The sequence below is a fragment of the Streptomyces sp. NPDC005925 genome, assembly GCF_040638805.1.
GTDB lineage: Bacteria > Actinomycetota > Actinomycetes > Streptomycetales > Streptomycetaceae > Streptomyces.
On record NZ_JBEXVL010000001.1, the window covers coordinates 342655 to 457997 of the forward strand.

94 protein-coding genes and 3 pseudogenes (2 of these 97 only partly in view) are annotated in these 115343 nt (G+C 70.8%); 57 read left to right on the plus strand and 40 right to left on the minus strand.

The features are described 5' to 3' along the window. The 3 genes from cyc2 to ABZ354_RS01450 all read right to left on the minus strand — a co-directional run. Nucleotides 1–358: the 5' end (the start) of a germacradienol/geosmin synthase Cyc2 gene (gene cyc2 / locus ABZ354_RS01440; RefSeq protein ID WP_358651707.1), read on the minus strand. 1799 nt of this gene lie to the left of the window's left edge; the window shows 358 of its 2157 coding nt (coding positions 1–358); the start codon lies at nt 356–358; its stop codon lies off the left edge, out of view. A 122-nt stretch (nt 359–480) separates the two neighbouring features. Continuing rightward, nucleotides 481–1668, minus strand: a complete 1188-nt coding sequence (locus ABZ354_RS01445; protein WP_358651709.1) for a damage-control phosphatase ARMT1 family protein — start codon at nt 1666–1668, stop codon at nt 481–483. Between the two features lie 23 nt (nt 1669–1691). Further along, a complete protein-coding gene (locus ABZ354_RS01450) occupies nt 1692–2339 on the minus strand; it encodes a ScbR family autoregulator-binding transcription factor (protein ID WP_358651711.1) in 648 nt (215 codons plus the stop codon). 1202 nt (nt 2340–3541) lie between these two features. Here ABZ354_RS01450 and ABZ354_RS01455 point away from each other — a divergent pair. Genes ABZ354_RS01455 through ABZ354_RS01470 form a run of 4 tightly spaced genes read left to right on the plus strand, consistent with a single transcriptional unit; the run spans nt 3542 to nt 7747 of the window. Further along, nucleotides 3542–4555, plus strand: a complete 1014-nt coding sequence (locus tag ABZ354_RS01455; protein ID WP_358651713.1) for a substrate-binding domain-containing protein — start codon at nt 3542–3544, stop codon at nt 4553–4555. A 12-nt stretch (nt 4556–4567) separates the two neighbouring features. Then, the gene (locus ABZ354_RS01460; protein ID WP_358651715.1) at nt 4568–6940 is read left to right on the plus strand and encodes a nitrate- and nitrite sensing domain-containing protein; all 2373 of its coding nucleotides are present in this window, start codon (nt 4568–4570) and stop codon (nt 6938–6940) included. Between the two features lie 14 nt (nt 6941–6954). Beyond that, complete coding sequence (locus tag ABZ354_RS01465; RefSeq protein ID WP_358651717.1) at nt 6955–7386, plus strand: roadblock/LC7 domain-containing protein; 432 nt, start codon at nt 6955–6957, stop codon at nt 7384–7386. A 1-nt stretch (nt 7387) separates the two neighbouring features. Beyond that, nucleotides 7388–7747 (plus strand): DUF742 domain-containing protein, encoded by a 360-nt coding sequence (locus tag ABZ354_RS01470; protein ID WP_358651718.1) that lies wholly within the window; start codon nt 7388–7390, stop codon nt 7745–7747. Nucleotides 7748–7856: 109 nt separating this feature from the next. Here the strand turns inward: ABZ354_RS01470 and ABZ354_RS01475 are convergent, their stop codons facing one another. The 4 genes from ABZ354_RS01475 to ABZ354_RS01490 all read right to left on the minus strand — a co-directional run bounded on the left by ABZ354_RS01475 (nt 7857) and on the right by ABZ354_RS01490 (nt 11606). Further along, nucleotides 7857–8816, minus strand: a complete 960-nt coding sequence (locus ABZ354_RS01475; RefSeq protein WP_358651720.1) for an ABC transporter substrate-binding protein — start codon at nt 8814–8816, stop codon at nt 7857–7859. Nucleotides 8817–8920: 104 nt separating this feature from the next. Further along, nucleotides 8921–9586: an ABC transporter permease gene (locus tag ABZ354_RS01480; RefSeq protein ID WP_358651722.1), complete on the minus strand. Its 666-nt coding sequence runs from the start codon at nt 9584–9586 to the stop codon at nt 8921–8923. Beyond that, on the minus strand, nt 9583–10329 hold the full coding sequence (locus ABZ354_RS01485) for an ABC transporter permease subunit (protein WP_358651724.1): 747 nt from the start codon (nt 10327–10329) through the stop codon (nt 9583–9585). Before ABZ354_RS01485 ends, ABZ354_RS01480 begins: the two co-directional genes overlap by 4 nt. Further along, the gene (locus ABZ354_RS01490; RefSeq protein ID WP_358651726.1) at nt 10326–11606 is read right to left on the minus strand and encodes an ABC transporter ATP-binding protein; all 1281 of its coding nucleotides are present in this window, start codon (nt 11604–11606) and stop codon (nt 10326–10328) included. The genes ABZ354_RS01485 and ABZ354_RS01490 overlap by 4 nt, the downstream gene beginning before the upstream one ends. Before the next feature lie 733 nt (nt 11607–12339). On the opposite strand from ABZ354_RS01490, the gene ABZ354_RS01495 reads away from it, so the two are divergent. Together ABZ354_RS01495 and ABZ354_RS01500 are read left to right on the plus strand one after the other, a co-directional pair. Continuing rightward, nucleotides 12340–12819: a hypothetical protein gene (locus tag ABZ354_RS01495; protein ID WP_358651728.1), complete on the plus strand. Its 480-nt coding sequence runs from the start codon at nt 12340–12342 to the stop codon at nt 12817–12819. A gap of 49 nt (nt 12820–12868) precedes the next feature. After that, nucleotides 12869–13012: a hypothetical protein gene (locus tag ABZ354_RS01500; RefSeq protein ID WP_358651730.1), complete on the plus strand. Its 144-nt coding sequence runs from the start codon at nt 12869–12871 to the stop codon at nt 13010–13012. A 111-nt stretch (nt 13013–13123) separates the two neighbouring features. Here the strand turns inward: ABZ354_RS01500 and ABZ354_RS01505 are convergent, their stop codons facing one another. From ABZ354_RS01505 to mscL, 3 genes are all read right to left on the minus strand, one after another. After that, nucleotides 13124–13588 carry a CBS domain-containing protein gene (locus ABZ354_RS01505; RefSeq protein ID WP_358651732.1) on the minus strand — a complete coding sequence of 155 codons (465 nt, stop codon included), beginning with the start codon at nt 13586–13588 and terminating at the stop codon, nt 13124–13126. A 198-nt stretch (nt 13589–13786) separates the two neighbouring features. Further along, nucleotides 13787–14017: a hypothetical protein gene (locus ABZ354_RS01510; protein ID WP_358651734.1), complete on the minus strand. Its 231-nt coding sequence runs from the start codon at nt 14015–14017 to the stop codon at nt 13787–13789. Between the two features lie 257 nt (nt 14018–14274). Further along, nucleotides 14275–14763: a large conductance mechanosensitive channel protein MscL gene (gene mscL / locus ABZ354_RS01515; RefSeq protein ID WP_358651736.1), complete on the minus strand. Its 489-nt coding sequence runs from the start codon at nt 14761–14763 to the stop codon at nt 14275–14277. A 296-nt stretch (nt 14764–15059) separates the two neighbouring features. Here mscL and ABZ354_RS01520 point away from each other — a divergent pair, with 296 nt between their 5' ends. Continuing rightward, complete coding sequence (locus tag ABZ354_RS01520) at nt 15060–17021, plus strand: hypothetical protein (protein WP_358651738.1); 1962 nt, start codon at nt 15060–15062, stop codon at nt 17019–17021. Between the two features lie 200 nt (nt 17022–17221). Here the strand turns inward: ABZ354_RS01520 and ABZ354_RS01525 are convergent, their stop codons facing one another. From ABZ354_RS01525 to ABZ354_RS01550, 6 genes are all read right to left on the minus strand, one after another. Continuing rightward, nucleotides 17222–17554: a hypothetical protein gene (locus ABZ354_RS01525; protein ID WP_358651740.1), complete on the minus strand. Its 333-nt coding sequence runs from the start codon at nt 17552–17554 to the stop codon at nt 17222–17224. Beyond that, nucleotides 17551–18051: a DUF6232 family protein gene (locus tag ABZ354_RS01530; protein ID WP_358651742.1), complete on the minus strand. Its 501-nt coding sequence runs from the start codon at nt 18049–18051 to the stop codon at nt 17551–17553. Before ABZ354_RS01530 ends, ABZ354_RS01525 begins: the two co-directional genes overlap by 4 nt. A 291-nt stretch (nt 18052–18342) precedes the next feature. Continuing rightward, complete coding sequence (gene msrB / locus ABZ354_RS01535) at nt 18343–18750, minus strand: peptide-methionine (R)-S-oxide reductase MsrB (protein WP_358651744.1); 408 nt, start codon at nt 18748–18750, stop codon at nt 18343–18345. Between the two features lie 28 nt (nt 18751–18778). Then, nucleotides 18779–20167, minus strand: a complete 1389-nt coding sequence (gene murC, locus ABZ354_RS01540; protein WP_358651746.1) for a UDP-N-acetylmuramate--L-alanine ligase — start codon at nt 20165–20167, stop codon at nt 18779–18781. Between the two features lie 115 nt (nt 20168–20282). Next, nucleotides 20283–20738 carry an indole-3-glycerol phosphate synthase gene (locus ABZ354_RS01545; RefSeq protein WP_358651748.1) on the minus strand — a complete coding sequence of 152 codons (456 nt, stop codon included), beginning with the start codon at nt 20736–20738 and terminating at the stop codon, nt 20283–20285. A gap of 279 nt (nt 20739–21017) precedes the next feature. Then, a complete protein-coding gene (locus ABZ354_RS01550; RefSeq protein WP_358651750.1) occupies nt 21018–21914 on the minus strand; it encodes a pyrimidine reductase family protein in 897 nt (298 codons plus the stop codon). A 34-nt stretch (nt 21915–21948) separates the two neighbouring features. On the opposite strand from ABZ354_RS01550, the gene zapE reads away from it, so the two are divergent. From zapE to ABZ354_RS01590, 8 genes and pseudogenes are all read left to right on the plus strand, one after another. Beyond that, nucleotides 21949–23058, plus strand: a complete 1110-nt coding sequence (gene zapE, locus ABZ354_RS01555) for a cell division protein ZapE (RefSeq protein ID WP_358651752.1) — start codon at nt 21949–21951, stop codon at nt 23056–23058. A 315-nt stretch (nt 23059–23373) separates the two neighbouring features. After that, nucleotides 23374–24180 carry a slipin family protein gene (locus ABZ354_RS01560; RefSeq protein WP_358651754.1) on the plus strand — a complete coding sequence of 269 codons (807 nt, stop codon included), beginning with the start codon at nt 23374–23376 and terminating at the stop codon, nt 24178–24180. 83 nt (nt 24181–24263) lie between these two features. After that, a complete protein-coding gene (locus tag ABZ354_RS01565; protein WP_358651756.1) occupies nt 24264–25646 on the plus strand; it encodes a PhoX family protein in 1383 nt (460 codons plus the stop codon). Nucleotides 25647–25657: 11 nt separating this feature from the next. Continuing rightward, a pseudogene (locus tag ABZ354_RS01570) lies at nt 25658–26173 on the plus strand ((2Fe-2S)-binding protein); the annotation flags it as partial. 54 nt (nt 26174–26227) lie between these two features. Continuing rightward, nucleotides 26228–26410 carry a hypothetical protein gene (locus ABZ354_RS01575; protein ID WP_358651758.1) on the plus strand — a complete coding sequence of 61 codons (183 nt, stop codon included), beginning with the start codon at nt 26228–26230 and terminating at the stop codon, nt 26408–26410. 330 nt (nt 26411–26740) lie between these two features. Further along, a complete protein-coding gene (locus ABZ354_RS01580) occupies nt 26741–27436 on the plus strand; it encodes a peptidyl-tRNA hydrolase (RefSeq protein ID WP_358651760.1) in 696 nt (231 codons plus the stop codon). A gap of 240 nt (nt 27437–27676) precedes the next feature. Next, entirely contained in the window at nt 27677–29005 is a 1329-nt protein-coding gene (locus tag ABZ354_RS01585; RefSeq protein ID WP_358651762.1) for a DUF692 domain-containing protein, read from the plus strand. A gap of 157 nt (nt 29006–29162) precedes the next feature. Beyond that, nucleotides 29163–30869 carry an alpha/beta hydrolase gene (locus ABZ354_RS01590; RefSeq protein ID WP_358651763.1) on the plus strand — a complete coding sequence of 569 codons (1707 nt, stop codon included), beginning with the start codon at nt 29163–29165 and terminating at the stop codon, nt 30867–30869. A gap of 3 nt (nt 30870–30872) precedes the next feature. On the opposite strand, the gene hemQ is transcribed toward ABZ354_RS01590, so the two are convergent. Continuing rightward, nucleotides 30873–31604, minus strand: coding sequence for a hydrogen peroxide-dependent heme synthase (gene hemQ, locus ABZ354_RS01595; protein ID WP_358651765.1), 732 nt, complete (start codon nt 31602–31604; stop codon nt 30873–30875). Between the two features lie 5 nt (nt 31605–31609). Next, nucleotides 31610–33073 (minus strand): protoporphyrinogen oxidase, encoded by a 1464-nt coding sequence (gene hemG / locus ABZ354_RS01600; protein WP_358651767.1) that lies wholly within the window; start codon nt 33071–33073, stop codon nt 31610–31612. A 176-nt stretch (nt 33074–33249) separates the two neighbouring features. Here hemG and ABZ354_RS01605 point away from each other — a divergent pair, with 176 nt between their 5' ends. The 8 genes from ABZ354_RS01605 to ABZ354_RS01640 all read left to right on the plus strand — a co-directional run bounded on the left by ABZ354_RS01605 (nt 33250) and on the right by ABZ354_RS01640 (nt 44364). Beyond that, nucleotides 33250–34284, plus strand: coding sequence for a DUF4349 domain-containing protein (locus ABZ354_RS01605; RefSeq protein ID WP_358651769.1), 1035 nt, complete (start codon nt 33250–33252; stop codon nt 34282–34284). Nucleotides 34285–34332: 48 nt separating this feature from the next. After that, a complete protein-coding gene (locus ABZ354_RS01610; RefSeq protein ID WP_358651771.1) occupies nt 34333–35754 on the plus strand; it encodes an FAD-dependent oxidoreductase in 1422 nt (473 codons plus the stop codon). A gap of 694 nt (nt 35755–36448) precedes the next feature. After that, entirely contained in the window at nt 36449–38941 is a 2493-nt protein-coding gene (locus ABZ354_RS01615; protein WP_358651773.1) for a nitrate- and nitrite sensing domain-containing protein, read from the plus strand. After that, entirely contained in the window at nt 38920–39324 is a 405-nt protein-coding gene (locus ABZ354_RS01620) for a roadblock/LC7 domain-containing protein (protein WP_358651775.1), read from the plus strand. Before ABZ354_RS01615 ends, ABZ354_RS01620 begins: the two co-directional genes overlap by 22 nt. 155 nt (nt 39325–39479) lie before the next feature. Next, a complete protein-coding gene (locus ABZ354_RS01625; protein ID WP_358651776.1) occupies nt 39480–40682 on the plus strand; it encodes an ABC transporter substrate-binding protein in 1203 nt (400 codons plus the stop codon). Between the two features lie 41 nt (nt 40683–40723). Further along, nucleotides 40724–42823, plus strand: a complete 2100-nt coding sequence (locus ABZ354_RS01630; protein ID WP_358651778.1) for an ABC transporter permease — start codon at nt 40724–40726, stop codon at nt 42821–42823. After that, the gene (locus ABZ354_RS01635) at nt 42820–43626 is read left to right on the plus strand and encodes an ABC transporter ATP-binding protein (RefSeq protein ID WP_358651780.1); all 807 of its coding nucleotides are present in this window, start codon (nt 42820–42822) and stop codon (nt 43624–43626) included. Before ABZ354_RS01630 ends, ABZ354_RS01635 begins: the two co-directional genes overlap by 4 nt. A 9-nt stretch (nt 43627–43635) precedes the next feature. Continuing rightward, nucleotides 43636–44364, plus strand: a complete 729-nt coding sequence (locus ABZ354_RS01640) for an ABC transporter ATP-binding protein (RefSeq protein WP_358651782.1) — start codon at nt 43636–43638, stop codon at nt 44362–44364. 61 nt (nt 44365–44425) lie between these two features. Here ABZ354_RS01640 and ABZ354_RS01645 read toward each other — a convergent pair whose 3' ends face one another. Together ABZ354_RS01645 and hemE are read right to left on the minus strand one after the other, a co-directional pair. Beyond that, the gene (locus tag ABZ354_RS01645; protein ID WP_358651784.1) at nt 44426–45643 is read right to left on the minus strand and encodes an FAD-dependent monooxygenase; all 1218 of its coding nucleotides are present in this window, start codon (nt 45641–45643) and stop codon (nt 44426–44428) included. A gap of 641 nt (nt 45644–46284) precedes the next feature. Then, nucleotides 46285–47352 carry a uroporphyrinogen decarboxylase gene (gene hemE, locus ABZ354_RS01650; RefSeq protein ID WP_358651785.1) on the minus strand — a complete coding sequence of 356 codons (1068 nt, stop codon included), beginning with the start codon at nt 47350–47352 and terminating at the stop codon, nt 46285–46287. Nucleotides 47353–47493: 141 nt separating this feature from the next. On the opposite strand from hemE, the gene ABZ354_RS01655 reads away from it, so the two are divergent. From ABZ354_RS01655 to ABZ354_RS01680, 6 genes are all read left to right on the plus strand, one after another. Further along, nucleotides 47494–48240, plus strand: a complete 747-nt coding sequence (locus ABZ354_RS01655) for a DUF3000 domain-containing protein (RefSeq protein ID WP_358651787.1) — start codon at nt 47494–47496, stop codon at nt 48238–48240. A gap of 518 nt (nt 48241–48758) precedes the next feature. Then, on the plus strand, nt 48759–49421 hold the full coding sequence (locus ABZ354_RS01660) for a response regulator transcription factor (RefSeq protein WP_358651789.1): 663 nt from the start codon (nt 48759–48761) through the stop codon (nt 49419–49421). A gap of 167 nt (nt 49422–49588) precedes the next feature. Then, nucleotides 49589–50929 (plus strand): ribonuclease D, encoded by a 1341-nt coding sequence (locus ABZ354_RS01665; protein ID WP_358651790.1) that lies wholly within the window; start codon nt 49589–49591, stop codon nt 50927–50929. Between the two features lie 441 nt (nt 50930–51370). Beyond that, complete coding sequence (locus ABZ354_RS01670; protein ID WP_358651792.1) at nt 51371–52591, plus strand: acetyl-CoA C-acyltransferase; 1221 nt, start codon at nt 51371–51373, stop codon at nt 52589–52591. Then, nucleotides 52588–54717, plus strand: a complete 2130-nt coding sequence (locus ABZ354_RS01675) for a 3-hydroxyacyl-CoA dehydrogenase NAD-binding domain-containing protein (protein ID WP_358651794.1) — start codon at nt 52588–52590, stop codon at nt 54715–54717. The genes ABZ354_RS01670 and ABZ354_RS01675 overlap by 4 nt, the downstream gene beginning before the upstream one ends. A gap of 98 nt (nt 54718–54815) precedes the next feature. After that, nucleotides 54816–55217, plus strand: coding sequence for an NTP pyrophosphohydrolase (locus ABZ354_RS01680; RefSeq protein ID WP_358651796.1), 402 nt, complete (start codon nt 54816–54818; stop codon nt 55215–55217). A 12-nt stretch (nt 55218–55229) separates the two neighbouring features. Here ABZ354_RS01680 and ABZ354_RS01685 read toward each other — a convergent pair whose 3' ends face one another. The 9 genes from ABZ354_RS01685 to ngcE all read right to left on the minus strand — a co-directional run bounded on the left by ABZ354_RS01685 (nt 55230) and on the right by ngcE (nt 67411). Further along, nucleotides 55230–56747, minus strand: coding sequence for an amino acid permease (locus tag ABZ354_RS01685; RefSeq protein WP_358651798.1), 1518 nt, complete (start codon nt 56745–56747; stop codon nt 55230–55232). Between the two features lie 143 nt (nt 56748–56890). After that, on the minus strand, nt 56891–58810 hold the full coding sequence (gene dxs, locus ABZ354_RS01690; protein WP_358652225.1) for a 1-deoxy-D-xylulose-5-phosphate synthase: 1920 nt from the start codon (nt 58808–58810) through the stop codon (nt 56891–56893). A gap of 252 nt (nt 58811–59062) precedes the next feature. Further along, the gene (locus tag ABZ354_RS01695; RefSeq protein ID WP_358651800.1) at nt 59063–60358 is read right to left on the minus strand and encodes a sugar ABC transporter permease; all 1296 of its coding nucleotides are present in this window, start codon (nt 60356–60358) and stop codon (nt 59063–59065) included. Then, nucleotides 60355–61146, minus strand: coding sequence for an ATP-binding cassette domain-containing protein (locus ABZ354_RS01700; RefSeq protein WP_358651802.1), 792 nt, complete (start codon nt 61144–61146; stop codon nt 60355–60357). The genes ABZ354_RS01695 and ABZ354_RS01700 overlap by 4 nt, the downstream gene beginning before the upstream one ends. A 197-nt stretch (nt 61147–61343) precedes the next feature. Further along, a complete protein-coding gene (locus tag ABZ354_RS01705; protein ID WP_358652227.1) occupies nt 61344–62441 on the minus strand; it encodes a substrate-binding domain-containing protein in 1098 nt (365 codons plus the stop codon). 134 nt (nt 62442–62575) lie between these two features. Beyond that, nucleotides 62576–63775 carry an ROK family transcriptional regulator gene (locus ABZ354_RS01710; RefSeq protein ID WP_358651804.1) on the minus strand — a complete coding sequence of 400 codons (1200 nt, stop codon included), beginning with the start codon at nt 63773–63775 and terminating at the stop codon, nt 62576–62578. A gap of 222 nt (nt 63776–63997) precedes the next feature. Further along, nucleotides 63998–64921 (minus strand): carbohydrate ABC transporter permease, encoded by a 924-nt coding sequence (locus ABZ354_RS01715; protein WP_358651806.1) that lies wholly within the window; start codon nt 64919–64921, stop codon nt 63998–64000. Nucleotides 64922–64924: 3 nt separating this feature from the next. Beyond that, nucleotides 64925–65851, minus strand: a complete 927-nt coding sequence (locus ABZ354_RS01720) for a sugar ABC transporter permease (protein ID WP_358651808.1) — start codon at nt 65849–65851, stop codon at nt 64925–64927. Nucleotides 65852–65944: 93 nt separating this feature from the next. Beyond that, complete coding sequence (ngcE, locus tag ABZ354_RS01725; protein WP_358651810.1) at nt 65945–67411, minus strand: N-acetylglucosamine/diacetylchitobiose ABC transporter substrate-binding protein; 1467 nt, start codon at nt 67409–67411, stop codon at nt 65945–65947. 510 nt (nt 67412–67921) lie between these two features. On the opposite strand from ngcE, the gene ABZ354_RS01730 reads away from it, so the two are divergent. Further along, nucleotides 67922–71722 (plus strand): GH92 family glycosyl hydrolase, encoded by a 3801-nt coding sequence (locus ABZ354_RS01730; protein WP_358651812.1) that lies wholly within the window; start codon nt 67922–67924, stop codon nt 71720–71722. 307 nt (nt 71723–72029) lie between these two features. Here ABZ354_RS01730 and acnA read toward each other — a convergent pair whose 3' ends face one another. After that, nucleotides 72030–74744 carry an aconitate hydratase AcnA gene (gene acnA, locus ABZ354_RS01735; RefSeq protein WP_358651814.1) on the minus strand — a complete coding sequence of 905 codons (2715 nt, stop codon included), beginning with the start codon at nt 74742–74744 and terminating at the stop codon, nt 72030–72032. 335 nt (nt 74745–75079) lie between these two features. Between acnA and ABZ354_RS01740 the strand changes: the two genes are divergently transcribed. After that, nucleotides 75080–75280 (plus strand): DUF4236 domain-containing protein, encoded by a 201-nt coding sequence (locus ABZ354_RS01740; protein WP_358651816.1) that lies wholly within the window; start codon nt 75080–75082, stop codon nt 75278–75280. A gap of 64 nt (nt 75281–75344) precedes the next feature. Then, on the plus strand, nt 75345–76874 hold the full coding sequence (locus ABZ354_RS01745; protein ID WP_358651818.1) for a UDP-N-acetylglucosamine 1-carboxyvinyltransferase: 1530 nt from the start codon (nt 75345–75347) through the stop codon (nt 76872–76874). A gap of 143 nt (nt 76875–77017) precedes the next feature. Here the strand turns inward: ABZ354_RS01745 and ABZ354_RS01750 are convergent, their stop codons facing one another. Together ABZ354_RS01750 and ABZ354_RS01755 are read right to left on the minus strand one after the other, a co-directional pair. Beyond that, the gene (locus tag ABZ354_RS01750) at nt 77018–78238 is read right to left on the minus strand and encodes a tyrosine-type recombinase/integrase (protein ID WP_358651820.1); all 1221 of its coding nucleotides are present in this window, start codon (nt 78236–78238) and stop codon (nt 77018–77020) included. Between the two features lie 86 nt (nt 78239–78324). Further along, complete coding sequence (locus tag ABZ354_RS01755; protein WP_358652229.1) at nt 78325–78681, minus strand: helix-turn-helix domain-containing protein; 357 nt, start codon at nt 78679–78681, stop codon at nt 78325–78327. 1411 nt (nt 78682–80092) lie between these two features. Between ABZ354_RS01755 and ABZ354_RS01760 the strand changes: the two genes are divergently transcribed. The 3 genes from ABZ354_RS01760 to ABZ354_RS01770 all read left to right on the plus strand — a co-directional run bounded on the left by ABZ354_RS01760 (nt 80093) and on the right by ABZ354_RS01770 (nt 82448). Then, complete coding sequence (locus ABZ354_RS01760; protein WP_358651822.1) at nt 80093–80803, plus strand: hypothetical protein; 711 nt, start codon at nt 80093–80095, stop codon at nt 80801–80803. Between the two features lie 363 nt (nt 80804–81166). Further along, the gene (locus ABZ354_RS01765) at nt 81167–81634 is read left to right on the plus strand and encodes a hypothetical protein (RefSeq protein ID WP_358651824.1); all 468 of its coding nucleotides are present in this window, start codon (nt 81167–81169) and stop codon (nt 81632–81634) included. Nucleotides 81635–81929: 295 nt separating this feature from the next. Next, entirely contained in the window at nt 81930–82448 is a 519-nt protein-coding gene (locus ABZ354_RS01770) for a hypothetical protein (protein WP_358651826.1), read from the plus strand. 22 nt (nt 82449–82470) lie between these two features. Here ABZ354_RS01770 and ABZ354_RS01775 read toward each other — a convergent pair. The 3 genes and pseudogenes from ABZ354_RS01775 to ABZ354_RS01785 form a co-directional block, all read right to left on the minus strand. Continuing rightward, nucleotides 82471–82832: pseudogene (locus ABZ354_RS01775) on the minus strand (transposase); the annotation flags it as partial. A gap of 26 nt (nt 82833–82858) precedes the next feature. Then, entirely contained in the window at nt 82859–83740 is an 882-nt protein-coding gene (locus tag ABZ354_RS01780; RefSeq protein ID WP_358651828.1) for an aminoglycoside phosphotransferase family protein, read from the minus strand. Beyond that, complete coding sequence (locus ABZ354_RS01785; protein ID WP_358651830.1) at nt 83737–85158, minus strand: helix-turn-helix transcriptional regulator; 1422 nt, start codon at nt 85156–85158, stop codon at nt 83737–83739. The genes ABZ354_RS01780 and ABZ354_RS01785 overlap by 4 nt, the downstream gene beginning before the upstream one ends. A gap of 260 nt (nt 85159–85418) precedes the next feature. Between ABZ354_RS01785 and ABZ354_RS01790 the strand changes: the two genes are divergently transcribed. Beyond that, nucleotides 85419–85760 carry an ATP-binding protein gene (locus tag ABZ354_RS01790; protein ID WP_358651832.1) on the plus strand — a complete coding sequence of 114 codons (342 nt, stop codon included), beginning with the start codon at nt 85419–85421 and terminating at the stop codon, nt 85758–85760. Nucleotides 85761–86066: 306 nt separating this feature from the next. On the opposite strand, the gene ABZ354_RS01795 is transcribed toward ABZ354_RS01790, so the two are convergent. Continuing rightward, complete coding sequence (locus ABZ354_RS01795; protein WP_358651834.1) at nt 86067–86549, minus strand: SAM-dependent methyltransferase; 483 nt, start codon at nt 86547–86549, stop codon at nt 86067–86069. Nucleotides 86550–86621: 72 nt separating this feature from the next. Continuing rightward, complete coding sequence (locus ABZ354_RS01800; protein ID WP_358651836.1) at nt 86622–88010, minus strand: Tat pathway signal protein; 1389 nt, start codon at nt 88008–88010, stop codon at nt 86622–86624. Nucleotides 88011–88199: 189 nt separating this feature from the next. Here ABZ354_RS01800 and ABZ354_RS01805 point away from each other — a divergent pair, with 189 nt between their 5' ends. The 20 genes from ABZ354_RS01805 (at nt 88200) to ABZ354_RS01900 (ending at nt 108857) form a co-directional block, all read left to right on the plus strand. Further along, nucleotides 88200–88835: a DUF6415 family natural product biosynthesis protein gene (locus tag ABZ354_RS01805; RefSeq protein ID WP_358651838.1), complete on the plus strand. Its 636-nt coding sequence runs from the start codon at nt 88200–88202 to the stop codon at nt 88833–88835. Nucleotides 88836–88923: 88 nt separating this feature from the next. Then, on the plus strand, nt 88924–90822 hold the full coding sequence (locus ABZ354_RS01810) for a glycoside hydrolase family 15 protein (protein ID WP_358651840.1): 1899 nt from the start codon (nt 88924–88926) through the stop codon (nt 90820–90822). A gap of 28 nt (nt 90823–90850) precedes the next feature. Then, the gene (locus ABZ354_RS01815; protein WP_358651842.1) at nt 90851–92365 is read left to right on the plus strand and encodes an ATP-binding protein; all 1515 of its coding nucleotides are present in this window, start codon (nt 90851–90853) and stop codon (nt 92363–92365) included. Nucleotides 92366–92436: 71 nt separating this feature from the next. After that, on the plus strand, nt 92437–92952 hold the full coding sequence (locus ABZ354_RS01820; protein WP_358651844.1) for a roadblock/LC7 domain-containing protein: 516 nt from the start codon (nt 92437–92439) through the stop codon (nt 92950–92952). Then, nucleotides 92949–93362, plus strand: coding sequence for a DUF742 domain-containing protein (locus ABZ354_RS01825; protein ID WP_358651846.1), 414 nt, complete (start codon nt 92949–92951; stop codon nt 93360–93362). The genes ABZ354_RS01820 and ABZ354_RS01825 overlap by 4 nt, the downstream gene beginning before the upstream one ends. Before the next feature lie 52 nt (nt 93363–93414). Further along, a complete protein-coding gene (locus ABZ354_RS01830; protein WP_358651848.1) occupies nt 93415–94002 on the plus strand; it encodes an ATP/GTP-binding protein in 588 nt (195 codons plus the stop codon). Beyond that, on the plus strand, nt 94002–94643 hold the full coding sequence (locus ABZ354_RS01835) for a GAF domain-containing protein (RefSeq protein ID WP_358651850.1): 642 nt from the start codon (nt 94002–94004) through the stop codon (nt 94641–94643). Before ABZ354_RS01830 ends, ABZ354_RS01835 begins: the two co-directional genes overlap by 1 nt. Before the next feature lie 86 nt (nt 94644–94729). Continuing rightward, nucleotides 94730–95983 (plus strand): acyl-CoA dehydrogenase, encoded by a 1254-nt coding sequence (locus tag ABZ354_RS01840; RefSeq protein WP_358651852.1) that lies wholly within the window; start codon nt 94730–94732, stop codon nt 95981–95983. A 129-nt stretch (nt 95984–96112) separates the two neighbouring features. After that, entirely contained in the window at nt 96113–96550 is a 438-nt protein-coding gene (locus tag ABZ354_RS01845; protein ID WP_358651854.1) for a DNA-binding protein, read from the plus strand. Further along, the gene (locus ABZ354_RS01850; protein WP_358651856.1) at nt 96547–97197 is read left to right on the plus strand and encodes a hypothetical protein; all 651 of its coding nucleotides are present in this window, start codon (nt 96547–96549) and stop codon (nt 97195–97197) included. The genes ABZ354_RS01845 and ABZ354_RS01850 overlap by 4 nt, the downstream gene beginning before the upstream one ends. Beyond that, the gene (locus ABZ354_RS01855; RefSeq protein WP_358651858.1) at nt 97194–97769 is read left to right on the plus strand and encodes a DUF6624 domain-containing protein; all 576 of its coding nucleotides are present in this window, start codon (nt 97194–97196) and stop codon (nt 97767–97769) included. Before ABZ354_RS01850 ends, ABZ354_RS01855 begins: the two co-directional genes overlap by 4 nt. Nucleotides 97770–97840: 71 nt before the next feature. Further along, complete coding sequence (locus ABZ354_RS01860) at nt 97841–98308, plus strand: DUF6082 family protein (RefSeq protein ID WP_358651860.1); 468 nt, start codon at nt 97841–97843, stop codon at nt 98306–98308. Between the two features lie 132 nt (nt 98309–98440). Beyond that, the gene (locus tag ABZ354_RS01865; RefSeq protein ID WP_358651862.1) at nt 98441–98626 is read left to right on the plus strand and encodes an FxLD family lanthipeptide; all 186 of its coding nucleotides are present in this window, start codon (nt 98441–98443) and stop codon (nt 98624–98626) included. 87 nt (nt 98627–98713) lie between these two features. Beyond that, a complete protein-coding gene (locus ABZ354_RS01870) occupies nt 98714–100753 on the plus strand; it encodes a lantibiotic dehydratase family protein (RefSeq protein ID WP_358651864.1) in 2040 nt (679 codons plus the stop codon). Further along, nucleotides 100750–101820, plus strand: a complete 1071-nt coding sequence (locus tag ABZ354_RS01875) for a lanthionine synthetase C family protein (protein ID WP_358651866.1) — start codon at nt 100750–100752, stop codon at nt 101818–101820. Before ABZ354_RS01870 ends, ABZ354_RS01875 begins: the two co-directional genes overlap by 4 nt. Nucleotides 101821–101856: 36 nt before the next feature. After that, nucleotides 101857–103902 carry a methyltransferase, FxLD system gene (gene fxlM / locus ABZ354_RS01880; protein ID WP_358651868.1) on the plus strand — a complete coding sequence of 682 codons (2046 nt, stop codon included), beginning with the start codon at nt 101857–101859 and terminating at the stop codon, nt 103900–103902. A gap of 4 nt (nt 103903–103906) precedes the next feature. Then, nucleotides 103907–105019, plus strand: coding sequence for a hypothetical protein (locus tag ABZ354_RS01885; RefSeq protein WP_358651870.1), 1113 nt, complete (start codon nt 103907–103909; stop codon nt 105017–105019). A gap of 234 nt (nt 105020–105253) precedes the next feature. After that, entirely contained in the window at nt 105254–107194 is a 1941-nt protein-coding gene (locus ABZ354_RS01890; RefSeq protein WP_358651872.1) for an ABC transporter ATP-binding protein, read from the plus strand. Between the two features lie 61 nt (nt 107195–107255). Further along, the gene (locus ABZ354_RS01895) at nt 107256–108392 is read left to right on the plus strand and encodes an NUDIX hydrolase (RefSeq protein WP_358651874.1); all 1137 of its coding nucleotides are present in this window, start codon (nt 107256–107258) and stop codon (nt 108390–108392) included. A gap of 54 nt (nt 108393–108446) precedes the next feature. Further along, complete coding sequence (locus ABZ354_RS01900; RefSeq protein WP_358651876.1) at nt 108447–108857, plus strand: NUDIX domain-containing protein; 411 nt, start codon at nt 108447–108449, stop codon at nt 108855–108857. 133 nt (nt 108858–108990) lie between these two features. Here the strand turns inward: ABZ354_RS01900 and ABZ354_RS01905 are convergent, their stop codons facing one another. After that, nucleotides 108991–109371, minus strand: a complete 381-nt coding sequence (locus tag ABZ354_RS01905; RefSeq protein WP_358651878.1) for a hypothetical protein — start codon at nt 109369–109371, stop codon at nt 108991–108993. Between the two features lie 135 nt (nt 109372–109506). Here ABZ354_RS01905 and ABZ354_RS01910 point away from each other — a divergent pair, with 135 nt between their 5' ends. Continuing rightward, the gene (locus ABZ354_RS01910) at nt 109507–113058 is read left to right on the plus strand and encodes a tetratricopeptide repeat protein (protein ID WP_358651880.1); all 3552 of its coding nucleotides are present in this window, start codon (nt 109507–109509) and stop codon (nt 113056–113058) included. A 243-nt stretch (nt 113059–113301) separates the two neighbouring features. On the opposite strand, the gene ABZ354_RS01915 is transcribed toward ABZ354_RS01910, so the two are convergent. Together ABZ354_RS01915 and ABZ354_RS01920 are read right to left on the minus strand one after the other, a co-directional pair. Next, on the minus strand, nt 113302–114123 hold the full coding sequence (locus tag ABZ354_RS01915; RefSeq protein ID WP_358651882.1) for a hypothetical protein: 822 nt from the start codon (nt 114121–114123) through the stop codon (nt 113302–113304). Between the two features lie 328 nt (nt 114124–114451). After that, nucleotides 114452–115343 (minus strand): annotated as a pseudogene (locus ABZ354_RS01920) (IS256 family transposase); it runs 396 nt beyond the window's last position.

The following is a 115343-nucleotide window of genomic DNA, read 5'->3' on the forward strand; positions in this document are numbered from 1 at the left end:
CGGCCGTCGTGAGGTCGAGTGGCATGAACAGGGGCAGCCGGTCGAGGTGGGCCTTGCCCGCGGCGCGGTCCTGGGTGCGCTTGAACATGTCCAGGAAGTGGTCGTCGAAGAAGAACACCCACACGTACCAGTCGGTGATCAGGGACAGGTCGGGTCCGTCGCAGTCGGGGTGGGTGTACGCGCACAGCAGGCCGTAGTCGTGTGCGTCGAGGTCGGACTGCTCCCAGATGCCCGAGCCCTCCAGCATGCCCATCTCGCGCGCCCAGGCCGTGGAGTGTGCCCGGGCCTCGTCGACGTGCGGATTCAGCCGCGCGGGATACGGCATGTAGAAGTGCGGGAGTCGGAACGGCTGAGTCATGCGCGGGCCCTACCCAGGGCCCCGCGGCGGCATCCGACCACCGGCAGATGATCACACCATCGCGTGAACCGGGGCCGAAACGGGCACGTCGCCGCCCTCGCCCCCGTTTCGGCGGCCTGGGCTCACCTCCGGACCTGAATCAGCGCATGGGTGCCGCCGACGCGCCAGCGCTGCCCCTCGGCGGCCGTCAGCGCGGCCTCCGTGGCGGCGTCGAGGCCGGTGACGACCTCGGACTTGAGGGTGCGCAGCGCGCCGACCGGCCCGGGGAAATGGGCGGTGACCTCGGCGAACGGCGTGGTCGGTGCCCAGCGCCGGTCGCCCACCAGACGGCGGTAGTTGAGGTCGCCCTTGACGATCGTCACGGCGGCCCCGGCGAACTCCGCGCGGAGATCACCGGGCAGATCGGCGAACGGCAGGGGGCCCGCGGAGAAGGGGTGCGCCCCGACCGTGAGCCGGCCGTCGGCCATGGCGTCCCACAGCGTCCTGCCGTACGCGGCCGCCGTGCCCGTCGCGCCGGTGAGACGGCGCAGGGCGTCGACGACGTCGGCCGTGGTGGCGTCGGAGACGTAGTACGGGTACGGCTTGATGTGCAGGACGGCCCGCCCGATCCGGCCGCGCCGCAGCAGATGGGCGACGAGCAGCAGGTCGGGGACGAGCTCCCGGCCCGCGTTGTCGGCGATCAGGCAGAGCGTGCCGGTGCCGGACGATGCGGACGGCGGCAGCAGCGACCAGAGGGCCGCGCTGTCGTCGGCGACCAGCGGCGGGGTCTCCCCGCCGGTTCCGGTGCCGCCCGCGGAGAGCCGGAAGCCGAGGTCGGCGCGGTTGCCCCACAGTGAGCCGTGCAGCAGGGCCAGGGCCTGCTCGTCGTCGGACAGGTCGGCGAGGCCGTCCAGAGCGGCGAGTTCCTCGTCCGTCCCGGGCGCCTGGAGTTCGGCGAGCTTGAACGGGCGGAACGGGTCGATGCCCTGCCACGGGCCGGGCCCGAAGTAGCCGACCGCGTCGAGCAGCAGACGGTAGAAGTAGCTCTCCGACCACAGCCACGGCACGTCGAACCAGGACCGCCCGGCATACTCGCCCAGGCCCCAGGAGGCCCACCGGCCGGCGTCGTGCGCGCCGGCCGGGAGCTGTTCGACACGGCCGTCCGCGCAGCTCTCCAGCAGCGCGTCCAGGGCGCGGTGCTGTGCGGGCCCGTACGGGAAGGCGTCGCGGACCTGCCGGACGATGGCCGGGTGCCGCTCGGCGAGCACGCCGTGCGGGAACGAGCCGGGCTCGTTCCCGAGGATCACGGGCGCGGACTGGCTGGGGGGCATGCGGGTCACCGTACCCTCGCGGGTCAGGCCGCGGTGATCTCCCGTTCCAGACGCGCGGCGAGACCGACGTAGCGGGCCCGGCGGGGCACCGGCACCAGGCCGCGGATCATGATGCGCCACAACTCGGCCGTGCGGCGGGGCTGCCGCGCGAGCGGGTCGAGGGTGTGGCCCACGACGGCGGCGCCGACGAAGGAGCTGACCAGCGAGTGGGCGGCGGCCTGCGGGTCGACGTCCGGATGCACGTCGGCCTCCCGGACGGCGGCCACCAGTTTGGCCGTGGCGATGTCCCGCCATTCCGCGAACGGATGGGAGAGCGGCGGACGCACCCGCACACCACCGGTCGCCAGCCTCAGCCCGGCCCGCAGAATCGGCCCCTCGACCGACAGCCGCGTGATGCCGAACGTGATGCGCATCAGCGCTTCCAGGGAGGAGTAGTCACGGCTGTCCAGGTCGTTCGCCATCCGGCGCAGCGTCCGGGACTGGATCTCCATGATGGCGTGCGCAAGGTCCTCCTTGGCCGCGAAGTGGAAGTACAGTGCGCCCTTCGTGACGCGGGCGTGCTCCACGATGTCGCTGAGGCTGGTCGATTCATAGCCATGGCGGTCGAACAGGTCGGCCGCGGCCGTGATGATGGTCGCGCGGGTCTGTTCGGCGCGTAACTGCCTCGCCATCGGCTGTACCACTCCCGGGATGGATATGGACGGGTTGTCCTGTGGTGCAACTACCCCCCGTGCACATCGATTCACCATATCGACCGCGCATGTCACGTCATTATGCCGGGTCGCCGGCGTCCCCGGGACCCACAACAGGGTGGGCCGGTCGGCGCCCCATCCGCGCCGCCCGGCCCACCGGTCCGGTCCGCGCGTCCCCGAGGGGCCGCGCGAGGTGTGTCAGAAGGTCGACTTCCGGCCATTGAGCGTGCCGGTGTCCTGCGCGTACAGGTCCTGACGCGCAGTTTCCAGGTGCCGTTCGCGGTCTCGGCGCGGAGCGGACCCGTCCGGGGTCACCTGTGGGTCAGCTGTGCTCGAACGATAGGCAAAGCGCAGGTCACAGGGATACAGGGGAAACCCTTGAGACACCCTCGATCCGGCCGGCCGGAAACCGACCCCCCGGACGGGTGACGGTATGGGTCCGCTCCACCCTGCGGGTGGCAGGGGTGACCGGGACTGCGAGGCCACCTGGTCCTCCTGCTCGCACCTGCTGTCCCTGGTGGAAACCGGGCGAGCGGGTGGCGGGGGTGGCCGGGACGCTCAGGACACCTGTTCCTCCCGTCCGGACGTGCTGTCCCCCTTGAAAACCGGGCGCAGAACGGGACGGAGGCCGGGGCCGCGGACGGCTCGGCGGGGGCGGGCGGCAGTCCACCCACCCCGCCGGGCTCCCGGGCTCCCGGGCTCCCGGGCTTCCCCGGGGCGGACGGCCCCGACGGCTTCGCGTACGCCTGCCTCCACGGCGGCTCGGGCCGACGCAGGGCCGGTGAGCCGATACTCCGGCTCACCGGCGCTCCCGCCTCCGCGGTCGCCCGCCGCCGCTCCCCGGGGTCCCCCTCATGGTCCTCTCCGATGCCCTCCGCGCCGCTTGCCGCGACCGGTGCCGCGGCGGTGCTGGCGGCCGTCGCCGGGACCGTGGCGGTGCTGTACGTACGGCGTCGCCGAAGGGCACGAGGGCCAGGGTTTCCCAGGGGTCGCCCGGTGGATCATCACGATGCGGCAGCGGCAAGTGCCGGGGCGCGCCGCTCACTTGACGACCGGTGTCCGCACACGATTGGCTCCGGGCCAGTGGACGGGCGAGCGGTGCGCGTCACGCGTTGCCCCTCGCGCGCTCCGTACGCTCCGCCATGCTCTTTGCTCGGCCGCTCAGCGAGGTGCCGCACGCCATGACCAGTCCTCCACCGCCTCGTTCCCGTCCGTGTGCCGGGGGGCTCGTCCGTGTCGTGGCGCTGTCGGCCGTGGCCTGTCTGCTGCTGGCCGGCTGCTCCGGCGGCGGCGCGACCGGCACGCAGCACGACGCGGGCAGGGCGGGCAGCGGCCGGCTCCGGGTCGCGATGATCACGCACGGCATCGAGGGCGACGCGTTCTGGGACGGGGTGCGCAAGGGCGCCGAGACGGCCGCCGCCAAGGACCACGTCGAGCTGGCGTACGCCGCCGACCCCGATGCGGCGGGGCAGGCCCAGCTGGTGCGGGACGCGGTCCGCGACAAGGTCGACGGCATCGCTGTCACCCTCGCCAAGCCGCGGGCCATGCGCGGGCCGGTCGCCGAGGCGCGGGCGGCCGGCATCCCGGTCGTGGGCTTCAACTCCGGCATTGCCCACTGGCGTTCGGCCGGCCTGCTGGAGTACTTCGGGCAGGACGAGAGCCTGGCGGGCCGGGCCGTCGGCGACAGGCTCGACGGACTCGGGGCCCGGCAGGCGCTGTGCGTCATCCACGAGCGCAGCAACGTCGCCCTGGAGGCGCGCTGCGCCGGGGTGAAGAAGACGTTCGGCGGCGAGACCGAGATGCTCTACGTCGACGGCTCCGACATGGCGGGTGTGTCCACCGCCGTCGCCGCCGCCCTGCGGCAGGACCCCGGCATCGACGCCGTCGTGACGCTGGGCGCGCAGTACGCGCTCGCGGCGGTGGACTCGGCGAAGAAGGCCCGCAGCCACGCCCGGGTCGCGACCTTCGACCTGAACCACGAGCTGGTGGCGGCCGTGCGCCGCGGCGACGTGCAGTTCGCCATGGACCAGCAGCCGTATCTGCAGGGCTATCTCACCGTGGACGCGCTGTGGCTCTACCGGACCAACGGCAACGTCAGTGGCGGCGGCGTCGAGCCCGTGCTCACCGGCCCCGCCGTCGTCACCCGTTCGAACGTCGCCGCGGTCGCGGAGTTCGCCGCCGGCGGGACCCGCTGACAAGGGACGGCCATGTCTTCACGCAGAGCAGCCCGGCGCCGTCTCGGCTCCATACGTGCCTCCCTGATCCTGCTGGCCGTGGTGCCCGGTGTCACCCTCGCCGCGATCTGGAGCGTGACGACGATCCAGATGTTCTCTGAGGGGCTGCGACTGCGTGACCAGGCGCAGTTGAGCCGGTCGACGGGTGCGATGGGCACTGAGGCGACGCTCGCGCTGCAACGCGAGCGGCGCCTGTCGGCCGCGTGGCTGTCCGGGCACGGCTCGCGGGCCGAGCTCCAGGCGCAGCGGCGGCGCACGGACGAGGCGGTCGCACAGCTGGTCCGGCAGGGCGGCCTGATCGAGCGGGCGCCCACCCGGATCGAGGACCGGCTGTACTCGGTCGTCGCGTCGATCGGCAGCCTGGAGTACTACCGGGGCCAGGTGGACGACCCGACCGACATCACCGCCGAACAGGCCCTGGACCAGTACACGTCCATCATCGACGACCAGATCCACGCCTTCGAGGAACTGTCCCAGGTCGACGACGGCGACCTCGCCTCCCAGGCCGGCCCGCTCGTCGCGCTGGAACACGCGGCGGAGCTGGTCTCGCAGGAGGACGCGCTGCTCAGTCTGGGCTGGCGGTCCGGGCACCTCGACGAGGTGGCCCGTACGGAGTTCGCGCGGCTGGTCACCACCCGCCGCTGGATCATCGAGGACCAGGTCTTGCCCTCCCTGCGCGGCCCGGCCGAGGCGGCGACCGAGGAGATCCTGCACAGCGCGCAGTGGCGGACGCTGGAGGACATCGAGAACGCGGTGCTCGCGACCCGCCCCTCGGGCGGCACGGAGAACGTGCCGCTGCCGGACGTACGCGAGCGGTGGAGCGCCGATGTGAAGACGCTGGGCGAGAGGTCCGCGTCCCTCATTCAGCGGCAGACGCGCGACCTGATGGAACGCAACGGCGACCGGGCCGACAAGCTGCTGCTGACGGCCGCCTCGCTGAGCGCCGCCGGTCTCGTCGCGCTGCTGCTGTGCGTCGGCATGTCCTGGCGGATCACCCGCTCCCTGTCACTTCGGCTGCGCGGTCTGCGGGTGGCCACGCTGCGCCTGGCGGAGGAGCGCCTGCCGGAGGTGGTGGCCCGGCTGGACCGGGGCGAGACCGTCGACGTGGAGTCGGCGACGCCGCCGCTGGACTACGGCGACGACGAGCTCGGGCAGGTGGCGCAGGCGTTCAACACCGCGCAGCGCACCGCCGTCCACACCGCCGTGGAACTCGCCGACACCCGGCGCGGCTTCCAGAAGGTCATCCTGGGCATCGCCATGCAGAGCCAGAACCTGGTCAACCTCCAGCTCAGCAAGCTCGACGCGCTGGAACGCGAGCACTCCGACCCCGAGGTCCTCAAAGGCCTGTACGAGCTCGACTCCACGGCCAGCCAGTTGCGCCGCTACGAGGAGAACCTCGTCATCATCAGCGGGGAGCAGCCGCGCCGCAGCTGGCGCCGGCCGGTGGCGCTGCTGGACATCCTGCGCAGCGCGGTCGGTGAGGTCGCCGAGTACCGGCGGGTGGAGGTGCGCACCGAGGAGGAGGTGTGCCTGGTGCCCCCCGCGGTGGCCGACGTGATCCATCTGCTGGCGGAGCTGATCGACAACGCGACGGTGTACTCCCCCGCGCCCCGTCCGGTCGAGGTGCGGGCGGAGCTGGTCGCCGAGGGCCTGGCCGTGGAGATCGAGGACCGCGGGCTGGGCCTGCCGGAGGACGAGTACGTCTCGCTGAACGCGCAGCTGGCCGTGCCCCCGCAGTTCGACGTGGTGGCTCTCGCCGACGACCTGCGACTCGGCATGTTCGTGGTCGCCCGCCTCGCCCACCGCCACGGCATCGGCGTCACGCTGCGCCCGTCGCCGCACGGCGGTACGACGGCGGCCGTGCTGATCCCGTACGAGGTGGTGGTGCGGGAGGAGCCGGCACCGGGCGCGGACACCGGCGGGGGCGAGGAGAACGACGCGGACGCCGGGACGGCCGGGGGCGCCGCGGGAAGCGGGGGTGCCCTCGGTGACCGGGCCGGCGAGCACCGCGCCGGCCGGGAGGCGCCCGTGGAGCGCGCCGGGTTCGCGCCCGCCGGGCCCGCCGCGGCGGCCGGGACCGCGCGGGCCGCCGCCCCGGTGCCCGGCGCGCTGCCCCGGCGGGTGCCGCGGTCGAGCCGCGCCGCCGGGCGGCGTGAGGAGCAGCCGGCCGGCCGGGGTGAGGACGCCCCGGACGACGGGCTCGCCGAGTTCACCGCGGAGCGGGCCGCGTCCTCGCTGGCCGGGTTCCAGCGTGGCACGCTCAAGGCCCGTCAAGAGACGGAGGCCGTGCCGTCCTCGCCGGGCGGGCCCTCCGCCCGTCCCCCGATTCCCCCCGCCGACCGCTGACGAAGGACACCGCCATGACACTCCCCTCCCCCGCCACGAACACCCAGCTCGACCAGTTGCTGACCGGACTCGTGGAGCGGGTCGCCGATGCCAGCCAGGCGGTGGTGCTGTCCGACGACGGGCTCGTGCTCAGCAAGTCGACCGGGTTCCCACGGGACGACGCCGAGCGGCTGGCGGCGACCGCGTCCGGTCTGATGAGCCTCAGCAAGGGCGTCAGCATGGACTTCCGTGGCGGCCCGGTGCGTCAGGCGCTCATCGAGATGGCCAACAGCTTCCTGATTCTCACGTCGGCGGGGCCCGGCGCCCTGCTGGTCGTGCTGACCGGGCCGAACGCGGACGTGGGCGTGGTCGCGTACCAGATGAACCTGCTGGTGAAGAAGATCGGTGAGCATCTCAGCGCGGCGCCGCGGGCCGGCGCGGGCCCGGCGGCGGACGCCGGCGTGTGAGGTGGACGAAGCGGAGCCGGAGGGCCGGCTGGTCCGGCCGTTCACTCTGACCGGTGGCCGGACCCGGCCCAGCCGCGAGGACTTCTCCCTCATCACGACGGTGACCGCGGTGGTCGCGCCGCCGGAGCATGCCGTCCGGCCGCAGGCCGAGCACCTGCGGATCCTGCGGCTGTGCGGCGAGCCCGTCGCCGTGGCGGAGCTCGCCGCACGCCTCGATCTGCCCGTGAGCGTGGTGGTGATCCTGCTGTGCGATCTGCTGGAGGCGGGCCGGATCACCGCCCGCCCCCCGCATCCCGTGACCAGGACGGCCGTGGACCTCGACCTGCTGCGCAGGCTCAAGGAAGGGCTCGGCCGGATCTGATCCGTCGAGGCGCGCGGCCGGATCCGGTACCCGCCGCGCCGGTCCGGGACCGGCCGGCGCCGGTCCGCGCCCGGCTGATCCTCCGGCCGGTCCGGGCGGAGGGCCCGGATCAGTCCAGGCCCACCGACCTCAGCCAGGACGTGGCGACGTCCAGCGGGTCCTTCTTCTCCAACTGGACCTGGGCGTCCAGGTCGAGGAGCGTCTGCGTGTCCAGCTTCGCGGAGACCGCGTCGAGGGCGGCGGCGCCCTTCTCGGGCAGACCGTCCTTGTGGACGAGGGGCTGCACGTTCTGGAAGCCGAAGAGGTTCTTGGGGTCCTTCAGGACGACGAACTTCTCCTTGCGGATGGTGGGGTCGGTGGTGAAGAGGTCCGCGACCTGCACGGTGTCCTTCTTCAGCGCCGCCTGAGTGAGCGGGCCGCCCGCGTCGAGCGACTTGAAGGACTTGAATTCCAGGCCGTACACCGACTTCAGGCCCGCCAGGCCCTGGTGCCGGGTCTGGAACTCGGGCGAGCCGCCGAACACCAGGTCCGCAGCCGCGTCCTTGAGGTCGGCGATGCTGGAGTCGGCGGTGAGGCGGTGCCTGCGCGCGGTGGCGGCGTTGACGGTGACGGAGTCCTTGTCCTGCGCGGACGACGGCTTCAGCAGGGTCAGTGCGGCGTCGAGTTTCTTCTCGAGGGCGGCCGTCGTCTCCTCGACGGACTTCGGGGTGGCCTTGGAGTCGAGATAGGCCAGCAGGGAGCCGTTGTACTCGGGCAGGACGGTGACGGAACCGTTCTTCATCAGACCGTAGGTGGTCTCGCGGCTGCCGATGTTGGGCTTGTAGGTGACCTTGATGCCCTTGGCTTTCAGGGCTTCTCCGTAGATGTCGGCGAGCAGGATGCTCTCGGCGAAGTTGTTCGAGCCGACGACGACGGTGTCGCCGCCCTTTTCGCCCCCGCCGGCCAGCGGGTCGGAGGTGCCGTCGGAGGAGGAACAGCCCGCGAGCAGGGCTGCCGTGGCGGCGACGGCGACGGTGAACGCGCCCGCTTGCCTGGTCCGGGTCCAGCTGCTCTTCGCGGTAAAAGTCATTGACTGATCCAATCCAGCCACTTCTTGGTCAGTCAAGAGCGGCTTGGTCACCAATTGGCGTCGAATGTCGACCGGGGGCGCACAGTGGCGGTCCGGCGGTCGTGTCACCGCCTGCGGACGCCCGGTGACACGGCGATCCGGGCCGCCGCCCAGAACACCGCCAGGGTGGCCAGGGCCAGCCCGGCGACCAGGGTGGCGCCGCCCACGACCTTCTCGTAGTCGCGCTGGTACAGGCCGTCGATGATGTAACGGCCGAGGCCGCCGAGGCTGACGTACGCGGCGATGGTGGCCGTGGAGACGATCTGGATGGCGCCCGAGCGCAGGCCGCTGAGGATCAGCGGGAGCGCCGCCGGGAGTTCGATCTGGAACAGCACCCCGGCCTCGCTCATGCCCATGCCCCGCGCGGCGTCCACCGGCGACGGGTCGACGGAGCGCATCGCCTCGTAGGTGGTGACCAGGATGGGCGGGACGGCGAGGACGACCAGCGGGGTCATCACGTTCACCATGCCGAAGCCCACCATCAGGGTCATCAGCACGAGCAGGCCGAAGGTGGGCAGCGCCCGGCCGGCGACCGCGATCAGGGCGAGGACGTTCCCGCCGCGCCCGTAGTGGCCGGTGAGCATGCCGACCGGCAGGGCGATCACGGCGGCGATGCCGAGCGCCTCCAGGGTGTACTGGACGTGCTCCGTCACGCGCGTGGGGATGCCGTCGTAGCCCTGCCAGTGCGCGCTGTCGCTGAAGAAGGCGTGGATGAAGTTCAGCAGGTTCACCGGGCTGCGTCCTTACGTGCTGCTGCGTCCGTGCGTACTGCCGCGTCCGTGCGTACTGCCGCGGCGGCCGGTTCGGGCGCGTCGGCCCTCGGTGTCCTGCGGGTGCGCCGTGGCATCCACGGCGTCAGCAGCAGGCGTACGGCGACCAGCAGGCCGTCCACGAGGATCGCCAGGACGGCCATGCTGAGCACGGCGTTCAGGGCGAGTTCGGGCCGGTCGTAGATGTTCGCGTCGTTGATCAGGTTGCCGAGTGCGCCCTGGTTGCCGATGAGGGCACCGATGCTGACGAGGCTGATGCTGGACACCGTCGCGACCCGCAGCCCGGCGATGATGGCGGGCGTGGCGATCGGAAGCTGGACCTGGAGGTAGCGGCGTAGGGGTCCGATGCCCATGGCGGTGGCGGCGGCGAGGGTCTCCTGCGGGACGGAGCGGACGCCGTCGACGATGGCCGGGACGAGGACGACGAGGCTGTAGACGGTGAGCGGGATCATCACCGTGAGCTCGGTCTGGCCGGTGTAGTCGATGAGGAGGACGAAGAACGCCAGCGAGGGCACGGCGTACAGGACCGTCGTCACCCACAGCACCGGCGGGTACAGCCAGCGGAAGCGCACGCACAGCTGGGCCAGCGGCAGCGAGATCAGCAGCCCGGCCAGCACCGGCAGCAGGGCCTCCCGCAGATGCAGCCCGACCAGGCCGAGCCAGCTGTGCTGGAGGTCGCTGGGGATGTCGAAGAAGCCGTTCATCCGGCGTCCCTGACGGCCGGGTCCTTCGCGACGGGGTCGGTTTCGGCCCGATCCTTCGCGGCCCGACCGGTCCGGGCCTCGCCGGTCGCGGGCGTGTGGGTCAGGGCCTCGCCGGTCGCGGAGGTGTCCTTCGCTGCGGCGTCGGTCCCGGGCTTGTCGGTCCCGACCCTGTCGGTCGCGCGTCGGTCGGCGTGGGCGTCTCGGATCGCCTCGCCGATGGTCTGCTGGGACACCACGCCGGTCACCCGGCCCTCGGCGTCCACGGCGACGGCCCAGCCGGTCGGTGACAGCACCGCCCCGTCGAGGGCGGCGCGCAGGGAGTCGGTGCCGGGCGTGAAGGGCCGCCCGTAGGACAGGAGGCCGCCGGGATCGGTGTCGCCCCGGGCGAGGTCGCCGGGCTCGGCCCAGCCGAGCGGTCTGCCGTCGGCGTCGGTGACGAGGAGGTAGGGGGCCTCGGGGGCGGTGAGCTGCTCGGTGGTGGCGTCCACCGCGACGACCGGGCCGGTCGTCAGGGCCAGCCCTTCGGACGGGAAGAAGGACAGCCCGCGAATGCCGCGGTCGGCGCCGAGGAAGTCCTCCACGAAGGCGTCCGCGGGATCGGAGAGCAGATCGGCGGGGGGTGCGAACTGGGCGAGCCGGCCGCCGGTGCGCAGGACGGCCACCATCGTGCCGAGTTTGATCGCCTCGTCGATGTCGTGCGTGACGAAGACGATGGTCTTGCCGAGCTCGTCCTGGATGCGCAGCAGTTCGTCCTGGAGGCCCTTGCGGACGACGGGGTCGACGGCGGAGAACGGCTCGTCCATGAGGAGGACGGGAGGGTCGGCGGCGAGGGCGCGCGCCACGCCGACGCGCTGCTGCTGGCCGCCGGACAGCTGGTAGGGGTAGCGCCGCGCGAGCGAGGTGTCGAGGCCGACGCGCTCCATGAGGTCGGCGGCGCGGTCCCGTGCCCGGCGCTTGCCCCAGCCGAGCAGGCGGGGCACGGTGGCGATGTTGTCGAGGATGGTGCGGTGCTGGAAGAGGCCGGCGTTCTGGATGACGTATCCCATGGACCGGCGCAGGGTGTTGACGGGCTGCTGCCTGCTGTCCACGCCGTCGATGAGGATGCTGCCGTCGGTGGGCTCGACCATCCTGTTGATCATGCGGAGGGTCGTCGTCTTGCCGCAGCCGGACGGGCCGACGAGGACGGTGATCGCGCCGTCGGGTATCTCCAGGGACAGCCGGTCCACCGCCACCGTGCCGTCCGGGTATCGCTTGGTGACTGATTCCATGCGTATCAAAGCGCCGAATGCCCTTCGGGTTGGCACGAGCTGCCCGCTGCGGCCGCGGTCACCGGGGCCGTCGCCGGTCGAGTGTAGAGGGCGGAGGTTTCACGCCCCGGCGGGGAACCCTCCCCGCTCTCCGCGAACCGAAACGGGTCTCTTTTCGGGCGGATACCGGCTTTATGGGGCGGTGACGTGCAGGTGACGCGGGTCCTACGGCGCAGGGGACGAGCCACCCCCCGGGGACACTGGTCACCTCGTCCCGGGAACACTCGCCTGCAGACCGACCGGTACACAACGGACATAGGGCATACGGGACGCACGGGACGCACAGGGTCAGGTGCCGGCCGATGACTCCGACACGTCCGCCGACGGCACGAGGAACAGGGTGCCGGTGACCGCCCCCGCCAAGTCCGGCAGCGGGTCGGGCCCGGGGTCCGCCCCGCCCGGCACCATGGTCGCGGCATGGTCTCGGGTCGCGGCATGGCCTCGGGAACCTCGCGCGTACGCGCGTACGCGACGGGCTCCAGCGTCTCGGCCACGAGCGTGCCGCGCCGGCGGCAGGACCGGTGGCCGCCGCTCCTGACACGACGCTCGGCGAGCCGCCGGGCGGAACTCCCTGTCGGGCGGACGGAAGTGACCGACAATTTCAACCGGCCGGGCACGGAACGCACCACGCGTTCCCGGCGTCCGACAGGATGGGAAACTGCGCCACGAGGAACATGAACATGCAAGGGGAAACGAGGGGGCCATGACCGGTCAGGAGTCGGGAAGCGACAGAACGCCGCGGGACGGGCACAACGCGGCGCAGGTCCCGGACGAGGTCTGGCAGAAGTTCCTCACGGACAGCGAGACCGCGATCCGCCGGTCCGCGCCGAAAGAGCCGTCGGCGCTCGAACGCACGGTCCTGGCACACCGGGAGCGGCCGGACGACGAGGGGACGACCGTCGCCGTCGGCGAGCTGTGGCAGCCCGAGGACCGGTGGGGCGGCCCGGCCTGGCGCGACATGGACAGCCGGGCCCGGCGCCGCCGCGTCGGCCGTGCCGTCGGCGCCCTCGCCGCGCTGGCGCTGCTGTTCGGGGCCCTCTCCCTGCTGCCCGCCAGCTCCCGGAACCCCTACCAGGACCCGGGTGGCATCGTCTCGCAGCCGTCGGAGGAGGCCCCGGAGGATGTCCCGGCGGCGACGGCGACCACCGTCCCGAAGGCGGTCTTCGCCCCGGACGGCGGCTGACCGCCCGACGCACGGCGGCGCGCCCCGCCCCGCCACGCCACGTGACGCGGTGGGCCCCGGCGCTCGGCGCGACCCGGGCGGCAACTCCACGGCGATCGGCGCCCGCGCCGCCGTCGTCGTGCCGGGCATCGCCGAGCCCAACCGGCCGCCCCTCCCCTTCCGCCAGTTCACCCCGTACGGCCTGATCGTCTGACAGTTCACCCCGTACGGCCTGATCGTCACGGCCGTCACGGTGCTGCCGTCACCGGCGTACGTCCGGCCGCGCTACTGCGCCCCGGCCTGACTGCGGGGGGGGCGCGGCAGGCTACCGGTCGGCAGCGCCCAGCAGTTCCTGCAGGAGGTGGGACGCGGTGATCACCCCGAGCAGGTGCGTGCCGTCCTTCGCCCGCTCCGCCACCGCGACCAGCGGGCTGCGGACCCGGGCCATCAGCGCCGCCACCTCCAGCGCGGTGTCGTCGGGACCGGCGATCGGCGGCGTCGTCGGCCGACCGGACAGGCACTCCCCCACGCGGCGGCCGGCCAGGGCCTGGCAGGGCCGGCCGGCGTGCGGCCCGTCGGCGACCGCCGCGAGGGCCGGGTCCTCGATGACATGGGCCGGGACCAGCACCTTCACCATCCGGGAGGCGGGCAGGATCGCCAACGGCTCGCCCCGCTCGTCCAGCACCAGCAGCCCGGGCAGCCGGTGCTCGGCGAGCAGCCGGGCGGCGTCCAGGGCGTCGCTGTCGACGCTCACCGTCTCGTAGTCGACCGCCAGGTCCCGAGCGCGCACGACGGACTCCTCGTCAGCTCCACGACGGCCGGCGAGCGGCCGTCCACGTCCTGTGCCCGGCCTCGTACCCGGACGGGACCACGGGGCGGGGCCGATGACGCGCAACATACGCCGCGGATCCGCCCCGACGGCCGACAACCGGTGAACCCGCCCGCCCGGATCCCGGTATCCGGGTCACCAGCCGTCCGGATCATCGCCTCAGCGGGTGCCGGGGGAGCCCTCGTTCCAGTCGTACGGGCCGCCGCCGCGCCAGTCGATCAGTTCGGGGTCGTCCACGGCCGTGTCGACGGCGGGCAGCCCGGCGCCGTGCAGGATCTCCAGCACGTCGAACAGGCTGTACGCGGTGCCCGCCTCCTCGTCGCGGACCGTCACCCGGCGCCCGCCGTCCGGCGTGGGCGGGAACACGACAACAGGGGGGCGTCGCTCCATGCCCCCACCATGCCCGCCCGGCGCCCGGAACGCAGCCCCGCGTGATCCTTCCGGGTCCCCGTGCCACCCGGGGACCGGGACCGGCCGCCCCGTGCTGGAACACCGGCCGGGGAGGCCGAGCCGACCACCCCGTGCGCGGCACGGCCGGTGCGGTGTCTTCCGCGTACCGGAACGGGCACCGGTTCACCTACCGGGGCGGGCGGGAGCCGGCGGGCCGCCGGGGTGCGTTGCCGGACGTCCCGCGCGGTGCCGCCCCGTCACTCCCGGGCGCCGCCGCCGTCGCCGTCCGCGGCACGCTGGGCGACGAGCGCGTCGCGGATCTCCTTGAGGACCTCCAGCTCGGTCACCTCCAGGACCTCCTGCGCACCCTCCTTCTCCTTGCGGCGGGCCTGCACGCGGGCCAGGTACTTCGACATCGGCAGGACCATCAGGAAGTAGACCACCGCAGCGGTGATCACGAAGCTGAGCGTGGCCCCGAGGACCGAACCCCACAGGATCATGACGCCGCTGGTGACCGTGCCGTCCGCCGCCTTCTCGCAGGGGCCTTTCAGACACGAGCTGTAGCTGTCGAGGTTCTTCGTCCCGATGGCGCCGACGAGCGGGTTGATGACGCCCTTGACCACCGAGTTGACGATGTTGGTGAAAGCGGCGCCGATGACGACCGCCACCGCGAGGTCGACCACGTTCCCGCGCGTCAGGAAGGTTTTGAAGCCCTCCAGTACACCCGGCTCCTTTGTGTCACTCACGGGGAGCCTCACTCCTTATGTTCAGGTATGACAACAATGAAATGCGCAACTTACGCCACCGCGGTGACCTTCCGTCCCGCCGGTTCATTCGATCGAGGTACTTGACATTTGAACCTCCACATATGTCGCCGATCGGTTATCGAACACGGATGCACGAGGTCCGCGAGGCGGGTGGTCCGGCGCGTGACGGCGCCACTCGGCACCCGGACGGCCCGTTGGACTTTTCGTGGCGCCGAAGCAGTGACGGTTCTGCAGAATCGGCCGAGAAGGCGAAGACGGTACGGAGGCCTACGAAAGTGTGGACACGCATGGTCGGCCCCGAGCTTCTGCTCGCCTCCGGCGAGGAAGGGCACGGGCTCGTCGGCCGGGACACGGAGTCCCGGACCCTGCGGGAACTGCTCCGGTGCCACCGTCTGGTGACCGTGACCGGCCCGGCCGGGGTGGGCAAGAGCCGGCTGGCCGCCGCCGTCGTGGACGAGACGCGGGACGCGCGCTGGCAGCACGTCGTGCGCGTGCGCTGGCGGGGCCGGGGACGGGCGGCCCCCGGCGCGCTGGCCGCCACGGTCGTCCGCTCGGTGTCCGGCGTACGGCCCCGGCGGGACCCGGTGAGCGTCGACGCGGCGCTCCGCGCTCTGCCCGGCGAGCGCAACCTGCTGTTCCTGGACGACGTCGACCCGGCGCACGAGGAGTGCGTCGGGCTCGTGCAGCGCCTGCTGATGACGGTGCCGGGCCTGCGGGTCCTGGTGACGGCACGCCGCCCCCTCGGACTGGGCGACGAACGGGTGCTGCGGGTGGGCACGCTGGGCACGCGGCGAAGCCCCGGCGAGGCCGAGCACGGCCCGGCGGTGGAACTGTTCCTCGCACGGGCGCGGGCCGGGGTCGCCGGGTTCCACGCCGAGGGCGCCGAACTGGACGCGGTGACGGAGATCTGCGAAACCCTGGAGGGCGTGCCGCTGGCGATCGAGCTCGCCGCCGCGCAGCTCGACCGGCACCGGCCGGCCGAACTCGCCCGGCTGCTGCGCCGCCGGCAGTGCTGGCTGGCCGCTCCCCGCGCGCCGCTGCGACGCCACCGGTCCCTGCGGGAGGCGGTCGGGGCGAGCTACGTCCTGTGCGACCGTACGGTGCGGGTCGTGTGGGGGCGGGCGAGCTCGTTCGCCGGGCCCTTCACCGAAGGGACCGCCGTGTTCCTGTGCGCCGGCGGGGGCGTGGAGCCGCACGACGTACCGGGCGCGCTGGCGCGGCTCGCCGCGATCGGGGTGCTGGAGCCGACCGCCGACCCCGGAGGCGTACGGCGGCCCCGCTACCGGATGCGCAGGGCGGCCCGCGACTTCGGCGCCGAACGGCTGCGGGAGGCCGGGGAGTTCCCGGTCGCCGTGGAGCGGCTGATGGCCCATAGCCGCCGGGTGGCGTCCGTCGCCGAGAACCTCTGGAACACCGGCTGCCAGTCACAGGCCGTCCGCCTCGTCCGGGACGAGGCGGACGACGTCACCGCCATGGTGGAGTACGCCCTTCAGCACACCGAGCACGCGGAGGCGGCGCTCGGCGTGGTCGTCGACCTGTGGTTCTGGTGGGCGGTGTACGGCGGCGAGGAGCAGGGCGGCGACTATCTGCTGCGGCTGCTGCCCCTGTGCGACGCGGACGACCCGGCCGTGGTGAGGGGGCTGTGGCTGGCCGCGTGGCTGGCCGTGGGCCGGGACCCGCAGACCGCGCGCACGCTGCTGGGGCGGGCGTGGCCGGCGGCGGTGCTGGCGGGGGACGACGCGACGGTCGGTCGCATCGCACACGTCCAGGGCATGCTGGCGCTGCACGCGGGAGACGTGCGGTCTGCCGCGGAACACTTCGGGGAAGCGGCGGAGACCATCCCGCCGTACGCGCCCGGCGGGCCTTCACCGGCCCTCGGTCTGGCCGTCCGCGCGGTCGCCCAGGCGGCGTTCGCACCGGGCGCGGCCCGTCGCAGCGCCCGCCGTGCGCTACGGCTTCCGGAGATCCGGCACGACACATGGGCCTGCCTCGTCGCCCGCTACGCGTGTGCCTTCGTCGACCACCAGGCCGGTCGCGGGGGCCGCGCCCGGCGACGGGCCCGCCGTGCCCTGGCGACCCTGGACCCCGCGCTCCCGGCGCCGCACGGCAGCACGGCCCTGCGCCGGCTGATCACGGACATCGAGTCCGGCACCGCACCCCGCCTCCGCCTCCGCTCCTCCCCCGTCCCCCTCCTCCTGCCCCCACCGCCGACGACGGCGACGGCGGCACGGAGGTGAGCTGCGCGTGTGCGGATAGGAACTACGTGGCCCGGTCGCGCCAGTGACGCATCGGGGCCCCAGGGGGAGCCGCTCCCAGAGCGGGGCGTCGGTTGCCACTGACCACTCAACCGGCCAACCGCTTCCACTGCCCCGGGAACGCCCCTTCGCATATCGGCGGCTGCAGATCAGACCCGCTGTGCAGCCGCCGATCAGTCACCTCAGCCTGCCAGCAGCGCCTTCGCGGCCAAGATCACGGGCAGGCCCACTTCGCCGACCATCGCCGCGATGCCGGTGATGCGCTGCACCAGGGCACGCCGACGCTCCTGAGTGGTCTCTTCGGCGATCGAGTCGGCCGCCGCGTCCACCTCCGCCCTGTCCTTCTCGTCCAGGTGCGGACGCAGCTTCTCGATCTCCCGCAGCAGGGCCTCCACCGCGGGCCCTCCTGCGGTCACGCCGACATTCTTGCCACCGGCCACGATGTCACCGGAGCCGGTGTGCTCGGCTTTACCAATACTGCCCGAGCCGTACTGCTGAATGTGATCGCCGCTCATGATCCCCCGATGTTCCCGCTACCGCTGTGCTGGGCTTTGCCAATGCTGTTCGCCCCGACCTGCTGGATGATGTCGCCGTGCACGGCGTGCGCCACGTTGATCACCGTCTGGGCAATGTCGGGATTGCCGATCGCTTTGGTGATCTCGTAGACCAGCTGGTGGATTTCCTCCTGCCGCGTGGACCAGATGGCCTCACGCTGGGTGCCGGAGGTGCCGAGGACCAGTCCGTACACCACGGGAAGCCGCAGGACCGAGACCAGCTTCCAAAGGAGAAACGCCTCACCGAGAAGAAAGACGATCATTCCTGCGTTGCCGACGACAGCGGCGAAAGTGCCGCCGACTATGCACCAGACGATGCTGCGGAGAATGAACTTTCTCCACGCGGCACCCTTGTTGACGGTCATCTGTCTCTGGCCGACATGGGAGATGTTGCGCAATGGGTAAGCTTCTGCGCCCACCCATAACACGCCTTCATTGATGGTTACTTGGGCCGCCAACGGACCCTCCCGTCCAGTATTCGGACTCCCGAGGCAGGTAGCGTAGCGACGCGCATGCTGTCACGCGACAGTAATCAGCCGGTCCGTCCTCTTGGATCCGTCCCAGCCGGATGAGGGTTCTTCCCGACCCGGTCCGGCACGCCGCCCCGTGTCGGCGTCGCCACCTGCACGTTCGCCCGCCTACCGGCAGCACCAGGCGGCTGCCGTCACGCCGTGCGGCGCCACCCGCACCCACGGTCACGCCTACGCCGGTCCCGGCGTAGGCGTACGCCCCGCTCAAAAGGCGAAAACTCAGGCCCCGCCCCGCTTCAGCCGCAGCGAGATCGAATTGATGCAGTACCGCTGGTCCGTCGGCGTCGGGTAGCCCTCGCCCTCGAAGACGTGGCCCAGGTGGGATCCGCAGCGCGCGCAGCGGACCTCTGTGCGGCGCATGCCGTGGGACCGGTCCTCCAGGAGTTCGACCGCGTCGCTGCCCTTCGGGTCGAAGAAGGACGGCCAGCCGCAGTGGGACGCGAACTTCGTGGCGGAGGTGAACAGTTCCGCGCCGCAGGCACGGCAGGAGTAGACGCCCTCGGTCCCGGTGTCGGTGTACTCACCGGTGAACGCGGGCTCGGTCCCGGCCTGGCGCAGCACGGCGTACTCCGCCGGGTTCAGCTCCGCGCGCCATTCCTCGTCCGTCTTCTCGACCTCGTACGGCATGTGTCTCAGCCCCTCACTGCTCCGCGGGTCACGTGGTCAGCCGGTCCAGGATGAGCGGGCCGAGGTCCGTGACGTCGCCCGCGCCCATCGTGACAACGAGATCACCGGGCCCTGCCATTCCTGCGATCGCGGACGGGGCCCCGGCCTTGTCGTGCACGGCGGTCACGTCGGCGCCCGCCGCGCGGGCCGCGTCGATGATCAGGTCGCTGGTGATGCCGGGGATCGGGTCCTCGCGGGCCGGGTAGATGTCGAGGACCAGGGAGGCGTCCGCGAGGGCCAGCGCCCGGCCCATCTCCTCGCCGAGTTCCTGGGTGCGGGAGTACAGGTGGGGCTGGAAGACGACGAGGATGCGCGCGTCGCCCGCCGCCCCGCGCAGTGCCTCCAGGTCCGCGGTCATCTCGGTCGGGTGGTGCGCGTAGGAGTCGATCACCTGGACGCCCGCGGCCTCGCCCTTCGGCTGGAGGCGCCGCTTGACACCGGTGTACGCGGCGAGGGCGGGCGCCAGTTCGGCGGCGGGGACGCCGAGTGCGACGCCCGCGGCGAGGGCGGCGACCGCGTTGTGCGCGTAGTGGCGGCCGGGCACGGAGACCGTGAAGGTGAGCGGCGCGCCGTCCAGTTCGACGCTCACCTCGCTCCTCAGGCCCTGTGGGACGACCGACAGGACCCGGACGTCGGCGTGCGCCGCATCGCCGTACGTCACCGTCCTGACCGTGTCCCCGAGGCGGCGGGTCAGTTCGCGTGCGCCGTCCTGGTCGGCGTTGATGACCAGCGTGCCGCCGGGGACGATCTTCCCGGCGAACGTCTCGAAGGACTCGTGGATCTCGTCCAGGGACGCGTAGTTGGCGTGGTGGTCGAGTTCGACGTTGAGGACGATCGCGACCTCGGGGGCGTACGTGTGGAAGCTGCGGTCCGATTCGTCGGCCTCGGCGACGAAGATGTCGCCCTCGCCGTGCAGCGCGTTGGAGCCGGGCTCGTCCAGGTCGCCGCCGATGGCGTAGGAGGGGTTCAGGCCCAGCGCGGACAGGGAGACCGCGAGCATCGACGTCGTCGTGGTCTTGCCGTGGGTGCCGGCCACGGCGATCGGGCGCAGGCCGTCCATCAGACGGGCCAGCGCGTCGGAGCGGTGGACGACCGGGATGCCCAGCTCGCCGGCCCGCGCCAGCTCCGGGTTGTCCGCGCGGATCGCCGACGACACGACCACGCAGGTCGCGTCGGAGGCCAGGTGGTCCGCCGCGTGTCCGATGTGGACCGTCGCGCCCAGCGTGCGCAGCGCCTCGGCGGTCGCGGAGTCCTTGGCGTCGCTGCCGGCCACCTTGGCCCCGCGCTGCGCGAGGATCTTCGCGATGCCCGACATTCCGGCGCCGCCGATGCCGATGAAGTGCGGGCGGTCCATGGCGGTGGGAAGGCCGGGTGCCATGCGCGTTTCTCCCAGTGGTGCGACAGGTGGTACGGGCGGGGTGGTGCGAGGGGTGTCCGTCTGGCGGCGGACGGGCGCCCATGCCGGAAGCCCGGACGAAGGGCGCCGTCCCAGCCTATGCCTTGCTGTGCGAGAACAGTTTCAGTACCGGTACGCCCACCTTGTGCCGGGCCCGGGAGGTCCAGTCGCGGTGGAAGAACTCCTCCACGTAGTGCGGGTCGGTCAGCACGATGACCTCGTCGGCCCCGGTCTCCTCGACCATGGTCTTCAGCGCGTCGAGCGGGTGGTCGTCGACCAGCCGGCCGCCTGCCTCGCCGCCGGCGGCGCGCAGCGCGGCCAGGGAGACCTCCAGGGCCCGCCGTCCCGTGCTCAGCGCCTCCTCGCCCTCGGGTGTCCCACCCTCCTGGACGGCCTCGTCGAGTTCGCCGAGCGCGACGTCGTCGATGGCTCTGAGCAGCCGGTCGGCCTGTTCGCCGCGCGGCTGGAGCAGCACGTGGAAGGAGACGGGTTCGTCCCCGTGCAGCGTGGTGACGAAGTCCACGTCGGCGGACGTCAGGGCTTTCTCGATCATCAAAACGCTTGTGAACACAGGCGCCCCTTCTCCTTCGAGGGCTCCCGGCCCTCAATCCTCCGTAGGCCGAAGACAGGCCCCGCGGAAACCAACCTGCCCCGTGATCACACGGGTCTTGCCGGACTCAGTGTGCCCGCCGAACACTAAACGGAAGGGTAGATTCCGCAGTTTTACGGACGAGCGGCACCGACCGGACCCATATCCGGCAGCCACGTATACCCACAGACGGCGACAACAGTCCGGCGAAAGTCCCCTGCGGGTTCAGCGAGGCCGGCGGGGTCAGGGCCGGCGGTAACGGCTGAAGAGGAATCCGTCCTCTTCCAGCACAGAGTCCAGCGCAAAACGCTCCGGAAGTGTCACTGCGGGCCCTCCGGCGATCCGCTGTGCCCCACCCGCGGTGAGCATCGGCGAGAGCGTCAGGCACAGCTCGTCCAGCACGCCGGAGGCCACGAACTGGCCCAGCAGCCGCGGTCCGCCCTCGGTCAGCAGCCGGGTGTGGCCCAGCTCGGCGAGGGCCCGCACGGCACGCACCGGGTCCACGCCGACGCCGTCGCCGGCGATCACCACCCTGGCGCCGGCCTTCTCGGCGGCGGCGATCCGGTCCGGTGCCGCTGCGGCGCCGGTGAGGATCAGGGTCGGGACGAGGGGCGAGGAGAACAGCGGCAGGGTGAAGTCCAGCTCGAGCCCGGCGGTGACCACCGCGATCGCGGGCGCGGGGCCCTGCCCGGCCGCCTCACGCAGGGCCGCGAAGTCGCCGCGCGCGCGTGCCGGACGGTAGCCCTCCCGCCGTACGGTTTCCGCGCCGACGACCACGACGTCGGCCAACGCCCGCAGTGTGCCGAAGATCCGCATGTCGGCCGCGCTGGAGATGGGCTGCGAGTGGCCGTCGTGCTGGGCGGCGCCGTCGAGGGTGGAGACCATGTTGGCGCGCAGCCAGGGCTGTCGGCGGCCCGGCCCCGGGCCGCCGGGCTCCCCCTCGGGACGGGCTTCGGGGCGGGTGCCGGGTCGGGTGTCCGGATAGGCGTAGGCGGCGGCCAGCTCGGCGAGGCTCCATTCGCGCCCGTCGGCGGCGCCGGGACCTCCGCGACCGTCCGTGTCGCCGGGAACGCGGTTTGCGTCCGCTCCGTACGGGGGAAGGGCCGCTGTCTGGTCGGTCACAGGGAACAAGCGTCGCATTCTTGCAGTCTGGCACGCGACTACGATGGAAATCGTGTCATCTTCCACCACCGCCTCCGAGTCCGGTCCGCCGGCCGACGTGGGCCCGCTGTCCCTGTGCGCCCGCGAGCCGCACGTCCCTCCGGACCGGCTCGTCGCCGAGATGGTGCCGCCGCCACGCTTCGACGGCGTGCGGTTCGGCACGTATGTCCCCGACCCGGAGCGGCCCAGCCAGTCCGGGGCCGTCGCGGTGCTCGAGGACTTCGCGACCGGGCTCGGCGGGGCGCACGCCTCCGGCGCCGGCCGCCGGAGCTTCTTCGGTTTCGGCAGGTCCAGGGCGCCCAAGACCCCGGCGGGCCCGCGCGGCGTCTACCTGGACGGCGGGTACGGCGTCGGCAAGACCCATCTGCTGGCCTCCCTGTGGCACGCCGCCCCGGCCGCGCCCGCGCTGAAGGCCTTCGGCACGTTCGTGGAGCTGACGAACCTGGTCGGCGCCCTGGGGTTCCAGCAGACTGTGAGGACACTGTCCGGGCACCGCCTGCTGTGCATCGACGAGTTCGAGCTGGACGACCCGGGCGACACCGTGCTCGTGTCCACCCTGCTCGGCAAGCTGGTCGAGGCGGGCGTCGCGCTCGCCGCCACCTCCAACACGCTGCCGGGCAGGCTCGGCGAGGGCCGGTTCGCGGCGGCCGACTTCCTGCGCGAGATACAGGGCCTGTCCGCCCACTTCCGCGCGCTGCGCATCGACGGCGAGGACTACCGCCACCGGGGCCTGCCCGAGGCGCCGGCCCCGTTCTCGGAGGAGCAGGTCACGAAGGCGGCGTACGCCACCGAGGGCGCCTCCCTGGACACCTTCCCGCAACTTCTGGACCACCTGGCCCGCGTCCACCCGAGCCGGTACGGCGCGCTCACCGACGGCCTGCGGGCCGTGTGCCTCACGGACGTACGACCGGTGCCGGACCAGTCGACGGCGCTCCGGCTCGTCGTCCTCGCCGACCGGCTCTACGACCGTGAGGTGCCGGTCCTGGCCTCGGGGCTGCCCTTCGACCGGCTGTTCGGCGAGGAGATGCTGAAGGGCGGCTACCGGAAGAAGTACTTCCGCGCCATATCGCGGCTCACCGCCCTGGCCCGCGACGCCGAGCCGCTCCTCGGGCAGCACATCTGAGACCACCGCCGCCCGCCCGGCGGCGCCCCTCCCTCCCGGACCGGCCCTGTGGTCAGGGGCGGGTCCGTGGAAGTGCACGGACTGCCGGACTCCGTCCAGGTGCCGGGCGTGTCCGCCTTCGGCGAGTCGACCGAGGCCGGTGTGCGCGGCACGGTCGCGGCGTCCACCCCGCCTTCCGCGCAGGCCGGGAACATGGCCTCGTACCAGGTATCGGGCATATCGTGGCAAGAGGCGCGTCCCGCAGCACCTCGCTCCTTGCCTCACCCTCACCTCCCCGGGCGCGTCGCCCAGCGGCCCTGTCGTCAGGAGGTCGTCATGCTCGAGGAAGTGCTGGCGGCGGTCGCCGCGACCGCGGCCGCCGGGGTGGCGTACGTCGTGGTGGCGGCGCGCGTCGTCAAGCAGTACGAGCGCGGGGTGGTGTTCCGGCTCGGGCGGCTGCGCGGTGACGTACGGCCGCCGGGTTTCACGCTGGTCGTGCCCGGTGTGGACCGGCTGCGGAAGGTCAATCTGCAGATCGTGACCATGCCCGTGCCCGGCCAGGAGGGCATCACCCGCGACAACGTCACGGTGCGCGTGGACGCGGTGGTGTACTTCAAGGTCGTGGACCCGGCGGCGGCCGTCGTCAACGTCGAGGACTACCGTTTCGCGGTCTCGCAGATGGCGCAGACGTCGCTGCGGTCCATCATCGGCAAGAGCGACCTGGACGACCTGCTGTCCGACCGGGAGAAGCTCAACCAGGGGCTGGAGCTGATGATCGACAGTCCGGCCGTCGGCTGGGGCGTGCAGATCGACCGCGTCGAGATCAAGGACGTGTCGCTGCCGGACACGATGAAGCGCTCGATGGCGCGGCAGGCAGAGGCCGACCGGGAGCGGCGGGCCCGGATCATCAACGCCGACGCCGAGTTGCAGGCGTCGAAGAAGCTCGCCGAGGCGGCCCAGCAGATGGCCGACACACCCTCCGCCCTCCAGCTCAGGTTGCTGCAGACGATCGTCGCGGTCGCGGCCGAGAAGAACTCCACGCTGGTGCTGCCGTTCCCGGTGGAACTGCTGCGGTTCCTGGAACGGGCCCAGCAGACATCGCCCGGGCACACCATCGCGAATCGGTCGAGCGAGGACACGTGATCGTCATGTGGTTCCCGTCCGAGAGCCGCAGGTGATAGACACAGCGGGTCACAGCTCCTGTCCGCCAGCAGGAAGGTTCCGCCATGTCCGAAAACGGCCGTTCCGCGACCCGTCGTCAGGTGCTTGCCCGCACCGGTGCGCTGGGAGCGGGCATCGCCTTCACCGGGGCCCTGTCCGAGCTCTTCGCGGGCAGTGCCGCCGCGCAGAACCTCGGTCACACCGGGTACGGCCCCCTCGTCCCCGACCCGGACGGTCTCCTCGACCTGCCGGAGGGCTTCCGCTACCGGGTGCTGTCCCGCGAGGGAGACCCGCTGCGTTCCGGTGAGGGTCCGGTCCCCTCCAACCACGACGGCATGTCGGCCTTCGCCGGCCGGCACGGCCGTGTCCATCTGGTCCGCAACCACGAGAACCGGGCCACCGCCAAGCTCGCCGTCCCGACCGTGGAGGGCCTCACCTACGACCCGGCGGGCAAGGGCGGCTGTACGGCCCTGACCCTGGACTCGCGCGGGAACGTGCTGTCCGAGCGGGTCGCCATCGCCGGTACGGCCGTCAACTGCGCGGGCGGCCCCACCCCGTGGGGCACCTGGCTGACCTGCGAGGAGACCGAGGACCGGGCCGGCACCTCCGGCTACACCAAGGACCACGGCTTCATCTTCGAGGTCGACCCGGTCGACCCGCACCGTTCCGGGGCGGTCCCGCTCACCGCGATGGGCCGCTTCCAGCACGAGGCGATCGCCATCGACCCCGAGCGCGGTGTCGTCTACGAGACCGAGGACGCCTTCCAGCAGCCGTTCGGCCTGTTCTACCGCTTCCTGCCGGAGAAGCCGCTCGGCGGGCTCGGCTCGCTGCGCGCGGGCGGCCGGCTCCAGGCGATGCGGGTGCCGGGCGTGCCGGACCTGTCGTCGATCCAGGAGACCGGCGCCTCCTTCGACGGCATCGAGTGGGTGGACGTACCGGACACGCAGGCCGTCGAGACGCCCATCCGGCTCCAGGACTTCGGCCCGAAGGGCATCACGCACGCGCAGAAGCTCGAGGGCTGCTACTGGGGCGGGCGGTGTGTGTACTTCGTGTCGTCGTTCGCGCACAGCGCGGAGGGCTCGGCCGCGGACCACTTCGGCCAGATCTGGCGCTACGACCCGAAGCACCGCCGTCTCACGCTCGTGATCGTCTTCGGCCCGGACACGGACGTGCAGCTGCCCGGCGAGTCGCCGGACAACATCTGCCTCGCCCCCAGCGGCGGCCTCATGGTGTGCGAGGACGGCAACGGCGCGCAGCACGTCTTCGGCGTGACCCGCAAGGGCGAGGTCTACGCCATGGCCCGCGGCCGGCAGAATCTCGGCACGCCCGAGGAACCGGAGTGGGGCGAGTTCGCCGGCGTCACCTTCTCCCCCGACGGGGAGACGATGTACGTCAACTGCTACACGCCCGGGACGACGTTCGCCGTCACGGGGCCCTGGCGCAAGTAGCCCGCGAGAGCCCGAGCCACACCGTGCCGCTCGTCGGCCCGCTGCACCCGCGGGCCCGGCACGTGTACGTGGCGACCGGCTTCGGCGGCTGGGGCATGACCGGCGGGGTGATGGCGGCCCGCCTGCTGACCGCGCTGATCACCGGGGAGCCGTGCGCGTGGAGCGAGCTGTACGACCCTCGCCGGCTGCGCTCGACGGTGCGTGAGGCGCCGCAGTTCCTGAAGCACCAGGCGCAGGTCGTCGGCCACTTCGTCGGCGACCGGCTGCGGCCCCCGCCTCCGGTGGAGTCCCTGCCGACGGGCGAGGGCGCGCTGGTCCGCGTCGACGGCGACCGGCTCGCGGTGTACCGCGACGACGACGGCGCCCTGCACGCCGTGTCCTCCCGCTGCACGCACATGGGCTGCCTGGTCGCCTTCAACGCCGCCGAACGCACCTGGGAGTGCCCGTGCCACGGCTCCCGCTTCGACACGGACGGCAAGGTGGTCCAGGGCCCGGCGACCAAGCCGCTCAAACGCCGGGAGATCTGAGCGGGGCCCGCCCGCCCGTTCGAACAGGTGACCCCCGGCGCATACGCTGGACACATGAGTGACGGCGACGACTACTGCCTGATCGACACGGCCCGGCCGCCCAGGGCCGACGGACCGCCGTACGCGGAGTGCGTGCTGTGCCGGGAGCCGACCGAGTACCCGGAGTCGTACAAAGGCATCACGCTGTGCCCGGTGTGCGAGTGGCAGGAGGCCCAGCGGACGGCCTGCTCGGGGTAGGGCGGGCCGTTCCCGGTTTCCCGGATCCGGGCGCCCCGGCCGGTGCTACGGAACGGGCGCCCCCGGGCCGGTGCTCCGGACCAGAGCCGCCGCGCCCGGTGCTCCGGACCGGGGACGTAAGCCCTGCCCCGGACCCGGGAAAGCGGACGTGCCCCGGACCGGGTTACCTCGACCGTGCCCCGGACCAGGGAGAGCGGACGTGCCCCGGACCGGGGTCCTGGACCGTGCCCCGGGCCGGGGGGACGTGGGCCGTGCCCGGGTTGGCAGACTGGGGGCGTGAGCGAAGAAACCACGTCCGCACGGCCGGCGTCCGCAGAAGAACCCGCGTCCGTGAGCGACAGCGCCTTCCATGTCGAGCCCGGTGGCCGCGACCTGGCGCCGCAGTTCGTACTGCCGCTGGTCGTCCGCATCGAGCGGGCGGCTCCCCCGGCGCGCACCGACGCCCTGGAGACCGCGGCGCGTGCGGTGCTGGTGCTGCTGAGCGACGAGCGGTCGTCGGGGGACGGCGCGTGGGCGCGGGCGGTGCGGGACTGGCAGGACGCCCGGATCCGCAAGGTGGTGCGGCGGGCGCGCGGCGCCGAGTGGCGGCGGTCCGAGGCGCTGGACGGCATCACCGTGACCGGTGGGTCCGCGGAGGTACGGGTCTTCCCGCCGGTTCCGCTGGACGGCTGGCCCAGGGACCTGGCCCGGCTGCAGGTGTCCGGCACCGAACTGGACGACCCGGAGGCGCCGGTACCGGCCGACCCGGCCACGCCGGTGCTGTGGACGAACCCGGACATCGCCATGTCGGCGGGCAAGGCGATGGCGCAGGCCGGGCACGGCGCGCAGCTCGCCCGGTGGGCGCTGCCGGACGAGGAGCGGGCCGCCTGGCGCGACGCGGGCTTCCCGCTGGCCGTGCGCACGGCCGACCCCGCGGACTGGGCGCGGCTGACGGCGAGCGGCCTCCCGGTGGTGCGGGACGCGGGCTTCACCGAGATCGCACCGGGGTCCTGCACGGTCGTGGCGGACCATCCGGCGCTGCGCTGACGTCCCGGGTCCGTCTCGGAGGGGGCCCGCTTCCCTCTCGGGGAGCCTCGCAGGCCGCAACCTCAAATGTTGCTCTGAACGTCTCCGTCACAGGGTTCGGTCCCGGTCGCGGGGGCGATACCTCCGGCACGTCCGAAGGGACGTTCCGGCAGGCCCCGGGCGGGGCCGGGACGTCAGCGGGCAGGCGGCCCGGGGGCCGGGCGGACGGCCGGGGGGCCGTGTGGAGGAGGGACGGGGACCATGGAGCGACTGGGCACGGGGATCGGGTGGCGGCCGGAGATCGCGGAGGCCGTGGAGCGCATGCCGGGCATCGACTGGGTCGAGGCCGTGGCCGAGAACGTCTGCCCCGGCCACCTCCCCGACTCACTGCTGCGGCTGCGCGAGCGCGGGGTGACCGTCGTGCCGCACGGCGTCTCGCTCGGCCTCGGCGGCGCGGACCGGCCCGACGCCGGGCGGCTGACGGCGCTGGCCGAGCGTGCCGAGGCGCTGGGGGCGCCGCTGGTCACCGAGCACATCGCGTTCGTCCGTGCGGGCGGCCCGCTGACCGCCTCCCCCGGCCTGGAGGCCGGGCACCTGCTGCCGGTGCCGCGCACGCGGGACGCCCTCGACGTGCTCTGCGAGAACGTCCGCGTCGCCCAGGACGCACTGCCGGTGCCGCTGGCCGTCGAGAACATCGCGGCGCTGTTCTCCTGGCCGGACGAGGAGATGACCGAGGGCCAGTTCCTGTACGAGCTCGCCGACCGCACCGGGGTACGGCTCCTCATCGACGTGGCGAACCTGCACACCAACCACGTCAACCGCGGCGAGGACCCGGCCGAGGCACTCTCCCGGCTGCCGCTGGAGGCCATCGCGTACGTCCATGTCGCGGGCGGGTTCGAACGGGACGGCGTCTGGCACGACAGCCACGCCCACCCCGTCCCGCGGCCGGTCCTCGACATCCTGGCCGACCTCGCCTCCCGGGTCACCCCGCCCGGCGTCCTCCTGGAGCGGGACGAGAACTTCCCCGAACCGGCCGAGCTGGAGGGCGAGCTGGCGGCCATCGGGGAGGCGGTGGGGAAGGGGGAGCGGGCGCGGGCGGAGACACCGGCCCGGCAGGCCGGGTCGGGCGCGGCCGGGCAGGAGCCCCCGGTGCGGCCGGAGCTCCGTGAACGCCCCCGGGCCCGTCAGCACCTCGGCCTCGCGCAGACCGCACTGCTGTCCGCGCTGGTCGCGGGGACGCCCGCGCCCGAGGGGTTCGACCGGGTGCGGCTCGGGGTGCAGGCGCGGGCGCTCGCCGCGAAGCGGGCCGGTGTCGTCGCCGGGGTCGCCCCCGAACTGCCGGAGATCCTCGGCGACGCGTACCGGCCGGCCTTCCTCGCGTACGCCCAGGGGCATCCGATGACCGGGGGCTACCGCCGCGACGCGCTGGACTTCGCCGAGCACCTGCTGCTCGCCGGGCGGCCCGAACGGGCCGACGCGCGCCGGGAGTTGCGGGAGTGGTGGCGGGAGCGCTCGGGCCCGGCACCGCGCTCCGCACGGCCGACGGCACGGCTGGCGCGGGCGGCGCGGCGGGCACTGCTGCGCCGGTGACCCGGCGGGGCGGGCCGGGCCGGCGCGACTGAGCCACCGGGGGCACGCCGGGGGCGCACAGGGGTGCGGGTGCCGACACCGGCGGTCGGTGCTTGCCTTCCTCCGCGACCGGACGAAACATCCCTTCTGTCGCCACCGTGCACCGAAGGGACACGCGATGAGAGCTGCCGCCCTCCGCTCGGCCGCCGGATCCTTGCTCCTCCTGACCGGCCTCGCCGCCGCCCCGGCGCACGGCGCGCCGGGTGCCCCGGCCGGGAGGGTGGGCCCGGCCGGCGCGGCCGAACTGCGCGGCACCGCGGTGGCCGCCGCGCGTGCCGCCGAGCGCGGCGTCACCTTCGCCGCCTGCCCCGACGGGGACGACCTGCCGGGCGGCATGCGCTGCGGCACGGTCACCGTGCCCCTGGACTACGCGCACCCCGACGGCCGGCAGATCCGGCTCACGGTCAGCCGGGTGCGGGCCACGCGGAAGGACCCGCGCAACAGCAAGCACCAGGTGCCCCGGCAGGGCGCGCTGATCTACAACCCGGGCGGCCCGGGCGCCTCCGGCATGTACTTCCCGCTGATCGGCTTCATGCCGGAGTGGAAGGGCATCGCCGCGGCGTACGACCTGGTCGGCTACGCCCCGCGCGGCGTAGGCCGCTCGGCCCCGCTGTCCTGCGAGGACCCCGGGCACTACTTCAAGGGCCCGGCGCCCGCGCCGACGCACCCCTCGGAGGCGTACAAGCGGCAGCGGATCGCGCGGGCGAAGGCGTACGCGCGGGGCTGTGCGCGGCGGGTGGGCGGGGCGCTGCGGCACTACCACTCCCTCAACAACGCCCGCGATCTGGAGGTGCTGCGGGCGGCGCTGGGCGAGCGGCAGCTGACGTTCATGGGGGCGTCGTACGGGACGTACTTCGGGGCCCTGTACGCGACGATGTTCCCCTCGCACGTGCGGCGGATGGTGTTCGACGCGGCCGTGAACCCGGACCCGGGGCAGGTCTGGTACCGCAACAACCTGGCGCAGTCGGCGGCGTTCGAGGACCGCTGGGCGGACTTCCGGGAGTGGGTCGCCCGGCACGACGACGTGTACGGGCTCGGCACCACCGCGCGCGAGGTGCAGGCCGGGTACGACAGGGCGAGCGCGCGGCTGGCGGCGGAGCCGGCCGGCGGGAGGGTCGGGCCGGGCCAGTTGCAGGGGGCGTTCCTGCAGGCCGCGTACTTCGACGACTACTGGCCGCACCGCGCGCACGCGTTGTCGGCCTATCTGAAGGGCGACCCGAAGCCGCTGATCGAGCAGGCGGCGCCGCCCACCGAGAACGCCGAGGACGACGAGGACGGCGGGGACGGCACCGTCGGCGTGTCCGCCCAGGCGGCGGCCGAGGCGGAGAACAGCACCGCCGTCTACACGGCCGTGGAGTGCAACGACGCGGCCTGGCCGACGGACTGGCGGGTGTGGGACCGGGACAACACCCGGCTGGCGCGCACGGCGCCCTTCGAGACCTGGGACAACGTGTGGACGAACCTGCCGTGCGCGTTCTGGCCGGCGCCCCGGCAGCGACCGCTGGACGTGCGGACCGGGCCGGGTGAGCTGCCGCCGACGCTGATCCTGGCCGCGGAGCGGGACGCCGCCGCGCCCTACCGGGGCGCGCTGGAAATGCACCGGCGGCTGTCGGGCTCGGTGCTGGTGACCGAGCGGGACGCCGGCACGCACGGCATCGCGGGCGGCCCGAACGCCTGCGTCAACGCCCACCTGGAGGCGTATCTGCTGGAGGGGCGGCTCCCCGCGCGGCGCGCGGCATGCGCACCGCACGCGGAGCCCGGGCCCACATCCCCGGACGGCCGCGCGAGGCGGCCCGAGGCGCCGCCCCGGGCCACGCGACCGTAGGGATCAGGCCAGGCCGGCGACCAGGTCGGCGATGTCCTTGCGGCGGCCCGTGTAGAACGGGACCTCCTCGCGGACGTGCAGGCGGGCCTCCGAGGCGCGCAGGTGCCGCATCAGGTCGACGATGCGGTACAGCTCGTCGGCCTCGAAGGCAAGGATCCACTCGTAGTCGCCGAGGGAGAACGAGGCGACGGTGTTGGCGCGCACGTCGGGGTAGCCGCGGGCCATCTTGCCGTGGTCGGCGAGCATGCGGCGGCGGTCCTCGTCAGGCAGCAGGTACCAGTCGTAGGAACGGACGAAGGGGTAGACGCTCACGTAGTTGCGGGGCGTCTCGTCGGCGAGGAACGCCGGGATGTGCGCGCGGTTGAACTCGGCGGGGCGGTGCAGCGCCATGTTCGACCACACGGGGGTGAGCGCACGGCCCAGCTTCGTGCGGCGGAACAGGTTGTACGCCTCCTGGAGCTGGTCGCTGGTCTCGGCGTGCCACCAGATCATGAGGTCGGCGTCGGCGCGCAGACCGGACACGTCGTACGTGCCGCGGATCGTGACGTCCTTGGCGGCGAGCTGGTCGAACAGCTCCTGGACCTCGTCGGCGTACCCGGCACGGTCCCCGGGCAGCACGTCCTTCAGCCTGAAGACGGACCAGAGGGTGTAGCGGATGACCTCGTTGAGGTCCTTGGCCAGCTTGCCCTTGTTCGGGATCCGGTCGGCGGCGGGGGTGGTGGCGTCGTCACTCATGTCCCTTATTCTCCCGCTCCCCCGTGCATGCTCTGCACCGGGTGGGCGGTGAGCTCCCCTACGGCGCGCAGGTCGCCCCGGATCTGGTCGGCGGCGGCGCGGGCGCTCGCGACGCAGGCCGGGATGCCGACTCCGTCGTAGGCCGCGCCGCACACGGCGAGGCCGGGAAGCCGGGCGACGTGGTCGCGGACGCGGGCCACGCGCGCGTGGTGGCCGACGGGGTACTGCGGCAGGCCGTCCGTCCAGCGGGTGACGCGGGTGGCGACCGGGGCGGCGGTCAGGCCGGTGGCCGCGCGCAGGTCGTGCCGGGAGACCTCGACCAGCCCGGCGTCGTCGCGGCCGAGGATGTCCGTCTCGCCGTACCGGCCGACGGAGGCGCGCAGCACCAGCAGGTCCGGGTCCTCGTCAGCGATCCAGCCCCATTTGCGGGAGGCGAACGTGGATGCCTTGATGGTGCGCCCCTCGACCGGCGGGACGAGGAATCCGCTGCCCGTGGGCAGGTCGGCGTCGGCGTCCGCGCGGCGGTAGGCGAGGGTGACCAGCGCCATGGAGGCGTACTCGACGGCGGTCAGCTCGGCCGCGGCGGCCGGAGCCTCGGCGCGCAGCAGGGCGGCGGCGGCGGGCGCGGGCACGGCCACGACCACGGCGTCGGCGCGCAGCTCCCGGCCGCCGGCGACGATCCGCCATCCGGTGTCCCCGGCGCGCCGCAGTTCCGTCACGCGCGTGCCGGTGAGGATCTCGCCGCCACGGGCCCGTACGGCGTCCGCGACGGCGTGCGGGAGGCTGCCGACGCCGCCGGCGATGCCCATGAAGACGGGCCCGGTCTGCCGGCCGGCGGCGGCCTTCGCCTGGATCTCGCGGACGCCCTCGGTGAGCGAGGTGTGGGTGAGGGCGGCCTGGAACAGCTGCGGGACGGCCGAGCGCATCGAGAGGCGGTAGGCGTCGCCCGCGTACACCCCGCCGAGCAGCGGCTCCACGAGACGGTCGACGACCTCGCGGCCGAGCCGGGCCGCCACGTACTCCCCGACGGCCACGTCGTCGCCGATCTCCGTGCGCGGCAGGTCGGCGTCGCGTCCGATGCGGGCGAGGCCCTCGTCGGACAGGACGCCGGCCAGGGCGGCGGCGCTGCCGGGCACGCCCATGACGTGGCCCTTGGGCATGGGGCGCAGGGCGCCGCGGGTCCAGATCGAGGCCGTGGCGGTGGCGGGCGTCCGCAGCCGGTCGGCGAGGCCCACCTCGCGTGCGAGGCCGACGGCCTCGGGGCGGCGCGCCAGCATCGACTCGGCGCCCAGGTCGACGCGGACGCCCGCGATCTCGCCGGGCAGCAGTTTGCCGCCGACGCGCTCCGAGGCCTCCAGCACGGTGACCCGCGCCCCGCCATCCAGCAGCCGGTGCGCGGCGGCGAGCCCGGCGATGCCGGCCCCCACGACGACGACCTCACCGGCGGCACCCGTACGTGATCCGCTCATGGCTCCACCTTCTCAGAAGCCCCGGACCCGTCCCCGGTGGGCCCGGTTCCCGGGCGCCGAGTCCCGACCGTGACCCGTTCGGAACCGTTCCGCGCCAACGTCCGGGGTGCTCCGGGCGTCGTAGGACCGTCAGACAGGCGGAGGACCGCCCGTCGCCACGACCTTGGGGGCTTGCCATGCACACACGAAGTTCCGCCCGACCCTCCGCCCGGCCGGTCCTGGCCCTGGCCGGGCTGCTGCTGGCCGCCGGCCTCGCGCTCACCGGATGCGGCGGCTCCGGCGACGGGGACGCGAGCAGCAGCGCCGACTACGCGAAGAGCGGTGCGGAGGGGGGCTCCCAGGGGGGCGCGAAGGAGGGCGCGGCCGGGAGCGGCAGGGCCGACGGTGACCGGGCGAGCGCGGCCCCGCAGGCCCCCGCGCACCCGGACCGCGTCATCCGCACCGCCTCCGTCTCGGTGCGCGTCAAGGACGTACCGAAGGCCCTGGCCGAGGCGCGGGCCGCCACCGAGGACGCGGGTGGCTACGTCGGCGACGAGACCACCACCGCCGACGAGAACGGCCACGAGCGCACGCGCGTGGTGCTGCGGGTGCCCGTCGACCGGTACGAGGCGGTCCTCGCGGACCTGGAGGGCGCGGGCAGGCTCCTGGAGCGGACCGCGAAGGCGCAGGACGTCACGGACCAGATCGTGGACGCGGAGAGCCGCATCGCGTCGCAGCGGGCGAGCGTGGCGCGGATCCGGGAGCTGATGGACCGGGCCACGAAGCTGAGCGACGTGGTGACGCTGGAGGGCGAGCTGAGCGCCCGGCAGGCCGATCTGGAGTCGCTGCTGGCGCGGCAGGCGTCGCTGAAGGACCGCACGAGCCTCGCGACGATCACGCTGTCCCTGTCGGAGCGGCCGGTACCGGCGGATGCGGCGAAGGACGACGACCCGGACTTCGTGGACGCGCTCACGGGCGGCTGGGACGCGTTCGTGACGATGCTGCGCTGGCTGCTGGTGGTGCTCGGCGCGGTGCTGCCGTTCGCCGCGGCGGCGGCGCTGCTCGTCCTGGCGTGGCTGAGGCTGGTGCGGCCGAGGCTGCCGCGCCGCCCGGCGCCCGCGTCGACGGCGACCGCCCCGGGCCCGCTGCCCTCGGCCCGCACGGCGCCGGGGCGGGCGCGCGCCGGGTCCCCGGACGAGCCGGCGGCACGGGAGGCACACGAGGAGGACTGAGCGGGCGCCCGCGCGGGCCGGGACGCGCCGCTCCCGTAGCGTGTTCGCATGGACAAGGGCCGTGGGAGTGGTGCGAGGGGGACGCGGGAGCGTCTGGTCGTGATCGGCGCCGACGCCGCGGGGATGTCCGCGGCGTCGCAGGCGCGCCGCCTGAGAGGTCCCGGCGAGCTGGAGATCGTGGCGTTCGAACGCGGCCACTTCACCTCCTTCTCGGCGTGCGGCATCCCGTACTGGGTGGGCGGTCAGGTCACCGGCCGGGACGAGTTGGTCGCCCGTACGCCCGGGGAGCACCGCGCGCGGGACATCGACCTCAGGATGCGTACCGAGGTCACGGAGATCGACGTGGCGGGCGGCCGGGTACGCGCCCGTGACGCCGTTTCCGGCGCCGAGTCCTGGACGTCGTACGACAAGCTGGTGATCGCGACCGGGGCCCGGCCGGTCCGTCCGGACCTGCCCGGTGTGGACGCGCCGGGCGTGCACGGGGTGCAGACGCTCGACGACGGGCAGGCGCTGCTGGACACGCTGACACGCGCGCGCGGCCGTCGCGCGGTCGTCGTCGGTGCGGGCTACATCGGCGTGGAGATGGCGGAGGCGCTCATCCGCCGCGGCTACGAGGTGACGGTCGTCAACCGGGGCGCGGAGCCCATGGCGACGCTGGACCCGGACATGGGCCGGCTGGTGCGCGAGGCGATGGAGGGCCTCGGCATCACCATGGTGAACGACGCGGAGGTCACCGGGGTCCGCACGGACGCCGACGGCCGGGCGTGCGCGGTGGGCACGAAGGACGGCGAGTACCCGGCGGACGTGGTGGTGCTCGGCATCGGCGTGCGTCCGGAGACCGGGCTCGCCGCGGCGGCCGGGCTGCCGCTGGGCGGGCACGGCGGGCTGCTGACGGACCGGGCGATGCGGGTGCGCGGGCACGGGAACATCTGGGCGGGCGGCGACTGCGTGGAGGTCCTGGACCTGGTGTCCGGGCAGCAGCGGCACATCGCGCTCGGTACTCACGCCAACAAGCACGGGCAGGTCATCGGCACCAACGCGGGCGGCGGTTACGCCACCTTCCCGGGCGTGGTGGGCACGGCGGTGAGCAAGGTGTGCGACCTGGAGATCGGGCGCACGGGTCTGCGCGAGAAGGACGCGCTGCGGGCGGGGCTGCGCTTCGAGGCGGTCACGATCGAGTCGACGAGCCGCGCCGGCTACTACCCGGACGCCTCACCGATGACGGTGAAGATGCTCGCCGAGCACCGCACGGGGCGGCTGCTCGGTGTGCAGATCGTCGGGCGTGAGGGCGCCGCCAAACGCGTCGACGTGGCGGCCGTCGCCCTCACGGCACAGCTGACGGTGGAACAGATGACGGCCCTGGACCTCGGCTACGCCCCGCCGTTCTCGCCGGTGTGGGACCCGGTGCTGGTGGCGGCCCGCAAGGCGGCGCGAAAGGTCCAGGAGACGCTGGGGACCGAGAGGGCCTGAGGGAACGGTGCTGGTCCACGCCGTCCCGTCCGGGCACCCGGACGGACGCCTCCGGGTGCCCGCCCGGTACGTCGGCTGGGCGGCGGCCACTGGTCATGTGTGGTCATTCCGGTCCATCGCTCCTCGTCCGGCCTCTCGAGCCCGGCACTCCCCCGCCGCCGGAGCAGCGCGGCATCCTGTGCGCCGACGAGCCCGTTGAGGACCTGACGCGCAAGACCGCGGGGCGGACGAACGCCACGGCAGAGCATGTGGAAGAGACTCGCAGTTTGGCGTTACCGGCCGGTTGAATCTAACTATTCCGCTACGACATTCGAGCGTCGCCCCGTGCGTCGAGTAGCGAATCCGGAGTGCCCGCTAAGCGTTCTGCTTAGTCTGACGGGTTGTCACGGTGCGTCGGTTCGCTGGTCGCGCATGGTGTCCCCGCACTTCTGCGGACAGGTCACTCGGGCTCATAAACGTTCAATGCGCAAACACTTGTGATCGAGTCGGATCACCACAGCGTTGTCAGCTGCACGATGATCACGCCATAGGATATGCCGCGCCACAGGGGCCCATCTGTCCCGGCCACCCCTCCTGTCCCATCGATAACGGTGCACACGATGTGCCGGCCTCCCCACCGTCACCCCCACGATCCGTTAACAGGTACCTGCGTGTTACCGATACTCAGCACCGGTTCCGGCGATGGAGCCGCGCAGTGAAAATCAATAGTCGCCTCGTCCTGCTCGTCACCGCGCCTCTCACTGTGGCCGTCACGTTCTCCGTACTGGCGCTGGCACCCGCGACCAACCAGGCGCTCCAGGCCAGTCGGCTGACCGCGATGGTCGATGCCGCCAACACCGCGGGGGAGTTGACCCACCGTTTGCAGCGTGAGCGTGCGGCAGCCACCGCACTGGTCTCCCGACAGGGGGATGCGGAAGCGTTCCGCATAAGCACCGTCGAGACCGACAGAAGTGTCGCCGAATTCCGCGACCGGATGGACGACCTGTCCGGGGTACCCGGCAGCGCCCAGGACGCACTGGACCGTATCGGGCGCTTCGTCGACGAGATGCCCGCCCTGCGCGCCCAGGTGCGCTCGGGGAGCAGCACCATTTCCGCGCTGGCCTTCGGCTACCGGATCGTGATCGCCGACCTCAACGGCTACCGCGACGGGATCGCGCAGGCAGACGGTGTGGACGCCGACATCGCGGACCGGATCCGCGCCTCCGCCGCCCTGTCCGAGGCAGCCGAGTACACGGCCCAGCAGCAGGTCACCGTGATGAGGGCGCAGGCCGCCGGCGGCTTCACGCCCGCCTCGCAGCGGACGTTCGACGCCAGCCGGCTCGGCTACGCCGATTCCCTCGGCATCATGTTCGACCTGGGACCCGGTGAATGGCGGACCTGGCTGGAGCGGACGCTTTCCGGCAACAAGGCCCTGGAGTCCCGGCGGCTCGAGTACGAGATCGGCCGTACCGCACCGGGCAAGGACATCGGGGTCAGCCCGAAGAAATGGCGGACGGCTACCGACGACCGCCAGGAACTGCTGCGTTCGGTGGAGAAGCGGATCGACGAGGCCGTCTTCACCATGGTCTCCGAAACACGCACCAGACTCATCTGGACAGCCGGGCTCGAGGCCGCCCTGGTGGTGCTGACCCTGATCGGCGCCGTCGTCCTCGCGGTCCGCCTGGGGCGCGTCATGATCCGCCGGCTGCGCGCTCTGCGGGACGCCGCCCACGAGGTCGCCCACACCGGGCTGCCCGCCGTGATGAGTGAACTGTCCCGGCCCGGCGCCCTGAGCGGCTCGACACCCGAGCAGGTGGCCCAGCGTACGGGCAACCCGGTCAAGACCGCGGGCGACGACGAGATCGGCGAGGTCGGTGAGGCCTTCAACGCCGTCCATCACGAAGCCGTCCGCCTGGCGGCCCAGCAGGCGCACATTCACGAGCAGTTCGCCGAGACCCTGGTCGGTGTCGCCCGCAGGGGCGCGCAGTTGACCACGGTCATGGTGTCCGAGCTGGACGCGGTGCAGCGCGACGAGGCCGACCCCGAGCGGATGAAGACCCTCTTCGCCCTCGACCACCTCGCCATCCGCATGGAACGCAACACCAACAACCTGCTGGTGCTCGGCGGTTACGGCCACGCCCGGGTGCGGTCGGCCGATGTCGACTGCTCCACCGTCATCATGGCGGCGGCGCAGCAGATCGAGCGTTTCGACCGTGTGTCTCTCGGCACTGTCGAAGCGGGCATCGGCGTCGCCGCCCGCGCCGTGCACGACGTGGCGCACATCCTGGCGGAACTCCTCGACAACGCGACCCGGTTCTCGCCTCCCGACAAGCAGGTCGGGGTCGCCGTGTGGCGGCTGTCGGACCGGGCCGTCGTGCAGATCGTCGACGAGGGAGTGGGCTTCACTGCGGAGCGCCGCGCCCTCCACAATGCCGCGCTGCGCGAGCCGCAGGCGGGCATCGGCGACGTACGGTCCATGGGTCTGCACGTGGTGGCCCGGCTCGCCGCCCGCCACGGCATCGTCGTCGAGCTGCGCGACTCGTCCGGTCCCGGCACCATCGCCGAGGTCACCCTGCCCTCGAAGGTGCTGGCGGTCATCCCGGACGAGGCGGCCCCGCCGTCGCAGGCCGTGCCCGCCGTAACGCGCGGCCAGGACAGCCGGGGCGGCGATGTGCACTACGGGTCGCTCCGTCCGGTCACACCTCCGGGACCGCCCGCTCGCAGGCAGTCGGCGGCGGGCGCACGGCACGGCCACGACGGCGCCCCCGACTGGGAGGTCGGGACGCCGGGCGCGAGCCGCGGCGGAAGCAACCGGGGCACACCGCCCCGGAACAACGACCCCTTCTTCGGTGGACGAGGCTCCTACGCGTCGCCCGAGCCGGAGCGCGGGCGCGGCACCACGCCCGCCCCGCATCCCGTGCACGACGAGCCGGTCTCACGCGTGGCCGGAGTGAGTTCCTCGGGCCTGCCGCTGCGGCGGCGCAACACACCTCAGCAGTGGCCCGCCCGGGGCGAACAAGACGGCACCCAGCAACGTTCCGGCGCCGCCTCGCCGAAGCCGGCGCCCCGCCGCCGGGACTCCCGGCAGGTCTCCGACGTCCTGGCGGCCTACGCGCAGGGGATCAACAGGAGCACGAAGCCCCGTGGGCGCTCCGCCACCGACGACGACACCGAACGGAGCAAGAAATGGCCTCTCCCGCCGACCTGAGCTGGATCCTGAGTGGTTTCGCGGGGCGTATCCCGGAAGTCACCTCGGCGATAGCCGTGTCCGCGGACGGACTCGCGCTGGCCTACACGGGCCTGGAGCGCGACGACGCCGACCGGCTGGCCGCCATCGCCTCGGGCGCCGTCAACCTGCTCTCGGCCGCCGCCCAGTTGACGAACACCGATCCCGTCGAACACAGTCTCACCGCGATGGAGGGCGGCTACATGTTCTCGATGGCCGTCTCCAGCGGCGCCTCACTGCTGGTGATGACCAACAGGGACGCGGACATCGGTGAGGTCAGCTACATGATGTCCGAACTGATCAACCAGGTCGGTGACGCGCTGTCTCCCCAGGTCCGCGACCCGAGCTTCCCGCCCGCGCGCTGATCCGGCCGCGTTCGCACGACCGCGCCACCGCATCGTCCCGCTCGCCGCCGCGCGTCGAGCACGCTCCCCCAGTCCGTCCCGCTCGTCGCCGTACGTCGAGCACGCTTCCCGGTCCGTCCCGCTCGTTTCGTCCCACAACTTCGATGAGAGCCCTCATGACCTCCCACATATCCCGTTTTCGTCGCCCCGGATTCCGTCCGGTCGGCGCCACCGCCCTCGCTTTCGGCCTGGCAGTCGTCACCGGGTGCAGCAGCGGCAGCGGCGCCGACGACGACACCGTGAAGATCGGCCTGGTCGCCTCCCTCTCCGGCACGTACAAGCCGGTCGGCACCGACCTGCGATCCGGGTTCGAGCTGTACCTGAAGACCCACGGCAACAAGCTGGGTGGACGCAAGGTCGAGCTCATCGTGGCGGACGAGGGCGACGGCCCGCCGACTGCCGTTCCCGCGGCCACCAAGCTGGTCAAGAAGGACAAGGTCGACGTGCTGACGGGCCTTGTCGGCGGCGGCTCGGTCAACGCGGTGCTGCCGCTGGTCACCCAGGCCAGGATTCCCTTCCTGGGGACGAACGCCCGGCCGCCCGTCAAGGACATCGAGTACGTGTGGACGACGAGCTTCCTGTCCGACGAGCCGGGCAGGGCCATCGCCCCGTACGTCAAGGAGAAGGTCGACGGACCGGTCTACGCGATCGGTCCCGACTACCAGGGCGGCCACGACGAACTGCGCGGCTTCACCGCCGAGTTCAAGCGCCTGGGGGGTGAGCTCGCCAACCCCGACGGCAAGACCACCTGGACGCCGTTCCCCAAGACCACGAACTTCATGCCGTACTTCGCCGAGATCGCCAAGACGGACGCCAAGGCGGTGTACTGCTTCTACGCCGGCAAGGCCGCGATCGACTTCGCCAAGCAGTACGCGCAGTCCGACGTCGCCGACCTGCCGCTGTACACGGCGTTCGTCACCGAGGGCAGTGTGCTCCAGGCCCAGGGCGACGCGGCGAAGGACATCTACTCGGTCCTGAACTACGCGCCGGACCTCGGCAACGAGGCCAACCGCACGTTCGCCGCGGACTGGACCGCCGAGTACGACACCCAGCCCACCACGTACGCGATGTCGTCGTACGACGCGGCGTCCGTGCTGGACAAGGCGATCGCCGACGCCGCGAAGAAGGGTGACGTGACCTCGCGGACCATCAACGACGCCATCGCGGACCTGGGCCAGATCGACAGCCCGCGCGGCGCCTGGGAGTTCAGCGACAAGGCGCACGCCCCGGTGCAGACCTGGTACCTGCGTCAGGTGCGGCCGGACGGCGCCCAGCTGTCGAACGTCATGGTCCAGGACCTGGCGACACTCGGCGGCTGAGATGGGAGTCCTCCAGGACCTGGCGACACTCGGCGGCTGAGATGGGAGTCCTGGATGCCCACCTCATACCGGCGGTGGACGGGGTGGCCTACGGGCTGCTGCTGTTCGTGGTCGCCGCCGGTCTGAGCCTCGCGTTCGGTACCGCGGGCGTGCTGAATCTCTCCCACGGCACGCTCTACGCGATCGGCGCCTACACGGGGGCCGAGCTGGGCGACGGCAGCTGGGGCGGCCTCGCCCTCGGGCTGGCCGCCGGAACCGCCGCGGCGTGCCTCACCGGGGCGGGGCTGTCCGCCGCGACGGCTCCGCTCGCCCGGCGCGGGCATCTCGCACAGGCACTGCTGACGTTCGGGCTGGCCCTGGTCGGCGGTGATCTGCTCATCCAGCTCTTCGGGGCGGACGAGCTTCCGGTACGCGTCCCCGAGGCGCTCGACTCCTCGGTGACGCTGCTGGGTCACCGCTACCCCGCCTACCGACTCGGCTTCATCGTGATGGCCGTGCTGCTCGCGGCTCTCGGCACGTGGGTTCTGACCCGGACCCGGGTGGGTGCGGCCGTCCGAGCCTCGGCCGACGATCCGCAGATGCTCGCGATCACCGGCCACAGCCCCCGGGCGGTGCACACCGGTGTACTGGCGGCGGCCGGTGCGCTGGCCGGCGCGGCGGGCGTGCTCGGGGCGCCGATCATCGGTCCCGGGCCCGGGACGTCCGAGACGGTGCTGATGCTGTCCCTCGTGGTCGTCGTGCTCGGCGGGCTGCGCTCGCTGTGGGCGACGTTCTTCGCGGCGATCGCCGTGGGCGAGGTCCAGACACTCGGCGTCTCCCTGGCGCCGGACCTGGCACCGTACCTGCTCTTCGCCGCGATGGCGGCGGTGCTGGTGCTGCGCTCCCGTTTCGCGGAACCGGCGGCCGGGCACGACGCCCAGGACCCGTCGCCGGACCCGGTGGGCCGGCTCAGCCGTCACCTCGCCGCCCGGCTGCGTCCCCGGACTCCGGGGACGCCCGCGCCGGCGCCCGGGGCGGGCCCGGTGGACGGCGGGGACGACGCGCGGCCCGCGGGTCCGGACCCCGCACGGGCGCCCGGCTGGAGCGGGGGCGTGCTCGCCGGGATCGGCCGGCTCCCGCGCGGGACCGCCGGGCGGCAGGCCGCCGCGCTGCTCGTCCTGCTCGCGGTGCTGATCGCGCTGCCGGGGCTGCTCGACACGTACAGCATCTCGCTGGCCGGGTCCGCCCTGGCTCTGGGACTGCTCGCGGTCAGTGTCACCGTCCTCACCGGCTACGCCGGGCTGCCCACGCTCGGGCAGACCGCGCCGTTCGCCGTCGGCGCGTACGCCACCGCGAACCTCGCGGACGCCGGGTGGACCGCGGGCCCCGTCCAGGTCGTCCTCTCGGCGCTCGCCGCCGCGCTCTTCTCCGCGGTGGTGGGGCCCGCCGTCATCCGGGCCCGCGGCACCACCGTACTGATGATCACGCTCGCCGTCGGTGAGCTGGCGAGCGCGGTCATCAACCAGCTCAAGTCCGTCACCGGCGGCGCCGACGGGCTCGTGGGTTTCCCGGCCACCCAGGCGTTGTGGGGCGGCGAGGGGATGTCCGAGGAGAGCGAGCTCTACACCTACGCGCTCGTCGTCGCCGTCATCGCCGTCTCCGTCACCCTGCTGGTGCTGCGCTCCCCGGCCGGGAAGCTGCTGATCGGCACCCGGGGTGCCGAGGTCCGCATGCGCGCCTCGGGGCACCCGGTGGGCCGCTACCTGCTGGTGGCGCACATCTGCGCCGGCGCGCTGGCCGGCGTCGGCGGCTCACTGATGGTCACCGTCCAGCAGTACCTCTCCCCCGCCGACGTCGGCTTCGAGATCGCCGCCTTCGCACTGCTGGCGGCCGTCATCGGCGGTACGACGTCCGTGATCGGCGCCCTGCTGGGAGCCGGGCTCATCGTCGTCACCCGTGACTGGGTCGCCGGTTCGTGGCCCGGACACGGTCCGCTGCTGCTCGGCGCGCTGTTCGTCGCCGCCGTGTACCTGCTGCCCCGCGGTCTGGCGGGCCTGCGCGGCGCAGGCGCCCGGAGCGGGCCACCGCCCCACGGGCCCCGGCCCGCCGGACAGCCCCCGGCCGCACCCGCCCCGACCCCCGCCGGGAAGGCCTCACCATGACCTCCGCACCGAACGCCGCGTCGGCACCCCCGGTGCTGGAACTCACCCGTCTGACCCGTAGATACGGCAGTCTCGTCGCCGTCGACGACGTCAGCCTGCGGCTGCCCGCGGGCGCACGGCACGCCGTCATCGGCCCCAACGGCGCCGGCAAGACCACGCTGCTCAACCTCATCGCCGGCACCGACCGGCCCGACCACGGCACCATCGCCCTGGAGGGCGCGGACATCACCCGTGCGGCCACCGCGAAGCGCAGCCGTCTCGGCATGGCCAGGAGCTTTCAACAGCCCGCTGTCATGGGCGACCTGACGGTGCTGGAGAACATCGTCCTGGCCGGCTGGCCGCACCATCCGAAGCGCCGCGGCGCGTGGCGCAGCCCGTCCCGCTACCGGCAGCACACCGAGTCGGCGGGCCGTCATCTGGAGGCCGTCGGCCTCGCGGACGTCGCCCACCGGCCGGCCTCCACGCTCTCCCACGGCCGGCGCCGCATGCTCGACCTCGCCGCCGCGCTGGCGGGCGACCCGCGCCTGCTGCTGCTGGACGAGCCGGCGGCCGGGCTGACCGACGCCGACATCGGCCGGCTCCTCGGCATCCTGGGCGGTCTGCCGGAGAGCGTCGCGGTCATCCTGGTCGAGCACCATGTCGACGTGGTCGCCCACCTCGCCACGACGACGACGGTGCTGGTCGCCGGGCGGGTTCTCGTCACCGGCCCGACCCAGGAGGTGCTCGCGCACCCGGAGGTCCGCGACGCGTACCACCACACCGGTACGGCGCCCTCCGCCGCCCCCACCGAAACGAGAGGATGACCGACCCCGGTGCTCGAACTCACCGGCCTGACCGCGGGCTACCACGGCGGCACCGTCCTGCACGGCCTCGACCTGTCGGTGCCCGCCGGCACGGTCCACGCCGTCGTCGGCCACAACGGCGCGGGCAAGACCACCCTCATCCACACCGTCGCCGGACTCATACGTCCCGGCGCGGGCACCGTACGTCTGGCCGGCCGGGACGTGACGGGGCAGCCCGCACACCGCGTCGCCCGTGCCGGGATCGGCCTCGTACCGCAGGGGCGCCGCGTGTTCGCCGGGCTCACCGTCGGCGAGCACCTGCGGCTGTCCCACCGCACGCCGCGCCGCGGGGACACCACGCGCCCCAGCGTGTGGACGCCCGCCCGCGTCCTGGAACTGCTGCCCCGGCTGGGCGAGCGCAGGAACAACCGGGGTGCGGACCTGTCCGGCGGCGAACAGCAGATGCTGGCGCTGGCCCGCGCGCTGCTCGGCTCACCGAGCGTGCTGCTGCTCGACGAGCCCACCGAGGGCCTCGCGCCCGTACTCGTCCGGCAGGTCAACGAGCTGGTGACCACGCTGGCGGACGAGGGCATCGCCGTTCTGCTGGTGTCCCCCAGCCCCGCCCGGGCCGCCGAGTGCGCCCGTACGCTCACGGTCCTCACCTCGGGGCGGGTGACGCTGCGCATGGACGGCGAGGACGCCCGCGGCGACGCCACCGCACTGCACGCCGCGCTCGACCTCGCGCCGACGGCGGTCTGAGACGCGGGCATCGACGAGGGCGGTGACCCGCATGAGGTCCCCGCCCCCTGCGCAGCCGCGCCTACCCGACCCTGATGCTGTGCCCGCCGAAGCCGCTGCGCCGGTCGGACCCGTTGTTCTGGTCCTGCCACCAGGCGTCGAACTGCGCCTGGCCCATGGCCGGCCAGTCGGGTGTGTTCTCGACCTGCGCGCTGCCCATCCTGCGGGCGAGCGCGACCATGGCCGCCCCCACGGGGCGGCGACCGGCGTCGTAGCGCTCCAGGACTTCGTTCCAGGTGTCCCCGGCCGTCCAGGCGGCTTCCAGGGCGGTGGCGTCCTGGAGCGCCTTGACGCTGCCGCCGCCGATGTGCGGCCGGGCGACACTGGCGGCGTCGCCCACGAGCACCGTCCGGCCGGATGCGTACCGCGGCACCTCGAGGTCGTAGATGGGCTGGATGAAGGTGGTCTCGGCGGGGGTGCGGAGCACCCTGCCCGCCCAGTACGGCGGGAAGTTGTCGGCCACCAGGGCGCGCAGGTGGGCGGTGAGCTCCGAGTTGAGCCGCCCCGGCGGCAGGGAGGTCGGGGTCCGCAGGTCGGGGTGCAGGCCGTCGGTCCGCGGAGGTGCGGTGTACAGGACCCAGTTGAGCAGGTGCCCGCCGGCCCCGTCCGGTATGCGGTAGATCATGCAGTGGCCGCCGGGGAAGACGACGGTGTGCGCGTCGCAGCCGTCCGAGGGGAGGTCCGCGACGTCCGCCGACGTACCGCGCCAGCCCACGTACCCGGCGTACGTCGCGTCGGTGCCGGGGAACATGGCCTCGCGGACGACGGAACGGTACCCGTCCGCTCCGATCACGACGTCGAAGTGCTCCCGGTATCCGTCCGCGAGTCGCAGCGTCACGCCGTCGGAGTCCGGCTCCACGCCGGTGACCACCGAGCCGGACCGGTAGGAGACCTCCTCGGGCACCCGGCGCCGCAGCTCGCTCCACAGGGAGCCCCAGCTGTAGGCACGGAAGAAGAAGGGCTGCTCGCCGATGGCCCGGCCGTGGTCCGCTTCGCCGTCGCGCACGCTCCACACCCGCCGGGTCAGTGGCGCCCACGGCATTTCGGGGGCCACGTACCCGGCGTCCCTCAGCTCGTCGTACCGGTCGCTGTGGAGGGCGATCCCCACTCCCCTGTCGCGGAGCCGGGCGTCGGCGCGCTCGAACACGGTGACACGCTCCGCTCCGCCGCGATACGCGGCCAGGGCCGCGGCGCATCCCGCTATGCTGCCGCCGACCACGGCGACGCTGCCTCCACGCATGACTGGCACTCCGCTCACTCGGTGTTCCGGGCGCCCCCGCCGGCGCTGCTGCTGCCGCGACGGCGCGCCCGGCCGGAAATCGCCCTGTAGTGGGGGTCGTTGGCCCGGTCCTCACGGACGGAGCCGGGACGGATCCTATCGAGGCGCGTCAGGCCGGTGAGCGGCGCACGTCCCCTCTGTTCGCGGCGTGGGCGGTCCTCGTCCCGGTCGGCGCATCCGCCTGCGGCGGCTCCGGTCGGCGCACCGCCGGCCACAGCGGTGCGGGGTGCGTGTCCGCCTGACGGTCACCCCGTTCGGCCGTCCTCGTCACGTGGGTGACGGCCCGGCCCCGGCGTCCCGCGGGGAGCGGGTGTCGACCTGCCGCGCGGCGCCGGGGCGTGGACGACACGGTGCGTGCGCTGATCGCGCGGCCGGCCCGGTGACCGGCGACGTGGTGGCATACGTGTCCCGGCGTGGCACGCGCACCGGCCCGGTGCCGACGGGACGGGCCCCGCGGTGGATGCCGCCGCCCGCTCGTCGCGCTGCCGCCGCGGCCGGGCACGCCGCCGCCGGGGCCGCCCGGCCGGCTGTCCGGCGGGCACGCGCGGCCCCGTCGCCGCCGGCGAGCCGGCAGAGCGGGTGCGCGGGCCCCGGACGGTGGATCAGCGGGCCGTGCGGGTGTGCACGTACTCGACGAGGTGGGTCAGCGCGTCCGGGTCGGTGGCCGGCATGACGCCGTGGCCGAGGTTGAAGATGTGGCCCTCGATGCCCTCGGCCGTGCGCAGGACCTCGTCGGTCTTGGTCTCGACGGCCCCGCGGCCCGCGAACAACAGGGTCGGGTCGAGGTTGCCCTGGAGCGCCTTGCCGGGCCCGACGCGGCGGGCGGCCTCGTCCAGCGGGACGCGCCAGTCGACGCCGACGACGTCCGCGCCGGCCTCGCCCATCAGCCGGAGCAGTTCGCCGGTGCCGACGCCGAAGTGGATGCGCGGCACGCCGTAGCCCTCCACCGCGCGGAACACCTTCGCGGACGCCGGCATGACCGAGCGGCGGTAGTCGGCCGGGGCGAGCGCGCCGGCCCAGGAGTCGAACAACTGGACCGCGGAGGCGCCCGCCTCGATCTGCACCTTCAGGAAGGTGCCCGTGATCTCGGCGAGGCGGTCCAGCAGGTCGGCCCACAGCTCGGGGTCGCCGTACATCATCGCCTTGGCGTTCTCGTACGTGCGGGACGGGCCGCCCTCCACGAGGTAGCTCGCGAGGGTGAACGGCGCGCCGGCGAAGCCGATGAGGGGCGTGGGGCCCAGCTCGCGGGTGAGCAGGCCGATCGCCTCGGTGACGTACGAGACGTCCTCGGGGGTGAGGTCGCGGAGCCGGGCGAGGTCGGCGCGGGTGCGCACCGGCTGTTCGACGACCGGGCCCACGCCGGGCTTGATGTCGAGGTCGATGCCGATCGCCTTGAGCGGGACGACGATGTCGCTGAAGTAGATCGCCGCGTCCACGCCGTGCCGGCGCACCGGCTGGAGGGTGATCTCGGTGACCAGCTCGGGCCGCATGCACGACTCGAGCATCGGAATGCCCTCGCGGACCTTGCGGTACTCCGGCAGGGAGCGTCCGGCCTGTCGCATGAACCAGACCGGGGTGTGCGGCACGGCCTCGCGCCTGCACGCCTTGAGGAAGACTGACTCGTACGTCGCTGTCGGCTGCTTGCCCGCGGGGCTTCCGTTCGCACTCACGACGGAAAGTCTCGCACGGCCCCGGAACGGCGGCGGCCACGGGCGGGCGGGCGGTCACTTGGGCTGCTTTGTCCGGCACGTCCGTCTCGCCACCGGGTGTCTTGCCCTGCGCGAGGCCGTCGTTCCCCTAACCTTCCCCGCATGGCTGCGGCTCAGGGACGACTGTCGGACGGCACGGGCGGTATGGACGAACCCAAGGACTCCAGGAATTCCACGGGCTCCGAGGGCACCAAGGACCCGGAGGACACCAAGGACTCGAACGTCGCGGAGCAGGACGGGGAGGGCGACCGGCAGGCGGCCGCCGCGCCGCCGCCCTTCAGGGCGGCGGTCGACGCGCTGAGGGCGGCGCGGGTGCGGCCGCAGGTGGAGGTGGAGCCCACGCGCCCGCCGCAGCGGCTGGCGCCCTACACGTACGCGCTGGAGGCCGCGGTCGTCGACGGCGACCAGGACCTGGCGGACGGCCGTCTGGTGCTGCTGCACGACCCGGCCGGGCACGACGCCTGGCGGGGCTCGTTCCGGCTGGTGACGCTGGTGCGCGCGGAGCTGGAACCGGAGATGGCGGCGGACCCGCTGCTGCCGGAGGTGTGCTGGTCGTGGCTGACCGGGGCGCTGCAGGCGCGCGGTCTGACGTACGGCGAGCCCAGCGGCACGGTGACGCGGGCGAGTTCGCACTACTTCGGCGGTCTGTCGGCGCGGCCGCCGGCCTCGCAGATCGAGATCCGGGCGTCCTGGACGCCCCGCGAGGGGCTGGGCGGGGTGCCGGACACGGGCGCCCATCTGGCGTCCTGGTGCGATCTGCTGGCGCAGGTCGCGGGGCTGCCGCCGGCCGGTCCGGGCGACGCGTCGGTGGTGACCCTGCCGCAGCGCAGAGGGCCCCAGTCGATGTGACTCATCCCGAGCGGGGCACAGGCGTGCGGGGCGGTCGAGTACCGCCCCGCACGCCTTCTCCGTGCCGGAACGCCATCCAGCGCCCCCGTTTCTGAACGCCAACCCGCGCCCCGTACCGGAACGCCGCACCGCGCGCCGCGCCGGATCGTCGCCCCGTGTCGCCGCGCCGGTCCGCCGGCCCGCGCCCCGGTGCCGGATCGCCGTCCGCGCCATCGTTTCGGCTCGCCACCCGCGCCGTTCGACCGGGTTCGCCGCTCGTGCTTACCTCCACCCGGATCGCACGAACCGTCACTTTGTCGATACGACCACTTTCGGAAGCGTTGCGACGCCGACCGAAACCGTTCGATCTTCGAATGATCGACCATGCGTCCGAATTGCCCGGATTGTTACTCACCAGATCGTGATCTTTCTCTAAAGGCCCAGAGGTTTGATGCCGAAGACGACTGTGACCTAGAAAGCACGGTTCGTACCGGCTTCACCTCCACGAGCCGGCCCCTTCCCGTACCCCAGGAGGCCTGGTGTCCGTTCTCCTCGAGCAGCCCGCAAGCCTGGTCGCCTACCGCCCGAACAAGCCGACCGCCATGGTGGTCGTGGCCGACCCCCGCGTCCGTTCCACCGTCACCCGCCACCTCTGGGCGCTCGGTGTCCGCGACGTCATCGAGGCCTCGTCCGTCGCGGAGGCTCGTCCCCGCATCGGCAACCCCCGCGACATCTGCGTCGCCGACGTCCATCTGCCGGACGGTTCCGGCCTGACCCTGCTGTCCGAGACCCGTGCCGCGGGCTGGCCCAACGGCCTCGCCCTCTCCGCGGCCGACGACATCGGCGCCGTACGCAACGCCCTCGCGGGCGGTGTGAAGGGATACGTCGTCACCGGCACCCGCACCAACATCGGGCTCCCCACCCGTCCCGGCGCCGCCCCCATCGGCGCCGCCGCCGCCCGCCTTCACCGCCGCCGCCCGGGTGCCCCGAGCCACCCGGGCGGCTACCGCGAACTGTCCGGCCGCGAGGTCGAGGTGCTGCGCCTGGTCGCGGAGGGCCAGTCGAACAAGGCGATCGGCGTCTCCATGGGACTGTCCGCCCTGACCGTCAAGAGCCACCTGGCCCGCATCGCCCGCAAGCTCGGCACGGGCGACCGCGCCGGCATGGTCGCCGTGGCGCTGCGCACCGGCATCATCCACTGACCGCCCCCCTCGCCTTGCCCGGCCGCCGCCCCCTCCCCACTACCGCCATCACCCCTCCGACCCGTGAACCGGACCCCTCGCTGAGCTGTCCTGTTTACGACCCCGTGGCGCCCGCAGAGGGAACGTTCCCCCGGCGGGCGCCTTCCGCGCACGGATACTCTTGACAGGTGACCGACGCCCACGAAACCGCAGCAGACAGCCCCCTGCGAACCACCGGAGGCGCCCCTCCGGACGACGACGGATCTTCTGCTACGGAGGCGCCGATCCCCTTGCTCGAACCCCGTGAGGGCATCCCGCCCGTGATCGCGGACGAGGCCGCCCTCGCCGAGGTGATCGCCGCCTTCGCCGCCGGGTCCGGCCCCGTCGCCGTCGACGCCGAGCGTGCCTCCGGCTACCGCTACGGCCAGCGCGCCTACCTCGTGCAGCTGCGCCGCGAGGGCGCCGGTACCGCGCTCGTCGACCCGGTCGCCTGCCCCGATCTGTCCGGCCTCGGCGAGGCCCTGTCCGGCGTGGAGTGGGTGCTGCACGCCGCCACGCAGGACCTGCCGTGCCTGCGCGAGATAGGGATGGTGCCCACCCGGCTGTTCGACACCGAACTCGCCGGACGGCTTGCCGGTTTCCCGCGTGTCGGCCTCGGAGCGATGGTCGAGAACGTCCTCGGGTTCGTCCTGGAGAAGGGTCACTCCGCCGTCGACTGGTCGACCCGGCCGCTGCCCGAGCCCTGGCTGCGGTACGCCGCGCTCGACGTCGAACTGCTCGTCGATCTGCGGGACGCGCTGGAGAAGGAGCTGGACCGGCAGGGCAAGCTGGACTGGGCCAGGCAGGAGTTCCACGCGATCGCCTCGGCACCGCCCGCCGAACCGCGCAAGGACCCCTGGCGGCGCACCTCCGGCATGCACAAGGTGCGGCGCCGGCGGCAGCTCGCCGTGGTGCGGGAGCTGTGGCAGACCCGGGACCGCATCGCGCAGCGCCGGGACGTCTCGCCCGGCAAGGTGCTGGGCGACGCGGCGATCGTGGAGGCCGCGCTGGCCCTCCCGGCGAACGCGAACGCCCTCGCGGCGCTCAACGGCTTCGGCAACCGCATGAGCCGGCGCCAGCTGGAGCAGTGGCAGGCCGCGGTGGACCGCGCCAAGGCGCTGACCGAGTCGCAGCTGCCGCAGCCGGGGCAGCCGGTGACCGGGCCTCCCCCGCCGCGGGCGTGGGCCGACAAGGACCCGCAGGCCGCCGCGCGGCTGTCGGCGGCGCGGGCGGCGGTGACGGCACTGGCCGAGCGGCTGAACATGCCGCAGGAGAACCTGATCACGCCGGACACGGTGCGGCGGGTCTGCTGGGAGCCGCCGCGGGTCCCCGACCCGGAGTCGGTCGCCGCCGCCCTCGCGGGGTACGGGGCGCGGGCCTGGCAGGTGGAGCAGGTGACACCGGCCCTGGTGGAGGCGTTGGACCAGCCGGCCCCACCGAACCCGCCCGGCCAACCGGACCCGCCGCAGCGGCCGAACCCGTCGGCGTAGGCGCGGAAGGCGGACGGGACTCCCCCGGGTTCCTCGCCGCCCGGGGTGCCGTCGCCGCGAATGTTGCAGACGTTGCAAAGGGGCGTTGCAGGAACAGGCAGAACGGCGGCGACGGCAGGGCGGCACGCGCCTCACCTGCCGGGATCGCCTCCTGGTGGCCGTCGAGGGGCCCATGACGGCCGACCTACGGCGTCGAAATCACGCCAAGATCTCCGGAAGGCCCACGGACGGCACGCGAACGGTCTACGGACGGCACGCGGGCGCTCCACGGCCATCACGACCGGCCCGCGCGGCTCGACGGCCCGACCCGCGGTGTGACCTTCGCCGCTCCGCCTGCCGGGACTGTGCAGCTACGTTACCGATAAGTAGCATGAGCCTGAGCGCGCGCTCAGCGCATGCGCATCGCAGCAGTGCCACCCCGCACCCTGGAGGAGAGCCATCGTGCCTCGTACCGTCAGGGACGTCGTCTTCGTCGACGGCGTCCGCACCCCGTTCGGCAAGGCGGGCCCGAAGGGCATCTACCACGAGACCCGTGCCGACGACCTCGTCGTGAAGGCGATCCGGGAGCTGCTGCGCCGCAACCCCGGCCTGGACCCGAAGAAGATCGACGAGGTCGCCATCGCCGCGACCACCCAGATCGGTGACCAGGGCCTGACGCTCGGCCGCACCGCCGGCATCCTCGCGGGCCTGCCGCAGTCCGTGCCCGGCTACTCCATCGACCGCATGTGCGCGGGCGCGCTGACCGCCGTCACCTCGGTCGCCGGCTCCGTCGCGTTCGGCGCGTACGACGTCGCCGTCGCGGGCGGTGTCGAACACATGGGCCGCCACCCGATGGGCGAGGGCGTCGACCCGAACCCGCGGTTCGTCTCCGAGAAGCTGGTCGACGAGTCCGCCCTGTTCATGGGCATGACCGCGGAGAACCTGCACGACCGGTACCCGGGGATCACCAAGCTGCGCGCCGACGAGTACGCGGTGCGCTCCCAGGAGAAGGCCGCCAAGGCGTACGCCAACGGCAAAATCCAGGCCGACCTGGTGCCGGTCTCGGTGCGCCGTACCAGCCCCGAGGCCGGTGAGACGGGCTGGGGCCTGGTCACCGCCGACGAGCCGATGCGTCCGGGCACCACGCTGGAGAACCTCTCCGGTCTGAAGACCCCGTTCCGTGTGCACGGCCGGGTCACCGCGGGCAACGCGGCCGGTCTGAACGACGGCGCCACCGCCTCACTCATCGCGTCCGAGGACTTCGCGCGCGAGAACGACCTCCCCGTCAAGATGCGCCTGGTCGCCTACTCCTTCGCGGGCGTCGAGCCCGAGGTCATGGGATACGGCCCCATCCCGGCCACCGAGAAGGCACTCGCCCAGGCGGGACTGTCGATCTCCGACATCGGCCTCTTCGAGATCAACGAGGCCTTCGCCGTCCAGGTCCTGGCCTTCCTGGAGCACTACGGCATCGCCGACGACGACGAGCGCGTCAACCAGTACGGCGGCGCCATCGCCTTCGGCCACCCGCTCGCCTCCTCCGGCGTCCGCCTGATGACGCAGCTGGCCCGCCAGTTCGAGGAGCAGCCGCACGTCCGCTACGGCCTGACCACCATGTGCGTCGGCTTCGGCATGGGCGCGACGGTCATCTGGGAGAACCCGCACTTCGACGGAGGCACCAAGTGAGCACCACCACTGAACTCCTCAAGGGCGCGGCCGAGCTGTTCCCCGACGAGGTCGTCACGCAGGCGCACGTACGCCACTTCGACCTCCCCCTGGGCGCCGGGCGCTTCGCCCTGATCACCCTGGACAACGGCCACGACCACACCAAGCCGACCACCTTCGGCCCGCAGTCGCTCGCGAACCTGGACACCGCGATCGACCAGGTCGAAAAGGAGGCCGCGGCCGGCGACATCGTCGGGGCCGGCATCACCGGCAAGCCGTTCATCTTCGCCGTCGGCGCCGACCTCAAGGGCGTCGAACTGCTCGGGAAGCACAAGGACGCCCTCGCCATCGGCAAGGGCGGCCACGACGTCTTCAAGCGCCTCGCGGGCCTCGCGGTGCCGACGTTCGCCTACTACAACGGCGCGGCCATGGGCGGCGGCGTCGAGGTCGGCCTGCACTGCACCTACCGCACGGTGTCCGCGGCCGTCCCGGCGTTCTCGCTGCCCGAGGTCTTCCTCGGTCTGGTCCCCGGCTGGGGCGGCTGCACACTCCTGCCCAACCTGATCGGCGCCGAGAACGCCGTCAAGGTCGTCATCGAGAACAGCCTCAACCAGAACAGGCAGCTCAAGGGCACGCAGGTCCACGAGCTCGGCATCGCCGACGCGATCTTCGAGGGCGCGGACTTCCTGGAGCAGTCGCTGATCTGGACGGCGTCCGTCCTCAAGGGCGACCTCGTCGTCGAGCGCCCGGTGATCGACCGCGGCGAGGGCTGGGACCAGGCCGTCGCCAAGGGCCGTTCCCTCGCCGACTCCAAGGTGCACGGCGCGGCCCCGGCCGCCTACCGTGCCCTGGACATCATCGCCGCCGCCAAGAACGGCGACCTCCAGCAGGGGTACGACGCCGAGGACAAGGCGCTCGCCGACCTGATCATGGGCGGTGAGCTGCGCGCCGGCATCTACGCGTTCAACCTGGTGCAGAAGCGCGGCAAGCGCCCGGCCGGCGCGCCCGACAAGTCGCTCGCCCGCCCGGTCACCAAGGTGGGCGTGGTCGGCGCCGGCCTGATGGCCTCGCAGCTCGCCCTGCTCTTCCTGCGCCGTCTGGAGGTGCCGGTCGTGCTGACCGACATCGACCAGGACCGCATCGACAAGGGTGTGGGGTACGTCCACGCCGAGATCGACAAGCTGCTCGGCAAGGGCCGGGTCAACCAGGACAAGGCCAACCGCCTCAAGGCGCTGGTGACGGGCGTCCTGGACAAGGCCGACGGCTTCACGGACGCCGACTTCGTCATCGAGGCGGTGTTCGAGGAGATGGGCGTCAAGCAGCAGGTGTTCGCGGAGGTCGAGGCGGTCGCCCCGGCGCACGCGATCCTCGCCACCAACACCTCGTCGCTGTCCGTGTCGGAGATGGCGTCGAAGCTGAAGAACCCCGAGCGGGTCGTCGGCTTCCACTTCTTCAACCCGGTCGCGGTGCTGCCGCTGCTGGAGATCGTCCGCGGTGAGCAGACCGACGACGCGTCCCTGGCCACGGCCTTCGCCGTGGCCAAGAAGCTGAAGAAGACGGCCGTCCTGACGAAGGACGCCCCGGCGTTCGTCGTCAACCGCATCCTCACCCGCTTCATGGGCGAGATCCAGAACGTCATCGACGAGGGCACCCCGGTCGAGACCGCGGAGAAGGCCATCGAGCCGCTCGGTCTGCCGATGTCCCCGCTGGTGCTGCTGGAGCTGGTCGGCCCGGCGATCGGCCTGCACGTCTCCCAGACGCTCAACACGGCGTTCCCGGACCGCTTCACGGTCTCCCCGAACCTCAGGGCGGTCGTCGAGGCGGGCAAGCGCGGCTTCTACGTCTACGACAGCGGGCGGCCCGAGCTGGACCCGGAGGTCGCCGCGCTGCTGAAGCAGGGCGACACGGTCCTCACGGAGGAGCAGGTCCGCGACCGTGTCCTGGACGCGGTGGCGCAGGAGATCGGCCTGATGCTGGACGAGGGTGTCGTCGCCGAGGCGCAGGACATCGACCTGTGCCTGATCACGGGCGCCGGCTGGCCCTTCCACCTGGGCGGCATCACGCCGTACCTGGACCGCGAGGGTGTCTCGGAGCGCGTGACCGGCAGGCGGTTCCTTCAGCAGGGCGTGGCGTCCGTCCCGGCGTGATGCCCGGCCGTGCGTGAGAAGGGCCCCCGCCTCGGCGGGGGCCCTTCGCCTTCCCCACGTTTTCCACCTCGCGGGGCCTCGTCTGCGACCCTGACCGCATGACCGACGAGACCGCCGCCCCCACCGACCCCACGGACCGCCCCGGCCTGCTCCTGATCGTCGACGCGGCGAACGTCGTCGGGTCGGTGCCCGACGGGTGGTGGCGCGACCGGCGCGGGGCCGCCGAGCGGCTGCGCGACCGGCTGGCGGCGGACGGACTGCCCGGGCACGACGGCCCGGTGGACATCGTCCTCGTGGTGGAGGGCGCGGCCCGCGGCGTGGCGTCCGTGCCCGGGGTACGGGTGGAGGACGCGCCCGGCAGCGGGGACGACCACATGGTCGGCCTGGTCGCCGCGGCCGGCGAACGCCCCGTCCTGGTCGTCACCGCGGACCGTGGACTGCGCCGCCGGGTCACCGGGCTGGGCGCGGACGTGACGGGCCCCCGGACCGTACGGCCGTAGAGCGCCCGGCTCCTACGTCGCGTCGCCGCGGGGCTCGGCCGCCCCGTCGGCCGGTGTCTCACCGCGGGCCAGGCGGCTGTGGGTGCGGCTGTAGAGGAAGTACACGACGAAGCCGATCGCCATCCAGATGCCGAAGCGGATCCAGGTCTCGGTGGGCAGGTTCAGCATCAGCCACAGGGAGGCGGCCACCGACAGGACCGGCAGGACCGGCACCCACGGGGTGTGGAAGGAGCGGGGCAGGTCGGGGCGGGTGCGGCGCAGGATGACCACGCTGATCGCGACGACGACGAAGGCGAACAGCGTGCCGATGTTGACCAGCGCGGCAAGTTCGCTGAGCGGGGTGAAGCCCGCGAGGACGGCGATGAGCACGCCCAGCAGGATGGTCGGCCGGTGGGGGGTCCTGAACCGCGGGTGGACGCGGGAGAAGAAACGGGGCAGCAGCCCGTCGCGGCTCATCGCGAAGAACACGCGGGTCTGGCCGAGCAGCAGGATCATGCAGACGGTGGTGAGGCCGACGGCCGCGCCGAAGCTGATGAAGCCCGCGTACCAGGGATGGCCGGTGGCCTTGAAGGCGTCGGCGAGCGGGGCGTCCACGCTCAGTCTGCTGTAGTTCTGCATGCCGGTGACGACGACGGACACGGCGACGTACAGCGCGGTGCAGATGAGCAGGGAGCCGAGGATGCCGCGGGGCATGTCGCGCTGCGGGTTCTTGGTCTCCTCGGCGGCCGTGGCGACGATGTCGAAGCCGATGAAGGCGAAGAAGACGACCGAGGCGGCGGTGAAGATGCCCATCACGCCGAAGTTGGAGGGCGCCCAGCCGAACAGGACCTGGATGAGCGGCGAGTTGAGGCTCTCGCCGGCGGGGACCGGCTTGGACTCCGGGATGAACGGGTGGTAGTTGGCGCCCTCGATGAAGAAGGCGCCGGCGATGATCACGACGAGGACGACCGTCACCTTGACGGCGACGACGATCGAGGTGATCCGCGCGGAGAGTTTCATGCCGACGACGAGGATCGCGGTGAGCACCAGGACCAGGGCGGCGGCGAGGATGTCGAAGCCGAAGCCCTGGGCGCCGTCCCTGCCGCCGAGCGCGGCGGGCATCGTCCAGCCCGCGTTCTCCATCAGGGAGCGGATGTAGCCGGCCCAGCCGACGGCCACCACCGCCGTCCCCAGTGCGAACTCCAGCACCAGGTCCCAGCCGATGGTCCAGGCGGGCAGCTCACCGAGCGAGGCGTAGCTGAAGGTGTAGGCGGATCCGGCGACGGGGACCGTGGAGGCGAACTCGGCGTAGCACAGTGCGGCCAGCGCGCAGACGAGGCCGGCCACGGCGAAGGAGAGGGCCACGGCAGGGCCGGCGTTCTCCTTGGCGACCGCACCGGTGAGGACGAAGATGCCGGTGCCGATGACGACACCGACACCGAAGACGGTCAGATCCAGCGCGGACAAGGACCGCTTCAGCGCGTGCTCCGGTTCCTCGGTGTCGAGGATGGACTGCTCGACCTTCTTCGTCCTGAAGAGATTGCTGCTCACGGGTACCTCACACGCTGGTCGTCCTCGACATGATCGAGAGGGGGCGTGGCACGTATGACCCGGCATGCGCCCCTTCACACGAATGGGCCGGTCACACCACTGTGAAGAGTGGTGCAACCGGCCCAGCGCGACCGTCGTAGCCGTCAGTCGCGGGCCGCCTCCACCTCGGCGGCGGGGCGCTCGTACCGGCCGTCGATCCTCGCGACCAGGCCGGTGACCTGGCGGGCGATGTCGGGTGCGGTGAGGCCGATCTCGGCGAGCACCTCGGCGCGGGAGGCGTGGTCGAGGAAGCGCGGCGGGATGCCGTAGTCGCGCAGCGGCACGTCGACCCCCGCGTCGCGCAGGGCCTGGGCGACGGCCGAGCCGACGCCGCCGGCACGTACGTTGTCCTCGACGGTGACGACGACGCGGTGGCGCTCGGCGAGCGGGGCCATGGCCGCGTCGACGGGCTTGACCCAGCGCGGGTCGACGACGGTGGTGGAGATGCCCTGCCGGTCGAGGAGGGCGGCGACCTCCAGGCACATGGGGGCGAGGGCGCCGACGGAGACCAGCAGCACGTCCGGGGTGTCGGTGCCGGCCTCGCGCAGGACGTCCATGCCGCCGACGCGGCCCACGGCCGGTACGGCGGGGCCGACGGCGCCCTTGGAGAAGCGCACCACGGTCGGCGCGTCGTCCACCGCCACGGCCTCGCGGAGCTGGGCGCGGACCTGGTCGGCGTCGCGCGGCGCGGCGAGCCTGAGGCCGGGCACGACCTGGAGGATCGACATGTCCCACATGCCGTTGTGGGAGGCGCCGTCGGTGCCGGTGACGCCCGCGCGGTCCAGCACGAAGGTGACGCCGCACCGGTGCAGGGCGACGTCCATCAGGACCTGGTCGAAGGCGCGGTTGAGGAAGGTGGCGTAGACGGCGAAGACGGGGTGGACTCCGCCGTGCGCGAGGCCGGCGGCGGAGACCGCGGCGTGCTGCTCGGCGATGCCGACGTCGTAGACCCGGTCGGGGAAGCGCTTGGCGAACTTGTCCAGGCCGACGGGCTGGAGCATGGCCGCGGTGATGGCGACGACGTCCTCGCGCTCCTCGCCGAGCCGGACCATCTCCTCGCCGAAGACGCTCGTCCAGTCGGCGCCGGAGGAGGCGATGGGCAGGCCCGTGTCGGGGTGGATCTTGCCGACGGCGTGGAAGCGGTCGGCCTCGTCGGCCAGGGCGGGCTGGTAGCCGCGGCCCTTCTCGGTGAGGCAGTGCACGATGACGGGGCCGTTGAAGCGCTTGGCACGGGCGAGCGCGGACTCCAGGGCCTCGATGTCGTGGCCGTCGATCGGGCCGACGTACTTCAGGCCCAGGTCCTCGAACAGGCCCTGCGGGGCGATGAAGTCCTTCAGGCCCTTCTTCGCGCCGTGCAGGGTGTCGTAGAGCGGTTTGCCGACGACCGGGGTGCGCTCCAGGAGTTCCTTGGTGCGGGCCAGGAAGCGCTCGTAGCCGTCGGTGGTGCGCAGGGTCGCCAGGTGGTTGGCGAGTCCGCCGATCGTGGGTGCGTAGGAGCGCTCGTTGTCGTTGACGACGATGACGAGCGGGCGGTCCTTGGCGTCGGCGATGTTGTTCAGCGCCTCCCAGGCCATGCCGCCGGTCAGCGCGCCGTCGCCGATGACCGCGACGACGTGGCTGTCGCGCCGCTTGATCCGGTTGGCCTTGGCGATGCCGTCGGCCCAGCCGAGGACGGTGGAGGCGTGGCTGTTCTCGATGACGTCGTGCTCGGACTCGGCCTGCGAGGGGTAGCCGGACAGGCCGCCCTTCATCTTCAGCCTGGAGAAGTCCTGACGCCCGGTGAGCAGCTTGTGCACGTAGGACTGGTGGCCGGTGTCCCACAGGACCTTGTCCCGGGGTGACTCGAAGACCCGGTGCAGGGCGATGGTGAGCTCGACGACGCCGAGGTTGGGTCCGAGGTGGCCGCCCGTCTTGGAGACGGCCTCGACGAGGAAGGTACGGATTTCCCGGGCCAGCTGGTCCAGCTCCTCCGGGCTGAGCGTGTCCAGATCGCGCGGTCCCCTGATGCGGGTCAGCAGCGGCACCCGTGCCTCCTTGCGGTTTGAGCTGTTGAGCATTTGCCGGGCTTGTCGAGTCTAATCTTCCGGCTCGGCGGGCTGCGCCCGGGCGGTGCGTCGTACGTCACGCGAACGCCGGACCTCGGCCGAACGTCAGTTGCCCGGCGCCGAGGAGGCACCGGGCAACTGACGTCCGAGGGGCGCGGGGGACCGCGCGACGGGCCACGACGGGCCCGCTGCCGCAGATCCTCCGCGCCCCCTGCGGCGAGAGGCGGACCCTCAGGCCCGGCCGGCCGTCTTCTGGGTCTTGCGGGTGACCGAGTCGATCACGACGGTGGTCAGCAGCACCGCCGCGGTGATCATGTACTTCACCGGCTCGGCGATGGACTCCAGCTGGAGCCCGTACTGGATGGAGACGATCACCAGCACACCGAGCAGCGCGTTCCACGTGCGGCCCCGGCCGCCGAAGAGGGACGTACCACCGATGACGGCCGCGGCGATCGCGTTCATCAGCAGGTCACCGGTACCGGCGCTCTGGTTGGCCGACGCGATCTTCGAGGCCAGGAACAGACCGCCGATCGCGGAGAAGCCACCGGCGATGGCGAAGACCGAGATGCGGACCGCGGTGACGTTGATACCGGCGCGCCGGGAGGCCTCGACACTGCCGCCGAGGGCGTTGACCTTGCGGCCGAACGCGGTGCGGCGCAGCAGGAAGTCCGTGCCGAACAGGAAACCGAGGAAGATCACCGTGGCCAGCGGCAGGCCCTTGTACTGGTTGTACATGATCGCGCCGGCGAAGGTGACGACCGCCAGCAGCACGGTCCGCAGGACGATGTCGCTGAGCGGCCGGGAGGGGATGCCCACGGACTCCCGGCGGCGGTTGCCGAGGAAGTTGGTGACGAAGAACACCACCACGACCACGGCGGCCAGCCCGTACGCGGCGGCGACGTCGGTGAAGAAGTACGTCGTCAGCTTGCCGATGAAGCCGTCGCTGTCGAGGTTGATCGTGCCGTTCTCGCCGAGGATCTTCAGCATGAAGCCGAGCCAGAACAGCAGGCCGGCCAGGGTCACGGCGAAGGCGGGGGCGCCGAGCACCGCGAAGAAGAAGCCGTGCAGCGCGCCGATGGCCGCGCCGGCGACGATGGCGAGGAGCACCGCGAGCCACTCGGGCATGCCCTGGTTGACGGCGAGGACGGCCGCGATGGCGCTGGCGGCGCCGGAGACCGAGCCGACCGACAGGTCGATCTCACCGAGCAGCAGCACGAACACGATGCCGACCGAGATCATGCCGGTGCCGACCATCGTGACGGTGATGTCGCTGATGTTCTGCGCGGACAGGAACGCGGAGTTGAGGCTCTGGAAGATCACGCAGATCAGGACGAGGCCGACGACGACGGGGAGGGACCCCAGCTCGCCCGCCTTCATCTTGCGCTTGAACTCGCCCCAGTAGCCGGCCAGGCCCTGCTCGCGGACCAGCAGGCGGGGGTCGACGGCGGTGACCGCGGCCGCGGCGGCCTCGGGGTTCACCACGTCGTGCGTGCCCTGCCCGCTGACGGAGGTCTTCTCTGTGCTCACTTGGAAACCTCCCCGTTCGAGCGCGCCGCACGGCGGGTCACGGCGTTGTCGGTGGCGCCGGTGATCGCGGCGATGATGTCCTCCTGGGAGGTCGTCTTGACCTCGAAGACACCGTTGTTGCGGCCCAGGCGCAGCACGGCGACCTTGTCCGCGACCGCCTTGACGTCGGCCATGTTGTGGCTGATGAGGATGACGGCGTGTCCGCGCTCGCGCAGCCGCTCCACGAGGTCGAGGACCTGCGCGGTCTGTTCGACGCCGAGGGCGGCGGTGGGCTCGTCGAGGATGACCAGCTTGGGCTCGCCGAGCATGGAGCGGGCGATGGCCACGACCTGGCGCTGACCGCCGGAGAGCGAGGCGATCGGGATGCGCACGCTGGGGATGCGGATCGAGAGGGTCTGCAGGAGGTCGCGGGCGCGCCGCTCCATCTCGACCTCGTCGAGGATTCCGCGGCGCTGGATCTCACGGCCGAGGAAGAGGTTCCCGACGACGTCGAGGTTGTCGCACAGCGCGAGGTCCTGGTAGACGGTCGCGATGCCCAGCTCCTGGGCGTCGTGCGGCTTGCCGATCTGGACGGCTCTGCCGTCCCACTCGATGGCGCCTTCATCGATGGGGTGCACGCCGGCGATCGTCTTGACCAGCGTGGACTTTCCGGCACCGTTGTCGCCCACCAGGGCGACCACTTCACCGGCATGGACCTCAAGCTCGACGTCGGTGAGCGCCTGGACGGCACCGAATCGCTTGGAGACCCCGCGCAACGCCAGCACGGGCGTAGCGGACACGTGAACCATCTCCTTCGCCGCCTAGACCCGGCGGAAGGTAGTGCAGAGGAATGGGGGGAAGGTGATCCGTCCGGCGCCCCGCCACGAGCTTGCGGGGCTGTCGGTGCGCGGGGCGCCGGAGGAGCCTGGGGTGCGGCCGTCCCGACATGCGGTCGCGGTACGGGAGCCCGGGCAGGCTCCCGTACCCGCGGGGCACGTCGGGGCTGCTACTTGACGCCGAGCTTGTCGCAGGCGGCCTTGTACTTGCCGGTGCAGATCTCGGCGGCGGTGTAGACGCCGTCCTTGATGACGGTGTCGTTGATGTTGTCCTGGGTCAGCGAGGTGACGGGGACGAGCACCGACGGGACGTCCTTGGCGCTGCCGCTGGAGACCTTGTCCTTGGCGACGGAGTCGAGGCTCTCGCCCTTGGCGAGCGCGACGGCCATCGCGGCGGCGGCGTCGGCCTCCGGGGCGTAGGGCTTGTAGACGCTCATGTGCTGGTCGCCGGAGACGATGCGCTGCACACCGGCGAGCTCGGCGTCCTGGCCGGTGACGGGCACCTTGATGCCGGCGGCCTTCAGGGCGGTGATGATGCCGCCCGCCATGCCGTCGTTGGCGGAGTAGACACCGGCGATCCTGCTCTTGCCGAGCGCCGAGATCGCCGCCTCCATGTTGGCGTTGGCGTTGTCCGGCGACCACTCCTTGGTGTCGAACTCCTTGCCGACCTTGACCTTGCCGTCGAGGACCTCGTGGGCGCCCTTCTTGAACTGGGCGGCGTTCGGGTCCGTGACGGAGCCGTTCATCATGACGATCTGGCTGTCCTTGGCCTTGTCGCCCAGGGCGTCGAGCAGTGCCTTGCCCTGGGTGCGGCCGACCTCGACGTTGTCGAAGGAGGTGTAGGCGCTGATCGGGCCCTCGGCGAGGCGGTCGTAGGCGACGACCTTGATGCCGGAGTCCACGGCCTTCTGGACCGAGTTCTTGATGGCCTTGGCGTCGACCGCGTCCAGGATCAGGACGTCCACCTTGTTGGTGATCATGGTGTCGACCTGCTGCGCCTGCAGGTTCGCGTCCTGGCGGGCGTTGTTGTACTGGATCTCGGCCTTGTTGTTCGTGAGCTCCTTGATCTTCTTCTCGATCAAGGGGCGGTCGAACTTCTCGTAGCGGGCGGTCTTGTTCTCCGGCAGGAGCAGTCCGACCTTGATGTCGTCGCCCTTGGCGGCGGAGCCGGAGGACTCGGCCTTGTCGCCGGACTCCTTGGCGCTGCCACAGGCGGCCAGCGAGACGGCCATCGCACCGGCGGCGACGACGACAGCGGCACGACGCATACGCGTGTTCACTTCTACAAACCTCCCTGACGAGGCCGCGACGTTGCGGCCGAGGTGGCTGGAAGTCAACTCGGCCACACATGCGACGTCAAGAAGTAAATCCTTAACGGGTTGGCAACGGTGCCATACGTTCTCTAAGTGAAGGCGGGTGCCGGTGTGGACAGCGGACCATCCAAAAGGGTGGAATCGCCCATCTCGCTCAGTGCGAGAGCGAGCGCCCCGAGCACCTCCGCACGGCCCCCGAGCGCCCCGGGGAGAACGGACAGCTGGCGTGCCGCGCTGGGGATCGCATAGCGGCCGACGGACTCCCGGATGGGACCGAGCACCAGCTCACCGGCCTCCGCGAGATCGCCGCCGAGGACCACCCGGCTCGGGTTCAGCAGGTTGCACAGATTGGCGACCCCGCTGCCGATGTGACGGCCGACGTCGGCGACCACACGGCGGCAGCCCGGGTCGCCGTCCCGTGCCAGCCGGACGACCCCTTCCAGCGTGAGGCCGGTGCCGTGGCTGGAGTGGAGCAGGGGCAGCACGTAGCGCGCGGCCGTGAAGGTCTCCAGGCAGCCCCGGTTGCCGCAGCGGCAGACGGGGCCGGACTCGTCGAGAGTGATGTGTCCGATCTCGCCCGCCGTGCCGCCCGGGCCGCGGTAGATCTTTCCGTCGATCACCAGCCCGGCGCCGACACCGCTGGCGACCTTGATGTACGCCAGGTCGCGCACCCCGCGCCCGCTCCCCCAGACCATCTCGCCGAGGGCGCCGAGGTTCGCGTCGTTGTCCACGTGCACGGGGACGCCGAGCCGCCCCCGCAGCTCCTCGGCGGGTCTGGTGCCGCTCCACCCGGGCAGGATGGCGGTCGACCCGAGGGTGCCGGACTCCACGTCGATCGGGCCGGGCACGCCGAGGCCCACACCGGCGATCTTGGTACGGTCGACGCCGGTCGCCTCGATCAGTCGGCTGACCAGTTGCTCCGCCCGGTCGAAGCCCTGCGCCGAGGAGGCGTCCACGTCCAGCGGCTCGGCCTCCTCGGCCAGTACCTGGTGGGCGAGATTCCCGATCGCGACCCGCAGATGCGTGTGCCCGAAGTCCACACCGATGACGATGCCGGCATCGCCGCTCAGTGAGACGGCACGGGCCCGGCGGCCACCGGCCGAGGTGGGGGTGACCTCGACGGTTCCGCCTTCCTTCAGTTCCCGCACGATGTTGGAGACCGTCGCGGCCGACAGGCCCGTCGTCCTCGCGATCTCCGCCTGGGTGAGCGAGCCGGCCAGCCGTACGGCTCGGACGACCCTCTCCAGGTTGGCTCGGTGCAGCGACGACTGCGACCCCGGAGTCTCCACGACGACCTCCTGCGCACGGGACCGCATCGATGAGGCCCCGTCTATGTCCAACTAGTGAACTCTAAGCTGACCTGTTCGGGTCGCCTACCGTCAAGAGGTTGAACCACATCCGGAACCCGGGCACGCCGCGGCACGCCGTCCCCGCAGCGGGAACGGCGTGCGCACGAGCGGTGGCGCAGGGCCACGGGTGTCGGAAAAAAACTTCTCGCGAGGGCGCGCGGACTACTTCAGCGCGCCCGCCGTCAGGCCCTGCACCACCTGCCGCTGGAAGACGATGTACGCCGCCAGCACCGGCAGCATGGCCATGACCAGGCCCGCGAAGAGTCCCGACCAGTCGCCCTTGTAGCCCTGGGAGACGGCCAGCTGGACCAGACCCTGGGTCAGGACGCGCTTCTCCGGGTCGGTGTTCAGCACCGTCGGCAGCATGTACTGGTTCCACTGCCCCAGGAAGTTGAAGATGCCCACGCTGATCAGGCCCGGCTTGGCCATCGGCAGCATGATCTGGAAGAACGTCCTGGTGTGCGAGGCACCGTCCACGAGCGCCGCCTCCGCCACCGTGGTCGGCAGGGTCCGGAAGAACGCCGTCAGGAAGAACACGGTGAACGGCAGCGAGTACGCGATGTAGACCAGGATCAGGCCGTGGATCGTGTTCAGCAGCCCCATGTTGTCCACGACGTAGAACAACGGCACCATCGCCAGCATGATCGGGAAGCTCATGCCGCCGACGAACAGGTAGTAGAGGAAGCGGTTGCCCGGGAAGTCGAACCGGGCCAGCACGTACGCCGCCATCGAGCCCAGCACCAGGGTGCCGATGAGCGAGCCGCCGACCACCAGGACGGTGTTGAAGAAGTAGTCGCCCATGTGGCCCTGGTTCCAGGCCCGCGACCAGTTGTCGAAGTGCAGCCTGTCCGGCAGCGACCAGGGCGAGTCGAAGATGGAGGCGTCGTCCTTGAAGGACGTCATCACCGCCCACAGCAGCGGCAGGGCCACCATGAACGCCCACAGGACGAGCATGCCGTGCGAGAAGGCGTTGAGGACCACGCCCTCCTTCTTCTGCTCGGCGGGGGGCGCGGGCTTCCCGTCCGTCTTCGTCACGGTCGTGCCGCGCTCGGCCGGTACGGGGGCGGGGGTCTCGGTCGTCTTCATCTGTCAGTACTCCAGCCGCTCGCGCCGGCCCAGCCGCATCACGACGGCCGCGAAGGCCAGCGTCACGATGAGCAGGGCGACGCCGATGGTGGTGGCGTAGGCGGCCTGACCGTCACGGAACGCCTTCTGGTACACGTACAGGACCATGACGGTGGTCGAGTAGTCGGGGCCGCCCGGTCCGGTCGTCATGATGTGCACGACCGCGAAGGACTCGGCTCCGAGGGCCAGGATGCCCATGTAGACCCAGCCGGACTGCACGGTGTCCCACAGCAGCGGCAGGGTGATCCGGAAGAACGTGGTGACGCGGCTCGCGCCGTCCAGCAGGGCGGCCTCGTACAGGTCCGCGGGGATGGAGGCCATGCCCGCGGAGAAGAGCACCACGAAGAAGCCGACCGTGGACCACACGATCACCGCCATCACGCACCACAGCGCGAGGCTCGGGTCGCCGAGCCACAGCGGCTGGACGCTCTCGAGGCCGATGCCGCGCAGCAGCGAGTTGATGGCGCCGCTGTCCGGGTTGTAGGCGAAGGCGAACAGCAGCGCCACGATCGCGATGGACAGCACCTGCGGGAAGAAGTAGACGATCTTGTACAGGCCGGAGCCGCGGACGCCGGTGATGACCGGCCCGCCCCTGCGGCGCTTCCCGCCCACGTTGATCATGAACGCGAAGAACAGCGCCAGACCGAGCGTCACGACCGGCAGCAGCACCGCGAACAGCAGGCTGTGCTGGAGCGACTTCCAGAAGACGTCGTCGTCGAGCATCCTTTCGTAATTGTCGAAGCCGACCATCTTGAAGTCGGGACTGAGGCCCGTCCAGTCAGTGAACGAGTAGTAGATGGACTGGATGAACGGCCAGACGACCAAAAGCCCGTACAGCCCCAGAGGCACCGCGAGGAACCCCACGATGAACCGGTACTTGCCGTGCTGCATTGCTACCGACCCCGATCTGCGCGCGCGGGAGCTGCCACCAGGGCCCGCCCCGCGCGCGTGCGGCGCCGGGCAGGCCCTGGTGGCGGTGGCTCACTAGTGCTTGTAGTGCTTGATCGACGAGTCCTTGGCCGCCTCGTCGGCGTAGCCCTGGATCTTCTTGATGGCCTCGGCCGGGGTGATGCGGCCCGCCATCATCTCGCCGATGCCGCCGACGCCGATCTTCTCCTTCTGCAGCTGCACGTACCAGTCCTGGATCCGCGGGTTCAGGACGTTGTCGCCGGCCTTCTCCAGGGCCGCGACGCCCGCCTTGAGGCCCGGGGTCAGCTCGATGCCGTCGGTGCCGCCGTTGAACGCGGTGAGCGACTTGACCGTGCTGGTGAAGTTCTTCGACGAGGCCTCACTGAGCATGATGCGCAGCTGCTCCATGCCGCCCGTGCCGTTCTTCGCCTTGGCGGGCACGACGAAGGGCTCGCCGCCGGAGGCCCACAGGGCGCCGAAGGGCAGCTTGTCGGAGCTGTCCAGGCCGGTCGGCGCGGACACGGCCAGGTCGAAGTCGTCGGGGATGACGTTCGCCGACTCGTTCTCCACCCAGGAGCCGTTCGGGATGAACAGGGCCTTGCCCTTGGCCCACGCGGTCTGCGACTGGACGTGGTCGAGGCCGGGGGTGCCCTTGAGGACGTAGCCCTTCTTGACCAGCTCGTAGTAGGCCTCGAAGCAGGCCTTGACCGCCGGGTGCTTCCAGGCGTTCGGCTCCAGGTTGTCGATGGCGTCCAGGACCTCGCGGCCGCCGACCTTGCCGATCATCGGGTACAGCGAGAAGGGCACGTAGTACGGGTACTTGCCCGCGTACGTCCAGCCCGCCATGCCCTTCTTCTTGGCCTTCGCGCACACGGCGAGCATCTGGTCCCAGGTCTCCGGGTACTCCTCGTCGAGCGAGGCCAGGGCCTTCTTGGAGTACCAGACGCCGTAGACCGTGTACGCGTAGTACATGATCCAGACCTTCTCGCCGTCGAACTGGCCCATCTCCACGATGCCGGGGCGCAGCGTGTCGCGGACCTTCTTGTTCGGGTCGTCGACCGACGGGGCGTCGAGCAGCGGGGTGAGGTCGGTGAGCTGGTTCTTGCCGACCAGGACACCCATGTCCATCTGCTCGGCGCCGGAGTTGTCGATGAGGTCCGGCGGGGTGCCCTGGTTGAAGCGGGGCTGGAGCGTGGACTGGATCTTCTGGGTGGCGGAGAACTTGACCTTCGCCTTGGGGAAGTTCTTCTCGTAGACCTTGACGGCGTCCTCGGCGTACTGCGTGCCGAAGCCGCCGTCGAAGAGGACGAACTCCATGCCGGCGGTCTCGTTGACACCGAGCGGGTTCTTGGCGGTCTTCTTGCCGCCCTTGGCCTTCTCCGGCTCGTCGTCCCCGCCGCCGCTGGCACACGAGGCCAGGAAGCTCATCGTGGGGACGGAGATCAGGCCGAGCGCGGCGGACCGCTTGATCAGACTGCGGCGGCCTACTCCCGCCGTGCCGCTGTGCTCGGAACCGTTGTTCTCGGTGTGGGTGGATCCCATGCTCAAGTCCTCGCCTTCTCCAGGACTCAGGCGGTGAACCGGATCCTCCCCGGCACCGCGATCGGGTCAAGCTGGGTCGTACCTGATGTGCGGGTCGTGCGCGACGCGTACTCGGGTGTCTGGACTACTTCACTGCATGATGTTCCGGGTTTGCGGGAAATGGCCCCACGGCTGGCGTGTTACTGCAGGAAACCTGCCGAGAAACGACGCCTTCCGACTCCCCCGGGCCCACTCCCGACCGGTGAGAACCGAAGGGTGCGGACGCCGACAGGTATAGTCCACTTACCTCCGGGGGAGCAAGATCGAATGCAAGGTTGACGGCGGGTCTTTTCCGAAGTGAGACCTCGCGGAAATATGAGCGACCTGTGCGTTCCGCGCCGGGAATATCCCCGGCATTGCCCTCGAAAGCCACGGTCGACGCCCTTGACACCGCCGAACGCTTGCCCCACTACTGTTCCTTGCGCAAGGAAGCTGACAACGTTGTCCGCACGCAGGGAGGATGGCCCGGGTATGCAGCACAGAGCTCGGCACAGATGGGGCCCGGCGGTCGTCTTCACGGCCGCTTTCGCCATGGCCGTGGGCTCGCAGGGCGCGGCGGTCGCCCTGCCTCAGGCGCCCGACGCCGACGCGGGGCGGGAGTTCGCCTCGTCGTTCGAGGCCGGCGACCCCGCCCCGGACTGGCGCAGCACCGTCGAGGAGGGTCCCGGCGGCGGGAAGCGCGCCTCGGGTGTCGACGGCGGATACAGCAACGGCATACCGGGCAATGTGACCGACCGGGTCACGGACGTCCGGGCGAGCGACGAGAACGCCGGCGGCGGGGAGGTGAAGGAGAACCTCGTCGACGGCGAACCGAGCAGCAAGTGGCTGGCGTTCGAGCCGACCGGCTGGGTGGAGTTCGACCTGGACGAGCCCGTGAAGCTCGCCCGTTACGCGCTCACCTCCGCCAACGACCACGACGAGCGCGACCCGGCCGGCTGGACGCTGAAGGGCTCGGCGGACGGCAAGGAGTGGAAGACGCTCGACACGCGCTCCGGGCAGTCGTTCTCCGAGCGGTTCCAGACGAAGACGTACGACCTTTCCGAACCGTCCGAATACCGGCACTTCCGGCTCGACGTCACGGAGAACAACGGCGGTGACATCCTTCAGCTCGCCGACGTGCAGTTCTCGGTCGGCGGCGGTGACGGGCCCGTCCCACCGGACATGCTGTCGCTGGTGGACCGCGGCCCGAGCGGCTCCCCCACCGCGAAGGCGGGGGCCGGCTTCACGGGCAAGCGGGCCCTGAAGTACGCGGGACGGCACACGGCGGACGGCCGAGCATACTCGTACAACAAGGTCTTCGACGTGAACGTGGCCGTGCAGCGCGACACGCGGCTCGGCTACCGGATCTTCCCCTCGATGGCGGACGGCGACCTGGACTACGACGCCACGAACGTCTCCGTGGACCTCGCCTTCACCGACGGCACCTACCTCAGCGACCTGGGCGCCACCGACAGCCACGGCTTCGCGCTGACGCCACGCGGTCAAGGCACGTCGAAGGTGCTGTACGTCAACCAGTGGAACAACGTCACCTCGCGGATCGGCACGGTCGCGGCGGGCAGGACGGTGGACCGGATCCTGGTGGCGTACGACTCCCCGAAGGGCCCGGCGAAGTTCCGGGGCTGGGTGGACGACGTGACGATCCGGCCCGTCCCGCCGGAGGCACCGAAGGCCCACCCGTCGGACTACGCGCTCACGACGCGCGGCACGAACTCCAGCGGCGGCTTCTCGCGCGGCAACAACTTCCCGGCGACCGCCGTGCCGCACGGCTTCAACTTCTGGACGCCGGTGACGAACGCGGGCTCGCTGAGCTGGCTGTACGACTACGCGCGCGGCAACAACGCGGACAACCTGCCGACGATCCAGGCGTTCAGCGCCAGCCACGAGCCGAGCCCGTGGATGGGCGACCGGCAGACCTTCCAGGTGATGCCGTCGACCGCCGCGGGCACCCCGGACCACGGCCGTGAGGCGCGTGAGCTGGCCTTCCGGCACGAGAACGAGACCGCCCGGCCGTACTACTACGGGGTGCGGTTCGAGAACGGCCTCAAGGCGGAGATGACGCCGACGGACCACGCGGCGATGCTCCGGTTCACCTACCCCGGCGACGACGCGAGCGTGCTGTTCGACAACGTCACCGACCAGGCGGGCCTGAGCCTCGACGAGGACAGCGGCGTCGTCACCGGCTACTCGGACGTGAAGTCCGGCCTGTCGGCGGGCGCCACCCGTCTCTTCGTGTACGGCACGTTCGACAAGCCGGTCACCGAGGGCTCCGCGAGCGGTGTCAAGGGCCATCTGCGGTTCGACGCGGGCAAGGACCGCAGGGTGACGCTGCGCCTGGCCACCTCGCTGATCAGCGTCGACCAGGCGAAGGACAACCTGCGCCAGGAGATCCCCGGCGGCACGGACTTCGCGGCCGTCAAGAAACGCGCCCAGAAGCAGTGGGACGCGCTGCTCGGCAAGGTCGAGGTGGAGGGCGCGACGCCGGACCAGCTGACCACGCTGTACTCCAGCCTGTACCGGCTGTACCTGTACCCCAACTCGGGCTTCGAGAAGGTCGACGGGAAGGACAAGTACGCCTCTCCGTTCTCGCCGATGCCGGACCCGGACACCCCGACGCACACCGGCGCCAAGATCGTCGACGGCAAGGTGTACGTCAACAACGGCTTCTGGGACACCTACCGCACCACCTGGCCGGCGTACTCCTTCCTCACGCCGGGCAAGGCCGGTGAGCTGGTCGACGGCTTCGTGCAGCAGTACAAGGACGGCGGCTGGACCTCCCGCTGGTCCTCCCCCGGCTACGCCGACCTGATGACGGGCACCTCCTCGGACGTCGCGTTCGCCGACGCGTACGTCAAGGGCGTGGACTTCGACGAGAAGGCGGCGTACGACGCGGCCGTGAAGAACGCGACCGTGGTGCCCCCGGCGTCCGGTGTGGGCCGCAAGGGCATGGCGACCTCGCCGTTCCTCGGCTACACCAGCACCGGCACGCACGAGGGCCTGTCGTGGGCACTGGAGGGCTACCTCAACGACTACGGCATCGCCCGCATGGGCCAGAAGCTCTACAAGGACACGGGCGAGAAGCGCTACCGGGAGGAGTCGGAGTACTTCCTCAACCGCGCCCAGGACTACGTCAACCTCTTCGACACGAAGGCCGGCTTCTTCCAGGGCAAGGACGCCGAGGGCGACTGGCGCGTGAAGTCGGAGGAGTACGACCCGCGCGTGTGGGGTCACGACTACACGGAGACCAACGGCTGGGGCTACGCCTTCACCGCCCCGCAGGACAGCCGGGGCCTGGCGAACCTGTACGGCGGTCGCAGCGGCCTCGGCGACAAGCTCGACGAGTACTTCTCCACCCCGGAGACGGCCTCCCCCGAGTTCGTCGGCTCCTACGGCGGTGTCATCCACGAGATGACCGAGGCACGTGACGTGCGGATGGGCATGTACGGGCACTCCAACCAGGTCGCCCACCACGTGAACTACATGTACGACGCGGCCGGGCAGCCCTTCAAGGCCCAGAAGAACGTCCGTGAGGTGCTGTCCCGGCTCTACACCGGCAGCGAGATCGGGCAGGGCTACCACGGCGACGAGGACAACGGCGAGCAGTCGGCCTGGTTCCTGTTCTCCTCGCTGGGCTTCTACCCGCTGGTGATGGGCAGCGGCGAGTACGCCATCGGCTCCCCGCTGTTCAAGAAGGCGACCGTGCACCTGGAGAACGGCCACGACCTGGTCGTGAAGGCACCGGACAACAGCGCGAAGAACGTGTACGTCCAGGGCCTGAAGGTCAACGGCCGCGCCTGGACGAAGACCTCGCTGCCGCACGCGCTGCTCGCGAAGGGCGGGGTGCTGGAGTTCGACATGGGCCCGCGCCCCTCGACGTGGGGCACCGGCAAGGACGCTGCGCCCGTGTCGGTCACGCGGGACGACAAGGTGCCGACGCCGCGCGCGGACGTCCTGAAGGGCGAGGGTGCCCTGTTCGACAACACGTCGGGCACCGGCGCCGCCGTGTCCACGGTGGAGCTGCCGACGGGCGCGGAGACGAAGGCCGTGCAGTACACGCTGACGTCCGCCGACCACGCGAAGGCGCCCACCGGGTGGGTCCTGCAGGGCTCGGCCGACGGCGACACCTGGCAGGACCTGGACGAACGCTCCGGCGAGTCGTTCCGCTGGGACCGGCAGACCCGGGCGTTCTCGGTGCCGGAGCCGGGCGCGTACCGGCACTACCGGCTCGTCCTGGACGGCGAGGCCACGCTCGCGGAGGTGGAGCTGCTGTCCTGACGCACGGTCGTGGCGGGTCCGGACGCGGCCTCCGTCCGGACCCGCCGTCCCCTCCCGTCCCACGGCGTACCCCGTGGGACGGGAGGGCATCCGTGCGACGCGGTCGGCCCCGGGCGCCAACGACCCGGTTCACGACGCGCGTTGACAGCCCGTCCTCCGCGGGGTGTCCATGCCGGGGGCCTGCCGCAGCTGCCCGTCCTGTCCCGCCCCGCCCCGCCCGGGTGTCGTGTTCCGCCCGGGCGGGCACGGCGAAGGGCCGTATCCCCGGTATACGGGGATACGGCCCTCTCACGTGGTGCGCCGGCGCCTACTTGCGGATCAGGCTGCGCAGCACGTACTGCATGATGCCGCCGTTGCGGTAGTAGTCCGCCTCGCCGGGGGTGTCGATGCGGACGACCGCGTCGAACTCGACACCGGTGTCGGTGGTGACCTTCACCGTGCGCGGCGTGGTGCCGTTGTTGAGCTCCTCGACGCCGGTGAAGGAGAAGGTCTCCTCGCCGGTCAGGCCGAGGGTCTGGGCGGTCTGCCCCTCGGGGAACTGCAGCGGCAGCACGCCCATGCCGATGAGGTTGGAGCGGTGGATGCGCTCGTAGGACTCGGCGATGACGGCCTTGACGCCCAGGAGCGCGGTGCCCTTGGCCGCCCAGTCGCGGGACGAGCCGGAGCCGTACTCCTTGCCGGCCAGGACGACCAGCGGGATGCCCTGCTCGATGTAGTTGCGCGAGGCGTCGTAGATGAAGGAGACGGGGGCGCCGTCCTGCGTGAAGTCGCGGGTGTAGCCGCCCTCGGTGCCCGGCGCGATCTGGTTGCGCAGGCGGATGTTGGCGAACGTGCCGCGGATCATGACCTCGTGGTTGCCCCGGCGGGAACCGTAGGAGTTGAAGTCACGACGCTCCACACCGTGCTCGGTGAGGTACGTGCCGGCCGGGGTGTCGGCCTTGATGGCGCCGGCCGGGGAGATGTGGTCGGTGGTGACCGAGTCGCCCAGCTTGGCGAGCACGCGCGCGCCCGAGATGTCGGAGACCGGGGTGGTCTCCATCGTCATGCCCTCGAAGTACGGGGGCTTGCGGACGTACGTCGACTGCGGGTCCCACTCGAAGGTGTTGCCGGTCGGAATGGGCAGCGCCTGCCACTGGGCGTCGCCCGCGAAGACGTCGCTGTAGGACTTGGCGAACATGTCCTCGCCGATGGCGTTGGCGACGACGTCGTTGACCTCGGCCTCGGAGGGCCAGATGTCCTTCAGGTAGACCGGGTTGCCGTCCTGGTCGGCACCCAGGGCGTCCTTGGTGATGTCCACCTTCATGGAGCCGGCCAGGGCGTACGCGACGACCAGCGGCGGGGACGCCAGGTAGTTCATCTTGACGTCGGGGTTGATCCGGCCCTCGAAGTTGCGGTTGCCGGACAGCACCGAGGTCACGGCCAGGTCGTGCTCGTTGACGGCCTGGGAGACCTCGTCGGGCAGCGGGCCGGAGTTGCCGATGCAGGTGGTGCAGCCGTAGCCGACGAGGTTGAAGCCGACCTTGTCGAGGTACGGGGTCAGGCCCGCCTTCTCGAAGTAGTCGGTGACGACCTTGGAGCCCGGGGCGAGGGTGGTCTTGACCCACGGCTTGCGGGTCAGGCCCTTCTCCACGGCCTTCTTCGCGACGAGCGCGGCGGCGACCATGACGTACGGGTTGGAGGTGTTGGTGCAGGAGGTGATGGCCGCGACCGTCACCGCGCCGTGGTCCAGCTCGTAGGTGGTGCCGTCGGGGGCGGTGACCGGGATCGGGTTGCTCGGCACGCCGTTGCTGACGGCCGGGGCGTCGGAGGCCGGGAAGGACTCCTGGCCCGCCTCGTCCACGCTGTCCACGTAGTTGCGGACGTCCTGCTTGAACTGCTCGGCGGCGTTCGCGAGGACGATACGGTCCTGCGGGCGCTTCGGGCCGGCGATGGACGGGACGACCGTCGACAGGTCCAGCTCGAGCTTCTCGGAGAAGTCCGGCTCGGCCTTCGGGTCCAGCCAGAGGCCCTGCTCCTTGGCGTACGCCTCGACGAGCGCGACCTGCTGGCCGGAGCGGCCGGTCAGGCGCAGGTAGTTCAGAGTCTCGTCGTCGATCGGGAAGATCGCGGCGGTGGAGCCGAACTCCGGCGACATGTTGCCGATGGTGGCGCGGTTGGCGAGGCTCGTGGCCGCCACACCCTCGCCGTAGAACTCCACGAACTTGCCGACGACGCCGTGCTTGCGCAGCATCTCGGTGATGGTGAGCACCAGGTCGGTGGCGGTGGTGCCGGCCTGCAGCTCGCCGGTCAGCTTGAAGCCGACGACGCGCGGGATCAGCATGGAGACCGGCTGGCCGAGCATGGCGGCCTCGGCCTCGATGCCGCCGACGCCCCAGCCGAGCACACCGAGGCCGTTGACCATGGTGGTGTGCGAGTCGGTGCCGACGAGGGTGTCGGGGTAGGCCTGGCCGTTGCGGACCATGACCGTGCGCGCCAGGTGCTCGATGTTGACCTGGTGGACGATGCCGGTGCCGGGCGGGACGACCTTGAACTCGTCGAACGCGGTCTGGCCCCAGCGCAGGAACTGGTAGCGCTCCTTGTTGCGGCCGTACTCCAGCTCGACGTTCTGGCCGAAGGCCTCCGCCGTGCCGAACTTGTCGGCGATGACGGAGTGGTCGATGACCAGCTCGGCCGGCGCGAGCGGGTTGATCTTCGCCGGGTCGCCGCCCAGCTCCTTCACGGCCTCACGCATGGTGGCGAGGTCGACGACACAGGGCACGCCGGTGAAGTCCTGCATGATCACGCGGGCCGGCGTGAACTGGATCTCCTGCGACGGCTGGGCCTGGGAGTCCCAGCCGCCGAGGGCGCGGATGTGGTCGGCGGTGATGTTGGCGCCGTCCTCGGTGCGGAGCAGGTTCTCCAGCAGCACCTTCAGGCTGTAGGGAAGGCGCGCGGAGCCCTCGACCTGGTCCAGCCGGAAGATCTCGTACGACTCGTCGCCCACCTGCAGCGTGCTGCGGGCGTCGAAGCTGTTCGCCGACACGACAGTCTCCTTCATTGATGTGCGCGTTCCACCGCATCCTGCCGCCACGACGTCCCGGCCGATCCGCTAAGGTAAGGCTTAGTTAGGCAAGCCTTACCACCGGACTCGACTACGGCGTGCGGCTGCGGTGCGCCTCGGCAGATATCTCGATGTCGAGATAACTCTAGTACATGAGGCGGGTCCGGTCATGTGCGGCCCTGGCGTGTCCACGGCCCCGGACACGCGGCGGCGGCGCCGCAGGCGCAGCACACGGACCCCCGCCGGCTGTCATCGACCGCCCCGGCCTGGGTAACCGTCGGGGACGAACACCCACCGGCACCGCCGAGGAGGCACGCATGCCCCTGACGTTCCGCAAGAGTTTCCGGATCCTGCCCGGAGTGCGGCTCACCATCAACAAGCGCTCCTGGTCCGTGACGACCGGCGGCGCGAACGGCGGGCCGCGCCAGACCCACAGCAGCACGGGACGTCGTACGACATCGATGGATCTGCCCGGACCTTTCGGCTGGCGGCGGACCCGTTCAGCCAAACGGCCCTGACAAGCCGTCACCCGGACGGCCCTCTGAACGGGCGCCATCTCATATCTGAGATAGCCTCGAGGTCATGGCAGACGACTACCTCGTACGCATTGGCAAGCTCATCCGTGACGCCCGGCAACACCGGGGCTGGACGCAGTCGCAGCTGGCCGAGGCGCTCGGCACGAGCCAGAGCGCCGTCAACCGCATCGAGCGCGGCAACCAGAACATCAGCCTTGAGATGATCGCCCGGATCGGCGAGGCCCTCGACAGCGAGATCGTCTCGCTGGGCTACGCGGGTCCGATGCACCTGCGCGTGGTCGGCGGACGGCGCCTGTCCGGCGCCATCGACGTCAAGACGAGCAAGAACGCCTGCGTGGCGCTGCTGTGCGCCTCGCTGCTCAACAAGGGCCGTACGGTGCTGCGCCGCGTCGCCCGTATCGAGGAGGTCTACCGCCTGCTCGAAGTCCTCAGCTCCATCGGCGTGCGCGCCCGCTGGATCAACGACGGCGTCGACCTGGAGATCGTGCCGCCGGCGGAGCTGGACATGGCGGCCATCGACGCCGAGGCCGCGGTGCGCACCCGGTCCATCATCATGTTCCTCGGCCCGCTGCTGCACCGCACGGACCGCTTCATGCTGCCGTACGCCGGCGGCTGCGACCTCGGAACGCGCACCATCGAGCCGCACATGATCGCGCTGCGCCGGTTCGGCCTGGACGTGGCCGCGACGGAGGGCCAGTACCACGCGGTCGTCGACCGCTCGGTCCGACCCGACCGCCCGATCGTGCTGACCGAGCGCGGCGACACGGTGACGGAGAACGCGCTGCTGGCCGCCGCGCGCCACGACGGCGTCACCGTCATCCGCAACGCCTCCTCCAACTACATGGTCCAGGACCTGTGCTTCTTCCTGGAGGCGCTGGGCGTCCGGGTCGAGGGCATCGGTACGACCACGCTCACCGTGCACGGCGTGCCGGTCATCGACGTCGACGTGGACTACTTCCCCTCCGAGGACCCGGTCGAGGCGATGAGCCTGCTGGCCGCCGCCGTGGTGACGGAGTCCGAGCTGACGGTGCGCCGGGTCCCCATCGAGTTCCTGGAGATCGAGCTGGCGGTCCTGGAGGAGATGGGCCTGGACCACGACCGCTCCGCGGAGTACGTCGCCGACAACGGCCGCACCCGCCTGGTGGACCTCACGGTCCGGCCCTCCAAGCTGGAGGCGCCGATCGACAAGATCCACCCGATGCCGTTCCCCGGCCTGAACATCGACAACGTCCCGTTCTTCGCGGCCATCGCGGCGACCGCGCAGGGCAAGACCCTCATCCACGACTGGGTCTACGACAACCGCGCCATCTACCTCACCGACCTCAACCGCCTCGGCGGACGCCTGCAGCTGCTGGACCCGCACCGCGTCCTGGTCGAGGGCCCGACCCGCTGGCGCGCCGCGGAGATGATGTGCCCGCCGGCGCTGCGTCCCGCGGTGGTCGTCCTGCTGGCGATGATGGCGGCCGAGGGCACGTCCGTCCTGCGCAACGTGTACGTCATCAACCGCGGTTACGAGGACCTCGCGGAACGGCTGAACTCGATCGGGGCCCAGATCGAGATCTTCCGCGACATTTGATATGCGAGTGCCGCCGCACCCCGTCTGACCTGCTACTTAGCGGGACAGGGAGGAGTGCGGCGGCATCTCTGGGACTTCTCTGGGACTTTGCGCCTGCGGCGGGCTACGAGCCATGGTCCACAGGCTCTGGCGACCGGCCTCGGTTACGCGAAGATTGCGTCGATGGCGGCGCTGCCTCGTGCACCAGCGCGGGGCAGGAAGTGAGAGTACTTCCGCAGCGTGAACCCGGGGTCGGAGTGCCCCAGCCAGCGTGCCAGGGAGACGACCGATTCGCCAGCCTCCAGTTCCTCGGAAGCGTAGAAATGGCGCAGGGCGTGGAAGCCGTGCTCCCGGGACGGCTCCCACACGCGAGCACCGTCCCTGCTGCCCTCGTCCAGCGGTGCGATCACTCCTGCCTCGGCCAGAGCGGGCTTCCACACGTAGGAGTTGAAGTAGTTCCGGTTGATGGCCTTCCGCTCACGTCCCGTCGCCAGGAGGCTGTAGGTCCTCGGCCGCCGGTGCTTAGCCTCCACCGGCGTCTCGGCCGGAGTCGGGTCGTCCCAGGGCAGCGTGACCGGCACCGGCGCGAACTGCTCCATGTGCTGCCGGATGGCCCGGGCGACGCTGGACGGTAGCGGCACGTCCCGGACCTTGCGACCCTTGGGGAGCGCGAAGCACAGTTTCGCCCGCACCATCTTGACCTGCCGCCGGACGTGCACGACTTCCTTCTCGAAGTCGATGTCGTCCGCTGAAAGCCCAAGCGCCTCCCCTTGCCGGAGCCCGAGACCTGCTCCGATCACGAGGAGGAGCCGGTAGCGATCCGGCAGGGCCTTCCGTACCGCCAGGACCTGTTCGGGCGACCACGCTTCAACCCTGCCGGGTGCCGCGGCCGGAGGGCGGACCGTGCTGGACCGGCATGGGTTGCGTCCGAGGCGACGGTCCTCGACCGCGGCCTGGAGGACGCTGGAAAGCGTCGCCCAGACCATACGGATGGAGGTCGAACCGAGGTCCTTCTCCAGCCGCTTCTTCCAATGACGCAGGACCTCCGAACCGATGGCGTTGAGCGGCAGAGCACCCAGATGGGGAACGATGTGCCGCCGCACCCTCTGCTCGATCCGCTCGATCGTGGACGGGTCACCGCTCTGGGTAGGCCACCAGTGCGTTGAGATGTAGTCCTTGAGGGAAATGGCCCCATCGCGGGGATCGACGAACTCCCCTCGGCGCGCGTCCGTCTGGGCCTGGGCGAGCCAGGTTTTGGCGTCCTGGAGGGCGTCGAAGGAACGACCTTTGATGCCCGGGATGCCCTTGACGCGGTATCGGGTGCACTTGCCGTACATGGTAGTGCGATCGCGCTTGCCGGTTGTCAGGTTGGGACGCTTCTTCAACCACCGATCTTCTATGTAGCCGGCCAGGGCGAACTCCTTTGCTAGAGGGCGACGATGTCGGCGCGCATTACGACGCTTGGGAGGCGTCAGGCTCTGGTGAACCTGGCGAAACGCTCCTGAGGTCGGGTACTGAGCGGGTTGAGGGTCGAGTTAGAGCGGGAGTCGGCCTGCTCCTGTTCGAGGACCCAGGCGTCGAGGGCTTCCACCCGGTACATGACGCGACCACGAGGGCCCATGCGGAAGCTCGGCGGTCCCTGCCGACGATGGCGCCAGACGTAGAGGGTGTGAGGTGAGAGGCCGAGGTAATCGGCGGCGTCTTTCACGGTCAGAAAGGCCGTACGTACGGCTACGGAGGAAGCCGCGGGGGCAGGCAGTATCGCCGATCGTTGCATGGCAGGGTTTCCTTGCGGGGAGAGCGAGGAGCGACAGGGGCGCGGCAGCATCACCTCGCGCGGAGTGCGCCAGGACGGCCACCTGTCGGCGACACACGCTGCCTACGGCAATACGCCGCAGCAGAGCTGCCCCGCGCCTCCTCTTGCCAACGCGAAGCGGCCCGCGTCCGCCACGACTCCACCGCCAAGCACAGCCGAAAGCGAACACCTTCATGTTCGCGACGATCGCCGGTTTGGCTAACCGGCGATCGTCGGCTATGTTGCCCGCCGCATCACGCGCCCAACGCCTGCGTGGCCTCCCCGCCGGCAGGGGGAAGTGCGTACGAGTGCGCGGCTACGGGCGCGCCGTCCGAGGCGACCGTTAGCAGACCGCCGTCCGTGAGCCGGTCGAGATTCACCGTGACGCGGCGCTCGCGAGCCCCGAGGGCACGCTTGCCGTGTTGTTGCACCCGGATGCCGTGCCACGTGCACGAGGCCGACACGATCGTCGCGGTAGCCTCGCTGCAAGAGATCCGCACCGAAAAGGCCGGCCGCGCAGACGGAGGCACAGAGTCCCGTGGAGACCGCAGGGTAGTCACCGGCCTTTTGGCCGACCCAGGCGTTCAGGCCGCCGAGGGCAAAGAGCGTCGGGGAAGTGAAGCGGGCAAATCGGATAGCAGACTCAGACAGACGGGCCTCCCAAGGTGGAGCCACGCCAGCGGGCCAACCTCGCGACGCCCATCCGAGTGGTTTCGAAGAAGTGATCGCGGCCGAGCAATGGCACCACCTGGCCTGGATTTTTGCGGGACGTTGTACGTTGACATGACCTCGCGCAGCTATCCAGTGTTTCTGTGATCTTTCTTGTCTGCCGTAGGCGAATGCGCTCCAGCGCTCGGTGTAGGTGCGGCGGGTGTTGGCGCGGTCAGAGTTGGCCATCACCTCGTTGGCCTCGGGGGTGAGCTGTTTGATGTCGACAGGGACGCCTGGGAGGTTCGGCGGGTCGTTGGAGACCAGCTCGGCGTCGACGATGTCGGTGTTGGCCGACACGGCGGGCAGGGTCTCGGTCATCCCACTCCCTACGTGACGCGCGGTCAAGCTCCGCGGTCCCTGGCTCACTTGTTGCCAACGAGGTCACCGCGCACGGCCTCCGGGCCTGCGTACCGACCGACCTCGGCGCCGCGGGCTACTCAGCCGCGGAGATCAAGGACATGACCGGCGTCCTGCTTCTCGGAGTGGGCCAGGACCACGAGGACCTCCTGCCGACTTGCCGCAGATGGTGGGCGGCGACGCGGTGGCCCGGCCAGTAGTGTTACGCGGTCTCCTCGTCGACGCGAAGTATGCTGAGGGCTCCGGAGCGGCGGCCCCCTGGTCGGAGCGCCTGCCAGCGCGACGCCGGCCGATCTTGCGGTTCGAGCCCTGCGGGAAGTACACAGGAGCCGAAAATGCGGGGCGTGTCGGGTGCCCGGACCACCACCATGGCTCCATGGACGATGCGCTTGTGGATGACGTGGACGCCGCGGGGGATGACCCGCTTGATATGACCCGGCTGCCTCCGCGCCGGTCAGAGTGGAACAGCATCGCTGTCCTCGGAGGTGCCCACGAGGACGATCTCGACCTGGCTCTCGGTTACCTGGAGGCAGGTGCCATCCTGGCGAGCCACTGGATCCGCACCGGCACGAACGACGCTCTGCCCGTGCCGATCTACTACCAGTACCGGCACGCCATCGAACTCTCCCTGAAGTGGAACATCCGGTCGGCCGCGGCTTGCCTGCGTCGCCACGGAGTGTCGGTGCCGCCCGGCGAGCTCGACAACTTCCTGGCGAGGTCCCACGTGATCGCGCACCTGGCGGACCGCCTGAACCAGTACCTCAGCCGGCTGATGCCGCCCCCGAACGACCGGATCGACCCGCCCACTCAAGACACCCTGGACTGGCTGCACCAGCTCGACGAGAACGGGCAGACCTTCCGATACAGCACGGTGAAGGGCGGCAAGGGACAGGGGTTGGTGCGGGCGCGGCCGAACCAGCAGAGAGTCGACTTCGACGCGGACGTCCGGCGTCTTCATGATGCCGCTTGGATGCTGTACGCCGGCTGCTCAGGTGTCCTCGACGCGCATGCGGAGAACCAAGCCGAGTACTACGCCGAGCACGACGCCGAGTGCGAGGCCGAGATGCGGTCCGCCATGGACTACTGAAGGCACCGCGGCGGCGGCTGCGGTGCCGTCTGGCAGGATGTGACCATGTCCGACGAGTGGAGCCGCATTGAGGTGTTTCGCCTCTTCGAGGACGAGGACCCGGATGCGCTGCGAGACCCCGGGCAGTCGCCCGCTGCGGAGCCGCCCCGGACACCAGCTGCTGAGGACCTCCCACCGGGGCAGGTTGCCTGCCGGGACTGCCGCGCCGCGTACGACCCGGGCAACCCGGACGAAGTGAAGTGGCATACCGAGCCTGTGAACTGCGGGCAGTCGTGCCGGTGCGTCGGGCGTCCACGCTGCTACACCTGCGGCGGCTCGTTCTGCATGTGTGCCGCACACTGAACGTCTGCGAGAGGACTGCGCATGCCCGAGCCCGTGGACGTCGAGGGGATCAGCCGGGAAGTTCTGGACCTAGCCTCGTGGTCGGAGTGGGTTCCCTTGGCCGGCGCGGAAGTGCCGCAGATGCCGGGCGTCTACCTCGCCAGGCAGGGCGCGGCTGGCCCGCTCGTCTATGTCGGTATGGCAGGCGAACGCCAGGGAGAAGGTCTGCGCGGGCGGCTGCGTCGCTACACCAGCGGCAAGGCGCTGGCCTCCGGGCTCGGAGAGGCGGTCTTCGACCGGGCGCTGGCCGACCCCCAGTGGCTTCGCGAGCGGCTGGCGGAGGTTGAAAGTGGGCGGCCCAGGCGGGCGACCGAGTGGGGTAAGGCCGCGCTGGCCTGGGCGGATCTTCATGTCTGTTGGGCCGTCACCGAGAGCGGCACGGCGGCCAAGGCGCTGGAGAAGAAGGTACTGGTGCTGAATGCCGCCGAGTGGTGGAACCGCGCCCGCTGACCGCGGCGTCGTCAGGGCCGGCCGCTGTCGTACTGCTTGCCCGGGCCGCGGTGCCGACGGACGCGGTTCGCTCGCCGGGCGCGGGCTTCGGCGTCGGTCTGCTCCTGGAGCGAACCGAACGACTCAGACCAGACATACGGCTCTGTGGCTGCCTGGCGGTGCGTTCGACGTCCGGTCCCGGATGATTGAGCTTGAATAACCTTAGAATCGAGATTGTCTGACACAGCGCCACGTGCCACCCTGTCAGTCAGGCCGAATCGAGGCCATTCTGTGGTTGTTTCTCTGAGGGGGGCGGATGGACCTGACCATCCACGTGCAGGACGCGACCGAGGACTTTGCCCGCGAGGTGCTGGCGATGTTCGCCGGAGCCGAGGGCGTAACGGTCGCCACGCAAGAAGCGCCGGATACCGTATGGACGGCCGACCGCGCATACCGGCTACTGCGCCACACCAACACCCGCGTACAGCTGTTCATGAGCCAGCTGGTGCAGGGAGACGGCTGGCTGGACGCCTACGCCTATCGCGAGAAGTGGGGGCAGAACTCGCTTCGCGGGCCGTCAGCTGCTCTCACGAAGGCCATCAAGCGGGGGGCGAAGGAAGGTTGGTGGTCTCCGGACATCCCGAACCCGGTGCGCCCGACGACGCCCGACCCGCAAAAGGGTTGGTCGAAGACGGCTGGCTACTACCTCGATGAGGAGCACCTGCCTGCCTTCCGCGCCGCCTGGGAGCGCCGTGTGCAGGAGAACAACGGTGGCGGCCCCAGACTCATCGAGGACATCGACGACGACCCGGACGACCTCGGGGATAAGGCGTAGCGCTTCAGACGGCCCGGCAACGTGTGAGTTCGGTGACCCAGGCGCCGTCACAGACTTCTCCGTCGGGTTCGGTGGCCGCGGTCCAAGCAGAGGCGGGAACCTTCATGACGGCATGGTGGATGGCGCCGGTGATGGTCCTGCCCCAGTACGACAGCTACCGGCCGCGTCTGGCCACCCAGGCTACGAACTCGTGGTGCCGCCGCCGGAATCGATCCGGATCAATGTGTGACGCCCGCGCCGGTACTTCTTCGGCAGCTGGGGCAGGGCGAGTTGGGCGGTGGTGATGTGGTCGGCCGCAGTGTTGCTGCCCGCGTTGCCGGGCCGCAACGGGCCAGCGACCGGCTCTCCGCTGCCGCCTGGGCCGTGGTCGACGAAGGCCGTCAGCAACTGGTAGTGGGCCCGGTCGTGGGCTACATGATCCCCTTCCATCGCCACGGCGGCGCCCCGGCCCGGCCGCGCAAGCAGTCAATGCGGTATTGCGCCTCGCGCCTCCACTCCGGCCGGCTGGCAGCGTGCTGCGCGGCGTACGTCGCCATACGCAACTCTCGTGCGCCAGCGAGGAGTTCATACCCTTCCCACTCCGTGACGTCAACGCCGTAGGTCTCGCAGAACGCGGCATACTCCTCTGCAGACACCGCGCCGGTCGTCGTGAGCTTCACCGCGGTCGACACGAGATCCCACTCCGGCGGGCCAAACGAAGCGCGCTCGAAGTCCATCAACAACGGGCCGGCCTCCGTGCGCGCTACGTTGCCGACCCATGCATCCCCGTGGACTACGCACTCGGGCAGTCCCTTCGGCCTCGAAGCCCATTGCTGCTTGAGATCTTCAAGCCGGCCGTTCAGCCACTGCCGGTCATCGTCAGAAATTGTGCTCGCTGCGTCGATGCGTTCAACCAGCCGGACGAACGGGTCTAGCTCACCCAATGGCAGGGCTGGTTTTGGCAGGTCGTGCAGTTGCTTGAGGAGCACGACGACATCGGTGACGGTTCCGATTTCGTGCGGCGGCAGCTCTTGCCAGAACGTCACCGGGTGCCCGCTGGCTGCTACCGGCTGCCGCAGGTCAAGGGCGCGTACGGCGGGCACGCCCTTAGCGGCCAGCCAGCGGGCGACCTGAACTTCGCGCGTTGCGGCGGCGGATTGGCCGGGCCGAGCGATGCGCACCACGATCCCCCCGGGCAGACGCCATATGGCGTTCTCGGCGATCCGTATCGGTTGGGCGTTGGTCGCGTCGAGGCCGGCGGCGAGGCACGCCTCCTCAAGTACGGCTTGGGTGGGCGTGGGCGAAGTGGTCACGCTTGCACCGTAGCCGCGATGCGCTCGCGCAGGTCGCTGGCCTCGGGGAGCTTCCGGTGCCGGCCTGCGAACCGGGCGAGTTCCCGCAGGTCCTCGGCGGCTCGGCAGGAGGTCAGCTTGCCGACGTCGTCCAGCGCTCGGTGGCCGAGCACGACCGCGTGCCGCGGATCGTCGCCCTTGGCCATGACCAGGGAAGCGAGTTTTGTCTCAGAGATGGCGCGCGAGCGGGCGAAAGCGTTGCCGTGTCCTTTCACCGCGATTTCAAAGCGGCGGGCCGCCTGCCCGGGGTCCTGGTCCGCGTGGACAGCGAGATCGAAGAGCGCGTGCGCGGTATCACCGTGGTGCTGGGCGTAGTCGTAGTACGCCATCCACGGCGGATCCTGTGCCGGATCTGACTGTTCGAACGCGGCGTCGGCTTCTCCGACCGCCCGCAGGGTGTTGGCCACGTCGCGCATCTTGCCGAAGGCGCGGGCCCGGGCGGTCTGCAGCATGGCACGCTCGGTCGCGGTAAGGCGGTCGGAGCGCACCAGGCCCTTCTCCGCATGGGTGAGGCCGGTGTCCGGATCTCCGACCCAGATTTCCTGCCGAGCCATGAACGAGTACGTCTTGGCGCGCAGGTGCCACTCCCCGGCTTCCTCCGCGCACTCGGCGGCCAGCCGGAAGCTGACTCGGGCATCGTCGTGGGCGTAAGCGTCGAACTGCGACGCACCGACAACAATCCCCAAGCGGGCCACAGAGGCTAGAAGTTCGGGGCGCAGTGGCCCGGGGCAAGGCACCGGCAGCAGGGAGGCACCCCACATGATGGCGCTCCGGGCGAGTTCTCGCACCGCGCCGCCGCCTCCGTACTCATTGTCCTGGCGGTGGATGACATCGGCCAGTGACTTCAACTGCCCGATCTCGCGGGGGCGGATCAGAGTCGGGATCTCCCGTGGGGCCGTTGGGGTCACAAGGTGGACGAGGTCTATCGGGGCGATGGCGGCAAGGCCGCTCGTGGCGAGGAAGGCACGACGGTCCACAGAGGCAGGGCTCCCACTTGGAGGTGTTGTACTACCTCTGCCCAGGATGCGGCCTGCATGGACCTGAACCGACGCCTCCACCCTGCCGGGGGATGCACTTTCCGTTTCGGGGCGGGGTTTTTCCGTTTGGCCGAACACCATCCCCCACGCCCTGGTGAGGACCCCGCCGGTCTCCAAGACCTCGTCCAGGCGCTCGGCCAAGTCCTCCGAGCAGGTGGCGATCCCCTTCTCGATCTTCTCAATAAGAGAGCCGCTGACCTGCACTCTTACGCCTAACTCGGAGTGTGTGAGGGGGCCGCGCTTCTTGCGCCAGGTCCGCAGTTCATAGCCGAACCAGTCGCGCGGAGACGCATCCGGAGTCAACTGCTTCTCGGGTCTTGGCATGGGCTGTTCCTCGCTCACGAAACGGAAGATCGAGGTTTCCGAATCAAGATCTGCACGCGGTCCTGTCGGCCTGGCTCAATGGTTGCTCACGGCCGCCACCCCAGTACACACCGCATCCGGCGCCGGTTGGTGAGATTTCGTCGAACGAGGGACTCCCCATGCAGGCAGACCTGTTGCTGGCTCAACAGCCCATCACGGAGGGCACTAGCTCAGCGGTCCGGACGCGCGCCGGAGCATGCGAGATCGACATCGCTCTGACAGCCGCAGCCATCTCGGGCGTGCGTGACCTCGTCAGGGCATGCCTACGTCTGTGGGGCCTGACCGAACTCGACTGGCGGGCCACTCTCGCCGTGTCCGAACTGCTGACGAACGCCTTCGAGCACGCCCGCAAGGAGCACGAGTCCTCTGTTCCAGTGAAGGTCGTTCTCACCCGAACCCCTGACGGTGTCTTCCTGTGCGTCAGTGACCCGGAGCCCCGGCTCCCGGCTCCCGTCTCGGCTGGCGACAAGGACGAATGCGGTCGCGGCCTGGTGCTGATCAAGGAGCTCAGCACCAGCTACGGCTGCTCGTCCACTGCACACGGCAAGGACGTTTGGGCCACGATCCTGCATTCCGCGTAGCCAGACCTGCCCGTCTCACAAGAGCCGCGAAAGGACCACCACGATGTGCCGGCACTCGCTGCCGTTGCCCAGGGCCGACGAAACCGATCCGAAGCTCGACGGGATTTCATCGGCGGCGACGATGCGTTCGGAGAGCCCGGGTGAGGCTTCGGTCCCGGGCCTGGCCCCCGTGCGGAACCTCTCCGGAGAGGGAACCGTTAGCGAGGACGACCGTGCCTCCGGGCCTACCCTCCTCCGTATCTCCGGAGGCAGGCCGTGATGAATGCCCGCGGCGACGCCACCGTCGAGGACTTACGGCAAGCCCGTCTACGCGCGCTCCGACGCGTCACGCCAGTAGGTCGAAAGCATCTCGCTCGGCCAGGCCGGCTGGCGGACCGTGCCTCGGGGCCCCATCTCGTGAAAGTAGGGAGCCAGGTCCACAACCGGTGTCCCGTCGACGGCGTCGAGATCCGTCACCAGGAGGTCGCGGCCTTTCACACTCAGCAACCTCGGGTAACTGATGGCCAGTTGGTTGGGGCGCCGGTGGTTCCGGTGGACGAAAGTTCCGGTCGCCGGCCACTGCGGGTTCCCCCGGGGGCTGCGAGCGTGGAGCTGGACATCCTCGGGCTGCGCCAAGTGAAAGCGCCACGTCACCGTCAGGTGGGAGAACTCTTCAATCCCCAGAAGGGTTTCGAGAGGGTACTCCTCGTTGAGTCGGATCACCGACTGGACCCCGCCTTGGAAGTCGTCCTGAACGCGGGTGTGGCCGCCGACGACCGTTGCGATCGATTCGACCTCGTACGTCGTCACCGGTACTGGTTCCTCTCCCTTGGAGATGCTGGCCCGCGAGCTGCCGCTGGACGCCACAAGCCCGTGTCGGGATCAGCCTATGGCCCGCAGCATGCTCCGTGCCCGGTGGTCCAGTTCGGCGACATGACGGCCTCCACGTTGCCGGACGGGCGAGAGGTCGCTCTGGATGCGGACGATGACGTCGCGGGCACGACCGGACTGGACGCCTGTCATGGCGTCGAGTGCTTGGTTCCAGGTGGCGCACGCCTCGTCGAGGCGGCCTTGCTGGACCTGAACGGCGCCGAGATAGCCGAGCGTGACGCTGTGGGTGCGGGCGTATTGCTGGCGCCGACGGGTGGCCACGCTGCGCTTGAAGTGGATCTCCGCGTCGAGCTGCTGGCCCATGTCGCGCAGAGCGCAGGCGGTCTCGTGGGCGAGGGAGGCTTCCTGGAAGAAGCCGACACGCGCTGGCGCCTCGTTGGTGTCGGCGCGGGCGAGGTCCCGCTCCGCGCGGCTGATGGCCGCGAGAGAGCCGACCCGGTCGCCGTCGGCCGCGAGTGCGCGAGCGTGGACGATCGCCAGAAGTGCCTTTTCACGATGGCTGGCTTGGCCGTAGCGGTCGCGGGACATCGAGGCGTCGGCCAGGGCGAGCGCCCGGCGTGGATGCCCGAGGTCCACGGCCTGGTGGGCGAGGGCGCGCAGGACATGGCCGCCGAGCGGTCCGTCTCCCGCTTCCGCCGCGATCCGGGCGGCGATGGTGAGGTAGCGCTGGGCGGTGCGGTGTTCACTGGCGTCGAACGCCATCCAGCCGGCGAGGTAGGTCATCTCTGCCACGGTCGAGTACGTGTCGCGGCGCAGCTGATCTGTGCGGAATCGACCGCCGAGCAGCGGCACTGCTTCGTCGAGCAGGTGGCTGGCAAGGGCTTTGCGGCCGGAGGCGCCGCCTCGCTGCTGGTCTCGCGCGGAGTAGTAGACCGTGAGGTCGCGGACGTCGTCGATGTCTGCTTGGGTCACCGGGCGCGGGGATGCCGGCCGGCGCTTCGCCGCTGCGGCGGGGGCGGCTGCCCACCACGAGGCTGTGGGCAGGGCGAGGCCGGCCGCGGAGTAGGCGGCGGTGGACAGCAGCTTGCGTCGGTGCATGTCGAGATCGTCGCTTCCCAGCTCGGCCAGTGCGGTCAGAGGGTCGACGCTCCAGTCGGATCCGGTGTCGGTCGTGCCTGTTGGCTCTTCTTCCAGCCCGAGGTCGGCCAGGGTGAGGTGGCGGCCGAGTCTGCGGGACAGCGTCTCGCGCAGGATATGCGGCGCTCTGCCACTCGGCTTCGTGCCGAGCACCCACATGGAGATGTGCGAGCGGGAGATCGCCTCCAGCTCACGCACTCCGCTCTCCGCGGCCACTCGAGCAACGGCAGCGGCTGCTTGTGGCTGGGACCAGCCTGCTTCGCGCAGGAGTGCGGCGAGGGCGACGTTTCGTTCACGGGCCATGGACTGCCCCTTGGGTCCGAAATGATCTTTGGCGCCTTTGGCGGCCTTCCGGTCCGCACAGGCATACCCCTCAGACGGGATTCACGGTTCGCTCAACGTAGCTGCCAGATCACTCACTTCGCACGCCAGCCGTCGGTGCCAACCGGCGATTTCGGCTCACTTTGGCTTGATCCGAACAGGAGTTGTGTCATGCGCCTTTCGCTGGTCCCTCGCGGAGGAGACATCCAGAGCGTGGGCGGGAGCGGAGAGCGAGGGTCCGTCACCGTGACGCGGGCGCCGCAGCGTGATCACGTGGTGGCCGCGTCGGAGACGGTGACGCTCGTGCTGGGCGAGGATTCACCGCTACCCGAGAGCGCTGCTGATGTGGAGGACCTCGTTCGCCGTCTGCGCGGTCACGTTGCTCAGTTGGGAGCACGAACCGCTTCGGGCACCCCCGTCCTGCTGCGCGCGCAACGGCTCTACTCGGACAGCGGCCCCGAGGGCTACATGCCCAGCCGGGTGTACCTGGTCGAGCTCGCCGAAGCGACGCAGGAACTCGTCACGCATGTGGAGCGCGGTGATCCCGGGTCCCTGCGCCCGGAGCGCAGGCGGCGTTCGTGGAAGCCCCGGATCAACATGCTGCGCTGGGGCGGTTTTCGCAGTCGCCCTCGCCTGTTTGGTCTGGGCCGCCTCGGTGACACGGACGTGACAGTAACCGGCGTCGTCATCGGCCTGATTCTCGGGCCGACGGCCTGGCTGGTCCTCCGCGGCGAGCGCGCAGACAGTCCTGTCGCGGCCAACAAGGACTCCCCGCCGACCCTGAACGACCCGACCTCACCCCGGTGACCACAGGGACCCCTCCTTCTCAGTGTTCCCGGCCGCTGTAGCGGCCCCCGATGCCCCCGGCCTGCGGGTCAATGGAGATTCATAAGCGATGGAACGTCTTCCGCGTATCGAGCAGTACGGACTGATCGGCGACATGCAGACCAGTGCCCATGTCTGCGACGACGGTTCGATCGACTGGCTGTGCCTGCCCCGCTTCGACTCGCCGGCCGTTTTCGCCGGCCTGCTCGGGACACAGAAACACGGCACCTGGCAGATCGCCCCGGCCTCGCCGCCTCCTGTCCCGTCCGGCTCCGAAACGGAAGCCAAACGCCGGTACTGCGGTGACTCACTCGTCCTCGAATCGGTGTGGCGCATCCCGACCGGTTCGGTCCGCGTCCTGGATTTCATGCCGCCACGCGACGGGGCACCTCAGGTGATCCGGATCGTAGAGGGTCTCACCGGCGAAGTGCCGATGATTTCTGCCATGCGTCCGCGGCCGGGTTACGGCAGCGTCAGCCCGTGGATCCACGAGGTCGGGGGCCGCATGGTCGCGGAGGCCGGCGCGGACGCTCTGTGGCTCGACACCTGCGTCCAGCAGGTGGAGAAGGACGGCGCTATCGTCAGCGCCTTCGCCGTCGCCGCCGGGCAGAGCGTGGCTTTCGTGCTCAGTTGGTGCCCATCCCATGCAGCCGCGCCTGACGTTCCCGACCCGGAGGTCGCACTCACCGAGACTCTCACCTTCTGGCAGGAGTGGGCGCAGGAATGCACCTACGACGGCCCCTTCCGCGAGCCCGTGATTCGTTCCTTGATCGCGCTGAAGGCGATGACCTATGGGCCGAGCGGCGGGATCGTCGCGGCGCCGACCACATCACTGCCTGAGGAGATCGGCGGCGGACGGAACTGGGACTACCGCTTCACCTGGCTGCGCGACGCCTCCACGACCCTGGCCGCGCTGCTGGGGACCGGGTACCGGCAGGAGGCGCAAGCATGGCGGCGATGGCTGTTGCGTGCGGTGGCCGGTGATCCGGAGAACCTGCAGATCATGTACGGGATCACCGGAGAGCGTGATCTGCGGGAGCGGCAGCTGGCGTGGCTGCCGGGGTACGAGGACTCGGCCCCGGTGCGAGTCGGCAACGGAGCGGCAGACCAACTGCAGCTCGATGTGTACGGCGAGGTGATCGAGACTCTGTACCTCGCGCACCAGAGCGGTGTCGCCCACTGTGCCGACACCGCTGTCCTGCACCAGCGACTCATCGAGCACCTGGCGCAGCGCTGGCAGGAGCCCGATGAGGGAATCTGGGAGATCCGCGGGGCACGCCGGCACTTCGTGCACTCCAAGGTGATGGCCTGGGTGGCGGTCGACCGCACGATCCGCCTGGCGGAAGTCGGTGCCCTCGACGTGGACCTGACCCTCTTGGTCGAACTGCGGGCCACGATCCACCACGAGGTCTGCACCAAGGGCTTCGACCCGGCGCGCAACACCTTCACCCAGTCCTACGGCTCCCAGGAACTGGACGCCGCCACGCTGCTCATCCCCCGCGTCGGTTTCCTGCCGCCGAACGACCCGCGCGTCATCGGCACCGTGGACGCGGTACGTCGTGAACTCTCCACACCGGACGGGCTCGTGTACCGGTACCCGACCCGCGGCAAGCGCACCGGAGTGGACGGCTTGGCCGGCGATGAGGGCACCTTCCTCCTTTGCAACTTCTGGCTCGTCGATGCGCTCGCCCTGACCGGCCGCCTCGGCGAGGCCCACGCCCTCTTCGAACACCTTCTCGCGCTGCGGAGCGACCTCGGGCTCCTCGCCGAGGAATACGACCCCGTCCAGCAGCGCCAGGTCGGTAATTTCCCGCAGGCATTCAGCCACATGGGCCTGATCCAAAGTGCCCGGCTCCTTCATCAGCTGGCGACGCAGTCTTCCTGCCACCGAGGCACGGTCGAGGTTCCGGCGCCTCGCTCGACCTCACCGCTCCAGACCAGCACAAGCCTGACGCCGCAGCACGCCTAGCAACCTCACCCCCCTGACGAGGATTCCCATGCCTGACAGCGCCTTCCCTGCACGGCCGGCCGCTCCCGGCCACCGCAGACGTCGGCCTCCACGGATCGACCCGATCACGCTGCACCGTGTCCGCCGCGCCGTGGCCTTGCCCGTGGTGCTTCTGGCCGCGCTGTTGAGTGCCGCCTTCACCCTCTGGTTGATGTCTGCGGTAGGTCCCGGCTGGCTCCTGACTGGCCTTGTCTGTGGGCTGGCCGGGGTCGCGCTGGTGGCGGCTCGCGGAGTGCGCACGGCCGCAGGGGCCATGCAGGCAGCGGTGGAGGAGGCCCAGGCAGCGGCGCTGACAGCGGTCGCCGAGGCAGGGGCGGCCGTCGAGAAGTCGGTGCAGTGGTCGGCGGACGAGCTGTGCCGCGGGGGACGCCCGGCGCTGCCGGACATGCAGACGCCACCGTCGGCCAGTCCGACCGTCGAGATCAACAAGGCGTTGAGTTCCCTCCAGGCGCAGGCCATCGCGTCGCTGATACGCGTGCACGACGAGTCCCAGTCCGTCGTTCTCCTGGAAGTGTTGCGCCGTCTTGCGATGCGCGAGCACGCACTGGTCGGCAAGGCGCTCCAGGCACTGAGCCAGCTGGAGATGCTGACCGACGACCCGGAGCTGCTTTCGAAGATCTTCGAGATCGATCACCTCGTGACGCGGATGCGCCGCCAGGTCGAGAGCACGGCGGTGCTGGGCGGGCAGTCCCTGCGCAGCGTGCGTCGGCCCGTCCCCGTCGCGACGGCGCTGCGCGGCGCGGTCTCCGAAGTTGTGCAGTATCCGCGTGTGGCCGTCGCGGCTGGTTCCGTGGGCGCTGAGCTGGGGCTTCCGGGACATGTGGGTCCGGACCTGACCCACCTTCTGGCCGAGCTGATCGAGAACGCCTGCGAGTGCTCCGATCCGGCAACGAAGGTGACCGTGCGAGCGCAGCGGGTTTCCAACGGGCTGGCGATCGAGGTCGAGGATCGGGCCATCCCTATGCATCCGCAGACACGCGCGCAGATGAACCACCTGCTCAAGGCCCCTGACGAGGTGGACGTCAGCGGTCAGGTACGAGCGGGACAGCTCGGCTTGCTGGTCGCCGCGAAAATCGCCCAGTCGCACGGGCTGTCCGTTCTCCTCCAGGAGAACGTGACGGGAGGCACCACCGCCCTGGTCGTCATTCCGGCACGGCTCATCGTCGCGATTCCCTCGCTCGAGGACTCGGGCGCGCTCCCCAGGAGACCCCGCCCCTCCGCGCCGCCTCGGCAAAGTGCCACGGCTCCAGCCATCCCGGCGGGCCAGGTACCACGCCCGGGCACCGCAGGGGCGCCGAGAGCCGGAGAGGCAGGTCACTCGGCTGATGCGCCCGCCCTTCCCACGCGTACGCGTCAGGCCGGCTCGTTCCGTCCACCACGCGAGCGGGAGCAAGCCCCCGTGACCGCGGCGACGCCAGGGCTCGCAGCCGCCTTCCGCAAAGGCATCCAGGCCAGCGGGACCGCTGGTTCTTCGCCCGCTTCGGCAGAGCAACCCAGGCCCTGATTTCGCCCTTCCTTCACGTTCCCGGTGGCCTGTTACATCCGCTGGCCCTTCCCCCTTCTGGAGCGATCCCTATGAGCACTCACCCCTCGATGAACAACGTGACCAGCGACGCGCCCGCATCCGAGACGACGGCAAGCGGTCAACGGGACAACATGGCCTGGCTGCTGCGTCACTTCACCTCCGAGACTCCGGGCGTCACGCACGCCGTCCTGCTGTCGCGCGACGGACTGCGGCTGCTGGACAGCGACGTCGACAAGGACTGGGCGGACGAACTGTCGGCCGCGCTCAGCGGAGTGGCCTCCCTCGCGACGAACATCACCGGCCCCAGCCACAAGAAGAGGCCGGCCAAGCAAGTCATCATCGAGCGAGACGACTGCCTGTTCTTCGTCCAGAGCGCCGGGTGCAGCGCAGCGTTCGAGGGCCATCCCGGCAACGAACGCGGTGAGGTGGACACGATCCTCGCCGTCATCGCCACCACGGACGCTGACGCGGGCACCGTCGGGTTCGAGATGGGGCGCCTCGTCCAGAAGTTCGCTCCTTACATGCAGATCCCCGTCCGCGTCGGCACGGGTGCTGAGGTCCGGTGAGCACACACGGCCGCTCGGCCGAGGAGTCGACGTTCGTGCGGACCTACACGCTGACGCGCGGGCGCACCAAGCCGCGGCATCTGCTGGGCTTGGAGACCGTGCTGAACGCCGGGTCGGGGCGGCCGGGCCCGGGGCAGGCCGCGGAGTGCGAAGAGATCCTCGCCCTGTGCCGAGAGCGCCGGCGTTCGGTGACCGAGCTGGCGGGCCGACTCGGCCGCCCCGTCACTGCCGTCAAGATCCTCGTCTCGGACCTCTTGGACGCCGACGCCCTGGTCGTCTCCGTCACCGATGCCTATGCCGCCTCCGACGCAGACGCGGATGAGCGTCCCACCACCCACCTATTGGCAGCCCTCTCTGTGGGCTTGAAGAGGAAGTGGCCCGATGCCATCGCCTACCCCCAGGCCGGATGACTCGACCGTGGCGCTGCGGAGTCCGTCGCGCCCGCAGGCCGGTGTACCGACTGTGCTGAAGATCGTGATTGCCGGGGGCTTCGGCGCGGGCAAGACCACCGCCGTTGGTGCCGTCAGTGAGATCACGCCGCTGAGCACGGAGGAGTACCTGACCGAGGCAAGCGCGGACGTGGACAGCCTGGAAGGCGTCGAGGCCAAGCAGACCACCACGGTCGCCTTCGACTTCGGCCGACTCAGCCTGCCGGACGCGCCCGTGCCCCTGGAACTGTTCCTGTTCGGCACGCCCGGCCAGGACCGGTTCGTCGACCTCTGGTACGACCTCTCCCGCGGAGCCGTCGGCGCAGTCGTCCTGGTCGACACCCGCCGCCTGGAAAGCAGCTTCACCCCCCTCAGCTTCTTCGAAGACATCGGCCTGCCCTTCGTCGTCGCAATCAACCAGTTCGACGGAGCACACCGCTACCACCCCGAACGGGTTCGCACCGCCCTCGAACTCCCCACCTCTGCGCCGGTGGTCACCTGCGATGCCCGCGACCCGAACCACGTCGCCGGCGTCCTGCTGACCCTCGTCGGCCACGCAGTGAAGAACGCATCGGCAGGCCCCGCTCGCCCAGCAGCCACTACCACTCTCCAGGACGCCTGATGTCATATCAGCCCAACGACCCCTACCTCGTGCCGCAGACCGCCCCAGCGACGCGGTCACTGCCGCGACGCATCATGCGAGACATCGCGCTTGAGCCGTCCGTCTCGGCCGACGTTGCCGTCACCGGCCCGCAGGACCAGCAGACGACCGAACTGGCGCGGCGGTATGAGCTGCTCGAGCGCCTGGGCGTGCCCACCGCTGCCAGCCAGGACTTCGACGAGCTGGCACGCGACATGGCCACGCAGGCCGGATTCCTGTACGGGTTCGTCAATCTCTTCCTGGAGGAGCAGACCTTCGTCGGGCTGCACCAGCCGCCCGCGGACAGCGGGTACGTCATCGTCGGCCGCACCATGAGCCGCGACTACGGCTGGTGCCCGGAGGTCATGGCCCGCAAAAAGGCCCTCCCGCTGCACGACGTGCACGCCAGCCCGCGCTTCAGCGGCAACCACGTGGTCGACGCAGTCGGGATCCGCTCCTACTTCGGCGCACCGCTCATCCACGACAGCGGCACCGTGCTGGGCACGGTGTGCGTCATCGACCCCGAGAAGCGGCCCCTGAGCGAGGCCCGACGGCTCAGAGACATCGTCATCAACGCCGGCGCCCAGGTGATGGACCACATCGCCCACGCGCCCGTCCGCTAGGCCGTTCCACCACCCCCACCCGGGAGCCGCAGGCGTTCCCCGGCCGCTCCACTGTGCGACCTTCCCCCAGGGAGAGGGAGACGACCATGCCCGCCATACCCACTGCTCCGCCACCGGCGCTGCGTCCCTACCTCACCGCCCGCCACGAACTGCTGTGGGACGAGGCGGACGCCTTCGCGGAAGAGCACATCGCGCCGCGTGCTGCACGTATGGAGGCCGCTCCGGGCAGGGTGGAGCGCAAGGTCGCCGATCTGATGGCCGCACGCGGCTGGTTCGCCGTCACCGTCCCGGCCGTCTTCGGCGGTCTTGGCGCCGGCCATGTGGCCAAGACGGTCCTGGTCCACCGCGTCGCCTGCATGTCGGCGGCTGCCGCGGCCATCCTGCAGGCCACCCTGATCCCCGTCGGCGGGTTGTTGCACTTCGCCACTTATGAACAGAAGGGCCGCTGGCTGCCGCAGGTGGCGGACGGGTCACTTCTTTTGTCGATCGCCGTGACCGAACCGCGGGCCGGCGGACACATCGGCGGCATCGAAACCACCGCCGAACGCGTTGGCAATCAATGGGTGATCACCGGCAGTAAGGTCCACATCGGCAACAGCCATCTCGCGGGAGCCCACCTCGTCGTCGCCCGAACCGCCGAGGCGGGCGTAAGTACTTCCCAGGCGCTGACCGCGTTCATGGTCGAATCCGACCGACCCGGGCTCTCGGTTTCCGACCACCGTCCCGGCCTCGGCCTGCACGGCTTCTCCGCCGGCCGCCTCGACCTCGACCACGTCCGCGTCCCCGAGGACAACGTGGTCGGAGAGATCGGCCAGGGGCTGAGCGTGGCCCAGAGCAGCAGCATCCTGTACGGCCGTCCCAACCTGGCAGCGCTCAGCCTCGGGATCCACGAGGCGGTCGTGACCACCACGACTGCCCGCCTCAAGGCGCGCGCCCGCTACCGGGGCGCCCTGTCCGATCTGCCGGTCCTGCGGGACCGCATCGGTGACATGGAAGCCCGCCTGCGCGCCGGACGAATCCTGGCCTACCAGTCCGTGCACCTCCTCGACCAGGGCCTGCCCTGCGACGCCGACCTGATCAACGCCAAGTATCTCGGCCACCAGTGGGCCATGAAGTCCACCCAGGACGCCATGGAACTGCACGGCGCCCACGCCCTCGACCGCGACTACGTCCTCCAGCGCCTGTGGCGCGACATCCAGCACACCTACCCACCGGCCGGAACCGGCGAAGTCCAGCGCATACGCCTCGCCGACGCCGCCTTCGACGAGGACCACATCCAGTGGTCCGAACGCATCGCCGCCGAAGCGGCCTGGGCACGCCCCGACCCCACCGCCGCATGAGCCCCCGTGCGCGGCACCCCGTAAATCCAAACTGCCGCGCACGGGCCCATGTCGTCGGCCCCCGGTCCCCCGCGGGGGCCGGCGGCACCCCTTCCGGTGACCGTCCACCCAGCCGAGAAAGAGACACCCGTGACCCCGCCCGTGACGACCAGCGCACCGATCACCCCCCGAGAGATCGCCACTAGGACAGGGCTGTCGGCCGTTACCGTCCGCCAGTACGTCCGCGACATCCGGGAGAGCCTCCACTGCCCGCCCCGCTGCAAGCCCCCGGTGATCGTGCACCGCCTGTTCGCCGCCCAGCAGGTCGTCCCACCCACAACGGACAGGCCAACGCCCAAGCTCAGCCCGGAGGAGCAACTGCTGCTGCAGGCCGTCGCTGAGCACAGCAACCCCCACGACATCGCCGTCGCCGCCAAGATCGCCCCCGCCGACGTCCGAGCGGCACACGACGAACTGCTCGACAAGACCGGGGCGGCCAACACCACCCAGCTCGTCGTCCTTGCCCACGCGTGGGGCCTGCTGGGCACCAAGCCAGCCACCACGACGGGGAGCGGAGCGAGCCAGTGAACGCGTCACCCGTTTCTGTGGCCACCGAGCCCTCCCACGCCTCCCTGCACCGGCGCTCGACAGCGTTACCGGCCGTGTACGAGATGCGGACACTGTGCACCGACGCCGAACGAGACGAGGCAGCCGCACTCGTCCAGGACCGTCAACGCTGGCTCAGCACGCGCAGTCTCCCGGTGCCCGCCCAAGCCGACATCCCGGCCATCTTCCGCAACCCGCAGACGAGGCCGGCCGGCCTGTTCGAGGACGGGAAGCTGCTGGCCTGCATGATCCCCGAACGCGACCCCGGCCTCCGATGGGGCCAAGGCCCGTGCCTCTACCTGGGCTGCAGCCACACCCTGCCCGACCAGCCCGACGACATCACCCGGCTGGTCACCCTCTGGGCATCCGACTTCGCCGCCCGGCTCGACCTCCGGCTCGTACGGACCGAGACCCTGGCCCGCCACGCCCTCGACGCCGAGCCCGTCGCCGCCCTTCTGCATCGGCTCACCGGCATGGGCTGGGATGTACAGGGCTCCGGCCGAGGACGAGAAGGCGACCGAGTCGCCCGTCTCGAACTCGCCGCAGAATCCCGGCCCGGGCTGAGCGCGCTGATCGGCTGCCGCGTCCACGAGCCGCAGGCCGCCCCGAGTGATCGGAGCAGCGCATGACGACCGCCGGACCCCAACGGCCCGACCTCGCCCGCGAGCTGATCGCCCGCGCGCAGGCGTCCGCCGCGTGCCGGGCCCAACGAGTGCGCAACCAGCTCGATGCCGTCCAACTCGGCCAGGGCCGTCACGCTGATCACGCCAACACCAACGTGCTGCGCCGCATCCTGAGCGAACACGACTGGCCCGGCCACCTCCTCGTGGGCCCCACTGCCGCCCGCGCCGCTTGGAGCATCGCCCTGCACAGCGACTACGAGCCCGACTCCCAGCGCGCCGCCACGACTTTGCTGCAGCGCGCGGTTCAGGCCGGCGACGCGCTCATCCAGCACTGGGCACACCTGCACGACCGCGCCCTCGTCAACAACGGGCACGCCCAGGAGTACGGAACCCAACTCCTCCTCCGAGCCGACGGCATCGAAGTATGCCCGCTGCGCGCCCCGGAATCGCTGGACGAGCTTCGGGCCAGCGTAGGGCTGCCACCCCTCGCCGTCGCCCTGAAAACGGTGCATCGCCGATACACCCCGGATCACCGTGCCGAGAACGCCCTGACCGTCGCGTTTCCGGAGGCCGCGTGAGCGGAGCCGCTACATCTCCACCAGCCAGACACCTGTCCACAACCTCGCCCTACGAAAGGACCATTCACGCTATGAAGCTCACCTCCGCCGTCCTAGCCGCCGGTGCTGCCCTCTCCCTCACCACCGCCGTGTTCGGAATGGCCCGGCTCAGGCAGAACGCACGACACCAGGTTGAGCACAACGAGGCGGTCCTCGCCCGGAACCAGCTCGACTGGCTGGCGCAGATGTCCACCAACGCCGACCTCGCCAAACTCTGGGCACCTGAGGACATGGATGTCGAGGAGTACATGCAGCTGCTGCATGCCAACCAGCAGATCTGCACCCTCAGCCTGCGTGACCGCCTCGGCTTCGTCCGTAACGGTCAACTGCCGTTCTATGCCTCGATGCTGATGGAAAGCGACGTCTGTCGACGGTACTGGAACCGTTTCGGCGATCTCCGCGCTCAGGAGGCCGAGGGCGACGAGCGGGCCGAGCACTTCACCCGCGTGCTGGACCAGGCCGCGAAGAACCACCCGCAGGCGCAGCCCGCAGGAGCCTGACGACACCACACACCGACCCCCAGATGCGCGACCGCTGAGGCTACTTCGGCTGCGACCGCCGTCTGGTAGCAGACCCCGGGGCCCGACCGGACCTCGGCATCCCGCACCATCCACCACTCCTAGGAGGCACGCATGACCGCCATCCAGGCCGAGAGGCCGACCGCTCCCGCACAGGCCGACCTCGCGAAGACCGACGACGACCCGTTCGGGCTCGACATCTCCTTCATCGAGGGCACGCCGGCGACCGAGACGGTCCTGATGTGCAGCACGGGCGACACCTGCGGCAGCTCCTGCCCCAGCGCCTGCACCACCTCGTAAGCCGGACCATCCCGGCAGCGCGGGCCGGACGGGGCTCTCCCCGTCCGGCCCGCCCCGCCCGCCACGCAGAAGATGAGGAGAGCCCAGATGACACGGCAACGGCCCAGCCTGTACGAGGGCGCGGGACAGGCCATGCTGCGCGCCGCGGTACACACGACCGAGCCCGCCATGCCGCCCTGGCCGGCGACCACGGCGCCCGTGGAAGAGTGGCGCGCGTGGCTGAGCACGGTGTGGTCCGACAGCGACTTCCGCCGGACCGTGTCGCAGGCGAGCCCTCACCTGGTGGACCAAGTGCACGCCATCGTCAACGGCCGCACGCCGAAGGTGCGCCGGATGCGCCGGGCGGCGCTGGCCACCGCCCGCTACGCGATCCGCTACGCCCGCCGCTCCACCCCCTTCGGCCTGTTCGCCGGCGTCGCCCCGCTCGGCTTCGACCAGACCACGTTTGTCCGCATCGGCGACGAGCACCAGGCCGTCGCTCGCCCCGACCCGGTCGGTCTCAACGAGATGCTCGGTGTCTGGGAGAGCGACAACGCCCGCATGTCCGACGCCGAGGTTTGCGTCAACACCCTGATCCGACAGCGTGACAAACACATCCACGTGCCCTCCGAGGGTGACTCCGAGTTCCGCCTCGCCCTCAGCCCCGCACTGCGTCTCGTCCTCGACCTGGCCCGATCGCCGATCGGGTACCGCCAGTTGTCCGACAAGCTGGCTGCGGAGTTCCCCGACGTGAGCTGCACCGCGCGCGACCGGCTTCTCGGTGAACTGCTGCGGGTGCGGCTGCTGCGCTCCTCGCTGCGCGCACCCGCCACCGTTGCCGACCCCACCGACGTCTTACCGCCCGCGGCGCGCACTCAGGCAGCCGGCCTGCGGGATACGTGCGACCTGCGGCTGGACGCCGACGTGCGGCTGCCCGAGCAGGTGCTGACCGAAGTGGAGACCGCGGCAACCATCCTGGCCCGCCTGGTCACCCATCCGACCGGAACACCGACCTGGCGACGGTGGATCGAGCAGTTCTCCGAGCGCTACGGCGACAACACCACGGTGCCGGTCGGCGTGGCCACGGATGCCGACCGGGGCCTGGGCTTCCCTGCAGGGTTCGTCACGGCGAGCGAACCGCCCCGGCCGATGTCCCGGCGTGACCGCCTGCTGCTGGAGCTGGCCGGCACCGCCGCCGCCGAAGGCAACCGCACCGTCGCGGTGACCGGAGCGATGATCGAGGAACTGGAAGCAGCGGCCGGCGACAAACCTCACGACCTGGCGCCCCACCTCGAACTGGCCGCACAGGTCCACGCCACCTCTGTTCCGGCCTTGGACCGGGGCGACTTCCGGCTGCGCGTGCTGACCGTCTCCCGCTCGGCCGGATCGATGACCGGCCGGTTCTGGCATCTGTTCCCCGGCACCGAGGCGGCGTACAGGAACCTGCCCACCGTCGATCCGAAGGCGGAACTCGCGCAGCTCTCTTTCCACGCCGGACGGGTGCCGGCCGACCTGCTCACCCGCGCGCCACAGGCGCTGCCCCGGATCGTCAGCGTCGGCGAATTCCGCCGCCCCGCCCCGCACGTCCTCTTCCCCCGCGACCTCGCGGTCACCGTCGCCGACGGCCGCCCCAAGCTGGTGGAGTCCGCGACGGGCAAGCCGCTGGAGCTGCTGGCCCCCACCGCCATCAACTTCCTGTGGAACAACTACACCCCGCCGATGGCCCGCTTCCTCGGCGAGATCAGCCGGGCTGCGTCTCCGCAGGTGACCTGGTTCGACTGGGGCGCCGCTTGGACCCTGCCCTTCACGCCAGCCCTCACCTACCGGCGCACCATCCTCACCGCCGCACGGTGGAAGATCCGCAGCCGCACCCTGCCCGCTCGCACCGCCACGCTCCAGCAGTGGGCGGACCAACTCCACGCCTGGCGGGCCCGGTTCCGGGTGCCGGAGCGGGTACTGCTCGCCGAGGACGACCAGCAGCTGCCCCTCGACCTCACCCGCGACGTCGATCTGGACCTCCTGCGAGCGCACCTGGACGCCAGCCCCTTCGGCATCGCCACCCTGCACGATGCTCCCCCGCTGGACGCCGACAGGTGGATCGGCGGCCGGGCCCACAGCATCGTTGTCCCCCTGGCCAGGCGCTCATGACCGCGACGACCGTGCCCCGCATGCAGGACCTGTCCGAGGGCGCCCTGGGGATGGCCCTTCTCGACATCGAGCGGCGTGACCTGGCCACCGCTCGCCGCCACCTCGCCCAGGCCACCGTCCGAGGGGTGAGCACTGGCAGCAATGCCAGCCTCTTCCACGGCGCACCCGCCCTGGAGTTCGTCCTGGCCCGCGCCCACGGGGCCAGCGACGACGTCCGTGCGGCCGTCGACCGCGTCGTGGACGCCCGGCTCGCCGCCGCCCACCGCCGTCAGGCGGCCGGCACGCTGCCCCACCTCGCCGAGTGGGACCTCATCCGCGGCCTGACCGGGCTCGCCGCACTGCTGCTGTCCCGCCGCCCGATCGCGCCCCGGCTGCCCGACGTGCTCGCCTGCCTCGTCGCGCTCGCACACCCCACCTGTGGTGAAGGCCGGATCCTGCCTGGGTGGTGGTCGCTGGTCGGCCCCGACGGGAAGACGATGGCCGGCGGTCACGGCAACAACGGTATGGCTCACGGCATCGCGGGGCCTCTGGCTGTGCTTTCCCTCGCCCTGCGCGCCGGAGTCAGCGTCCCCGGACAAGTGGAGGCGGTCGGCACGTTCGCGACCTGGCTCGACCGGCACGGCGCCCACTACTGGTCCACCGCAGCACACCTGGAGGCAGACCAGCCTCCCAAAGCGGAACCGGCCCGCCCGTCCTGGTGCTACGGCCAGCCGGGCATCGCCCGCGCCCAGCAGCTCGCCGCGCTCGCCCTCGGCAACCCCGCCCGGCGCCAAGCGGCCGAGGACATCGTCGAGGCCATCCTGACCGACCCGCTGCGGCTCGCCCGCATCACCGACTCGACCCTGTGCCACGGCTGGGCCGGCCTGCTGACCCTCACCCGCGCGGTCGCCGCCGACAGTCCCGCACCCTCACGCTTCACCCCGATCATTCAGGACCTGCACCGGCGTCTGGCCGCCGATTGGGCGCACTTGCCCAAACCCGGCTTTATGGAAGGCCGCGCCGGAGCCCAACTCGCCCTGCACGCCACCGACAGCACCGGATGGACCCGCGTCCTCCTGCTCACCTGACCCTCTCCCCGCCGCCTCGCAAGGAGTTTTCTGCCTATGACCTTCGACGACGAGAACCTGCTGATCCCCCTGGACACGTCCTGGTGGCACGCCTCTGTGGCCTTCCCCGACCCGCGCGCGGACGCCGCCCGGGCCCTGGCGACCGCGCTGTCCGGGCGCCGCTTCCACTTCCTGCGCAAGGACGCCGGCGTGCGTCTGCGCACCGAACAGCCCGCCAGCGGCCTACTGGACCAGCTCGTCGCCGCCCGCGTGATCACCGGCTGGACGGGCGGGATCTACGAGCCGGAGATCCATGCCTTCGGCGGCCCCGAGGGCATGGAGGTCGCGCACGACGTGTTCTGCGCCGACAGCCCGGCCGCGCTCGCCGAGACTGGCACCCCCGGCGCCCGTGAGCGCAGCGTGATGCTGCTGTCCGCCATGATCCGCGAGGCGGGACTGGACCCGTTCGAAGCCGGAGATGCATGGGCCCGGTGGGCTGCCCTGCGGCCCCCCGTCACCCCGCCCCAGGGGCCCGCGCTGGAGAGAGCCGTCTCCGCGATGCGGCGGCTGATGAACGCGGACGCTTCCCTGCGCCCAGACGCGGAAGCGGGCTGGGTCGAGCGCGTCGCCGCGTATGAGGACGCCGGCCGCCGCCTGCGCCGGCTCGCCGCTGACGGCCGACTGATACGCGGAATCCGGGGCGTCATCGCCCATCACGCGATCTTCGCGTTCAACCGCGCAGGCGTGCCTGCCGAAGCGCAGGCCGCCACCGCGTGGCTCGGCCGTCACGTCGCCTTCTCCACCGGAGAAGGAGCTGACGTGTCTACCCGCAAGTCCGCCCCGGCGGACCCTAGCCTCCCTCGAATGGAGACCACCATGACACCCGTCACCGACCCCAACCAGCTGCGCGAATCCCTCGCCCGGCGGCTCGTCGACAGCGGCCACCTGCGCAGCAAGGCGGCCATCGACGCCTTCCGCACCACCGACCGGCACGCCTTCCTGCCCGGCGTCGACCTGGAGAGCGCGTACAAAGAGGACGCGGTCCCGATCAAGCACGACGAGCACGGGGAGATGATCTCCTGCATCTCCGCGCCGTCCATCGTCGCCACCCAGCTCGAACAGCTCGGCGCCCAGCCCGGCCACAAGGTCCTGGAAGCCGGAGCCGCCACCGGCTACAACGCCGCCCTCCTCGGCAAAATCGTCTCCCCCGGCGGGCAGGTGTGGACCCTCGACGTCGACCAGGACCTCGTCGCCGGCGCGAGCCAGCACCTCGCCGAGGCAGGCGTCGACAACGCCACCGCGGTGATGGCCGACGGCGCGGCCGGGCTGCCCGAGCACGCCCCCTACGACCGGATCATCTTCACCGTCGGCGCCGGCGACGTCCCCGTGAAGATCCTCGACCAGCTCGCCCCCGGCGGGCGCCTGGTCCTGCCGATGCGCATCCGCGGCAGCATCTCCCGCTCCTTCGCCTTCGAACGCGACGGCGACACGTGGAAGACCGTCTCCTGCGAGATGGCCACCTTCATCCCCCTACGCAAGGGCGTCTGCGACGACGTGTACACCCTCGTGCCGATGGCCGGCGAGGGCAACGTGCGCCTGGAGACGTTCAGCGAGCAGGACGTCGACCGCGACGCGCTCCGCTGCGTCCTCGACCAGCAGCAGACCAAGCTCTACACCGGGGTGAAGTTCCGGCAGGGATCGGCGTGGGAGTGGCTGTACCTGTACCTGGCCTGCGTGCTGCCCAACGGCCTCTCCCGCCTGCCGGGCCAGCGCCCCGGATTCACCCCGCACTTCGGGTGGGGCTCCATGGCAGCCCTCGACGCCGGGTCGCTCACGTACCTGACCATCCGCGAGGGCGAGGACGAGAAGGGCCGGTACTGGGAGGTCGGCGTGATCGGCCACGGCGAGGGCGGCGCCGATCTCGCCGAGCGCGTCGTGAGCGAGATCCGCGCCTGGGACGCGACCGGCGGCAACGACGCCCCCGAGCCGGGCTTCCGGATGGCCGTCGCGGACTCGCGTGACCGGCTGACGGCGGACGACGCCCGCTTCGTCGTCGACAAGCCCTACAGCCGACTGGTCGTCGACTGGGCGCGCAAGGGCTGAGCCGATGATTCCCGCGATAGCCAGCCGCATCCCCCTGGTCCGCCGCACCAAGGCGCCCGCGCTCCCCTTGGAGGAGCGCATCAACCACCTCACCGGGCTGACCGTCGCGCCCGCAGGTGCGAGCCACCATGACCTGGTGGCCCGCGCCTGCGGGGTCCTCAACTACGCCGCGCTCATCGCCTCCGACGTCGGCCTGCCCGACCTGGCCGAGGATCTGTGCTGGCGCCAGCACCAGGTCTTCACCGACGCCGGACGCCTCAGCGGACGGGTCGCCGTCATGTCGCTGATGCCGCTCGTCAACCTCTCCCGATTGCAGACTCGCGCCGGCCACGGCGAACTCGCCTACGGCTTGTTGTACTGCCTCAACGACGCTGCCCGACATCGGAACAAGGCTGACATCGAGGGCCGCACCGTCGACCTGTCTGCTCTGACCGGCACGGACGAGGACCACCGCACGGTGTGCCAGGAGCTGTACGTCACCCTGCTCGTGGACGGCGCCCGCGCCCTCGCCCAAATCGGGCGGTGGACCGACGCGGCCGACGCCATGGCCCGGCATCGGGGCATTGGCAACCGGCTCCTCGACGGTCGCCAGATCAAGATCATGGCCCTGATGGAGCAGGGCCTGGACCAGCAGGCCCGCGACCTGATCGACACCACCCAGCCCACGGAGCCTTGGGAGAGAGCCATCGCCCTCCTCCTGCACGCCCACTGTCGGCCCAACGACACCCCCGTCCCTGAACCCGACCTCGACCGCACCGTTGATGCAGCCGTCCAGCTCCTCGACCATCCCGATCCGCCGACCGCCGCCTTCCAGACCCGGACGGGCTTGTCAGCCCTGGAACTGGACCGCACCGGACGCCATGTCGCCCGCGTACTCGACTCCCTCGTCAGCGTTGCCCGACTCGACGCCTACGCCGCACGAGACGCACTGCACCACCCCGTCGCCGCGGCCGCCCTGGACGATCGGGCGGCAGACGCGCTGAACGCGGTGATCGCCGCGGCCGGACTGGGATCCGGCGTCCTGTCCGCCCACCACCATGAGGCTCTGACGGGCGCGGTCGGCCACGCCGAGACAGAGCTGGAAAGGCTGCTACAGGCCGAACCAGATCCCGGTTAGGAGAGGGCGACCGGGATGGGCCCGCCGTGCTGCCCACGCTGTTTGGCGGTGTCGGCGTTTCGGCCATTTCCTGCCCGCGGCCGCTCCAAGCCAGACCAGGGATCCCGCGCCCGCGGGGTTCCCTGACGCAGGAAATAGCAGGCTCCCCAGCACGACCGAATGACGTGTGTTCGATATCGCAGCCGTGTCGTTAGACCTCACGACTCTGCCGCAGCGACCGTCCTAGGGGGAACGATGACCTCGGCCATTACGCAGGACCAGCCGCCGCAACCGCCAAAGGGGGCCGCGCCGGACGACGAACCGCAGGAGGCCGGTGTTCGAGAGGAGGAATACCTCTACCGCGACGAGTCGAGGCTCCAGGCCGGCTCCCAGCTGACCTCCCGCACCATGGCGCGGCGCCTACCCTCGCTCGTGCGGCGCTCGGTGCAGATGGCCTGGCGCGTAGACCGCGGCGCGACCATCGGCCTGCTGGTGTGCCAGATCGCAACCGGCGTCCTCGCGGCCCTCGGCCTCCTGGCCGTCACGGGCACGATCACCGCGCTGATCTCCTCGGGCGGCATCACCGAGCGGCTGTGGGACGCCGCCCCGCAGCTGGCCGTGATCGCCGCCGCCACCGGCCTGCGCGCGCTGCTGGGCATCGCCGTCGTCTGGCTGACTGGCCGTCTGCGCCCGGTGCTCGGCCGGGCAGCGGAGCTGACGATGATCGAGGCCGCGCTCGGCGCGGAACTGGCCGCCAACAACAAGCCCGGCTACAACGACGCCTACGACATCGCCGACCGCGGCGCCCAGGTCACCCCCGACCTCGTCGAAGAAGCGCAGGACGTCCTCGCGGCGACCGCCACGCTCGCGGCCGGCGCCACCGTCCTGACCGTCCTGCATCCGCTGCTCCTGCCTCTGCTCTTCCTCGCGTGCCTGCCGCAGGCCGCCGCCTACGTGCGCTCCGCACGCGTGATCTACCTGGCCGGGCTGGAGACCTCCGGGCGGCGCAGGATGCTGGGCAAGCTGCGCTGGCACATGGCCTATCAGGAGTCCAGTGAGGAGATGCGCGCCTGCCTGGCCGGGCCCTTCCTGATCGGCCGGTACCGAAAGCTGGCCGCCTCGGTCAACGCGGCCGAACGCAAGGCCGCGAACACCGGTGCCTGGATGGGGCTGGCAGGAGCAGTGGCCGGCGGGATCGCCTCGACCGCGGTGTGGGCGGCGCTGCTGTGGCTCCTGGCCTCCGGGCGGTTGAGCCTGGCGGCCGGCGGCGGCGCCGTCTTCGCTCTCCAGACCGCCACCGGCTCGGTGCGCGGCATCATCAACGGTGGGGCCCGCCTGGTGCGCACCGGCTGGTACGTGCAGGACTGGCAGAACTTCCTCGACAACGCCCACGGCCAGGCCATGACCGATTCCCGCGGCACCGCGCCCGTGACCGCGGCCCCGGAGCGTTTCGAGGTCCGCGACGTCACCTACCGCTACGACGGCGCCCCGAAGGACAGCCTGAGCAACGTCTCCCTGCACGTGCGGCGCGGGGAGATCGTGGCGCTGGTCGGAGAGAACGGCTCCGGCAAGACGACCCTCTCGCGCCTGCTGTGCGGGCTGCTGCTGCCCACCGAGGGTGACGTGGCTTGGGACCACGCCTCCACCGCGGACCTGGACCCGTGGGGGTCGTGGGAGCACGTCGCGCTGGTGCCGCAGAAGTTCACGTACCTGCCGCTGACGATGCGCGACAACATCACGTTCGGGCAGGGCGACACCAGCGACGCCGCCCTGCTCGCCGCATGCGAGGCGTCCGGCGCCGCGGAGATGCTGCCGGGCCTGCGCTCCGGCCTGAACACCCTGTTGACCAGCGAGTGGTTCGGCGGACAGCAGCTCTCCGGCGGGCAGTGGCAGCGCTTGGTCCTCACCCGAGCGTTCCACCAGCAGGCGGCGCTGCTGGTGATGGATGAACCCACGGCCGCCCTCGACGCCCGCGCGGAGCACCGGATCTTCGCCGGCCTGCGCGAACTGGCCAAGGACCGCGCCATCCTGCTGATCACGCACCGGCTCACCAACGTGGCTGTCGCCGACCGGATCGTGGTCCTGGACCAAGGACGGATCGTCCAGGAAGGCACATACGCCCAGCTCACCCAGCAACCAGGTCTCTTCCGGACCCTGTGGGAGCTGCAGCGCCGGATGAGCGGCGACACCCCCTGATCACCCCTAGCCGTTCCGCGCTGCCCACTCGCCCGTACACCGTCTCGTAAGGCAGAGATACGTGACCTCTCCCGTCTCCCCTTCGGATAACGTCTCACCGCGTGCCGCTCTGCCCGCAGCGCAGTACGCCGCATCCCGGCATGCTGCGTGGCTCGGCGCCGCCGCGATCATCACCGACGAGGTCGGCCGAGTCCTGCTGGTGCACCCCACCTACCGCGAGGACGACTCGTGGCTGCTGCCCGGAGGCGTCGTCGAAGCCGGCGAACACCCGCACATCACCTGCAGGCGCGAGATCACCGAGGAACTGGGCCTGGATCTACCCCTGTCGGCCGTGCTCGCCGTCCACTCCTTCTCCCCGCACCACCCCGACCTCCAGCCCGCCACGGCATGCCCCGGCGAGATCCGGTTCGTCTTCGACGGGGGAACCCTCCGCCCCGACCAGGTGGAGGCGATCCGCCTGCCGCACGAGGAGCTATCCGAGTACGCCTTCCTGGAGACCCGAGACGCAGTGCAGCGGCTGCGGCCCGTGGACGGGCAGATCATGCTCGCCGCCTACCGTGCCCGGCTCGGGAACACCGCCACCGCTCATCTCGCCGATGGCTGGCACATCCTCGACGTCCCGGCGCTGGACCGCCATGACGTCCACGTCCGGTACCGGCCTCTGTGGGACAGCCCTCTCAACCGCGGCCCCGTCCCCGGGCCGCTGCCCGTGCAGCAAGCCTGGGCCTGGTGCTTCATCCCCGACGGCCGGGTCGTCCTGGTGGCCGACCCCGGCCCGCGGGGCGCGCTGCCGATGCTGCCCGGCGGCACCGTGGAGAAGACCGACGCGACGCCCGAGGACACCCTGCACCGCGAATCCGCCGAGGAAGCCCAGCTCACTCTGACCGATCCGGTGCGACTGGGCTGGGTGCTGGACGAGACCGGCGAGGTCTACGGCGGCGTGGGGCCTAACGCCCGGCTCCGCCTGGCCGCCCGGGTCACCGCCATCGGGCCGACGGCCGTCGACCCCGCCACCGGCCACCCCTTCGCCCGCCTCCTCGCCACCCCCGCCCAGGCAGCCGCCCTGCTGGGCTGGGGCCCGCCCGGCGCGCGGCAAGCCCAGCTCGCGGCGGAGACAGCACAAGAGCGGTGGGGCCACCCCACTGCTCGCCCCGCCGCCATCGAGGAGATCCCGGCGGAGGGGATGGGGCTGACCTGACCCGAACGACCACCCCGCCTCTCGTCCCGCTCCACGTCCCTCTGAGGTAGCCCCATGCCGTTGTCGCACGACCACATCCGCACCACCGTCGCTACCTACCTCGTTCGCCACCCTCACGAGCGCACCCAACTCGGCGGACTCCTGGCCGCCCTCGACCGTCCCACCGACATCGCCAGCCGCTCCACCTTCACCGGCCACGTCACCTGCGGCGCGATCGTCGTCGACCCGCTCGGCCGCGTCCTGCACGTGCTGCACCTGGCGAGCGGGAAGGTCCTCGCCCCCGGCGGACACACCGAGCCCGCCGACGAGTCCCTGGCAGCAGCGGCGCTGCGGGAGCTCCACGAGGAGACCGGGATCCCGCCCCAGGCCGTCACGCCGTGGCCCGGATACGAGGCCGTGCCGGACTGGGGAAGATGCAGTGTTCCAACCGTGCACTATTCGGTGGAGGTGTCCCCGGGGCGGTGACGAAGTAGCACGTGACGGATGGGAGTTGTCGGTCTGCCACCAGGTATGGGTACCGAGCTCAGGGAACAGAGCGACAGGTCAGCATCTCCCTGCCTACCACTCTGGCTGTCATCCGTCGACGTGCGGCGGTCTCTCAGCCCGCGTCCAGGGGGGAGCCGGTGATCGAGCCCCCTCGATTCGCGCTCTGGTGGGTGTCAGCGCCACGGCTGATGGCGGGCGAGTCGGTGATACGCCCGTTACGGGTGGCCTTCATCTCGACGGAGGCGCCATCGCGTGCCGTGACGCCTGAGCGGGTGATGCGTCCATGGCGGTCCGCCCGTTGGCGTACCCGGCTGCGGCTGGGAGCGCTGCTGCCGCTGGTTTGTACGGCGATGGCGACGGCGGCGATGACCAGCACGGCCAGAGCAGCGGCCAGGCCCCAACTCCATCGGCTGGTGATGAGGTTCGTAATTATGCCGGTAGCGACGCCTACCACTACCCCAGCAGCGGCCACGGCCTTCGGACTGAACATCATCGACTCCCATGGTCCACGGAACGCTTGGTCACGGTCCCGCCCGGCATTCACGGCTTTAGCCCCATTATTCCCTGGGAACCTGTCACCATGTCAGGAATTCGACCAGTAACGTCTGATGTAGGCGATGGGGGCGACATGGAGGATGTCGGAGCGCTGTTCACCGACCAGCGGGCGGCGCTACAGGTAGCCCAACGTTTACTCGACGGCGACGGCCAGACCCGGGTACTGGTCTTCACCGGACTGTCAGGCATGGGCAAGTCCACGCTGCTGGCACGGATCGCCACCCACCCGCAGTCGAGTTCGTGCGTCCGGCTGCTGGACGCCGCGAGCCTGCGTGCTGGCATGGCAGCCAAGGAGGAAGGCGGTGATCAGGCCGCCCTGGAGCTGCTGCGCCAAGTCGGTGCGGCACTGTCGGCCAGCGCGCCGTGGTGGCGGCGGCGCTGGGTTCGCCAGCAGGCCGAGGCCATCGGCATACCGCGGGCCTGGAAGGTACGGGTGTGGCAGTGGGCAAGCCGAGGCGGAAAGATCGCAAACTCCCCGGTGACCGTCACCGTGGGCACCCCGACCCAGGGCGAGCGCCGTGAAGGCTGGATACGGGACCTGCGGGCGGTGGCCCGTGCCGTGCGCCGACAGCAGTGCGTGCTGCTGATCGACACCTGCGAATGGCTGATGTACTTCGACGACATCCAGGCCGAGCAGCCCAGGCCCGGTGAGTCCCTCGGGGTCGGCGCCTGGTTCGCCAAGGTACTGGAGCAAGCGATTGACGAGGCGCCGCGGCTCCGTGTCGTGCTGGCGGGCACCGCTGTCCCCGATGCCTGGCAAGGGAACACTGGTAGCAGCCGTTACGAAGTACACGAGCTGACGCCATGGAAGACGAGCGACACCAGCGCGTATCTGTCCCGGCGTGGCCTGCCCGAACCGGACGGTCTGGCAAAGGTGCTCACCGATCGCATACAGGGCCTGCCTGTAGAGATCTCCTGGATCGCCGACGCGCTGACTGGCACGCTGCTCGACGACACTACTCCCGACGGCACGCTGCGGACCGCGCCCGTGGACATCGAGGAACTGGCGCACGATGACCGTCAGGAGTGGCTGCGTACCCATGTGCTAACCCGCATCAGCGACCGCAACCGGCGCCTCCTGCACGCTGCAGCGGTACTGGGCACCTTCACACCCCAGGCCCTGCACACCGTGGCATTCGGCCCAGCTTTACCGCAGCCGGCCGGAGACGACGACTGGTTCGACCGGTTCGGCCGCATGTCATGCGTGCGGCAGCTTCTCGGTACCCGCGGGCACTGGGAGTTGCACGGCACGATTCGTGACTGGCTGCTGTCCGCCCTCACTGAGGACGACAGCCGTCGCATGCCAGAACAGCGGACTCTGCCCAGGCTGCACAAAACAGCAGCTGAGTATCACGAGGCGCTGTCAGAGGGCGCATTCAGCGCAGAGGCCGCACACCACCGCTTCGCACTCGGTGACGACAGGCACGCCGCCGCCTGGGCGCAGTGCGTGGTCCGCGCCCTGACGGCCGAGCCGGTCGACGGCCTGTACCTTCAGGTCCTCACCGACGCCGCGCTGTCCGCGCCCGCGATCCGCACCACACTCCCCCTCGTCTTTGCGGACGCCCACCTCACACGCGCCCACCTCGCCTCCCACCGAGAAGACCCTGCAGCCGCCTTCGAGCATGCCGAGCATGCCCTGGCCGCATATCGGGAGGCGGACCAAGCTGGAGCTTTGGCGGCCGCGCTGATCGCCGGGCAGGCCGCCTGGAACCACAGCCGCTACACCGCCGCGGCCGCCCACTGGACCTCAGCCCTGGATACCGTCGGCGCTGACGACCCCGTCGCCCCGGAGCTGCGCTGCGCTCTGGCGGAGACTGTTTTCATCATGGGGGACTCGTCCCGCGCGCAAGAGCTACTCGCAGAAGCACTCCGGTTTACATATCCAGCTGCTGACGAAGGGCCACCCCACTCCGCGCTACGGGAGTCCGAACGGCCGCGAGACGTCTGCCATGCGCTGCCGATCCCCGCATTGGCGGACGCCATCCCGGCTCGGCTGCGCACGGCTCATCTGCACCGCCTGTACTCTGAGGCCGCAGCCCGCCTCTGCGAATGGTCCCGCTCCGCCGAACACGCCGATCTAGCCCTTGCGCACGCCGACGGTGATCCTCACATCACCGCCCAAGCCCACCGCCTCCACGCGGAACGCGCCCTCTTCACTTGGGACCTCACCGAGGCTCAGAGGCACGTAGAAGCCGGCTTCGCGTCAGCACGCCACTGTCCCGACCAGCGATGCATGATCCTTCTTCAGCTTACATTCGCCGATCTGGCTGCCAATAAAGCTCGGTGGAAACCATCCGCATCCGCATCCGCATTCACAAGCGTTTGCGATGCCTCCCTGTGCACAGCAGTTCCCCTGAATCGGACGTCGGAGACCACGACGGTCCTGTCTCTGACTGAACGCGCCGATGCCGAGAAACAGGAGTCTCTCGCATGGGATGCCGTCGACGCAGCCCAAGCCCTCGCCTCCGAACTCGGCGAAATTCGAATCCTTGCATATGCGCTTGTCGCAGACGATCCGACTGAGGCCCTCTCCCTCTTTTGCATCATCGGTGACAAGTTCGGCCAGGCCCATGCTCTATATAATCTGGCCGAGCACGCTCGCGCAAACGCCGACTTCCAGGAAACCGAACGGCTCGGCACAGAGGCTCTGAATGTCTTCGGCGATCTTGGTGACCGGCATGGTGAGGCTAAAGTTCTGAACTCTTTGGCCTACGCAGCTCGCCTCCAGGGCGACCTTCAGAGCGCCGAGCGAATTGCCACTGAGGCCCTAGAACTTTTCAGCGCTGTCGGCGATCAGCACGGACAAGCCCAAGCCCTAAGGGACCTGGCTAACACTGCATTGGATGGGAATGATATTCAGACGGCGGAGCGACTAAATAGAGATGCCTTGTCATTGTTCAGCGCCATCGGTGACCGACGAGGTCAGGCTCAAGCGTTGGAATCCCTCGCCGACACTGCTCGCGACCGCGACGATGACCAAGCAGCAGAGCAGCTGGGCACCGAAGCTCTTGTGCTCTTCCGTACCGTCTCCGACCAGTACGGCGAGGGCAGCACCCTGGATGCCCTATCCCGTATTGCCTACAAACGTGGCGATTACCAGAAGGCCGAACGGCGTGCTGCGGAAGCTCTGGAGATCTTTCGCGCCCTAGATGATCCACTCGGTCAGGCCGGCGCCCTGAACAGTCTGGTTGCCGTCAAATCTGCGTGCGGCGATCTCGAAGCGGCTGAACAACTGGGCGCTGAAGCGCTCAACACATTCCGCACCATCGGCAACAAAGTCGGGATCGCCAACGTACTGAACCACCTGGCAGATATTTCATATAGACGTGGTGACCTTCAGGCGGCTGAACAGCGTGATACAGCGGCTCTGCAGATGTACCGCTCTGTTGGCATCCGGCTAGGTGAGGCAAATTGTTTGCGCTTGCTAGGCAGGACGGCCCGCGCACAGGGAAGTTTACGGAAAGCCGAGAAATTCGGAACCGAGGCCCTCGCAATCCATCGCGCCATCGACGACAGATTCGGTCAGGGGCAGGCCCTAAGGGATCTAGCTGAAACTGCACTCGCTCTCGGTGATTTCGAGAGCGCTCGTTCCCTGCTTGATCAAGCAACCGCGATCTACGACTAGGACGAGGCACGGTCGGATTCCGCGCACTACCGAACGCGTCCACGGAAATCGTGGGCCCCTTTCGATCCGGCCGCTCAGACCACCCGCCGCGAGATAAGTGAACTAAGAGTTTGACTGGGGAAGAGTCGGTGTTCCAACCCTGCAGTATTCGAGGGGCGAGGTGACGTGATCGACTCTGTAGTCCTGTCCGGCTTCCGCAGGCAAGTGAGGGAGGCCGTCGGGAAGGGGCGCCGATGCATGGAGCTAGGCCAAGACGTCGATGCGTCCAGCACACGCTTTCAGGATGGCGTGCAGGTTCTTACGCGTCGAGGCAGCGTCCGTGGGACCGGCGGCTTCGATCTCAGCCAGCACCTCTCTCTCCAACTCGTCCACCTCACCCTTGGTAAGGAGCGGCAGCCCGAACAGGCGGTAGCCGCTGTCTACGGTGGTACAGAGGTCGAGCTTGAGAGTGTGCCAGCTCTGGTGAGCCGCCATCTGCTTATCAGCGTGCTTTGCGCCCGTCGCCTGACGGCTGCGTCGCCAGCACCGCCAATCCGTCAGTCCGCTCGCCGGCTTGTCCCGCCTTTTCGCATCATCGAGCTCGTCCATTGCCCAAAGCAGAGCCTGCACGTCAATACAAGTCTGCGTGCAGAGCTTCCGTGCCCGCGCAAAAGTCTTATGCGTGACCACAACCATGGTGACCATGAGAGTCAAGACGGTAGAAATAAGCGGCGCCGGATAGGTAGCGATAAAGCGTGCACCAAGGAACGCCCCGACTGCGCCAATACCAGCCGCGTTGGCGACGGTGCGAAAGAATGTGGCTCGCCCAATACGACTGGGGAGCCGCGCAAAGGTGTAGTCCTTCGGCTCAGCCCACCGCACGATCAATGGAAGCATGAGGTAGATCAGGCCCAGCGATGTTGCGGCAGTGCGGTAGTTGCCCGCATGGGCCGCTCCGACAGCAGCCTTGAGAACAACATGTGCAGGTCCCGCCAGGAATAGGATCAGAAAGAAGACCACCCAGACATATCTCTCATACCCCGCACGAAGAGGGTCCTCATCCACATACCGCTTCCAGGCCGGCATACCGCTGACTGTGATAACCCAGCCAGCGAGAAATAGAACCCAACCGAGACGCCGATTTGGGCCACCATAAAGAGAGTTCCCATACACGATCATCGGGAAGCCCACAGGAACTAGAGCAAGTTTCCAGCGGGCAAGCACGCGACCGACACTCCATTGTGAAGATGCCATAGACCAGATCATCCCGGCACACGCTGAACGCTGGGAGCGATTTGAGGAAGACCTGAGAGTGCAACGCCACACTCGCACACGCACTCGGATAGTCCGTTTGGCTGGAGAAGGAACCAGATGCGGGTCTGTGTAGCGAACGGTGGAACTCGGTCGGTTTTGTTCAGCGGCGTCCGGCGGTAAGCCGGCCGTCGAAGGTGATGTCGAAGGCTTGGAGTGCGGCCTTCCAGCGCATGGTCCAGCGTTTGCGTCCGGTGCCGGTCGGGTCCAGGCTCATGACTGCCAGGTAGACGCATTTGAGGGCGGCCTGGTCGGTGGGGAAGTGGTCCCCGGGCCCGGACGGCCTTGCGGATCCGCGCGTTGATGCTCTCGATTGCGTTGGTGGTGCAGACGATCTTGCGGATCTCCACGTCGAACCGGAGGAAGGGCACGAACTCCGCCCAGGCCGTCTCCCAGAGCCGGACGATCGCCGGATACTTCCCGCCCCAGGTGTCGGTGAACTCCACGAACCGCTCCAGCGCGGCCTCCTCGGTCGGGGCGGTGTAGACGGGCCTGAGCGCCTTCGCGATCTTCTCCCAGTCCTGCCGGGCCGCGTAACGGAAGCTGTTCCGCAGCAGGTGAACGACGCAGGTCTGGACGATCGTCGCAGGCCAGACGGTGTTCACGGCGTCCGGGAGGCCGGTCAGGCCGTCGCAGACCAGCATCAGAACGTCGGCCGCGCCGCGGTTCTTGATCTCGGTCAGGACCTGGAGCCAGTACTTTGCGCCCTCGCCGCCGTCGCCGATCCACAGGCCCAGGATGTCCCGGTGGCCCTCGGCGGTGACCGCCACCGCCATGTAGACGGGCCGGTTGGCGACCTGGCCGTCCCTGACCTTCACGTTCACACAGTCGATGAAGACGACCGGGTAGACGCTGTCCAGCGGACGGTTCTGCCATTCCGTCATGCCGGCCATCACGCTGTCGGTGATCGTGGAGATCGTGGACTTGGAGATCTCCGCGCCGTACACCTCGGCGAGATGCGCGGAGATCTCCCCGTGCGTCAGCCCTTTCGCCGA

What these genes read in the sequence shown, in the direction of transcription:
- ABZ354_RS01445 (WP_358651709.1), bottom strand. Translation starts at nt 1,668, where the DNA reads ATGCCCCCCAGCCAGTCCGCGCCCGTGATCCTCGGGAACGAGCCCGGC.
- ABZ354_RS01450 (WP_358651711.1), bottom strand. Translation starts at nt 2,339, where the DNA reads ATGGCGAGGCAGTTACGCGCCGAACAGACCCGCGCGACCATCATCACG.
- ABZ354_RS01455 (WP_358651713.1), top strand. Translation starts at nt 3,542, where the DNA reads ATGACCAGTCCTCCACCGCCTCGTTCCCGTCCGTGTGCCGGGGGGCTC.
- ABZ354_RS01460 (WP_358651715.1), top strand. Translation starts at nt 4,568, where the DNA reads ATGTCTTCACGCAGAGCAGCCCGGCGCCGTCTCGGCTCCATACGTGCC.
- ABZ354_RS01465 (WP_358651717.1), top strand. Translation starts at nt 6,955, where the DNA reads ATGACACTCCCCTCCCCCGCCACGAACACCCAGCTCGACCAGTTGCTG.
- ABZ354_RS01475 (WP_358651720.1), bottom strand. Translation starts at nt 8,816, where the DNA reads ATGACTTTTACCGCGAAGAGCAGCTGGACCCGGACCAGGCAAGCGGGC.
- ABZ354_RS01485 (WP_358651724.1), bottom strand. Translation starts at nt 10,329, where the DNA reads ATGAACGGCTTCTTCGACATCCCCAGCGACCTCCAGCACAGCTGGCTC.
- ABZ354_RS01495 (WP_358651728.1), top strand. Translation starts at nt 12,340, where the DNA reads ATGACCGGTCAGGAGTCGGGAAGCGACAGAACGCCGCGGGACGGGCAC.
- ABZ354_RS01510 (WP_358651734.1), bottom strand. Translation starts at nt 14,017, where the DNA reads ATGGAGCGACGCCCCCCTGTTGTCGTGTTCCCGCCCACGCCGGACGGC.
- ABZ354_RS01525 (WP_358651740.1), bottom strand. Translation starts at nt 17,554, where the DNA reads ATGAGCGGCGATCACATTCAGCAGTACGGCTCGGGCAGTATTGGTAAA.
- msrB (WP_358651744.1), bottom strand. Translation starts at nt 18,750, where the DNA reads ATGCCGTACGAGGTCGAGAAGACGGACGAGGAATGGCGCGCGGAGCTG.
- murC (WP_358651746.1), bottom strand. Translation starts at nt 20,167, where the DNA reads ATGGCACCCGGCCTTCCCACCGCCATGGACCGCCCGCACTTCATCGGC.
- ABZ354_RS01545 (WP_358651748.1), bottom strand. Translation starts at nt 20,738, where the DNA reads ATGATCGAGAAAGCCCTGACGTCCGCCGACGTGGACTTCGTCACCACG.
- ABZ354_RS01550 (WP_358651750.1), bottom strand. Translation starts at nt 21,914, where the DNA reads ATGCGACGCTTGTTCCCTGTGACCGACCAGACAGCGGCCCTTCCCCCG.
- ABZ354_RS01560 (WP_358651754.1), top strand. Translation starts at nt 23,374, where the DNA reads ATGCTCGAGGAAGTGCTGGCGGCGGTCGCCGCGACCGCGGCCGCCGGG.
- ABZ354_RS01565 (WP_358651756.1), top strand. Translation starts at nt 24,264, where the DNA reads ATGTCCGAAAACGGCCGTTCCGCGACCCGTCGTCAGGTGCTTGCCCGC.
- ABZ354_RS01575 (WP_358651758.1), top strand. Translation starts at nt 26,228, where the DNA reads ATGAGTGACGGCGACGACTACTGCCTGATCGACACGGCCCGGCCGCCC.
- ABZ354_RS01585 (WP_358651762.1), top strand. Translation starts at nt 27,677, where the DNA reads ATGGAGCGACTGGGCACGGGGATCGGGTGGCGGCCGGAGATCGCGGAG.
- ABZ354_RS01590 (WP_358651763.1), top strand. Translation starts at nt 29,163, where the DNA reads ATGAGAGCTGCCGCCCTCCGCTCGGCCGCCGGATCCTTGCTCCTCCTG.
- hemQ (WP_358651765.1), bottom strand. Translation starts at nt 31,604, where the DNA reads ATGAGTGACGACGCCACCACCCCCGCCGCCGACCGGATCCCGAACAAG.
- hemG (WP_358651767.1), bottom strand. Translation starts at nt 33,073, where the DNA reads ATGAGCGGATCACGTACGGGTGCCGCCGGTGAGGTCGTCGTCGTGGGG.
- ABZ354_RS01605 (WP_358651769.1), top strand. Translation starts at nt 33,250, where the DNA reads ATGCACACACGAAGTTCCGCCCGACCCTCCGCCCGGCCGGTCCTGGCC.
- ABZ354_RS01610 (WP_358651771.1), top strand. Translation starts at nt 34,333, where the DNA reads ATGGACAAGGGCCGTGGGAGTGGTGCGAGGGGGACGCGGGAGCGTCTG.
- ABZ354_RS01620 (WP_358651775.1), top strand. Translation starts at nt 38,920, where the DNA reads ATGGCCTCTCCCGCCGACCTGAGCTGGATCCTGAGTGGTTTCGCGGGG.
- ABZ354_RS01625 (WP_358651776.1), top strand. Translation starts at nt 39,480, where the DNA reads ATGACCTCCCACATATCCCGTTTTCGTCGCCCCGGATTCCGTCCGGTC.
- ABZ354_RS01630 (WP_358651778.1), top strand. Translation starts at nt 40,724, where the DNA reads ATGGGAGTCCTGGATGCCCACCTCATACCGGCGGTGGACGGGGTGGCC.
- ABZ354_RS01635 (WP_358651780.1), top strand. Translation starts at nt 42,820, where the DNA reads ATGACCTCCGCACCGAACGCCGCGTCGGCACCCCCGGTGCTGGAACTC.
- ABZ354_RS01645 (WP_358651784.1), bottom strand. Translation starts at nt 45,643, where the DNA reads ATGCGTGGAGGCAGCGTCGCCGTGGTCGGCGGCAGCATAGCGGGATGC.
- ABZ354_RS01655 (WP_358651787.1), top strand. Translation starts at nt 47,494, where the DNA reads ATGGCTGCGGCTCAGGGACGACTGTCGGACGGCACGGGCGGTATGGAC.
- ABZ354_RS01680 (WP_358651796.1), top strand. Translation starts at nt 54,816, where the DNA reads ATGACCGACGAGACCGCCGCCCCCACCGACCCCACGGACCGCCCCGGC.
- ABZ354_RS01700 (WP_358651802.1), bottom strand. Translation starts at nt 61,146, where the DNA reads ATGGTTCACGTGTCCGCTACGCCCGTGCTGGCGTTGCGCGGGGTCTCC.
- ABZ354_RS01705 (WP_358652227.1), bottom strand. Translation starts at nt 62,441, where the DNA reads ATGCGTCGTGCCGCTGTCGTCGTCGCCGCCGGTGCGATGGCCGTCTCG.
- ABZ354_RS01715 (WP_358651806.1), bottom strand. Translation starts at nt 64,921, where the DNA reads ATGAAGACGACCGAGACCCCCGCCCCCGTACCGGCCGAGCGCGGCACG.
- ABZ354_RS01720 (WP_358651808.1), bottom strand. Translation starts at nt 65,851, where the DNA reads ATGCAGCACGGCAAGTACCGGTTCATCGTGGGGTTCCTCGCGGTGCCT.
- ngcE (WP_358651810.1), bottom strand. Translation starts at nt 67,411, where the DNA reads ATGGGATCCACCCACACCGAGAACAACGGTTCCGAGCACAGCGGCACG.
- ABZ354_RS01730 (WP_358651812.1), top strand. Translation starts at nt 67,922, where the DNA reads ATGCAGCACAGAGCTCGGCACAGATGGGGCCCGGCGGTCGTCTTCACG.
- ABZ354_RS01740 (WP_358651816.1), top strand. Translation starts at nt 75,080, where the DNA reads ATGCCCCTGACGTTCCGCAAGAGTTTCCGGATCCTGCCCGGAGTGCGG.
- ABZ354_RS01745 (WP_358651818.1), top strand. Translation starts at nt 75,345, where the DNA reads ATGGCAGACGACTACCTCGTACGCATTGGCAAGCTCATCCGTGACGCC.
- ABZ354_RS01755 (WP_358652229.1), bottom strand. Translation starts at nt 78,681, where the DNA reads ATGCTGCCGCGCCCCTGTCGCTCCTCGCTCTCCCCGCAAGGAAACCCT.
- ABZ354_RS01760 (WP_358651822.1), top strand. Translation starts at nt 80,093, where the DNA reads ATGGACGATGCGCTTGTGGATGACGTGGACGCCGCGGGGGATGACCCG.
- ABZ354_RS01765 (WP_358651824.1), top strand. Translation starts at nt 81,167, where the DNA reads ATGCCCGAGCCCGTGGACGTCGAGGGGATCAGCCGGGAAGTTCTGGAC.
- ABZ354_RS01770 (WP_358651826.1), top strand. Translation starts at nt 81,930, where the DNA reads ATGGACCTGACCATCCACGTGCAGGACGCGACCGAGGACTTTGCCCGC.
- ABZ354_RS01800 (WP_358651836.1), bottom strand. Translation starts at nt 88,010, where the DNA reads ATGGCCCGTGAACGAAACGTCGCCCTCGCCGCACTCCTGCGCGAAGCA.
- ABZ354_RS01805 (WP_358651838.1), top strand. Translation starts at nt 88,200, where the DNA reads ATGCGCCTTTCGCTGGTCCCTCGCGGAGGAGACATCCAGAGCGTGGGC.
- ABZ354_RS01810 (WP_358651840.1), top strand. Translation starts at nt 88,924, where the DNA reads ATGGAACGTCTTCCGCGTATCGAGCAGTACGGACTGATCGGCGACATG.
- ABZ354_RS01815 (WP_358651842.1), top strand. Translation starts at nt 90,851, where the DNA reads ATGCCTGACAGCGCCTTCCCTGCACGGCCGGCCGCTCCCGGCCACCGC.
- ABZ354_RS01820 (WP_358651844.1), top strand. Translation starts at nt 92,437, where the DNA reads ATGAGCACTCACCCCTCGATGAACAACGTGACCAGCGACGCGCCCGCA.
- ABZ354_RS01835 (WP_358651850.1), top strand. Translation starts at nt 94,002, where the DNA reads ATGTCATATCAGCCCAACGACCCCTACCTCGTGCCGCAGACCGCCCCA.
- ABZ354_RS01840 (WP_358651852.1), top strand. Translation starts at nt 94,730, where the DNA reads ATGCCCGCCATACCCACTGCTCCGCCACCGGCGCTGCGTCCCTACCTC.
- ABZ354_RS01855 (WP_358651858.1), top strand. Translation starts at nt 97,194, where the DNA reads ATGACGACCGCCGGACCCCAACGGCCCGACCTCGCCCGCGAGCTGATC.
- ABZ354_RS01860 (WP_358651860.1), top strand. Translation starts at nt 97,841, where the DNA reads ATGAAGCTCACCTCCGCCGTCCTAGCCGCCGGTGCTGCCCTCTCCCTC.
- ABZ354_RS01865 (WP_358651862.1), top strand. Translation starts at nt 98,441, where the DNA reads ATGACCGCCATCCAGGCCGAGAGGCCGACCGCTCCCGCACAGGCCGAC.
- ABZ354_RS01870 (WP_358651864.1), top strand. Translation starts at nt 98,714, where the DNA reads ATGACACGGCAACGGCCCAGCCTGTACGAGGGCGCGGGACAGGCCATG.
- ABZ354_RS01875 (WP_358651866.1), top strand. Translation starts at nt 100,750, where the DNA reads ATGACCGCGACGACCGTGCCCCGCATGCAGGACCTGTCCGAGGGCGCC.
- fxlM (WP_358651868.1), top strand. Translation starts at nt 101,857, where the DNA reads ATGACCTTCGACGACGAGAACCTGCTGATCCCCCTGGACACGTCCTGG.
- ABZ354_RS01885 (WP_358651870.1), top strand. Translation starts at nt 103,907, where the DNA reads ATGATTCCCGCGATAGCCAGCCGCATCCCCCTGGTCCGCCGCACCAAG.
- ABZ354_RS01890 (WP_358651872.1), top strand. Translation starts at nt 105,254, where the DNA reads ATGACCTCGGCCATTACGCAGGACCAGCCGCCGCAACCGCCAAAGGGG.
- ABZ354_RS01900 (WP_358651876.1), top strand. Translation starts at nt 108,447, where the DNA reads ATGCCGTTGTCGCACGACCACATCCGCACCACCGTCGCTACCTACCTC.
- ABZ354_RS01905 (WP_358651878.1), bottom strand. Translation starts at nt 109,371, where the DNA reads ATGATGTTCAGTCCGAAGGCCGTGGCCGCTGCTGGGGTAGTGGTAGGC.
- ABZ354_RS01910 (WP_358651880.1), top strand. Translation starts at nt 109,507, where the DNA reads ATGGAGGATGTCGGAGCGCTGTTCACCGACCAGCGGGCGGCGCTACAG.
- ABZ354_RS01915 (WP_358651882.1), bottom strand. Translation starts at nt 114,123, where the DNA reads ATGCCGGCCTGGAAGCGGTATGTGGATGAGGACCCTCTTCGTGCGGGG.